At 71.4% G+C, this 113996-nt stretch carries 102 protein-coding genes and 1 pseudogene (1 of these 103 running past the window's edge); 60 read left to right on the forward strand and 43 right to left on the reverse strand.

Annotation, left to right across the window (positions count from 1 at the left end; genetic code table 11):
- Both M8J73_RS20305 and M8J73_RS20310 read right to left on the reverse strand, forming a co-directional pair.
- Positions 1–414: transposase (locus M8J73_RS20305; protein ID WP_249828936.1), on the reverse strand; the 414-nt coding region annotated here is incomplete at its 3' end.
- Positions 415–563: 149 nt separating this feature from the next.
- Positions 564–1889 (reverse strand): ABC transporter substrate-binding protein, encoded by a 1326-nt coding sequence (locus M8J73_RS20310; RefSeq protein ID WP_055543337.1) that lies wholly within the window; start codon positions 1887–1889, stop codon positions 564–566.
- 128 nt (positions 1890–2017) lie between these two features.
- On the opposite strand from M8J73_RS20310, the gene M8J73_RS20315 reads away from it, so the two are divergent.
- Together M8J73_RS20315 and purU are read left to right on the forward strand one after the other, a co-directional pair.
- Entirely contained in the window at positions 2018–2518 is a 501-nt protein-coding gene (locus tag M8J73_RS20315) for an SCO4402 family protein (RefSeq protein ID WP_055543336.1), read from the forward strand.
- A 154-nt stretch (positions 2519–2672) separates the two neighbouring features.
- On the forward strand, positions 2673–3554 hold the full coding sequence (purU, locus tag M8J73_RS20320; protein WP_055543247.1) for a formyltetrahydrofolate deformylase: 882 nt from the start codon (positions 2673–2675) through the stop codon (positions 3552–3554).
- Positions 3555–3607: 53 nt separating this feature from the next.
- Here the strand turns inward: purU and M8J73_RS20325 are convergent, their stop codons facing one another.
- Together M8J73_RS20325 and M8J73_RS20330 are read right to left on the reverse strand one after the other, a co-directional pair.
- On the reverse strand, positions 3608–4966 hold the full coding sequence (locus M8J73_RS20325; RefSeq protein WP_372503985.1) for a zf-HC2 domain-containing protein: 1359 nt from the start codon (positions 4964–4966) through the stop codon (positions 3608–3610).
- A 944-nt stretch (positions 4967–5910) separates the two neighbouring features.
- Entirely contained in the window at positions 5911–6492 is a 582-nt protein-coding gene (locus tag M8J73_RS20330; RefSeq protein ID WP_055542551.1) for a sigma-70 family RNA polymerase sigma factor, read from the reverse strand.
- 549 nt (positions 6493–7041) lie between these two features.
- On the opposite strand from M8J73_RS20330, the gene M8J73_RS20335 reads away from it, so the two are divergent.
- On the forward strand, positions 7042–7446 hold the full coding sequence (locus tag M8J73_RS20335; protein WP_055542552.1) for an STAS domain-containing protein: 405 nt from the start codon (positions 7042–7044) through the stop codon (positions 7444–7446).
- Positions 7447–7645: 199 nt separating this feature from the next.
- Positions 7646–8158, forward strand: coding sequence for an EF-hand domain-containing protein (locus M8J73_RS20340; protein ID WP_055537087.1), 513 nt, complete (start codon positions 7646–7648; stop codon positions 8156–8158).
- A gap of 103 nt (positions 8159–8261) precedes the next feature.
- On the opposite strand, the gene M8J73_RS20345 is transcribed toward M8J73_RS20340, so the two are convergent.
- Positions 8262–9758: a class I adenylate-forming enzyme family protein gene (locus tag M8J73_RS20345; protein WP_055537086.1), complete on the reverse strand. Its 1497-nt coding sequence runs from the start codon at positions 9756–9758 to the stop codon at positions 8262–8264.
- 169 nt (positions 9759–9927) lie between these two features.
- Here M8J73_RS20345 and M8J73_RS20350 point away from each other — a divergent pair, with 169 nt between their 5' ends.
- The 4 genes from M8J73_RS20350 to M8J73_RS20365 all read left to right on the forward strand — a co-directional run bounded on the left by M8J73_RS20350 (position 9928) and on the right by M8J73_RS20365 (position 14369).
- Positions 9928–11121, forward strand: a complete 1194-nt coding sequence (locus M8J73_RS20350; protein WP_055537085.1) for an amidohydrolase family protein — start codon at positions 9928–9930, stop codon at positions 11119–11121.
- Positions 11122–11137: 16 nt separating this feature from the next.
- Entirely contained in the window at positions 11138–12268 is a 1131-nt protein-coding gene (locus tag M8J73_RS20355) for an acyl-CoA dehydrogenase family protein (protein ID WP_249828908.1), read from the forward strand.
- 184 nt (positions 12269–12452) lie between these two features.
- A complete protein-coding gene (locus M8J73_RS20360; protein ID WP_249828909.1) occupies positions 12453–13337 on the forward strand; it encodes an acyl-CoA dehydrogenase family protein in 885 nt (294 codons plus the stop codon).
- A 504-nt stretch (positions 13338–13841) separates the two neighbouring features.
- A complete protein-coding gene (locus tag M8J73_RS20365) occupies positions 13842–14369 on the forward strand; it encodes an ATP-binding protein (protein ID WP_206188033.1) in 528 nt (175 codons plus the stop codon).
- 676 nt (positions 14370–15045) lie between these two features.
- On the opposite strand, the gene M8J73_RS20370 is transcribed toward M8J73_RS20365, so the two are convergent.
- Positions 15046–15978, reverse strand: a complete 933-nt coding sequence (locus M8J73_RS20370; RefSeq protein WP_055538576.1) for a cyclase family protein — start codon at positions 15976–15978, stop codon at positions 15046–15048.
- Positions 15979–16083: 105 nt separating this feature from the next.
- On the opposite strand from M8J73_RS20370, the gene M8J73_RS20375 reads away from it, so the two are divergent.
- The 4 genes from M8J73_RS20375 to M8J73_RS20390 all read left to right on the forward strand — a co-directional run bounded on the left by M8J73_RS20375 (position 16084) and on the right by M8J73_RS20390 (position 20943).
- Complete coding sequence (locus M8J73_RS20375; protein ID WP_249828910.1) at positions 16084–17004, forward strand: SDR family NAD(P)-dependent oxidoreductase; 921 nt, start codon at positions 16084–16086, stop codon at positions 17002–17004.
- Between the two features lie 298 nt (positions 17005–17302).
- A complete protein-coding gene (locus M8J73_RS20380; protein ID WP_249828911.1) occupies positions 17303–18436 on the forward strand; it encodes an acyl-CoA dehydrogenase family protein in 1134 nt (377 codons plus the stop codon).
- A gap of 64 nt (positions 18437–18500) precedes the next feature.
- On the forward strand, positions 18501–19550 hold the full coding sequence (locus M8J73_RS20385) for a Zn-dependent alcohol dehydrogenase (RefSeq protein WP_055542830.1): 1050 nt from the start codon (positions 18501–18503) through the stop codon (positions 19548–19550).
- A gap of 181 nt (positions 19551–19731) precedes the next feature.
- The gene (locus M8J73_RS20390; RefSeq protein ID WP_274757723.1) at positions 19732–20943 is read left to right on the forward strand and encodes a glycosyltransferase; all 1212 of its coding nucleotides are present in this window, start codon (positions 19732–19734) and stop codon (positions 20941–20943) included.
- A gap of 133 nt (positions 20944–21076) precedes the next feature.
- Here the strand turns inward: M8J73_RS20390 and M8J73_RS20395 are convergent, their stop codons facing one another.
- Positions 21077–22126 (reverse strand): GlxA family transcriptional regulator, encoded by a 1050-nt coding sequence (locus M8J73_RS20395; protein WP_055543265.1) that lies wholly within the window; start codon positions 22124–22126, stop codon positions 21077–21079.
- 71 nt (positions 22127–22197) lie between these two features.
- On the opposite strand from M8J73_RS20395, the gene M8J73_RS20400 reads away from it, so the two are divergent.
- Positions 22198–23559 (forward strand): MFS transporter, encoded by a 1362-nt coding sequence (locus M8J73_RS20400; protein ID WP_249828912.1) that lies wholly within the window; start codon positions 22198–22200, stop codon positions 23557–23559.
- Positions 23560–23723: 164 nt separating this feature from the next.
- Positions 23724–24260 (forward strand): hypothetical protein, encoded by a 537-nt coding sequence (locus tag M8J73_RS20405; protein ID WP_249828913.1) that lies wholly within the window; start codon positions 23724–23726, stop codon positions 24258–24260.
- A gap of 125 nt (positions 24261–24385) precedes the next feature.
- On the opposite strand, the gene M8J73_RS20410 is transcribed toward M8J73_RS20405, so the two are convergent.
- From M8J73_RS20410 to M8J73_RS20420, 3 genes are all read right to left on the reverse strand, one after another.
- The gene (locus M8J73_RS20410; RefSeq protein ID WP_372503984.1) at positions 24386–25117 is read right to left on the reverse strand and encodes a flavin reductase family protein; all 732 of its coding nucleotides are present in this window, start codon (positions 25115–25117) and stop codon (positions 24386–24388) included.
- 85 nt (positions 25118–25202) lie between these two features.
- Entirely contained in the window at positions 25203–26030 is an 828-nt protein-coding gene (locus tag M8J73_RS20415; protein WP_249828914.1) for an enoyl-CoA hydratase/isomerase family protein, read from the reverse strand.
- 58 nt (positions 26031–26088) lie between these two features.
- A complete protein-coding gene (locus M8J73_RS20420) occupies positions 26089–28341 on the reverse strand; it encodes an acetate--CoA ligase family protein (protein WP_249828915.1) in 2253 nt (750 codons plus the stop codon).
- Positions 28342–28707: 366 nt separating this feature from the next.
- Here M8J73_RS20420 and M8J73_RS20425 point away from each other — a divergent pair, with 366 nt between their 5' ends.
- The gene (locus tag M8J73_RS20425; RefSeq protein ID WP_055539735.1) at positions 28708–30051 is read left to right on the forward strand and encodes a COG1361 family protein; all 1344 of its coding nucleotides are present in this window, start codon (positions 28708–28710) and stop codon (positions 30049–30051) included.
- Positions 30052–30065: 14 nt separating this feature from the next.
- On the opposite strand, the gene M8J73_RS20430 is transcribed toward M8J73_RS20425, so the two are convergent.
- Positions 30066–31274: a flavin-containing monooxygenase gene (locus M8J73_RS20430; protein ID WP_055539734.1), complete on the reverse strand. Its 1209-nt coding sequence runs from the start codon at positions 31272–31274 to the stop codon at positions 30066–30068.
- Between the two features lie 316 nt (positions 31275–31590).
- On the opposite strand from M8J73_RS20430, the gene M8J73_RS20435 reads away from it, so the two are divergent.
- From M8J73_RS20435 to M8J73_RS20455, 5 genes are all read left to right on the forward strand, one after another.
- A complete protein-coding gene (locus M8J73_RS20435; RefSeq protein ID WP_055539733.1) occupies positions 31591–32037 on the forward strand; it encodes a DoxX family membrane protein in 447 nt (148 codons plus the stop codon).
- On the forward strand, positions 32037–32462 hold the full coding sequence (locus M8J73_RS20440) for a Zn-ribbon domain-containing OB-fold protein (RefSeq protein ID WP_055539732.1): 426 nt from the start codon (positions 32037–32039) through the stop codon (positions 32460–32462). The genes M8J73_RS20435 and M8J73_RS20440 overlap by 1 nt, the downstream gene beginning before the upstream one ends.
- 137 nt (positions 32463–32599) lie before the next feature.
- Positions 32600–33175, forward strand: coding sequence for a GNAT family N-acetyltransferase (locus M8J73_RS20445; protein WP_055539737.1), 576 nt, complete (start codon positions 32600–32602; stop codon positions 33173–33175).
- Between the two features lie 89 nt (positions 33176–33264).
- Positions 33265–34125, forward strand: a complete 861-nt coding sequence (locus M8J73_RS20450) for a class I SAM-dependent DNA methyltransferase (RefSeq protein WP_079054941.1) — start codon at positions 33265–33267, stop codon at positions 34123–34125.
- 38 nt (positions 34126–34163) lie between these two features.
- Positions 34164–34961: a DUF5995 family protein gene (locus M8J73_RS20455; protein WP_055539731.1), complete on the forward strand. Its 798-nt coding sequence runs from the start codon at positions 34164–34166 to the stop codon at positions 34959–34961.
- A gap of 96 nt (positions 34962–35057) precedes the next feature.
- Here the strand turns inward: M8J73_RS20455 and M8J73_RS20460 are convergent, their stop codons facing one another.
- Both M8J73_RS20460 and M8J73_RS20465 read right to left on the reverse strand, forming a co-directional pair.
- Entirely contained in the window at positions 35058–35744 is a 687-nt protein-coding gene (locus M8J73_RS20460) for a pyridoxine/pyridoxamine 5'-phosphate oxidase (protein WP_055539730.1), read from the reverse strand.
- 32 nt (positions 35745–35776) lie between these two features.
- The gene (locus M8J73_RS20465) at positions 35777–36982 is read right to left on the reverse strand and encodes a thiolase C-terminal domain-containing protein (protein WP_206187883.1); all 1206 of its coding nucleotides are present in this window, start codon (positions 36980–36982) and stop codon (positions 35777–35779) included.
- A gap of 136 nt (positions 36983–37118) precedes the next feature.
- Here M8J73_RS20465 and M8J73_RS20470 point away from each other — a divergent pair, with 136 nt between their 5' ends.
- Entirely contained in the window at positions 37119–38333 is a 1215-nt protein-coding gene (locus M8J73_RS20470; protein ID WP_055539728.1) for an acyl-CoA dehydrogenase family protein, read from the forward strand.
- Positions 38333–38833: a nitroreductase family deazaflavin-dependent oxidoreductase gene (locus tag M8J73_RS20475; protein WP_055539727.1), complete on the forward strand. Its 501-nt coding sequence runs from the start codon at positions 38333–38335 to the stop codon at positions 38831–38833. Before M8J73_RS20470 ends, M8J73_RS20475 begins: the two co-directional genes overlap by 1 nt.
- Positions 38834–38986: 153 nt before the next feature.
- Here the strand turns inward: M8J73_RS20475 and M8J73_RS20480 are convergent, their stop codons facing one another.
- A complete protein-coding gene (locus M8J73_RS20480) occupies positions 38987–39634 on the reverse strand; it encodes a TetR family transcriptional regulator (RefSeq protein WP_079049852.1) in 648 nt (215 codons plus the stop codon).
- A 250-nt stretch (positions 39635–39884) separates the two neighbouring features.
- Here M8J73_RS20480 and kbpA point away from each other — a divergent pair, with 250 nt between their 5' ends.
- The 4 genes from kbpA (at position 39885) to M8J73_RS20500 (ending at position 45797) form a co-directional block, all read left to right on the forward strand.
- Positions 39885–40814, forward strand: a complete 930-nt coding sequence (gene kbpA, locus M8J73_RS20485; RefSeq protein WP_055537357.1) for an AfsK-binding protein KbpA — start codon at positions 39885–39887, stop codon at positions 40812–40814.
- A gap of 303 nt (positions 40815–41117) precedes the next feature.
- The gene (locus tag M8J73_RS20490; RefSeq protein WP_249828916.1) at positions 41118–43460 is read left to right on the forward strand and encodes an outer membrane protein assembly factor BamB family protein; all 2343 of its coding nucleotides are present in this window, start codon (positions 41118–41120) and stop codon (positions 43458–43460) included.
- A gap of 281 nt (positions 43461–43741) precedes the next feature.
- On the forward strand, positions 43742–44329 hold the full coding sequence (locus M8J73_RS20495; RefSeq protein WP_055537898.1) for an RICIN domain-containing protein: 588 nt from the start codon (positions 43742–43744) through the stop codon (positions 44327–44329).
- 181 nt (positions 44330–44510) lie between these two features.
- A complete protein-coding gene (locus M8J73_RS20500; RefSeq protein WP_055537899.1) occupies positions 44511–45797 on the forward strand; it encodes an acyltransferase family protein in 1287 nt (428 codons plus the stop codon).
- On the opposite strand, the gene M8J73_RS20505 is transcribed toward M8J73_RS20500, so the two are convergent.
- The 3 genes from M8J73_RS20505 to M8J73_RS20515 form a co-directional block, all read right to left on the reverse strand.
- Positions 45787–46356, reverse strand: coding sequence for an RICIN domain-containing protein (locus tag M8J73_RS20505; RefSeq protein WP_055537900.1), 570 nt, complete (start codon positions 46354–46356; stop codon positions 45787–45789). The two genes, M8J73_RS20500 and M8J73_RS20505, sit on opposite strands and share 11 nt — an antisense overlap.
- 458 nt (positions 46357–46814) lie before the next feature.
- Positions 46815–47003: a hypothetical protein gene (locus tag M8J73_RS20510; protein ID WP_157873087.1), complete on the reverse strand. Its 189-nt coding sequence runs from the start codon at positions 47001–47003 to the stop codon at positions 46815–46817.
- Between the two features lie 229 nt (positions 47004–47232).
- Complete coding sequence (locus tag M8J73_RS20515; RefSeq protein WP_055537902.1) at positions 47233–47673, reverse strand: ATP-binding protein; 441 nt, start codon at positions 47671–47673, stop codon at positions 47233–47235.
- A 194-nt stretch (positions 47674–47867) separates the two neighbouring features.
- On the opposite strand from M8J73_RS20515, the pseudogene M8J73_RS20520 reads away from it, so the two are divergent.
- Both M8J73_RS20520 and M8J73_RS20525 read left to right on the forward strand, forming a co-directional pair.
- Positions 47868–48738 (forward strand): annotated as a pseudogene (locus M8J73_RS20520) (helix-turn-helix domain-containing protein).
- Positions 48735–48929, forward strand: coding sequence for a DUF397 domain-containing protein (locus M8J73_RS20525; protein WP_055542221.1), 195 nt, complete (start codon positions 48735–48737; stop codon positions 48927–48929). The pseudogene M8J73_RS20520 and the gene M8J73_RS20525 overlap by 4 nt, the downstream one beginning before the upstream one ends.
- Before the next feature lie 133 nt (positions 48930–49062).
- On the opposite strand, the gene M8J73_RS20530 is transcribed toward M8J73_RS20525, so the two are convergent.
- Positions 49063–49530, reverse strand: a complete 468-nt coding sequence (locus M8J73_RS20530) for a hypothetical protein (RefSeq protein ID WP_055542222.1) — start codon at positions 49528–49530, stop codon at positions 49063–49065.
- A 162-nt stretch (positions 49531–49692) separates the two neighbouring features.
- A complete protein-coding gene (locus tag M8J73_RS20535) occupies positions 49693–50424 on the reverse strand; it encodes a HEAT repeat domain-containing protein (protein WP_055542223.1) in 732 nt (243 codons plus the stop codon).
- A gap of 730 nt (positions 50425–51154) precedes the next feature.
- Between M8J73_RS20535 and M8J73_RS20540 the strand changes: the two genes are divergently transcribed.
- The 5 genes from M8J73_RS20540 (at position 51155) to M8J73_RS20560 (ending at position 58452) form a co-directional block, all read left to right on the forward strand.
- Entirely contained in the window at positions 51155–52582 is a 1428-nt protein-coding gene (locus tag M8J73_RS20540; RefSeq protein WP_249828917.1) for a glycoside hydrolase family 43 protein, read from the forward strand.
- A 90-nt stretch (positions 52583–52672) separates the two neighbouring features.
- Positions 52673–54049 carry a glycoside hydrolase family 43 protein gene (locus tag M8J73_RS20545; RefSeq protein ID WP_055539869.1) on the forward strand — a complete coding sequence of 459 codons (1377 nt, stop codon included), beginning with the start codon at positions 52673–52675 and terminating at the stop codon, positions 54047–54049.
- 152 nt (positions 54050–54201) lie between these two features.
- Positions 54202–54942, forward strand: coding sequence for a class I SAM-dependent methyltransferase (locus M8J73_RS20550; protein WP_055539868.1), 741 nt, complete (start codon positions 54202–54204; stop codon positions 54940–54942).
- Between the two features lie 247 nt (positions 54943–55189).
- Complete coding sequence (locus tag M8J73_RS20555; protein ID WP_055539867.1) at positions 55190–57715, forward strand: glycoside hydrolase family 32 protein; 2526 nt, start codon at positions 55190–55192, stop codon at positions 57713–57715.
- A gap of 203 nt (positions 57716–57918) precedes the next feature.
- Positions 57919–58452, forward strand: a complete 534-nt coding sequence (locus M8J73_RS20560; protein ID WP_055539866.1) for a hypothetical protein — start codon at positions 57919–57921, stop codon at positions 58450–58452.
- A gap of 79 nt (positions 58453–58531) precedes the next feature.
- Here the strand turns inward: M8J73_RS20560 and M8J73_RS20565 are convergent, their stop codons facing one another.
- The 3 genes from M8J73_RS20565 to M8J73_RS20575 are packed head-to-tail and all read right to left on the reverse strand — an operon-like array spanning position 58532 to position 60912.
- The gene (locus M8J73_RS20565) at positions 58532–59311 is read right to left on the reverse strand and encodes an enoyl-CoA hydratase/isomerase family protein (protein ID WP_055539865.1); all 780 of its coding nucleotides are present in this window, start codon (positions 59309–59311) and stop codon (positions 58532–58534) included.
- Positions 59308–59724: a Zn-ribbon domain-containing OB-fold protein gene (locus M8J73_RS20570; RefSeq protein WP_249828918.1), complete on the reverse strand. Its 417-nt coding sequence runs from the start codon at positions 59722–59724 to the stop codon at positions 59308–59310. The genes M8J73_RS20565 and M8J73_RS20570 overlap by 4 nt, the downstream gene beginning before the upstream one ends.
- Positions 59725–59763: 39 nt before the next feature.
- Positions 59764–60912 carry a lipid-transfer protein gene (locus M8J73_RS20575; protein ID WP_055539631.1) on the reverse strand — a complete coding sequence of 383 codons (1149 nt, stop codon included), beginning with the start codon at positions 60910–60912 and terminating at the stop codon, positions 59764–59766.
- Positions 60913–61027: 115 nt separating this feature from the next.
- Here M8J73_RS20575 and M8J73_RS20580 point away from each other — a divergent pair, with 115 nt between their 5' ends.
- Positions 61028–62704, forward strand: a complete 1677-nt coding sequence (locus M8J73_RS20580; protein WP_274757621.1) for a FadD3 family acyl-CoA ligase — start codon at positions 61028–61030, stop codon at positions 62702–62704.
- A gap of 416 nt (positions 62705–63120) precedes the next feature.
- Here the strand turns inward: M8J73_RS20580 and afsS are convergent, their stop codons facing one another.
- Positions 63121–63354 carry a regulatory protein AfsS gene (afsS, locus tag M8J73_RS20585; RefSeq protein ID WP_249828919.1) on the reverse strand — a complete coding sequence of 78 codons (234 nt, stop codon included), beginning with the start codon at positions 63352–63354 and terminating at the stop codon, positions 63121–63123.
- A 208-nt stretch (positions 63355–63562) separates the two neighbouring features.
- On the reverse strand, positions 63563–66619 hold the full coding sequence (afsR, locus tag M8J73_RS20590) for an SARP-family global regulator AfsR (RefSeq protein WP_055539210.1): 3057 nt from the start codon (positions 66617–66619) through the stop codon (positions 63563–63565).
- 199 nt (positions 66620–66818) lie between these two features.
- Here afsR and M8J73_RS20595 point away from each other — a divergent pair, with 199 nt between their 5' ends.
- Both M8J73_RS20595 and M8J73_RS20600 read left to right on the forward strand, forming a co-directional pair.
- A complete protein-coding gene (locus M8J73_RS20595) occupies positions 66819–68069 on the forward strand; it encodes an amidohydrolase family protein (protein WP_055539211.1) in 1251 nt (416 codons plus the stop codon).
- A 29-nt stretch (positions 68070–68098) separates the two neighbouring features.
- Positions 68099–69001, forward strand: coding sequence for an LLM class F420-dependent oxidoreductase (locus M8J73_RS20600; protein ID WP_055539213.1), 903 nt, complete (start codon positions 68099–68101; stop codon positions 68999–69001).
- Positions 69002–69076: 75 nt separating this feature from the next.
- Here M8J73_RS20600 and M8J73_RS20605 read toward each other — a convergent pair whose 3' ends face one another.
- On the reverse strand, positions 69077–70144 hold the full coding sequence (locus tag M8J73_RS20605; RefSeq protein ID WP_107423985.1) for a S1 family peptidase: 1068 nt from the start codon (positions 70142–70144) through the stop codon (positions 69077–69079).
- 80 nt (positions 70145–70224) lie between these two features.
- Positions 70225–71112: an SGNH/GDSL hydrolase family protein gene (locus M8J73_RS20610; protein WP_079054886.1), complete on the reverse strand. Its 888-nt coding sequence runs from the start codon at positions 71110–71112 to the stop codon at positions 70225–70227.
- Between the two features lie 364 nt (positions 71113–71476).
- On the opposite strand from M8J73_RS20610, the gene M8J73_RS20615 reads away from it, so the two are divergent.
- On the forward strand, positions 71477–72181 hold the full coding sequence (locus tag M8J73_RS20615; RefSeq protein WP_240501321.1) for a helix-turn-helix transcriptional regulator: 705 nt from the start codon (positions 71477–71479) through the stop codon (positions 72179–72181).
- A 155-nt stretch (positions 72182–72336) separates the two neighbouring features.
- Here M8J73_RS20615 and M8J73_RS20620 read toward each other — a convergent pair whose 3' ends face one another.
- Both M8J73_RS20620 and M8J73_RS20625 read right to left on the reverse strand, forming a co-directional pair.
- On the reverse strand, positions 72337–73128 hold the full coding sequence (locus tag M8J73_RS20620; RefSeq protein ID WP_249828920.1) for a hypothetical protein: 792 nt from the start codon (positions 73126–73128) through the stop codon (positions 72337–72339).
- A 140-nt stretch (positions 73129–73268) separates the two neighbouring features.
- The gene (locus M8J73_RS20625; RefSeq protein ID WP_249828921.1) at positions 73269–74006 is read right to left on the reverse strand and encodes a hypothetical protein; all 738 of its coding nucleotides are present in this window, start codon (positions 74004–74006) and stop codon (positions 73269–73271) included.
- 194 nt (positions 74007–74200) lie between these two features.
- On the opposite strand from M8J73_RS20625, the gene M8J73_RS20630 reads away from it, so the two are divergent.
- From M8J73_RS20630 to M8J73_RS20655, 6 genes are all read left to right on the forward strand, one after another.
- Positions 74201–74956: an SDR family NAD(P)-dependent oxidoreductase gene (locus tag M8J73_RS20630; protein ID WP_063799172.1), complete on the forward strand. Its 756-nt coding sequence runs from the start codon at positions 74201–74203 to the stop codon at positions 74954–74956.
- A 146-nt stretch (positions 74957–75102) separates the two neighbouring features.
- Positions 75103–76221, forward strand: a complete 1119-nt coding sequence (locus tag M8J73_RS20635) for an LLM class flavin-dependent oxidoreductase (protein ID WP_079054743.1) — start codon at positions 75103–75105, stop codon at positions 76219–76221.
- 61 nt (positions 76222–76282) lie between these two features.
- Positions 76283–78013, forward strand: coding sequence for an amidohydrolase family protein (locus M8J73_RS20640; protein ID WP_055537966.1), 1731 nt, complete (start codon positions 76283–76285; stop codon positions 78011–78013).
- Entirely contained in the window at positions 78010–79479 is a 1470-nt protein-coding gene (locus M8J73_RS20645; protein WP_055537965.1) for an aldehyde dehydrogenase family protein, read from the forward strand. The genes M8J73_RS20640 and M8J73_RS20645 overlap by 4 nt, the downstream gene beginning before the upstream one ends.
- 111 nt (positions 79480–79590) lie before the next feature.
- Complete coding sequence (locus M8J73_RS20650; protein WP_249828922.1) at positions 79591–80373, forward strand: tetratricopeptide repeat protein; 783 nt, start codon at positions 79591–79593, stop codon at positions 80371–80373.
- A gap of 97 nt (positions 80374–80470) precedes the next feature.
- Positions 80471–81022, forward strand: coding sequence for an HAD domain-containing protein (locus M8J73_RS20655; RefSeq protein ID WP_249828923.1), 552 nt, complete (start codon positions 80471–80473; stop codon positions 81020–81022).
- A 36-nt stretch (positions 81023–81058) separates the two neighbouring features.
- Here the strand turns inward: M8J73_RS20655 and M8J73_RS20660 are convergent, their stop codons facing one another.
- Together M8J73_RS20660 and M8J73_RS45270 are read right to left on the reverse strand one after the other, a co-directional pair.
- Complete coding sequence (locus M8J73_RS20660; RefSeq protein ID WP_249828924.1) at positions 81059–81598, reverse strand: hypothetical protein; 540 nt, start codon at positions 81596–81598, stop codon at positions 81059–81061.
- Between the two features lie 213 nt (positions 81599–81811).
- The gene (locus M8J73_RS45270; protein WP_308408356.1) at positions 81812–82003 is read right to left on the reverse strand and encodes a hypothetical protein; all 192 of its coding nucleotides are present in this window, start codon (positions 82001–82003) and stop codon (positions 81812–81814) included.
- A gap of 268 nt (positions 82004–82271) precedes the next feature.
- Here M8J73_RS45270 and M8J73_RS20670 point away from each other — a divergent pair, with 268 nt between their 5' ends.
- Both M8J73_RS20670 and M8J73_RS20675 read left to right on the forward strand, forming a co-directional pair.
- Positions 82272–82997, forward strand: a complete 726-nt coding sequence (locus M8J73_RS20670) for a class I SAM-dependent methyltransferase (RefSeq protein WP_055540914.1) — start codon at positions 82272–82274, stop codon at positions 82995–82997.
- A 175-nt stretch (positions 82998–83172) separates the two neighbouring features.
- Positions 83173–83709 (forward strand): 2'-5' RNA ligase family protein, encoded by a 537-nt coding sequence (locus tag M8J73_RS20675; RefSeq protein WP_055540913.1) that lies wholly within the window; start codon positions 83173–83175, stop codon positions 83707–83709.
- Positions 83710–83752: 43 nt separating this feature from the next.
- On the opposite strand, the gene M8J73_RS20680 is transcribed toward M8J73_RS20675, so the two are convergent.
- Positions 83753–84148 carry a nitroreductase/quinone reductase family protein gene (locus M8J73_RS20680; protein WP_055540912.1) on the reverse strand — a complete coding sequence of 132 codons (396 nt, stop codon included), beginning with the start codon at positions 84146–84148 and terminating at the stop codon, positions 83753–83755.
- Between the two features lie 72 nt (positions 84149–84220).
- Here M8J73_RS20680 and M8J73_RS20685 point away from each other — a divergent pair, with 72 nt between their 5' ends.
- Positions 84221–85048 (forward strand): endonuclease/exonuclease/phosphatase family protein, encoded by an 828-nt coding sequence (locus M8J73_RS20685; RefSeq protein WP_055540911.1) that lies wholly within the window; start codon positions 84221–84223, stop codon positions 85046–85048.
- A 70-nt stretch (positions 85049–85118) separates the two neighbouring features.
- Here the strand turns inward: M8J73_RS20685 and M8J73_RS20690 are convergent, their stop codons facing one another.
- A complete protein-coding gene (locus M8J73_RS20690; protein WP_055540910.1) occupies positions 85119–85934 on the reverse strand; it encodes an SAM-dependent methyltransferase in 816 nt (271 codons plus the stop codon).
- Positions 85935–86057: 123 nt separating this feature from the next.
- On the reverse strand, positions 86058–87605 hold the full coding sequence (locus M8J73_RS20695) for a CehA/McbA family metallohydrolase (RefSeq protein WP_055540909.1): 1548 nt from the start codon (positions 87603–87605) through the stop codon (positions 86058–86060).
- 251 nt (positions 87606–87856) lie between these two features.
- Between M8J73_RS20695 and M8J73_RS20700 the strand changes: the two genes are divergently transcribed.
- Positions 87857–88705 carry an LLM class F420-dependent oxidoreductase gene (locus M8J73_RS20700; protein WP_055540908.1) on the forward strand — a complete coding sequence of 283 codons (849 nt, stop codon included), beginning with the start codon at positions 87857–87859 and terminating at the stop codon, positions 88703–88705.
- Between the two features lie 247 nt (positions 88706–88952).
- On the opposite strand, the gene M8J73_RS20705 is transcribed toward M8J73_RS20700, so the two are convergent.
- Positions 88953–89198 carry a hypothetical protein gene (locus M8J73_RS20705; RefSeq protein ID WP_079055063.1) on the reverse strand — a complete coding sequence of 82 codons (246 nt, stop codon included), beginning with the start codon at positions 89196–89198 and terminating at the stop codon, positions 88953–88955.
- A gap of 182 nt (positions 89199–89380) precedes the next feature.
- Between M8J73_RS20705 and M8J73_RS20710 the strand changes: the two genes are divergently transcribed.
- A complete protein-coding gene (locus M8J73_RS20710; protein ID WP_240501570.1) occupies positions 89381–89551 on the forward strand; it encodes a hypothetical protein in 171 nt (56 codons plus the stop codon).
- A gap of 104 nt (positions 89552–89655) precedes the next feature.
- Here the strand turns inward: M8J73_RS20710 and M8J73_RS20715 are convergent, their stop codons facing one another.
- A complete protein-coding gene (locus M8J73_RS20715) occupies positions 89656–90591 on the reverse strand; it encodes a hypothetical protein (RefSeq protein ID WP_055540906.1) in 936 nt (311 codons plus the stop codon).
- A gap of 86 nt (positions 90592–90677) precedes the next feature.
- On the opposite strand from M8J73_RS20715, the gene M8J73_RS20720 reads away from it, so the two are divergent.
- The 4 genes from M8J73_RS20720 (at position 90678) to M8J73_RS20735 (ending at position 96448) form a co-directional block, all read left to right on the forward strand.
- The gene (locus tag M8J73_RS20720; RefSeq protein WP_055540905.1) at positions 90678–91349 is read left to right on the forward strand and encodes a response regulator transcription factor; all 672 of its coding nucleotides are present in this window, start codon (positions 90678–90680) and stop codon (positions 91347–91349) included.
- Positions 91346–92632, forward strand: a complete 1287-nt coding sequence (locus M8J73_RS20725) for a sensor histidine kinase (RefSeq protein ID WP_055540904.1) — start codon at positions 91346–91348, stop codon at positions 92630–92632. Before M8J73_RS20720 ends, M8J73_RS20725 begins: the two co-directional genes overlap by 4 nt.
- A gap of 144 nt (positions 92633–92776) precedes the next feature.
- Positions 92777–93550 (forward strand): hypothetical protein, encoded by a 774-nt coding sequence (locus tag M8J73_RS20730; protein ID WP_055540903.1) that lies wholly within the window; start codon positions 92777–92779, stop codon positions 93548–93550.
- A gap of 303 nt (positions 93551–93853) precedes the next feature.
- On the forward strand, positions 93854–96448 hold the full coding sequence (locus M8J73_RS20735) for a bifunctional FO biosynthesis protein CofGH (protein ID WP_055540902.1): 2595 nt from the start codon (positions 93854–93856) through the stop codon (positions 96446–96448).
- Positions 96449–96582: 134 nt separating this feature from the next.
- Here the strand turns inward: M8J73_RS20735 and M8J73_RS20740 are convergent, their stop codons facing one another.
- Positions 96583–97104: a DUF2165 domain-containing protein gene (locus M8J73_RS20740; protein ID WP_055540901.1), complete on the reverse strand. Its 522-nt coding sequence runs from the start codon at positions 97102–97104 to the stop codon at positions 96583–96585.
- Between the two features lie 137 nt (positions 97105–97241).
- A complete protein-coding gene (locus M8J73_RS20745) occupies positions 97242–98687 on the reverse strand; it encodes an FG-GAP-like repeat-containing protein (protein ID WP_249828925.1) in 1446 nt (481 codons plus the stop codon).
- Between the two features lie 171 nt (positions 98688–98858).
- Between M8J73_RS20745 and M8J73_RS20750 the strand changes: the two genes are divergently transcribed.
- The 6 genes from M8J73_RS20750 to M8J73_RS20775 all read left to right on the forward strand — a co-directional run bounded on the left by M8J73_RS20750 (position 98859) and on the right by M8J73_RS20775 (position 103556).
- On the forward strand, positions 98859–100103 hold the full coding sequence (locus M8J73_RS20750) for an RNA-guided endonuclease InsQ/TnpB family protein (RefSeq protein ID WP_055539896.1): 1245 nt from the start codon (positions 98859–98861) through the stop codon (positions 100101–100103).
- 96 nt (positions 100104–100199) lie between these two features.
- Positions 100200–101315: an ADP-ribosylglycohydrolase family protein gene (locus M8J73_RS20755; RefSeq protein ID WP_055539895.1), complete on the forward strand. Its 1116-nt coding sequence runs from the start codon at positions 100200–100202 to the stop codon at positions 101313–101315.
- A gap of 40 nt (positions 101316–101355) precedes the next feature.
- Positions 101356–101829, forward strand: a complete 474-nt coding sequence (locus M8J73_RS20760) for a GNAT family N-acetyltransferase (protein WP_055539894.1) — start codon at positions 101356–101358, stop codon at positions 101827–101829.
- Positions 101826–102359 carry a chloramphenicol phosphotransferase CPT gene (gene cpt / locus M8J73_RS20765; protein WP_240501419.1) on the forward strand — a complete coding sequence of 178 codons (534 nt, stop codon included), beginning with the start codon at positions 101826–101828 and terminating at the stop codon, positions 102357–102359. The genes M8J73_RS20760 and cpt overlap by 4 nt, the downstream gene beginning before the upstream one ends.
- Before the next feature lie 119 nt (positions 102360–102478).
- Entirely contained in the window at positions 102479–102862 is a 384-nt protein-coding gene (locus M8J73_RS20770) for a DoxX family protein (protein ID WP_055539892.1), read from the forward strand.
- 52 nt (positions 102863–102914) lie between these two features.
- Positions 102915–103556: a class I SAM-dependent methyltransferase gene (locus M8J73_RS20775; RefSeq protein WP_055539891.1), complete on the forward strand. Its 642-nt coding sequence runs from the start codon at positions 102915–102917 to the stop codon at positions 103554–103556.
- 72 nt (positions 103557–103628) lie between these two features.
- On the opposite strand, the gene M8J73_RS20780 is transcribed toward M8J73_RS20775, so the two are convergent.
- Together M8J73_RS20780 and M8J73_RS20785 are read right to left on the reverse strand one after the other, a co-directional pair.
- Positions 103629–105218: a sodium:solute symporter family protein gene (locus M8J73_RS20780; RefSeq protein ID WP_249828926.1), complete on the reverse strand. Its 1590-nt coding sequence runs from the start codon at positions 105216–105218 to the stop codon at positions 103629–103631.
- Between the two features lie 213 nt (positions 105219–105431).
- The gene (locus M8J73_RS20785) at positions 105432–106220 is read right to left on the reverse strand and encodes an SDR family oxidoreductase (RefSeq protein WP_055537996.1); all 789 of its coding nucleotides are present in this window, start codon (positions 106218–106220) and stop codon (positions 105432–105434) included.
- 86 nt (positions 106221–106306) lie between these two features.
- Between M8J73_RS20785 and M8J73_RS20790 the strand changes: the two genes are divergently transcribed.
- Complete coding sequence (locus tag M8J73_RS20790) at positions 106307–107146, forward strand: hypothetical protein (RefSeq protein ID WP_055537992.1); 840 nt, start codon at positions 106307–106309, stop codon at positions 107144–107146.
- A 109-nt stretch (positions 107147–107255) separates the two neighbouring features.
- Here the strand turns inward: M8J73_RS20790 and M8J73_RS20795 are convergent, their stop codons facing one another.
- The 3 genes from M8J73_RS20795 to M8J73_RS20805 form a co-directional block, all read right to left on the reverse strand.
- Complete coding sequence (locus M8J73_RS20795) at positions 107256–107465, reverse strand: DUF397 domain-containing protein (RefSeq protein WP_055537993.1); 210 nt, start codon at positions 107463–107465, stop codon at positions 107256–107258.
- A gap of 262 nt (positions 107466–107727) precedes the next feature.
- Positions 107728–108588: a helix-turn-helix domain-containing protein gene (locus M8J73_RS20800; protein ID WP_055537994.1), complete on the reverse strand. Its 861-nt coding sequence runs from the start codon at positions 108586–108588 to the stop codon at positions 107728–107730.
- Between the two features lie 459 nt (positions 108589–109047).
- On the reverse strand, positions 109048–109806 hold the full coding sequence (locus tag M8J73_RS20805) for a GOLPH3/VPS74 family protein (RefSeq protein WP_055537995.1): 759 nt from the start codon (positions 109804–109806) through the stop codon (positions 109048–109050).
- A gap of 263 nt (positions 109807–110069) precedes the next feature.
- On the opposite strand from M8J73_RS20805, the gene M8J73_RS20810 reads away from it, so the two are divergent.
- The gene (locus M8J73_RS20810) at positions 110070–113156 is read left to right on the forward strand and encodes a D-alanyl-D-alanine carboxypeptidase (protein ID WP_249828927.1); all 3087 of its coding nucleotides are present in this window, start codon (positions 110070–110072) and stop codon (positions 113154–113156) included.
- 121 nt (positions 113157–113277) lie between these two features.
- On the opposite strand, the gene M8J73_RS20815 is transcribed toward M8J73_RS20810, so the two are convergent.
- A protein-coding gene (locus tag M8J73_RS20815) for a DUF8823 domain-containing protein (RefSeq protein WP_249828928.1) crosses the window boundary here: on the reverse strand, positions 113278–113996 show its final stretch. Its footprint extends 946 nt past the window's final position; only the last 719 of its 1665 coding nucleotides appear in the window; its start codon lies off the right edge, out of view; the stop codon is at positions 113278–113280.

The following is a 113996-nucleotide window of genomic DNA, read 5'->3' on the forward strand; positions in this document are numbered from 1 at the left end:
GCCCTTGAGGACGCCGGTGGCCTTCACGACCTCGCGCACGGCCTCGAAGACGCGGTTCGGGCGGGCGGAACGGGCCAGCCGGCGGCGGAAGTAGGCCAGCAGCGACGGGTCGAAGGCCATGTCGTGAAGGCCCAGCCCGCATCCGGCCTTCCACCGCAGGTCGCACCGCAGTTCCTGGACCGTCTCGAAGTCCGACAGCCCGTGCAGGGCCTGCAAGGTGATCGCGGCGGCCAGGATCTGCGGCGGCATGCTCGGCCGTCCGTTCGCCGACGGATACATGTCCGCGAACATCTCAGCCGGAAACAGCTCGCCACGATGCTCGGCCAGAAACGCGAACACACTCCCGGCCGGGATCAGACCCCGGCACGTCTCCCACACGTCTGGCCCGACCGTCTCGCCGACCCACTCACCCATCGCCACAAGACGAGTCTGGCCCTGCCGCTGACGCGGCAGGGCCAGAACCCAAGATCTTCATGAGCCTTCTAGGCCGTGTCCGGCCTGACCGCTCCTGACGGGGTCCCCGCGTTCGCGTGGCGGCCGTCAGGAGGGCAGGCCCCGGCGGGTCACAGCTCCGCTTCGACGAGGGTCTTCTCGACGTTCACGAAGCCCTGGCGGGCGGCGACCAGGCGGCCCTTGCGGACCACCTGGAAGGTGACCTCCGGGTTGATCAGGCGGGGGAGGCCGGCGGCGGCGATCAGGTCCTCGAAGCGCCAGGTCAGCGGCGGGGTCAGCCCGCCCGTGGTGACCCTCATGCCGTTGTCGAGGGTGTTGCGGATCGCCTGGGCGGTGACCTCGCGGTCGCCGATCTTCTCGATGACGGACGTCAGCACGGTGTACGCGATCCAGGTGGTCTGCACCCCCGGGTCCGCCGGGTCGATCCGGTTGTCGTCGAAGGCGTGCTCGCGGATCACCTTCTTCATCCGGTCCCAGCGCTTGTCGGTCTCCACCGGGTACCAGCCGGTGACATACGTCCCCTCGTACGGCCCCGACCTGCCGCCGGTCGCGTCGACGAGGGACTGGTCGACGCTGCCGAGCACGGAGGCGGTGCGTACGGCGGGGTAGTCCTTGCGGTCCCGGCGGAACGAGTCCATGAACGTGGAGGTCCGGTCGCCGAGCGCGGGCACCACGCACCCCCGCTTCACCGGGTCGCCGGAGGCCCGCCGCAGCGCCTGCCGGGCATGCTCCGCGTACTCGGTCGCGTCCTCGGCGGCCAGCTGGTCCTCGGCCCCCCGGTGCCCCCCGGAGCGCAGCCCCGAGTTCAGCAGCAGCGGAAGCTGGTCCCCCGCTATGGAGTCGGGGCGGACGAGGGCCACGGGGCCGCAGGCGTGTGCGAGCTGCTCGCCGAGCCCGGCCATGAGCGCGGCCTGGCCGCCGTTGACCGGGTAGGACAGGGCGCTGGAGAACTCGTCGTCGGTCACGCCGTAGCCGCCGATGTAGGGGATGCCGGCGGACTCCAGCGGGGCGAGGAAGGAGCGGCCGTGCTGGCTGTAGGAGCCGACGACGGCGACGGCGTCCTCCTTCGCCGCGCGGCGGGCGCACCGCGCGGCGCCCACGGTGTCGTTGTGGTCGTTGCAGGTGAGGATGCGCAGCTCACGGCCGTTGATCCCGCCGCCCGCGTTGATCCAGCGGGCGTACGCCTTGGCCATGGCGGGCATGCCTGGCTTGTTGGTGGCGGCGGTCTTCTCCGGCGCCCAGGTCATGACGGTGATGGGGCCGTCCCCGGAATCCCCCGTGACGCCGGACACGACCCCGCACCCGGCGGCGAGCGACGCACACAGCGCCAGTGCGACGACTCTCGCGGTACCGGCCCGTTTCATCCCGGTACGGCGGGAATCGCCGGGACGGTTGGGCCTGGGACGGTCTACTGGGGTGCGTCGCCTGCCGGTCATGACTCCGCACGATTCCGCCACATCACCAACCCAGGCGTGACGATCGGTCAACGGAAGGTGACCGGGAGGTGAATTGCGGGAAGCTACGATCGTATTTTCGAGAGAGTGCAGAGAGGAACGCGGGAGCGATGACCGTCCAAGGTTCGGAGACCTCTTCCCGTCGTGGGCGTCGCTCATTCACCATGGGCGGCATGCCACTGAACGACATGCCTTGGTGGCGCTGGCGCAGCAATGTGCGCTCCGCGCTGCACATGCTCTCCGATCCGGTGTTCCAGCGGGACGTCTGGCTGGCCGGCGTCGACGGCTACGGTGACGTCACCGACGCCGTGTACCGCCTGGTCGAGGACACCTGGCTGGACAACTGGTCCGCCGAAAAGTACGTGGGCGCGATCTTCCGCGACGCCCAGGAGGCGGCGCTCGTCGACACCGCCGTGCTGCGTGTGCTGCGGATCATGCACCAGGTGGGGCCGGACGCCCCCGTCTCCGCGTACCTCGACCACCCGGCGTGGCCCGAGGCGGTCCGCGCGGCCCGGGAGGCCCATGTGCGCCTGACGGTGAGCGACGGCGAGGACCCGGACACACCGCCGCGCACGCTGGAGGTACTGCGGATCATGACGAGGGCGGCGTAGGGGCGGCAGCACGGGGTCGGCGTCGGGGCGGCCCGGGGTCGGCGTCGGGCGGTGCGGGGGTGGTGCGGGGCGCCGTCCGGACGGGGTCGTTCCGGTCGGTCCGGTCCTCGGGACGATTGCCGACATGGGGACGCCATATGCGACCCTGTCGGGCATGAACGCGCAGCCCACTCCCGCCGCGGCGCCCGCCGACCAGTACGTCCTCACCCTCTCCTGCCCCGACAAGCAGGGCATCGTGCACGCCGTGTCGAGCTACCTCTTCATGACCGGCTGCAACATCGAGGACAGCCAGCAGTTCGGCGACCACGACACGGGTCTGTTCTTCATGCGCGTCCACTTCTCGGCGGAGGCTCCGGTGACCCTGGACAAGCTCCGGGCGAGCTTCGCGGCGATCGGCGACTCCTTCCACATGGACTGGCAGATCAACCGCGCCGAGGACAAGATGCGCGTCGTCCTGATGGTCAGCAAGTTCGGGCACTGCCTGAACGACCTGCTGTTCCGCGCGCGGATCGGGGCACTGCCGGTCGAGATCGCGGCGGTCGTGTCCAACCACACGGACTTCGCCGAGCTGGTGGCCTCCTACGACATCCCCTTCCACCACATCCCGGTCACGAAGGACACCAAGGCCGACGCCGAGGCGCGGCTGCTGGAGCTCGTCCGGCAGGAGAAGGTCGAGCTGGTGGTGCTCGCCCGGTACATGCAGGTGCTGTCGGACGACCTCTGCAAGCAGCTCAGCGGGCGGATCATCAACATCCACCACTCGTTCCTGCCGAGCTTCAAGGGCGCGAAGCCGTACCACCAGGCGCACGCGCGGGGCGTGAAGCTGATCGGGGCGACGGCGCACTATGTCACCGCCGACCTCGACGAGGGGCCGATCATCGAGCAGGAGGTCGAGCGGGTCGGCCACGGGGTGACCCCCGAGGAGCTCGTCGCGGTCGGCCGGGACGTGGAGTGCCAGGCCCTGGCCCGCGCGGTCAAGTGGCACGCCGAGCGCCGCATCCTGATGAACGGCCGCCGGACGGTCGTGTTCGCCTAGCCGGAGGGCACGACGAAGTCGTGGGGCGGCCGCGGGGCATGCGGCCTACCCGGTCACATGCGGCTCATGGACGCCGCCGCGAAGAGGACGTCCCGGATGGCGTCGCGGTCGCCCATCTGCCCGGCCGCGGCCTCCTCGGGAGGGACGTGGCCCGCGGCGAGCCGGCAGAACTCGACGCCGTCCAGGGCGACATGCGCGACCTCGTGCTCGGCGGAGCCCACCGCGGCGGGGGAGTCCAGCGGGATGAGCCACTCGCCGCCACCGGAACCCTCGATCTCCAGACGGAGACTGCGTCCGGGCGCGCCGACCGACACGAGATGACGGCCCGCCGCGGGCGCCCGTGACGCGAGGCCCGTGCGCCGGCGCTCGGCCAGCACCAGGGGCAGCATCCGGGCCGCGAGATCGATCATCCCGTGCAGATGGCGTCCCGAGGGCGCCGCGTACGGGTAGTCCACCGCCTCCGCGATGTCCTCCGCGTGGATCCAGCACTCGAACGCCCGGTCGAGCATCGCGTCCCGCAGCGGCAGCTCGAACCCGCCGTACGAGACGACGAGCCGCCCGGAGCCCTCTGTCTCCTTCTCCTTGTGGCCGTCGGCGTCCTCGGCGCCGCCGCCCCTGAACGACGCCGTCCGCACGATGTCATGGCTCTGCTCCCGCCAGGGCCCGCGGATCGCGCGACCGGGCAGGAGGTGCGCGGCCTTCCAGTACGCCTCGGTGCGCGCGTCGGGAGTACGGCTGCCCGGGGCCGCCGCCAGCTGCTCCAGCGGGTCCTCCAGCCCCAGCGCGGTCGCCACGAGACCGTCGACGGTCAGCAGGTGCGCGATGACCCCGGCGACGGTCGTCCGCCGGGTCACCGGGCCCTCGCCCTCGAACCAGCGGAGCCGTACGGGCGCGTGCCAGTCGGCGTCGTCGATGTCCTGGAGCAGCGCGTCCAGCCGGGCCGCCTCCGCGTCGTACGGCGCCGCCCACGCCGGTACGGGGATACGGGGCGCACGGCGGTCCAGACAGCTCCGCAGGACCCGGGTGCGCAGGGACGGGTCGAGGTCGAGGCTCTCCGGCGGGTGCAGCAGGCCCACGGCCTCCCGCAGCCGCCGCGCCTCGTCCGCGCACCCGCCGCACACCCCGAGATGCTCCTCCACGGCCGCCGCCTCGTCCCCCGAACACACGGCCAACGCCCACGCCCCGAGTAACGCCCTCAACACCCGGTGCTCCAGCACGAGGGGGGAGGGCACGGGGGTGGGGGCCGCCGGTTCGCCGGACGAGGGGAGGGAGGGGCCGTCGGGCATGGTTGTCGGGGGTTGCTCGGGCGCGGTCGACGTCTCATCGGGTGCGCTGGAGGAGGCCGTCGGGTGGGGGGAGGCGTCTGGGGCGGGGGATGAGGTGTGCGGCGCGGTCGGCGGTTCTTCGGGCAGGGCGGAGGAGGCCGGCGACTCGTGGGACGGGGCCTGGGAGTCCGGGGACGCCGACGGGGCGCCGGGCGTGGCCCACGGTGATTCGGCGGCGGACTCGTCCTGGTCGTCGCGCGGCGGCGTCGGGTGCTCCTGGGGGAGCGCCGGCGGGGGCGTCCGCCGCGGGGCGGGGTCGGGCAGCGGCAGCCCCGTGTCCTCCACCGAGGAGCGCGGGAGCGGTATCCGGGGCGGCCACAATGGTGCGTCCTCCGCTCCGCTCCCCGACTCACGGCGCCCAACGGCCCCGATCGTGCCCTCGGCGCCGTTCAGCGGGTCGACGCCACGGCTCCCGGCTCCACGGACATCACTCTCGGTCCCGCCGCTGCCGTCCTGCGCGCCCTCGGCAGAGCCCTCGGGCGCACCGGTACCGCTGTCGGCCCCGCCGGTGCCGCCCCGCGAGCCCTCGGTACCGCTCACCGGCTCACCGTCGCCGCTCTCCAAGTCGCGCGCGTCACCGTCCGGTCCACGGGCGCCGCGCTCCCGCGCACAGGCACAGGTGCCACGCTCCGGCCCTACGTCGGCGGCGCGTCGCTCCTCGTCACCGGCCTTCGAGTAACCGGCCGCCGCGTCACCGGCCCCCGTACCGCTGGTCTCGGAACCCCCGGCCTCCGTACCGTCGGCACCCTCCGCCTCCGTGCCGTCGGCACCCTCCGCCTCCGCGCCGTCGGCACCCTCCGCCTCCGCGCCGTCGGCTGCGACGCCACCAGCGCTCGGTGCGCCCGCTGACCCCGTGGCCGCCGACATCTCCTCCGCGTCCTCCGGCTGTTCCAGGTCCTCCCAGGTTCCGTCGGCCTCGGTGTCTCCGGCTCCCCGGTCCTCTCCGCTCGCCCCCTCCGTCTGTCCCGGCACCGTCGGCTCCGTGTTCTCCGGCTCTTCCTCGTGCGCGCCGGAGGCGTTCGTCGCGTTGTTCACGCCGTGCCTCCGGGTTCGGGTGGGGTGCCGGAGGGGCCGGTGTCGTGGGCGGTGGCGAGGAGTTGGAGGCCGAGGCGGAGGCGGCGGCGGGCCTCGTCCTCGGTGACGCCCAGGTCGGCCGCGGTCCGCCGGTAGTCGCGGCGCTGGAAGTACGCCAGTTCGAGTGCGGTCCGCAACGGTGTGGGCATGGCCTGCACTATGTAGTCCGCGCGGGCGGCGACCGACGCCTGGTGGACCTTGCGCTCCAGTTCCTCGGCGCTGCCCTCGCCGCCCTGCGCGAGCGCGGCGGTCTCGGTGACCCGCAGCCGCTGCACGGCCAGCCGGTGGGTGAGCGCGGCGAGCCAGGAGCGCAGGGGGCCCTGCTTGGGGTCGTACGCCTCGGGGTTCTCCCAGATCCGGACGAAGACCTCGCGGGTGATGCCGTCGGCGGCCCGCTCGTCGTCCAGGACGCGGTGGGCGAGGCCGTGCACGAGCGACGCGAACCGGTCGTACAGCTCACCGAGCGCGGCCGCCTCGCCGCGCGTCAGCCGCTGCCGCATCCTGAGGTCCCACCGGGGCGGTGCGTCCTGCGTCGCCATACGGCCCCCTCACCCTGCTCTGGCCTGCGCCGTTCCTGTCGCGGGCCGTTCCGGCCGGCCCTTGGCCGAGCCGTCGTCCCGCACTGAGTCCCACCCGTGTGCACCGGAGTCCAGCCTGTTCTCCTGCCTGTGCGCACCGGTGTGTCCAGCCTGTGTGCATCGGGTTCTCGAATGTAGTCGGCACCGCTGACCGCGCACGCCCCTTTATGGCAATGTGCGCCCCTCGCGACGCCGAAGGTGGTAGAGGCCTCCTCCGCTGCGCTGTTCAGGCCGCCCACATGGGCGTCCACCGGTCCGCCGGGGTCCCGCGCGCCGTTTCCACGGCGCGAAAACGGCCACTCGGAACCGCACTTGTACCGATCTCAATCGCTTGTTGATCGGTTTTCGATCACTAACGACCGTACTCGATGTAAATCTCACCGAAAAGGCCCCTGAAATGGCTCGGTTGCCACGCGCTTTCGGCGGAGTACGGGTGTTTCATGGAACGACGGCGGGGCAGCCGCGCAGCAGGAAGCGGTGTATTGGCTTCCGGTTCGGCGACTGAGAGGCATCGCGGTGGAGTTCAAAGTGACCGACGGCGAGCAGGGTGAGTGGGCCGTGCTGCGGGTGTCGGGTGAGATGGATCTGGTGACCTCACCGGTGCTCCGTCAGCGGGTGCACGAGGCGGTGGCCGACGGTCGCCGCAGTCTCGTCCTCGACCTCTCGGGCGTCGTCTTCTGCGACTCCAGCGGGGTCGGTGTCCTCATCGCCACCCGCCGCCTCATGCGGTCCTGCCGGGGGCGGCTGAGGCTGATCCTCCCGCCCGACGGCAGGGCGGGCGGTCCGACGGAGGGCGCGCACGTCAACCGTGTCATGGCCGCCCTCGGCGTCCGCCGTCTCTTCGACGTCCACCCGGACGTCATGTCGGCCGTGGCACCGGAGCCCGAGGACGAGGCCGACGCCCTCTCGGCCTGATCACAGGCCCGCCCTCCCCATCCTCCCCCCGCACCCCTGTGTCCCGGGGGCCACACAGTTGTCCCGGAATTCCCGCAGTCTTGGTACAAGCGTCGCTTTCGCGCTCCGTACCGCCCGCGGACGTCGTACGCTCCGTGCGAGGAACACCGACAGGCATGGATCAAGCATTCCACTCGACGTAAGGCGGGCCCGAAAGAACATGGTCAGCAGCGAGTACGAGCGCCGGATCGCCGCCCGGTTCGCCACCTTCGACCAGGACGGCAACGGCTGGATCGACCGCGAGGACTTCATCGCGGCGAGCAAGGCGGTGCTCAACGAGTTCGGCACCCCCGCCCGTTCGGACAAGGGCCAGGCCCTGTACGGCGGCGCGGAGGCCTTCTGGCAGGGCATGGCCGGGATAGCGGACCGGGACGGCGACCAGCGCATCACCCGCGACGAGTTCGTCAACGGCGCGGTCAAGCGGCTGCGCGACAACCCCGAGCGGTTCGCCGAGATCGCCCGCCCCTTCCTGCACGCGGCCCTCGCCGTCGCGGACGCCGACGGGGACGGCTCGGCCACGGTCGACGAGACCGCCCGCATCCTCAAGGCCCTCGGCGTGCCCGAGCACATCGCCACCGCCACGGCCGCCGCCCTCGACACCAACGCCGACGGCAAGGTCGACGAGGTGGAGGTCGTGACCGCGTTCGCCCGCTACTTCACCGTGCCGGAGTGATCACCGAGGGGGCCTTGTCCGATCGGATCCGGTCCCGCGCGATCGGATCCGGTCCGGTCTGATCCGACCCGGTTCGTTCTGTTCGTGACCCCCTCCGGCCGGTTCACGCATAGCGTTCGCGCAGTTTGTACTTGAGGACCTTCCGCAGGGTCTCGTTGCGCGGCAGGGCGTCCACGATCTCCACCTGCTCCGGCAGTTTGTGGACGGAGAGCCCTTCCGCGCGCAGGTGCGACGTCACCGCCGCCAGGGTCAGCGCCTCGGCCTCAGGCGGTTGTTCCACGACCGCGCAGACCCGTTCCCCGCGTTCGGCGTCCGGCAGTCCGATCACCGCCACGTCCCGCACGGCCGGGTGGCGGTGCAGCAGGTCCTCGATCTCCTTGGCGGAGATGTTCTCGCCCTTGCGGATGATCACGTCCTTCAGTCGCCCGGTCAGCACCAGGTGCCCGCTGTCCGTCAGCCGGCCCAGGTCGCCCGTGACGAAGAACCCGTCCGCGTCGAACGCCGCCGCCGACTGCTCCGGATCCAGATAACCCCGGCAGACGGCCTCCCCCCTCAACCGCACCTCGCCGTCGACGATCCGTATCTCCATGCCCTCCGGCGGCCGCCCCTCCGTGGTCGCGAGGTTCTCCGCCGAGTCGTCCGGCGCCCCCATCGTGATCATCGGGACCTCCGTCATGCCGTACCCGTGGGTCAGCTGCACGCCCATCTCCCGTACGACGGCGTGGTACAGCTCGGGCGGCTTCGGCGCGCCACCGCCCGCGAGCAGCCGCAGCGAGGGGACGACCGGGACGCCCGGCTGCTTGCGCTGCTCGGCGAGGAACATCGAGTAGAACGCCGTCGACCCGCCCGCGACCGTCACCCCGTGCTTGCGGTAGCCCTCCAGCGCGGCCGGCAGCGCGAAGTGCTCGAACAGCACGGCCGGGAAGCCGTACAGCAGGAGCATCACCATGTAGTCGGGGCCGCCGATGTGCGCGTACGGGAAGGCGATCGAGCCCACGTCGTCGCTGGTCAGGCGGAGCGCGTGCGCGAGGCAGGAGCCGCCCGCGATGAGGGAGCGGTCCGTGTGGAGGACGCCCTTCGGGTCGGAGGTGGTGCCGGAGGTCCAGTAGATCCAGCGCACGGAGGTGCCGTCGGTCGGCGGGGCGGGCAGAACCGCCGGATCGCCGTCCGGGAGGGCGTCGTACGCCTCGAAGACCCCGCGGGCGCCCAGCCGCCGGGCCATCCCGGTGTGGTCGAACCCGCGCCACTCGCCGGGTACCGCGAAGAACTCCGCCTTCGACTCGCGGAGCGCGAAGCCGACCTCGCGGTCCCGGTAGAAGGGGATGACCGGGGACTGCACGGCGCCGAGGCGGGCCAGGGCGAAGGAGAGCAGGGCCGTCTCGATGCGCGTGGGCAGCTGCCAGGCGACGACCGTGCCGGGGCGTACACCCCTGTCGTACAGCCCGGCTGCCACCTGTTCGGCGCGGGAGCGCAGCTCGCCGAAGGTCAGGGTGCGGTCGTCCTGGAGGAGGACCGGCCGGTCGGGGGTGAGCGTGGCGCGGCGGTCGAGGAGTTCCCAGAGGGTGCGGGACGTGCCGAGCGCGTGGGCGGTTTCGTTCACAGCGGCCCCCTGCCTGGAGGACTCGTCCACAGAGCTGACGAGCTGTCAGATGGTGGGCAGAGCGTAGGCCGGGGCGCCTTGTCGGTCCAGGGGTGTGCCACTAACCTGCTCGACAAGGATCTGACGACCCATCAGATACTGGATGTCAGTGATATCGAGTGGGGGATCCATGACCGAACTGCCCCGCATCATCAGCGTCGACGACCATGTGATCGAGCCCGCGCACCTCTTCGAGACCTGGCTGCCGCAGAAGTACCGGGAGCGCGGCCCCCAGCCGCTGACCGCCGGCATCGGCGAGCTCGCCTATGTCGCCGGGAAGTACCAGATCACGATGGACCCCGAGGGCCAGCCGACCGACTGGTGGATCTACGAGGACCTGAAGTTCCCGTACAAGCGCAACATCGCGGCCGTCGGCTTCGACCGCGACGAGATGACCCTGGAGGGCATCACCCGCGAGGAGATGCGGCGCGGCTGCTGGGACCCCAAGGCGCGGCTGGCCGACATGGACCTCAACCACGTCGAGGCCTCCCTCTGCTTCCCCTCCTTCCCTCGCTTCTGCGGGCAGACCTTCGCCGAGGCGCACGACAAGGAGGTCGCCCTGGCCTGCGTGCGCGCCTACAACGACTGGATGGTCGAGGAGTGGTGCGGCGACAGCGGCGGCCGGCTGATCCCGCTGTGCCTGATCCCGCTGTGGGACATCGACCTGGCCGTCGCCGAGATCCGCCGCAACGCCGCCCGCGGCGTCCGGGCCGTCACCTTCTCCGAGATCCCCACCCACCTGGGACTGCCCTCCATCCACTCCGGCTACTGGGACCCGTTCTTCGCGGTGTGCCAGGACACCGGCACCGTCATCAACATGCACATCGGGTCCAGTTCCCAGATGCCGGCCGCCTCGCCCGACGCCCCGCCCGCCGTCCAGGCCTCGCTGTCCTTCAACAACGCGATGGCCTCGATGATGGACTTCCTCTTCAGCGGCGTCCTGGTGCGGTTCCCTCGGCTGAAACTCGCGTACAGCGAAGGCCAGATGGGCTGGATCCCGTACGCCCTGGAACGCGCCGACGACGTGTGGGAGGAGCACCGCGCCTGGGGCGGCGTCCGCGATCTGATCCCCGAGCCGCCGTCGACGTACTACTACCGGCAGATGTTCTGCTGCTTCTTCCGCGACAAGCACGGCGTCGCCTCGCTGGACGTCGTCGGCCGGGACAACGCGACCTTCGAGACCGACTACCCGCACGTCGACTCGACCTTCCCGCACACCAAGGAGGTCGCCCTCGACCACGTGAAGGGCCTCGACGACGAGACGGTCTACAAACTCATGCGCGGCAACGCGATCCGCATGCTCGACCTCGACCTCGACACGTGACGGGCGGCCCCCGGTCATGGATCTCACGTACAGCCCCGAGGAGGAGGAGTTCCGGGCCGGGCTGCGGGAGTGGCTGGCGAAGGTCCTGCCCACCCTGCCGCCGAAGCCGTCCCCCGACGACTGGCCCGCACGGCGCGCCTACGACCTCGGCTGGCAGCGGACGCTGTACGACGCCGGGTACGCCCACGTCCACTGGGACGCCTCCCCGACCGTACGACTGATCTTCCTGGAGGAGACCGAGAAGGCCGGCGCCCCCTATGTCGGCGCCAACTTCGTCGGACTGCTGCACGCGGGGCCCACCATCGCCGCCGAGGGCACCGCCGAGCAGCGGGCGCGCTGGCTGCCGCCCGTGCTGCGCGGCGAGGAGGTGTGGTGCCAGGGGTTCAGCGAACCGGACGCCGGATCCGACCTCGCGGCGCTGCGCACGCGCGCGTACCGCGACGGCGACGACTATGTGGTCACCGGGTCCAAGATCTGGACCTCCCACGCGGAGGTCGCCGACTGGTGCGAGCTGCTGGTGCGGACCGACCCGTCGGCGCCGAAGCACCGGGGCATCTCGTGGCTGGCCATGCCCATGGACGCGCCCGGTGTGACCGTACGGCCGCTGCGCACGCTCGCCGGGTCCACCGAGTTCGCCGAGGTGTTCCTCGACGAGGTCCGCGTCCCGGTCGTCAACCGGGTCGGCGAGGAGAACGACGGCTGGCGCGTGACCATGGTGACCCTGTCGTTCGAGCGCGGCACGGCCTTCGTGGGTGAAGTCGTCGCCTGTCGGCGGGTGTTGGGGGAGGTCGCGGAGGAGGCGCGGGCCAACGGGCGGTGGGACGACCCCGGGGTCCGGCGGCGGCTCGGACGGCTCAACGCCGAGTTCCGGACGCTGTGGCGGCTCACCCAGTGGAACGTCAGCGCGGCGGAGTCCTCCGGAGGGGTGCCGGGGGTGGGGGGTTCGGTCTTCAAGCTGAGGTACTCGCGGGCCCGGCAGGAGCTGTACGACGCGGCGGCGGAGGTGCTGGGGCCGGAGGGGGTCGATCTCGGGCGGGCGTGGGTGCTCGATCGGCTCAGTTCGTTGTCGTACACGATCGCGGCGGGGACGTCGGAGATTCAGCGGAACATCGTGGGTGAGCGGATTCTTGGGCTGCCGAAGGGGTGACGGTTTCGGCCGGGGCGCCTAGGGGGTGGGGGTGTGCGGTGGGTTGGCGGGTGCGGGTGGGGTGTGGCTGGTCGCGCAATTCCCCGCGCCCCTTGAAAGGCAGGGCTGCGCCCTGCTTTCGATGCGCAGTTCCCCGCGCCCCTGAAAGGCGTGGGTGTGCTCGGCTTTGACTGGGGGTCCCTGGATGCGGTTTCGACTTGATGAGCAGCAGCTTGACTTGAAGCGTGCTGTGCGAGGGTTGCTTGATCGGCGGTTCGGGCGGGACGCCTTGCGGGAGGGTGTCGACGCTCCTCGGGTCGATCGGGGGCTCTGGCGGGAGCTGGGGCGCGCCGGGTTCTTCTCGCTGCGCTTGCCGGAGGCTGAGGGTGGGGTCGGGCTGGGGTTGCCCGAGGCCGTGTTGGTGTTCGAGGAGGCGGGGCGTGCGCTGCTGCCCGGGCCGCTGGCGGCCACGCATCTCGCGGCGGGCGACGTGCCGGGGGCCGCGACCGGGGAGACCGTCGTGACCACCGTCGGGGGCGGGGGCCTGGTGGAGTGGCTGGACGCGGCCGACGTGGTGACGGGGGACGCGACCGGCGCGGTCCCGGTGCGGTCCGTCGACCCGTTGACGCCGCTGCACCGCGTCCCGGCGGGCTCGCGTACCGCCGAACCGGACGGCCTCCTCGTCCTGCTCACCGCCGCCGAGCAGCTCGGCACGGCGGTGCGGACCTGTGAGACGGCCGTGCAACACGCCCGGACGCGCGAGCAGTTCGGGCGGCCCATCGGCGCGTTCCAGGCGGTCAAGCACCTCTGCGCCGAACTGCTGGTCCGCGTGGAGGTCGCCAGGGCGGCCGTCTACGCGGCGGCCGTCACCGCCGACCCCGTGGACATCGCGGCGGCCCGGCTACTGGCCGACGAGGCGGCCGTGCGCGGAGCCCGCGACTGTCTCCAGGTCCATGGCGGTATGGGGTTCACCTGGGAGGCCGACGTACACCTGTGTCTGAAGCGGGCGTGGGTCCGGGCGGAACGTGGCGGATTGGTGACGGACAGTGAGGAAGTGTTGGCGGGTGAACTGTTGGTCGAGTCCCGCTGACCGCGTTGACCAGGGCTGCCGCGAAGTCCGTGGCGGCATCATGAGGGAATGTCGCGGAACGTGGCATACCGGAATTACCGAGCGTTGATACCGGGTTGTGTCCTAGGTGTGACTTGTCACGGCCTGGAGTCGGAGTCTTACTCCGGTACCTTCTGGGGGATGCGAGTGGTTCCGAGGCCCAGCCAGCCCGGTGTTGCCCCTGTGGCGACCCCGGACGCGGCGGTGCCCGCCGTTCGCGAAGTGGGCCGGAGGCGCGTCACTCCGGTCTGTTCGACTCCCCGCGATGAGCGTCGCACAGTATGCCCCAGGCGTACTCCTTCGCGCTGGAATATGCCCGAAGCGCTTGTTGGGGTGACTGTACGTCAACCATGCTGTCTAGTAAGGGGATCACGTTCCGTGATTCCGGTGCCGACGGCAGTGGAGTCGGCCGAGCAGAAGATGACCACGATCGTGGCCCCCGAGGGGCGTGCGGCGATGTGTCCGCCGGTTCGGATGGTGTGAGCGGTGCAGGTGCTTCAAGTGCAGCTGGAGATCCGGCCCGACCCCGCAGAAGTGGGTCGCGCCCGGAGATGGGCCCGTTCACGGCTCGCCGGGTCCGGGATAGGGGACGACGAGCCGCTGGGCGAGACGCTGATCCTGCTCGTCTCCGAGCTGGTCACCAACGCGGTCGTCCACACCGGGCGGCCGGCTGTGCTGCGTCTGCTGTTGTCCGGGCTCTGTGACGGCTCCGCCGGCACGGTCCGCCTGGAGGTCGCCGACACCAGCGCGTGCCCGCCGGCGCCCCGCTGCGCCGACGGCGACGAGACGGGCGGGCGCGGCCTCGCGCTCGTCGAGGGGCTCGCCGACCGGTGGGGCTGGAGCCACGAGGGCATCGGCAAACGCATCTGGTGCGAACTGGACCGCGCCACCCCCGGCCCGCCCGGAACGACCGGCGCGGGCGGCGTCGCGACCCCCACCGTGTACCCCTCGGGCCGCGCCGTCACGGGCGTGGCGGCGGTGTCCCGCGGCGGACTGGCGTACGGGGCGGTCTAGGGCCGGGCGGACTGCCGTAAGGGGCCGTCTGGGGCCGGGCGGACTGCCGTAAGGGGCCGTCTGGGGCCGGGCGGACTGCCGTAAGGGGCCGTCTGGGGCCGGGCGGATCGGCGTAAGGGGCCGTCTGGGGCCGGGCGGATCGGCGTAGGGGGCCCGTCCATGGTCGGGTGGACTGGGGTACCGGGCGGGTGATCCAGGTCAGGCCCGGGCGGGGCGGGGTGGTTCCCGTCCCGCTGTGTGTCTCCCCCTGTGCGCGCATCTGCCAGGTGGCGCGGATCTGCCAGGTGGCGCGCATCCCTGGCCCGGCGGGCGCCCGGCGTGCGCCTCCGTGTCGCATGCGCCTGCGCGCCGAAGCACGGCATCGGCCCCCTTGGCTCGCGGTGACGGCTGTGTGCGCCGGGGGTGCTCCCGTACGCGGCGCCGGGACCCAGGTCCTGAGGGGCAAATCCCCGAACGGGTGTTGACGTGTCGTGTCCGTTTGATCACGCTTGTGGTCATCGATTCGCCGCGAGGGGACGACGAGGGCTTCGGTGACGGGAGTCCTCGGCGAGTGTGGGTCGTGTTTCGGCGTCGGCTCGAAAGGGCCCGGGGAGCGGGGCGGGTACGCCGAGGCCGGATGGCGGCGCGCGGTGCCGAGCTCGGGGCGGGCAGCGGCGCGCCGCCCACCGACCCTCTCTCACAGCACCGCCACCGGGGCCACCGGTGTGCCCGTACCACCGACGAACGGCTCCGGCATCGCCGACAGCAGGAAGTCGTACCGGCCGACTTCTCCACAGGCTGTGGACAACTCCTCAAGATTCCAGTTCTGGCCCTGTGGCATCCCCATCTCGACCAGGTGCAGCGCGTGCACCGGGAGCCAGAGGCCCTCGATCTCCGGTGGGAAGATCTCGAAGGTCATCGTGTCGTTGGCGACGGCGGCGACGTCCCGCGCGTGGAACCACTCCGGGGTACGGATCGACAGCCCCGGTGACGGGAACGCGTACCCGTGCTTGTCGCCCGCGAGGTACGCCTGGACCTGTCCGGTGCGCACGAGGACGATGTCGCCCGCGCGGACCCGCACCCCGGCCGACTCCTCCGCCACGTCCAGGTCCTCCGGGGTGACCGCGTGGCCGCCGGGCAGCCGACCGGTGTCGAGGCCCAGTGCGCGCGGGATGTCGAGGAGCACGCCGCGCGAGACGATGTGGCGGGCCTTGTCGATGCCGGCGAACGCGGCCCCCGTGTGCGGGGTGATCGTGTCGGCCGGGCGACCGTTGTAGACGCGGCCCGAGTGGGAGACATGGGTCAGGGCGTCCCAGTGGGTGCCCGCCTGAAGGCCCATCGTCACGGCGTCGTCGCTGCACGCGACCGTGCCCGGCCCGAAGATCTCCTGGTTGATCTGCACCATGACGTGCAGCGGATTGACCCGGCCCGGGATCATCCCCGTCTGCACACCGTCCTGCCGGAGGGGCAGCGCGAGCGGGACGCGGCGACCGGAACGCACCAAGCCGGCGGCCTCGCGGACCACGTCGTCGGTGATCAGGTTGAGCGTGCCGATCTCGTCGTCCGCCCCCCAGCGGCCCCAGTTGTTCACGCGCTTGGCGATCTCGTGGAACTCCGTGGGCAGTGACATCGGCCCTCCCCGGGGCTTGTGTCGGTGTATCTGACGGGTCGTAGAATCGGCGTGCGAGCAGATCTAACGGTCCGTCAGAAACCGCGATGAGGGGAAGGGGCCGGGGTGGGAAACTTCTTGGCAGGCAAGGTCGTCGCCGTCACGGGCGCGGGACGGGGGATCGGCCGCGCGGTCGCCCTCGCCGCGGCGGCGGAGGGCGCGCGGGTCGTCGTCAACGACTACGGCGTGTCCGTCGACGGCTCCGAACCGACCAGCTCCGTCGCCGAGACCGTCGTCAAGGAGATCGAGGCGGCCGGGGGCGAGGCACTCGCCGTCGCCGACGACATCTCCACGATGGCCGGAGGGCAGCGGGTCGTGGACGCGGCGGTCGCCGCGTACGGGCGGATCGACGGGGTGGTGTGCGTCGCCGGGATCCTGCGGGAACGGATGCTGTTCAACATGTCCGAGGAGGAGTGGGACCCGGTGGTCGCCACGCATCTGAAGGGCACGTTCACGGTGTTCCGGGCGGCGTCGGCGGTGATGCGGAAGCAGCGGGCCGGGACGTTGATCGGGTTCACCAGCGGCAATCACCAGGGGTCCGTGTCGCAGGCCAACTACAGCGCGGCCAAGGGCGGGATCATCTCGCTGGTGCGGAGCGCGGCGCTCGGGCTGCACCGGTACGGGGTGACCGCGAACGCGGTCGCGCCGGTCGCGCGGACGCGGATGTCCGCGGGGGTGCCGGTGGAGTTGACCGACATCGGTGAGCCGGAGGATGTGGCCGCGTTCGTGGTGTACCTGCTGTCCGAGCGGGCCCGGGAGGAGCGGATCACCGGGCAGGTGTACACGGTGGCCGGGCCGAGGATCGCGGTGTGGGCCCAGCCGAGGGAACTGCGTTCGGCCTGGGCGGAGGGGGGGTGGACGCCGGAGCGGATCGCCGAGGTGTTGCCCGGGGTGGTGGGGGTGGATCCGATGCCGATGCTGGCCCGGGTGGAGGAGATGGCGCGGGCCGCGGCGGCGGGGGCGCGGCCGAACGAGGGCGCCTCATAGCTCGGGACCGGGGGTTGTCGGGCGGCTGCGGGTGGAGTGTGGCTGGTCGCGCAGTTCCCCGCGCCGCTGGGGTGGTGGGGGTGTGGGTTGTTCGGTTTGTGCGGGTGGGTCGTGGCTTCTCGCGCAGTTCCCCGCGCCCCTGAGGGGTGGGGGTTTGCGTTGGTTGGTTCGTGCGGGTGGGTTGTGGCTGGTCGCGCAGTTCCTCGCGCCCCTGAGCGGAGTGGGGGTGCGGCTTTGATGTCGGTTGTTCTGCCTGGGTGACAACGGTTCGTGCGGTCGACCGGAGGCGGTGTGGGGCGTGGACTTTGGGGTGGAGGACGGGGCGTTTCGGGCGGAGGTGCGGGCTTGGCTCGCGGAGCATGCCGGGGCGGCCGGGGACCGGCGGGACTGGGAGCGGGCGCTCGGGGCCGACGGGTGGATCGGGCTCGGGTGGGCGGAGGGCGGGTACGGGAACCGGACGGCCACGCTCGTGCAGCAGGTCGTGTGGGCCGAGGAGTACGCGCGTGCCGGCGTGCCCCCCAGGTCGGGGCACATCGGGGAGAAGCTGCTCGCCCCCACCCTGATCGCCTTCGGGACACGTGAGCAGAAGGAGCGGTTCCTGCCGCCGATCGCCCGCGGCGAGGAGCTGTGGTGCCAGGGCTACAGCGAGCCCGGTGCCGGCTCCGACCTCGCGGCCGTCCGCACCAGGGCCGAGCGCCGCCCGGACGGGACGTACACCGTCACCGGGCAGAAGATCTGGACCTCGCTCGCCCATGAGGCGGACTGGTGCTTCGTGCTGGCGCGCACCGAACCCGGGTCGCGGCGGCACCACGGACTGTCGTTCCTGCTCGTCCCCATGGCGCAGCCGGGCCGCGTCGAGGTGCGGCCGATCCGGCAGATGACCGGCACGAGCGAGTTCAACGAGGTGTTCTTCGACGGGGCGCGCGCGACCCATGTCGTCGGCGGCGAGGGCGACGGCTGGCGGGTCGCCATGGGTCTCCTCGGCTTCGAGCGCGGCGTGTCGACGCTCGCCCAGCAGATCGGGTTCGCGGAGGAGCTGCGCGACGTCGTACGGGCCGCCGTGGCGAGCGGCGCCGCCGACGACCCCGTCGTACGGGAGCGGCTCGTGCGGCAGTGGGCCGAACTGCGGGTGATGCGGTGGAACGCCCTGCGGACGCTGGGCGGTTCGGAGGAGCCGGGCGCGCCGAGCGTGGCCAAGCTGCTGTGGGGGCGGTGGCATCAGCGGCTCGGCGAGCTGGCGATGGAGGTACGGGGCGCGGGGGCGGCGGTGGGGCCCGTGGAGTGGTCGCCGCGAACGCCGTACGAACTCGACCCGCTTCAGCACCTGTTCCTGTTCAGCCGGGCCGACACCATCTACGGCGGTTCGGACGAGGTGCAGCGCACGATCATCGCCGAGCGGGTGCTCGGTCTGCCGAGGGAACCGAGGGGTTGAGGGACGTGACGACGGTACGGAGGGCGAGGGTCGGCCTGTCGACGGTGGGTCGGGGGGTGTCGGCGTGAGAGGCGTCGTGTTCGACGGGAAGCGGGTCGAGGTCGTCGACGATCTCGACGTCCGTGAGCCGGGGCCCGGCGAGGTGCGGGTCGCGGTCGCGGCGGCCGGGCTCTGCCACAGCGATCTGTCGGTGGTGGACGGGACGATCCCGTTCCCGGCGCCGGTCGTGCTCGGGCACGAGGGCGCGGGCGTCGTCGACGCGGTGGGCGCGGGCGTCACCCATGTCCGGCCTGGTGACCATGTGGCGCTGTCCACCCTCGCCAACTGCGGGACCTGCACCGACTGCGACCGGGGACGGCCCACCATGTGCCGTCGCGCGATCGGGCGCCCGGAGCGGCCGTTCACCCGTGGTGAGGAGCCGGTGTTCCAGTTCGCCGCCAACTCCGCCTTCGCCGAACGGACGGTCGTCAAGGCCGTGCAGGCCGTGCGGATACCGGACGACATTCCGCTGACGTCCGCCGCGTTGATCGGGTGCGGCGTACTGACCGGCGTCGGCGCCGTCCTCAACCGGGCGCGCGTCGACCGGGGCGAGAGCGTACTCGTCATCGGGGCCGGTGGCATCGGGCTCAACGTCATCCAGGGGGCGCGCCTCGCGGGCGCGACCCGGATCGTCGCGGTCGACGCCAACCCGGAGAAGGAGGCCGTGGCCCGGCAGTTCGGTGCCACGCACTTCCTCACCTCTGCCGAAGACGCGCGGGAGGTCGTTCCGACCGGCGTCGACCACGCCTTCGAGTGCGTCGGCCGCGTCGAACTCATCCGCCAGGCGATCGATCTGCTGGACCGGCGGGGACAGGCGGTGCTGCTGGGCGTACCGGCGGCCACGGCCGAGGCGTCCTTCCGGGTCTCCTCCCTCTACCTGGACAAGGCGATCCTGGGCTGCCGCTACGGATCGTCCCGCCCCCAGCGGGACATCGCGCTCTACGCCGAGCTGTACCGCGAAGGGCGGCTGCTGCTCGACGAGCTGGTGACCGCCACGTACCCGGTGGAGGACTTCACGAAGGCGGCCCAGGACGCGGCGGAGGGGAGGGTCGCCCGGGCGGTGCTCACGTTCTGAGCCGGGGGAGGGAGCCGTGGGCGCGCGGCTGAGCGCCGGGGCGCAAACACAAAGGCAAGGAGTCACCGAACTCCTTGCCGTGCTCAACTTATAGCGCACGGGGGGTCTTGCGGCAAGGGCCCGGTCGTACCGCAGAATCACCGACCTGAGCGGGATTTCGGCGGAGATCGGGAGTGGTGGAGTGCGCGTTGTGCTGTCGACCTACGGGTCGCGGGGGGACATCCAGCCGATGGCGGGACTGGCCGCGAGTCTGCGGGAGTCAGGAGCCGAGGTACGGGTGTGCGGCCCGTCGGACGAGGAGTTCGGGAAGCTGCTCGCCGGGATCGGCGTGGAGATGGTGCCGTACGGGCCGTCGGCGCGGGCGCTGACCAAGGCGGCGCCGCCCGCCTCGACGGTCCCCGAGCGTGCCGCACAGGTGATCGCCAGCCAGTTCGAGGTGATCGCCGCGGCGGCCGAGGGCTGGGACGTCCTCGTGGCGACCGGCATGATCCCGGCCGCGGCCGGTGCGCGCTCGGTGGCCGAGAGACTCGGCATCCCCTCGGTGTCCGTGACCTTCCAGCAGCTCACGCTGCCGTCGCCGCAGCGCCCGCCGCTGGCGTACCCGGGGCATCCGCTGCCGCCGGACGTGACCGACAACCGGGCGCTGTGGGACCTCGACGCCGAGGCCATCGACGCGCTGTTCGGGGAGGCGCTGAACACCCACCGGGCCGCGGCCGGGCTGCCCCCGGTGGACGGTGTCCGTGACCATGTCGTCGGCGACCGGCCGTGGCTGGCGACGGACCCGGTCCTCGACCCGCCGACGGAGATGCCGGACTTCGACGTCGTCCAGACCGGTGCGTGGTTCCTGCCCGACGAACGGCCTTTGCCGGACGAGCTGTCGGCGTTCCTGGACGCCGGCGACCCCCCGGTCTACGTGGGCTTCGGCAGCATGCCCATGCATGCCTCGCGGGACGTCGCCCGGATCGCCGTCGACGCGGTGCGGGCGCAGGGCCGCCGGGTGCTCGTCGGGCGCGGCTGGGCCGATCTCGCCCTGATCGACGAGCGGGACGACTGCCTCGCCGTCGGCGAGGTCAACCACCAGGCGCTGTTCGGTCGGGTGGCCGCCGTCGTCCACCACGGAGGCGCCGGCACCACGACCACGGCCGCCCGGTGCGGCGCGCCCCAGGTCGTCGTACCGCAGCTGGCGGACCAGCCGTACTGGGCGGGCCGGGTGGCGGCCCTCGGTATCGGCGCGGCCCACGACGGCCCCGTCCCGACCTACGCGTCCCTGTCGGCCGCGCTGGAGGTGGCGCTCGCCCCGGAGACGGGGGAGCGGGCGGGGGAGGTTGCCGCCACGGTCCGCACCGACGGGACGGAGGTGGCCGCGAAGCTGCTGCTCGACGGGGTCGGGTGACGGCGGGCGGGTGACGGCGGGCGGGTGACGCGGACGGGTGACGGCGGGCGGGTGACGCGGACGGGCGCCGCCGCAGCCGCGGTCACGGCTGTCGCGAGGAGCCGCGGTCAGGGCCGTCGCCGAGCGGTTGCGGTCAGGGCTGTCGCTGAGGGGCCGCCGGTGTCGCTTCGCCCGAGCGGAACGTGCGCCGGTACGCCGTCGGGGTCACCCCCAGGGCGCCCTGGAGGTGCTGGCGCATCGACTGGGCGGTGCCGAACCCCGCGTCGTGGGCGATCTGGTCGATGGACAGGTCGGTGGACTCCAGGAGGTGGCGGGCCCGTTCGACGCGCTGCCGGGTCAGCCACTGGCCGGGGCTGACCCCGACCTCCTCCCGGAAGCGGCGCGTGAACGTACGCACCGACATGGCCTCCTGCCGGGCCATGTCCCGCAGCTGGATCGGCTCGTGGAGGCGGGCGAGGGCCCAGGCGCGGGCGGCGGTCGTCCCGGCGGTCTGCTGCTCCGGCAGGGGCCGCTGGATGTACTGGGCCTGACCGCCGTCGCGGTGCGGCGGCACCACCGTGCGGCGGGCCACGTCGTTGGCGACGGCGGTGCCGTGGTCGCGCCGGACGAGATGCAGGCAGAGATCGATGCCGGCGGCGACGCCCGCCGAGGTGAGGACGTCGCCGTCGTCGACGAACAGCACGTCGGCGTCCACCCGCACCTTGGGGAACAGCCGCTGGAAGTGCTCGGCGTGGTACCAGTGCGTGGTCGCCGGGCGGCCGTCGAGGAAGCCGGCTGCGGCCAGGACGTAGCCGCCGGTGCAGATGGAGACGAGCCGGGTGCCGGGGCGGATGTGGGCGAGGGCGGCGGCCAGTTCCGGGGTGAGGACGCCGTCCTCGTAGACCGGGCCCAGCTCGTGCGAGGCGGGCACCACCACGGTGTCCGCGGTCGCCAGGGCCTCCGGTCCGTTCGGGACGAGGACGGCGAAGTCGGCGTCCGTCTCCACCGGTCCCGGTGGCCGGATCGAGCAGGTGACGATGTCGTACAGGCGGCGGCCGTCCGCTCCCCGCGCCTTGCCGAAGATGCGCTGCGGGATCCCCAGCTCGAACGGCAGCAGCCCGTCCATGGCGAGGACGACGACACGGTGCCGGGCGCCGGGCGGGGCGGGCGTGCGGGCGGGCTTGCGGGCGGACTCCGGGTTCATGGCCCGATCCTAACGAACGCTGTCCTTCGGGCCACTCGTTCCGGAAGATCGCAGGTCCGAAGCTTGTCCGCATGACGCAGAGAGCCGACGACGCACCCGCGCTCGCCCGCACCACCACCGATCAGCAGCCCCACGATCCCCGCCCCGCGAAATCCCCCCGGGTGCACCGCGCCTGGTTCGTCGCGGCCGTCACCTTCGTGACGATCATCGGCGCGGCGGCCTTCCGCTCCCTGCCGGGTCTGCTGATCGACCCGCTGCACGACGAGTTCCACTGGTCCCGCGGCACCATCGCGTCCGCCGTGTCGATCAACCTGGCGCTGTACGGGCTGACGGCGCCGTTCGCCGCCGCGCTGATGGACCGCTTCGGCATCCGCCGGGTGGTCGCGGTGGCCCTTACGGTGATCGCGGTCGGCGCCGGTTCGACGGTGTGGATGACCTCGGCCTGGCAGCTGATGCTCTGCTGGGGCCTGCTCGTGGGGCTCGGCTCCGGCTCGATGGCGCTGGCGTTCGCGGCGACGGTCACCAACCGCTGGTTCACCGAGCGGCGCGGCCTCGTCTCGGGCATCCTGACCGCCGCCTCGGCCTCCGGGCAGCTGATCTTCCTGCCGCTGCTGTCCTGGATCGTCTCGGAACACGACTGGCGGCCCGCCGCCGTCACCGTGGCCCTCGCCGCCCTGGCCGTCGTCCCCTTCGTCTGGCTGCTGCTGCGCGACCACCCGGCGGACTCGGGGCTGAAGCCGTACGGGGCGAAGGAGTTCGTACCCAAGCCGGCGCCCGTGCCGGGGGCGGCGCGCAGGACGATCCGGGTCCTCCTCTCGGCGGTGCGGACCGGGCCGTTCTGGCTGCTCGCCGGCACCTTCGCGATCTGCGGTGCCTCCACGAACGGCCTCATCCAGACCCACTTCGTGCCCGCCGCCCACGACCACCACATGCCCATCACCGCGGCGGCCTCCCTGCTGGCCGTCATCGGCGTCTTCGACGTCGTCGGCACGATCGCCTCGGGCTGGCTCACGGACCGCTACGAGCCGCGGCGGCTGCTGGCCGTGTACTACGCGTTCCGCGGCCTCTCCCTCCTCTTCCTGCCGCATCTGCTGGGCCCCTCCGTACACCTTCCGATGATCTTCTTCATCGTCTTCTACGGCCTCGACTGGGTCGCCACCGTCCCGCCCACCATGGCCCTGTGCCGTGAGCACTACGGCGACGACAGCGCCATCGTCTTCGGCTGGGTCCTCGCCTCCCACCAGGTCGGCGCCGCCCTCGTCGCCTTCCTCGGCGGCCTCGCCCGCGACACCTTCGGCGAGTACGACGTCGTCTGGTACGCCTCCGGGGCGCTGTGCGCGGTGGCGGCGCTGATGGCGCTGGTCATCCGGCGCCGACGGCCGACCCCGTCGGCGACCACCGGCAGCGGGGGCGTGGCGGTGGCCGGGGCCTGACGTACGGCGGCTCCGGGGCGGAACCCGTCCTGCGGCGATTCCGGGCGGAACCCGTCCTGCGGCGATTCCGGACGGGGCGGGCGCGACCGTTTCGGGGTGGGGCGGGCGCAACCGTTTCGGGGCGGGCACACTCCCTTTAGGCGGGGAGGGTGCTGGTGATGTCCATGGCGAAGGCAGAGACGACGGACGAGGGCGTGGCCCGCGGGAGCGCCGAACCGTCGGCGGTGTCCATGGCCGTGCTCGGGGTCGAGGGCGCGCTGGTGTGCGCCGCGCTGTTCGTGGCCGTGCTCGGCGCCCAGGAGGGCCCCGGCGGCGGGGAGCCCTTCGCGGCCCTCGCGGTCGTCCCGCTGATGCTCGTGCTGACCCTGTTCGCCGGTGGTGTGCTCACCGCCGCGTACGTCGTCCCGGCGGTGCGCCTCGCCCACTGGACCGCGCGGCAGCTGACCGGCCGCACCGCCTGGTGGTGGATCCCACCCGCCTGCACCCTGTGGGTCCTCCCGGCCCTGGCCGTTCCCGCCTGGCACCTCGCGGGCCTCGGCCTCTACGCCGTGACCCTGCCCCCGGCCCTGGCGGTGCACGTCACTGTCGTACGGGCCCGGGCGGGCCGACCGGTACAGCCCTGCGCGGCGATCCTCTCGTGGGGCGCGCTGGCCGTCGGGTGCGTGGTGATCGGCGGCGGGGCGGTCGTGGCGGTGGGGTGAGGCCGGGGTGGGTCAGCCGGGTTGTGAAGCGGTGGAGTGGCCCAGCCGGTTGTGAAGCGGCGGGGTGTCTCAGCCGGTTGTGAAGCGGCGGGGTGTCTCAGCCGGTTGTGAAGCGGCGGGGTGTCTCAGCCGGTTGTGAAGCCGCCGAAGCGGCCCCGGTGGAAGAGCAGGGGCGCGCTCGACGCCTCGTCCGCGTCGGCGGTGCCCAGTGCCTCCACCCGGCCCACCACGATCAGATGGTCCCCTCCGGGGTGCACGGCGTGGATCGCGCAGTCGATCCAGGCGGCGGCGCCGGCGAGGCGGGGCGAGCCGGTGACGGGGGCCGGGTCGTGGGCGACACCGGCGAACTTGTCCGCACCGCTCACCGCGAAGCGCCGGCACAACTCGCCCTGATCCGCGCCGAGTACGTTCACGCAGAAGACGCCGGCGCGAGCGATCCGGGGCCAGGTCGTCGACGTACGGCCGACCATGAAGACGACGAGGGGCGGGTCGAGCGAGAGCGAGGAGAAGGACTGACAGGCGAATCCGGCGGGGCGGTCGTCGGGAGGGGGGCTGCCGGTGGGGCGGCCGTCGGTGGGGTGGCCCTCGGCAGGGCGGCTGCCGACGGGGCGACCGTGGGTCGGGTCGTCCTGGCCGGTGGCGGAGGGCGGCGGGGCGGTGATCACCGTCACGCCCGTCGCGAAGCTGCCCAGGACGCGGCGGAACTCCGCCTGGTCGACGGGCGCCCGCTCGCCCTCACGGACACAGCGCAGCTCGGGGCGCGGCAGCGCTTCGACCGGGCGGACCGGCGCGGCCGTCCGAGTCCGGTCGGACCGTAGATATCGGACGGCTGCCGCCGCCATTCCCGCATGTCCCATCACCACCCCATTGAAACTGACGAACCGTCAGAAATGAAGGGCCGTGCGGGTCGCCGTTGGGTCCGCCGTCTCTGCGGGCGGGTGTTCAGCGGCCCTCGAAGCGGGGCGCGCGGCGTTCGGTGAAGCTTGCCAGGCCCTCCTGGGCGTCCGCCGTCGTCATGTTGATCTCCTGGGCGGCGGCCTCGGCGGCGAAGGCGGTGGCGCGGTCGGTGTCGAGGGAGGCGTTGACCAGGTGCTTGGTCAGGGCCAGGGCGCGGGTGGGGCCGGCGGCGAGGCGTTCGGCCCACTCGCGGGCCGTCTTCTCCAGGTCGGCGGCGGGGACGACCCGGTTGACCAGGCCGAGCCGTTCCGCGTCGGCGGCGGACAGGGCGTCGCCGAAGAACATCAGCTCCTTCGCGCGCTGCGGCCCGATCAGTCGGGGCAGGAGGTAGGCGCCGCCGCCGTCGGGGACGAGTCCGCGGCGGACGAACACCTCGATGAAACGGGCCTCCTCGGCCGCCAGGACCAGATCGCAGGCGAGGGCGAGATGCGCGCCGATACCGGCCGCCGTGCCGTTCACCGCCGCCAGCACCGGCTTCTCGCAGTCGAGGACGGCCGCGACGAGCCGCTGGGCGCCGAGACGGATGGTGCGGGCCACGTCACCGGCGACCCGTTCGGCGGGGCGGGCCGCCCCGCCGCGCAGATCGGCGCCCGCGCAGAACCCGCGGCCCGCCGCGGTGATCACGACGGCCCGCACGGCGGGGTCCGCGGAGGCGTCCGAGAGCAGCTGGACGAGATGGTCGCGCTGGTCGGGGGTGAGGGCGTTCATCGCCTCGGGGCGGTTGAGAGTGATCCACGAGACGGCGTTGTCAGTGGCGTGCAGTATCAATGAGTCACGGGATTTTTCCGGACGTTCAAGGGGGGATGCGGACATGTGGGTGCTCCATCTGTTACGAGGTGTGATGGCCTTGTCCGGTGTGGTGCGGTGGCGTTCAGCGGCACACCGCCAGCGCGTCCAGAGCCACGGCGCCCTGCCCCCTCGGCAGCACCATCAGCGGGTTGATGTCCAGCTCCGCGATCTCGTCCCCCAGTTCCAGCGCCATCCGCTGCACCCGGAGCACGACCTCCACGAGCGCGTCGACATCGGCCGGGGCCGCCCCGCGGACCCCGTCCAGCAGGGCCCGGCCACGCAGTTCGGCGAGCATGGCGCGCGCCTGGTCCTCCCCGAAGGGCGGCACGCGTACGGCCGCGTCGCGGAGCACCTCGACGAGGACACCGCCGAGCCCGACCGTCACCGTCGGCCCGAAGAGGTCGTCGTGCGTGACCCCCACGACCATCTCCACACCCCGCTCGACCATCTGGCAGACGAGCACCCCGTCGAGCGACACGTCCTCGTAGCGGGCTATGTCGGTGAGTTCGCGATAGGCGTCGCGGATCTGGCTCGCGGAGGTCAGCCCGATCTTCACCAGGCCGAGTTCCGTCTTGTGGGCGATCCGCGCCCCGGACGCCTTCATCACCACCGGGTAGCCGACGAGGCTCGCCGCGCGCACGGCCGCCGCCGCGCTCGTCACCAACTGCTCGCGCGGCACCCTTATCCCGTAGGCGCGCAGCAGCTGCTTGGCCGCGTGCTCGCTCAGCTGTTGCCCCGGCCGCATCAGGGCCTTCGCCTTGCGGAAGGAGGGGGAGGGGGAGCGTGGGGCCTCGTCGAAGGGGGAGCGGTAGGCGGTGGTGAAGCGGGCGTGGTCGAGGTGGGCGCGGACGGCGGTGATGCAGTTGGCGAAGGTGCGGAAGGTCGCCACCTTCGACGACCCGAGCAGCGTCTCGCGGTAGGCGTCCTCGGTGCCCACCGGCGACCCCCACACCACGCACACCAGCTTGTCGGTGCGTTCGGCGGCGTCCACCAGGTCCTGGGCGAGCTTGTCGCTCATCGGCGGGAAGGGGCCGGTGATGGGGCAGATCAGCACACCGACCGCCGGGTCGTCGAGGATCGCGTCGAGGATGCGGGGGCCGCGCCAGTCGCCCACCGGGTGGCCGCCGTTGTCGACCGGGTTGGCCACGTTCAGATAGTCGGGGATCCACTGGTGCAGTTCGGCCTGCTTGGCCTCCGACAGCGTCGGCAGGCGCAGCCCGGCCTCCGTCGCCAGGTCCGCGAAGTGCGCGCCCGTGCCGCCCGAGATCGAATAGACGACGACACCGTCGGCCACCGGACGTGACGGGGTCTCGGCGCGCGGACGCCGGGCCCGCGCCAGCAGGGTCGCCGTGTCCTGGAGTTCGTCCAGACCGTCCACGCGGATCACGCCGTACTGCCGCATCGCCGCGTCGACCACCGCGTCCGCGCCGGTCAGCTTGCCGGTGTGGGTGGCGGCGGTGCGGGCGCCGGCCTCGGTGCGGCCGACCTTCACGGCCACGACGGGCACTCCGCGCCGGGCGGCCCGGTCGGCGGCGAGGAGGAAGGAGCGGCCGTCCTTGAGGCCCTCGATGTAGCAGGCGATGGCGCCCACCTCGGGGCGCTCGGCGAAGTAGGAGATGAAGTCGGCGGTCTCCAGATCGGCCTCGTTGCCGGTGGGGGCCCAGTGGGAGAGACGGATGCCGAGTTCCTGGAGGGAGAAGACCGGGCGGCCCTGGTGGCCGGACTGGGTGATCAGCGCGATCGCGGGCCCGTCCAGGTCGTCGCGGAAGCGTTCGAAGGCGTTGAGGTTGGTGTTCGGGCCGAGCAGCCGCATGCCTCCGGAGCGGGCGACGGCCGCGGCCAGCCGCTGCTGCGCGAGGGCGCCCTCCTCGCCGGTCTCCGCGAACCCGGAGGCGAAGGCGACCGCGAACTTCACCTTGGCCTCGGCGAGTTCGTCGATCAGCGGGAGGGGGTCGGAGACGAGCAGCACGGCGAGGTCGACCTGTTCGGGCAGGGCGGCGACGGAAGGGGAGCAGGGGATGCCGAAGACGGAAGGGCGCGTGGGGTGCACCGGGTGCAGCCGTGCGCCGACCCGTTCGGCCCAGGCGAGCAACTGCCGGGTGATTCCGGTGTTGGGCCGGCCCTCCGCGTCCGAGGCGCCCACCACCGCCACGGACTCGGGGCGGAAGAACCGGTCCAGATCGGGGACGGCGGCGTACAGCGGGCGGCCGCTGACGTCCAGGTCACCGGCCTCGGCAGGTCTGCCGTGCACGATCTGCTGGGGGGTCTCGCCGCAGGCGATCGCCCGGGACCGGCGGGAGTCGGTGGTGAGGGTGCCGTGGGTTGATCCAAGCATCGGTCCGCCCGCTCCTGTGTGACAGCCAATTCACTGAGGTGACGCGGTCACTACCACTCATCGAACTGACACAGCGTCAGATTTCAGATTACTGAACTGACGCTGTGTCAGGAATGGGTGTGCGGGCAAAGTTACGTGGCGGTACGGGGAGTTGTACCCGCCGGGGACGGCCGTCAGACGTATACGGCGGCGGGCGGGTTTCGTCCGGCCGGGTTCGACGGTCGGCCGGTTTGGATCGTCGAGCGGTTTCGACCGTCGGCCGGTTTCGACCGCCTACCGGTTTCCACGACCGGGCGGCTACAACCGTCGGCTCGTCCTGGCGGTCCAACTGTCGACCAAGATCACCGAACAATCGGGGGGAACGCAGTGCGACGACTCAAGGGCTGGACCTCGGCGGCCGCGGCGGTCGCGGCGGGGCTGCTCACGGCGGTGCCGGTGACGTCCGCCGTCGCGGCGGACGAGCCGCAGTCCGACCAGCTGTGGATCGACGCTCCGGCGGAGCAGAGCCTGCCGCGCGGAGCGGACGGCGGGGAGGCGCAGAGCCGCACGCTCGACATCGGCCTCTACCACGACAACGACACCTTCACCGTGACCGACGGCAGGGTGACCGTCGACATCTCCGGGCTCGCCGGGATCGCCGAGGTGACCTGGCCGGAGAACTGCGCGCCCAGCGGTACGACCGCCGTGTGCGACGTGCCCGAGGTGCCGGTGATCGGCCCGGACTACGGCCGGCAGATCCCGCTCACGGTGCGGGCCGCCGAGGGCGCGGAGACCGGCGCGCGGGGCCGGATCACCTACGAGGCCACCGCCACCGGCGGCCCCGACGGCACGCTCGCCGCGCCCTCGGGCAGCTTCGACACCACACTGACCGTCAGCGGTGGACCCGACCTCGCGCTCGCCGACGCCGCCCCGATCACGCACGCCCGGCCCGGCAGCACCCGGGCCGTGCCCTTCGCGGTGACCAACAAGGGCGACGCGACCGCGCACGGCTTCAAGGTCACGATGACGGCCTCGCACGGGCTGGCGTACCTGTCGAAGTACGCCGCGTGCACCTACACGGCGGACCCTGTGGACGGCGGCGCCGAGAACGCCCCGTTCTCCTACGCGACCTGTGAGTTCGACGAGGAGCTGACCCCCGGCGACTCCTTCGCGCTGCCCGAGCCGCTGACGCTCTCGGTGACGGGGCACGCGCTGAAGGAGCGGCTGGACATCGGCGTCGAGCCGGGCGGCGGCGCCACCGACATCAACACGGGAGACAACTACACCTCCCTCCAGGTCAGTGCGGACAACACCGCCGACTTCTCCGTCACGGGCGCGGCCGTCACCGGGGCGGCGGGCGAGACGGTCACCGCCTCGCTCACCTTCCGGAACAACGGCCCCGCCTGGGTCGCCCACCTCGGCTCCGGGGACCCGGTCGCCCGGGTCCGCGTGGTCGTCCCGCGGGGTACGACGGTCACCGACGCCCCCGCGGAGTGCGACCCGCGCACCCTCTCCGGCGGCTCCTACCCGAACCGCACGGGCGCGCCGCTCTACGACTGTGAGCTGCCGTACTACGTCCTGGAGGACGCCGGGAAGACGTATGCGTTCAAGGTGCGGATCGACAGCGTGACACCCGGCGCGACGGGGGCGGTGAGCGTCCACCCGGTGTCCGGGCAGTTGGCGTTCGACCCGGACACGTCCAACAACACGGCGGTGCTGGCGGTGAACTGACGTCGGCGGCCCCTTCAGCGCGCGGCGCGCACCTGCACGGTGACCGCGTCGCGTGTGGCGACGCCCCCGGTGTGGGCGACGGCCTTGGCGATCTTCTCGGCGTCGAGGGCGAGTTCGCGGAACATGCCGCTGATGGGGTTGGTGAAGCCGGTGAAGTACAGGCCGGGCGCGTTCCGCGGGGAGCGCGCTCCGTGCACGACCGGCTTGCCGCGCTCGTCCAGGACGTCGAGATGGCCGAGCAGTCCCTCCAGGGCCCGGCGGTAACCGGTGGCGGCGATCACGGCGTCGGTCTCGACGTGCGAGCCGTCGGCGAGGACGACCTTGCCGTCCTCGAACTTCTCCACCGCGGCGACGATCTCCACCTTGCCCTTGCGGACGGCGTCGATGATGCCGACGTCCTGGACGGGGATGGAGCCCTCGTTGACCCGCGAGTAGAGGCCGGAGGTGGGGCGAGGCAGCCCGTGCGCGGACAGGTCGGGCACGCTGAGCCGGGCCATCGGCCTGGCGATCCGGTCCACCAGGGCGACCGGGAGCCGCCGCACGAGGACGGCGCTGTACTGGGCGGCCCAGCCGGCCGTGGAGCGGCGCACGATGTGCGGGGCCGTCCGCACCGCGAGCCGTACCCGCTTCGCCCCGCCCTCGACGAGGTCGACGGCGATCTCGGCGCCGGTGTTGCCGATACCGACGACGAGGACGTCACGGCCGGCGTAGGGCTCGGGGTTGCGGTACGCGGAGGCGTGCGACAGGTCGCCGGTGAAGGTGTCGCGGCCGGGCCAGTCCGGGATGTGCGGTGTGTGGTTGTAGCCGGTGGCGACGACGACCGCGCCGGCGGTCAGCTCCCGGCCGCCGGTGGCGCGCAGCAGCCAGGTGCCGTCGGGGTTCCGCTCCACGCGAGTGACCTCCACGCCGGTCACGATCTCCAGCGCGTGGACCTCGGCGTACTTCTCCAGGTAGCGCACCACGTTGTCCCGCGCCACCCACCGGCCGAAACGGCGCGGCATCGGCAGGCCGGGCAGCGCCGACAGCCGCCGGGTGGTGTGCAGGCGCAGCCGGTCGTAGTGGCGCCGCCAGGACGCGCCCACGGCGTCCGACTTCTCCAGTACGACGGCCCGTATCCCCCGGGCACGCAGCGCGTGGGCGGCGGCCAGCCCGCCGGGACCGCCACCGATCACATAGACCGGGTGGTCGGAGGCGGGGGTCGCGGATGCTCTGGAGTCGGCCATGAGCCGAGCGTATTCACGTCCCTCATTGATGGGTCTCGGTCAAGACCGGAATTGGTTGCGGATTGATCACGGCTGAGGAGGAGTGCGTGAGGTCTGTGGCGTAGGTCTCCCGGAATATGGCGGGCGCGTGGTGTGGGTGGGGGTGGCGCGGAGTCCCGGTGTGCGCCGCGTCCCGGTAGTCCGCGCGTTGTGCGCCGCGTCCCGGTGGTCCCGCGCGTTGGGCGCTTCCCGCTCCACGTCTTGCGCTTACCCCTCCCATCCGCTGAACTGACGTACCGTCAGAAACCCCGCGCGGACGCGTCGAAGGGCGGCAGCGATGGACTCGGTCTGGCTCTCCGGTGGTGAATGGCTGGCTGTGCTGCGGATCGGGCTCGGGCTGTGGTGGCTGGAGAGCTGGCGGCACAAGGACAAGAAGACCTGGTTCCAGGGCGCCGGGATCGCCTGGGCGGCCGGGGTGGCCGGGAAACACCGCTGGGAGACGGTGCGCACCGGCTTCGACGTGGTGGTGAAGCCCCGGCCCCGGACCATGGCGTATGTCGTCGCGTACGCCGAACTCGCCCTCGGGCTCGGCCTGATCCTCGGCTTCCTCACCCCCGTGGCGCTGGTCGGGGGGCTGCTGCTCAACCTCCTCTACTTCGTGCTGATGATCCACGACTGGGCCGAGCAGGGGCAGAACTCGATGATGGCGCTGATCTCGGTCGTGGCGCTGTTCGGGATGTCATGGCAGAGCTGGTCGCTCGACAGCGCGCTGGGGCTCTTCTGATGGGCTCCGGCGGGGCCGGCGGCCGGTTCGATCTGCCGGAGGCCGACGCCTTCAGCCGTACGTACTGGGACGCGGCCGCCGAGGGGCGGCTGCTCGTACGGCGGTGCGGGGCGTGCGGGCGGGCCCACCACTACCCCCGTGAGTTCTGCCCCCACTGCTGGAGCGAGGACGTGCGCTGGGAGCAGGCGAGCGGCCGGGCCACGCTGTACACGTGGTCCGTCGTCCACCGCAACGATCTGCCGCCCTTCGGGGAGCGGGTCCCGTACGTCGCCGCCGTCGTCGATCTCGTCGAGGGGCCGCGCCTGATGACCGAGGTCGTGGAGTGCGAGGCGGCGGACCTGCGGGTGGGGATGGCGGTGGAGGCGGTGTTCCGGGAGGCCGGGGAGTTCCGGGTGCCGGTGTTCCGTGTGTGCGTGGCCCCGTAGGGGAGGGGCGCGCGGGCTTCGGTTTCAATGGGCGGGTGAGCCGTACTCCTGAGTCGTGTGCCGACGAATTGCCCCCCGGGTCCGCCGGGTTCGTAGAGTCCACGGGGTCCGCCGGGGCCGCCGAGTCGTCCGGGGTCGTGTCCCGCGCCGAGGTGCACGGGCACGGGCTCGTGCTGTGCGCCTGGGACGCCGAGTCCGACGCCGATGTGGACGCCTGGTTCCGGGGGCGTTCCGACCCGGAGTTCCGGCGGTGGAACACGCCCCTGATGCTGGACGACGGGCCCGAGGGGGCGCGTGAGTCGTTGCGGCGGCGCGCGGAGACCGACGCGGAGGGGAGCACCGCGACGTTCCGGGTCGTGGACGCGGAGAGCGGGGTCACGCTCGGGCAGGTCGGGTTCAGCGGGATCGACCGGCTGATGCGACGGGCCATGATCGGCTACTGGGTACTGCCGGAGGCCCGCGGCCGGCGGGTCGCCCGCCACTCGGTCGACCTCGCCACGCGCTGGGCCTTCGCCGAACTCGGCCTCCACCGCATCGAACTCGACCACGCCCTCGGCCACGACGCGTCCTGCCGGATCGCCGAGCGGGCAGGGTACCCGTACGAGGGGACCCTGCGCGGGGCGATGTGGGAGGAGGGGCGGCACGACGCCTTCCGCGACGCCCACCTCCACGCCCGCCTGGCCACCGACCCCGAGCCCGGTGGGGATGCATAGGGAGGGCCGCGCGGGAGCGTCCGGCCCCGGATGAAGGGGGCGTGAAATCCGCGTGCGGGCGGCGGGCCTTGCTCTGTACGGTCGTGAGAATGCGTGCAGAGGGACGTGACCACGGAAACGTACAAACACCCGACGACGACGTGAAGACACAGGCCCCCGACCACGACGTGAAGACACAGGCCCCCGACCACGGGTACGCCACCGTCGACGACCCCGACGGCTACTTCGGTGAGGCCGTCGCCGCCCACTACGACGAGACGTCCGCCGAGATGTTCGCCCCGGAGACGGTGGATCCGGCCGTGGCGTTGATCGCGGAACTCGCCGAACTGCCCGGACACAAGCCCCGCGCGCTGGAGTTCGGCGTCGGCACCGGACGTATCGCCCTGCCCCTCGCCCGCGCGGGTGTCCCCGTGCACGGCATCGACATGTCGCGCGCCATGGTGGAGCGGATGCGGGCCAAGCCCGGCGGGGACGCGATCGGCGTGACCATCGGGGACTTCGCCACCGCCCGCGCGGACGGCGAGTTCACCGTCGCCTACCTCGTTTTCAACACGATCAACAACCTGCTCACGCAGGACGCCCAGGTGGACTGCTTCCTCAACGCCGCCGCGCACCTCGTGCCCGGCGGGCACTTCGTCATCGAGGTCGGGGTGCCGGCGCTGCGCAGTCTGCCGCCGGGGCAGGACGCGGTGCCGTTCCATGTGGGCCCGGACCGGCTGGGGTTCGACACGTACGACGTGGCCACGCAGAGGATGCGGTCGCACCATGTGCGTGTCGTCGACGGGCGGGCGACACACCTCTCGATCCCGTTCCGGTACGTGTGGCCGGCCGAGCTGGACCTCATGGCCCGGCTCGCCGGGATGCGGCTGCGCGACCGCTGGGAGGACTGGGACCGGCGGCCGTTCACCAGCGACAGCACCCGGCACGTGTCGGTGTGGGAGAAGGACTGAACCGGTAGGGCCAAGGGCGCACGGGACGGGAGTGGGACATGGCGGCAGGGAACATCGACGAGGTCGTGGACGGGCTCGCCGAGGTCGTAAGGGACGCCCGCCGCGCCGGCGACCGGATCGGCTACTTCGCCGCGCTGTACCGGCAGGTGACCGTCGAGGTCCGTACGGCCATCCATGAGGGGCGGTTCGACGACGGCGCCCGCATGGACCGGTTCGACACGCACTTCGGGAACCGCTACTTCGAGGCGTACGACGCCTGGCGCGCCGACCGCGGGGGGCCGCGCTGCTGGCGTGTGGCTTTCGGGCTGCTGGACGACTCCGACACCGTGATCGTCCAGCACCTGCTGCTCGGCGTGAACGCGCACATCAACCTCGACCTGGCCGTCGCCGCCGCGCGGACCGCCCCCGGTGCGTCCATCCACGCGCTGCGGCGCGACTTCCTGCTGATCAACGACATCCTCGGCCGGGTCGTACTGGAGGTGCAGGACTCGATCGACGCCCTGTCGCCGCTCCTGTCGCTGCTGGACCGGATCGGGGCCCGCACCGACGAGCGGATCCTTGACTTCAGCATCCGCCGGTCCCGTGAGGAGGCCTGGCACAACGCCGTGCTGCTCGCCGGTCAGACCGAGGAGGAGCAGGCGGAGACCATCGAGCGGCTCGACATCCGGGCCGCCGTACTGGCCCGCCTGATCGCCCGCCCCGGCGGCCTCGTCCGACCGGCCCTGGAGCTGATCCGCGCCACCGAGAGCGACGACGTCCCGGCCGTCGTCGCCCACCTGGACAGGGCGATGGAACGGTCCGCCGCCCGGCGAAGCACGGACGCCACGGACGACTGAGCCCGGCTCCTCCCGAGGCAGGGCACGGACGGCTGAGCCCGGCTTCCCCCTCCGGCCAGGTAGCGGCCGGGGTCGCCCACGAGGCGACCGCGTGCCTCAGGGCCACAGAAGTTCCGTGGCCCAACCCCCCTCCGCCCTGCGGTAGACGAGCCGGACGTGGCGTCGGCGGGCGTCGCCCTGGAAGAACTCCACCTCGTCCGGCTCGACCGTGTACGCCGTCCAGGACGGTACGGGCGCGTCCGGCTCCCGTTCGGCCCGAGCCCACGCGTCGTCGGACGCCCGCTCCAGCTCCGCCAGGGAGGGCAGGACGGCGCTCTGCTGCCCCACGAGGGCCGCGGCCAGCGCGCCCGTCGAGCGGGCGTGCAGGTCGGCCTGGGCGAACGCGGCGGGGGCCACCGTGACCCGGCCGCGCACCCGCACCTGCCGCCCCCGCACGGGCCAGTAGAAGCCGAGGGCCGCGTACGGGCGGGCCGCCAGGTGCCGTCCCTTGCGGCTGCCGGAGTGCGTCGCGAAGTGCCAGCCGTGGTCGTCCACGTCGTGCAGCATCACCGTACGGACGTCCGGGTTGCCCTCCTCGTCGGCCGTGGCCAGCGACATCGTGTGCGGCTCGGGCTGCCCGGCCGCGACCGCGTCCGCGAACCAGGTGGTGAACAGGGGGACCGGTGCGGCGGGTGCCGCGGCCGGGTCGAGGCCGGGCAGCTCGGTGACCTCGGGGTCCCAGACCCGCAGGGTCCGCAGCAGCTGGACGAAGCCGGAGGGGGCGTCGGCGCCGGGAATGCTCATGCGGCGATTCTGCCGGGCCGCGCCGGGACCCCTCACCCCCGCCCCAGGACCACCGTCCCCGAGGAGCAGAACCAGCCTCCCGTGCCGGAGGCGACGGCGAGGCGGGGGAGATCGCCGCCGGGGGAGCGCAGCTGCCGCTCGCCCGCCTCGCCGCGCAGCTGGCGGACGGCCTCGACGAGGAGGAAGAGGCCGCGCATCCCGGGGTGCTGGGCGGACAGGCCGCCGCCGTCGGTGTTGACGGGGAGGTCCCCGGTGAGGGTCAGGCGGTTCTTCTCCACGAAGGGGCCGCCCTCGCCCTTCGCGCAGAAACCCAGGTCCTCCAGCGTCACCAGCGTCATGTAGGTGAACGCGTCGTAGATCTCTGCGAAGTCGATCTCGGACGGGCGGACCCCGGCCCGTTCGAAGGCGAGGCGGCCGCTGACCGCCGCCGGGGAGACGGTGAAGTCGGGCCACTCGGACATGGTGGTGTGGGAGACGTGCTCCCCGGTGCCGAGGACCCAGGCGGGGGTGGCCGGATGGCAGTCCCGTACGTACTCCTCGGCCGCCAGGACGACCGCCGCGCCTCCGTCGGAGCGGACGCAGCAGTGGAGCTTGGTGAAGGGGTCCGCGATCGGCGCGGAGGACAGCACGTCGTCGACGGTGATCGGCGTGCGGAACATCGCCTCCGGGTTCGCCGCCGCGTTCGCCCGGGCCTGCACGGCCACGGAGGCGAGCTGCTCCAGGGTCGTTCCGTACTGGTGCATATGGCGGCGGGCGGCCATGGCGTACTTGGCGATCAGGGTGTGCCCGTAGGGGACCTCGTACTGGAGGGGGCCGCGGGCGCCGAAGGAGAGGGTGCCGGTGCGGCGGCCCGCCCTGATGTCGGCGCGGGCCGTGGAGCCGTACACGAGCAGCACGACGTTCGCGTGCCCGGCGGCGATCGCGTCGGCCGCGTGTGCCGCCATGACCTCCCAGGTGGCGCCGCCGACCGATGTGGAGTCCACCCACGTCGGCCGCAGCCCGAGGTACTCGCCGACCTCCACCGGCGCCAGTGTCCCGAGGCCCGCCGACGCCAGTCCGTCCACGACGGTGTGCTCCAGGCCCGCGTCCGCGAGGGCCCGGCGGGCGGCCTGCGCGTGCAGCGCGTACGGCGTCGCGTCGTCCACCCGCCCGCAGTCGGCGAGCGCGACCCCCACGACGGCCACCTCGCGGCGGCCGGCCCTTCCCCTGCGAATCCCCGGTACGGCGGCAGCGGTCATGGATCTGACGGTACATCAGATTACCGCCGTGGGGGACCTGTGCTTCCGTCGCCTCCCGCTCTAACATGACGCACCGTCAGATCGATGCCGGATGGATGTCGGATCGAGCAGAGGGTGAGCAGAGGGGGACCCGCCCATGGACGCCCGCTTCACCGCCGAGCAGGAGGAGATCCGCCGCACGGTACGGGAGTTGCTGCTCAAGCGCAGTGGCCCGGAGGACGTCCGGGCGGCCGTACGGACCGGCGAGGGATACGACGCCGCGCTGTGGACGACGCTCGCCGAACAGCTCGGCCTGCCGGGGCTCGCGCTCCCCGAGGAGTACGGCGGGGTCGGCTGCTCGGTCACCGAACTGGCTCTCGCCTGCGAGGAACTGGGGCGCGGGCTCACCCCCTCGCCGCTGCCGGCCACCGCCCTCCTCACGGCCCCCCTCGTCCTCGCCCTCGGCACCGACCGCCAGCGCGAGCGGCTCCTCCCCCGCCTCGCCACCGGCCGCCTCACCGCCGCGCTCGCCGTCCCCGGCGCCGCCCTCGCCACCGCGCTCGCCCTGACCGGTGACAACCACGGGGCGTGGGCCGGTGGCGGACGCGCCGGGGGAGTGCAGGCACGGCGGTCCGGTGACGGCTGGCGGCTGTACGGGGAGGTCACGCAGGTGCTCGACGGGCACAGCGCGGGACTGCTCCTCGTGGCCGCCCACACCGGCGGGTTCGCCCGGTCACGCACCCTGCTCTTCCTCGTCCGGGCGGAGGCGACGGGACTCGTACGGGTACGGCAGACCGCCCTCGACGAGACCCGGCCGGTGGGCCGTGTCCAACTGCGCGACTCCCCGGCCGAGTTGCTGGGAGAGGACGACGAGGCGGACGTACCGGCCGCGCTCGCCGATGTGGGCGACGCGGCCGCCGCCGTCCTCGCCGCCGAGGCCGTCGGAGCGGCGGACCGGGCCCTGGAACGGACCGTCGCCCACGTACGGCAGCGGGAGCAGTTCGGGCGGCCGATCGGATCCTTCCAGACGGTCAAGCACCGGCTGGCCGACGTGTACGTCGGTGTGCAGGCCGCCCGGTCGGCCGCGTACTACGCGGCGTGGAGCGCGGGCGTGCGTGGTGAGCGGGTCGGCGTGCGCGGTGAGCGGGTCGGCGGGCAGGCCCTCGCCCAGGCGCTGGAGGCGCTGCGGACCGCCGCCGCGGAGGGCGTCCAGTTCCACGGCGGCCTCGGTTTCACCTGGGAACACCAGGTGCATCTGTACGTCAAGCGCGCCATGGCGGACGCACTGCTCCTCGGCCCCGTGCACCGGTTGCGGGGGCGGGCGGCGGAGTTGGCGGGCATGTTCGGCGACGACGAGGAGGTGCGGGGCTGATGGCCTCGAAGAGCGCGAGTGGCCTGAAGGACGCAGGCGTGCGATGGGTGCAGAAGGTGTCGTCCGCTCCGGCGTTCGCGCGGGTGGCGCCCCATGTCATCCCCGCCCTCGACCGGGCCGTGCACCGGATGACACGGGGCAAGGTGCTCCTCAGCGCGCAACTGCTGCCGGGGATCGTCCTGACCGCGACCGGGGCGCGGAGCGGGGTGCCGCGCCGCACACCGCTGGCCTGCATGCCCGAGGAGGGCGGCCGGAGCTGGCTGCTCATCGGCTCCAACTTCGGCCGGACCGACCATCCAGCCTGGACCGCGAACCTCCTGGCCCACCCCGACGCCGTGATCAGCTGGAAGGGCGAGGACATCCCGGTCACCGCGCGGCTGCTCCAGGGCGAGGAACGGGCGGCGGCATGGAAGGAACTGCTGCGCTTCTGGCCGCCGTACGCGACCTACCAGGCCCGGGTGGAGCGGGAGATCCGGGTGTTCCGGATCGCCCGGCGGTGAGGGCGCGGTTGTTCCGGATCGTCCGGCGGCGGCGAGGGCGCGGGTGTTTCCGTTTCGTCCGGCGGCGGTGAGACGCGGCGGGCGGTGCCCCTCGGGTGAGGGCGCCGCCAGCGTGACAGGAATCCGCGTCCTGGGCCGCCCGGGGGCTCCCGGCTACTTCGTGGGCTTCTTGCCGGTGATGCCCAGGTGCACCAACAGCGCCAGGTTCGGCTTCAGTTCGGCCTGCTTCACACCCCAGGACTGGAAGCCCTTCTGGTGCGAGGAGACCGAGGCGAGCATCGCCACGAGGGAACCGGCGAGGGCGCCCGGGCTCACGTCCTTGTCGACCCGGCCCTTGGCCTGAAGCTCCTTCACCGTCTCCGAGAGGGAGTTGGTGACCGAGTTCAGGATCTTCATGCGGATCTTGTAGAAGCGTTTGTCGCCCTCGGCGGCGCCCAGGTCCACGACCCGGAGGATCGCGTCGTTCTTGCGCCAGAACTCCAGGAAGCCGTCGACGAGTTCCTGGGCGGTCTGCCAGCCGGCCTTGCCCACCCAGGAGCGTCCTTCGAGGAGGGACGTCAACGTGGCGCCCTCGGCGGCCATTTGCTCCGCGATCTCCAGAACCGCGCCCTCGACGTCCGGGAAGTACTGGTAGAAGGTCGCGGGCGAAGTCCCCGCCTTCCGGGCGACATCGATGACTTTGACGTCCCGGTAGGGGGAGGAGCTGAGCATCTCGCTGAGGCAGTCGAGCAGCTTCTGCCGGGTCGCCTGCCCACGTCGGCCGGCCACGCGGCCGTCGACGGTACGCACTTGTCCTGTCATGCCGTCAGCTTACCGAGGGGTGATCGGAGCGCGATTCGGCCGACTGCAAATGGGGAGTGCGGGCTTCACCAAGGGCTTCTCGGGACGCGACGGGCAGCGGGGTGGCGGGTTTCTTTCGCCGCGGGGGAGAAGCGGAACGGGCGGGTACGCCGGGGTGGGCGGGTACGCCGGGCCGTGCCCCCGCATCGCCGGCCACCCGCACGCACCCGCTCCGCGCGCGGGCGGCGTGGGGCGCCGTTAGCTTGGCGGTATGTACCCCGAGGGCGTTCCGTGCTGGATCGATGTGCAGCTTCCCGACGTGGAGGCCGGGAAGCGTTTCTACGGCGAGCTCTTCGGGTGGACGTTCAAGGTGGCCCCCGGCGACGGGGCGCACGAGGTCTGGGCGTATCTCCCCGGGATCCCCGTGACGTCCGCCACCCTGTCCGACGCCACCCCGCCCGACGCCTCCTCGGACACGCCCTCGGACGCCCCCCGGGACGCCTCGGCGGCCGTCTCCTCGGACGTCCCCCTCGCCCCCGTCGCCGCGCTCGTGCCCAAGCCCGACGGGCGGATGCCCACCGTGTGGACGCCGCACTTCGCGACGCCGGACGCGGTGGCGCTCACCGCCCGGATCAGGGCGGCCGGAGGGCAGGTGATCACGCCGCCGACCCCGGTCGGGGACCTCGGGGTCGCGGCGCTGGCCACGGACCCGGAGGGGGCCGTGTTCGGGCTGTGGCAGGCGGGCACGCACCCGGGGTTCGGGCGGCGGCACGAGCCGGGGACCTTCGCCTGGGCGGAGTTGTACACGCGGGACACCAAGGCGGCCAACGCCTTCTACGCCCACCTCTTCCACGACGCGCTCTTCGGGCCCGACGCCGACCCCGACTTCGGGCGGGCCGCCGTCACCGAGGTGTTCCCCGCCGAGATGCCGCCGCACTTCCTCGTCCACTTCGGTACCGAGGACTGCCAGGCCGCCCTGGGCGTGGTCACCCGGCTCGGCGGGCGGGTCCAGGTGCCGCCCTTCGACACGTCGTACGGAAATGTGGCGGTCGTCACGGACAATCAAGGCGCGTCGTTCGCGCTGCTCCAGCGGAGCGCCGGGGGCGACTGGCGGGAGGCGCCGCAGGAGGAGGGTCGGGAGGGGCAGGACCCTGACGATCTGCGGCTGGAAGGGGACGAAGGGCGCGAAGACGAAGGCTGAGGGGCTGTCGCGCCAACGTCGTACGGGTAGGCCTCTTGGAGCGTCCTGGGGGCGGACGAGGGGGTTGTGCGCCGGTGGTACGCCACCGTTCGCGGTGTTTCATCATGCGGTCTCCCGCTTCCCACGGGGCGGACGGCGTGGTTTTGTCCTGAGACACCCCGTTCCGCCCCCGGGTTCGCAACCTGCCCCCGGTACAGGAAGAATCGGGGTGCGTGCCGCCAGGGCGGTGCGGTGGTGAGACGCTGCACGGGGCCGCGCACACAACGTGGGTGACGCGGGCCGTACGGGGAGGTGGCAGGGCAAGTGGATCAGCTGACGCAGCACGATCCGCGGCGGATCGGGCCGTTCGAGGTGCTGGGACGGCTGGGTGCCGGCGGCATGGGGCTGGTCTATCTGGCGCGCTCGGCGTCGGGTCGGCGCGTGGCGATCAAGACCGTGCGGACGGAACTCGCGGAGGACCAGCTCTTCCGGGTGCGTTTCACGCGCGAGGTCGAGGCGGCCCGCGCGGTGTCCGGCTTCTACACGGCGGCCGTGGTCGACGCCGACCCGCGGGCCGCCGTGCCGTGGCTGGCGACCGCGTACGTCCCCGCGCCCTCGCTGGAAGAGATAGTGAACGACTGCGGACCGCTGCCGGTCCAGGCCGTGCGCTGGCTCGCCGCGGGTGTCGCCGAGGCCCTCCAGTCGATCCATGGCGCCGGTCTCGTCCACCGTGGCCTCAAGCCGTCGAACGTCCTCGTCGTCGAGGACGGGCCCCGCGTGATCGACTTCGGTATCGCCTCCGGCGTATCGAACACCCGTTTGACGATGACGAACGTCGCCGTGGGTACGCCCGCGTACATGTCCCCCGAGCAGGCGAAGGACTCGCGCAGCGTCACCGGCGCCAGCGACGTCTTCTCGCTCGGGTCGATGCTCGTCTTCGCGGCCACCGGGCACGCGCCCTTCCACGGCGCCAACCCGGTCGAGACCGTCTTCATGCTGCTGCGTGAGGGCCCCGACCTGTCCGGGCTCCCGGACGATCTGCGGCCCCTCATCGAGTCCTGTATGCAGATGGACCCGACGGCCCGGCCCAACCCGGCCGACCTCCAGGCGCAGCTCGCCCCTCATCTCTTCGGCTCCGGGTCCGACGACAGCGGTACGGCGTCGGCGTGGCTGCCCGAGAAGGCCGTCGGCCTCATCGAGTCCCGCCGCGGCGGGCGCCCGTCCCCCAAGCCGGGCCAGACCTCCGGCGGCCGCGGTGGCGGCCGGCCCACGGCCCCGGCCCCCGTGCCGCCCCCGCCCTCGTACGACCCGGCGCCCGTCTCCGTCGGCGCCCCCGACACCGGGCCGGTACGGCTCGCCGGCGCCCAGGTGCCCATCGGGCCCGGCCCGCGGGTCGCCGACGCCCGTGCCGCCGCCGTGAAGGCGCCCCCGCCTCGGGCGGGCCTCGCCGCGTCCTGGTCCCGCCCCCGCGCCGGGGTGAACGGCGCCGACCCGGCGCCCGCCGTGACCGCCCAGCCCGCGCACGAGCCGGCCGCCTCCGGCTGGCGCCCCTGGCGTTTCCGCATGTCGAACGATGTGTGGGGCACCCCGTCCGTCGCCGGTGACCTCGTCTACGTCACCTCCTTCGAGGTGCACGCCCTGGACGTGGCCACGGGGCGGCGCCGCTTCAAGACCCGTGACGTCGCCTGGTCGATGGCGGTCGCGGACGGCCGTATCCACGCCTCCGACGGCCCCACGCTCTTCGCACTCGACGCACGGGAGGGCGCCGACCTGTGGCGGCTGTCCACCGACGCCTGGGTGTACTCGCTGAAGGCCGACCGGGGCACGGTCGTCACCGCCACGCGGGGCGGCGGCGTCCAGGGCTGGGAAGCCTCGAACGGGCACAAGCTCTGGGAGATCACCGGCACCCAGACCGACTTCGAGTCCCCCGAGGCCGGGCCGCTCGTCCACGACGGCACGGTCTACGTCTGGAAGGACGCCCGGCTGCGCGCCCTGGAGGCCCGTACGGGTGAGGAGCGCTGGTCGTACCCCATCGGCGACGCGGCGTCCTGCGGCGGTGTCCCCGTCCGGCTGACCCCGGCGTCGGACGGCTATGTGTATGTCTCCGCGGGCAGCCGGGTTCTCGCCATCGACGTGGCGAGCGGTCATGTCCGCTGGCACTTCGAGGCACCGGCGGTGTTCCTGTCCGCGCCGACGTTCGCGCCGGGCCCGGCGGTGACCGGAGGCGGCATCTACCTGGCCGACTACCTGGGCACGGTCTACGCCCTCGACGCGACCGACGGCCGCGACCGCTGGCGCATCGCGACGGAGTCCCGCTCCTCCTTGGAGCCGGTCCTGGTGGCCGCCGGCCATGTCCACGTCGGCAGCGGCAAGGGGCTCTACACCCTCGACGCGGTCACGGGGACGCCGAAGTGGCGCTTCCAGGCGGGCGGCGAGATCGTCGGCGCCCCGTCGGTGGCGGAGGGCCGCATCCACTTCGGCTCCACCGACCACCTCCTCTACACGCTGAAAGCGGACGACGGCCGCCTGCGGTGGAAGCTCGCGACGGGCGGGGAGATCACCGGCTCCCCGGTGGTCAAGGACGGCGTGGTGTACGCGTGCAGCAAGGACCGCTGCGTGTACGCGCTGGACGCGGAGAAGGGGACGGGGACGGCCCGCACGAACTGAGTGCCGGGTGCGTGGTACTCCGGCGGTACCCCGAAGCATGCCCCGGGGACGGCGTCGGCGGGGAGAGGGCGGGCGTGCAGCATCGCGTCGGTGGCGCGGGCGTGTTCTGTCCGCCCCTCGAAGGAGTGCCCAGAGGACGGTCGTGGTAGCGGCGGATCCGGCGCCGCCCCTGTCAAGCAAGCGCTTTCAGTCAATCTCCCAAATGATCTGGCGGCTCCCTCGGGGCCTTTGGTTGAGTACTCGCAGTCATACCAAGGGCACCAGACGTGAGGAGATGTCCCATGGGTACATCGCGCATCATGAAGGTCGTCGCGGTCGTCGCGATCGGAGCGCTGACGGGGATGGCCAGTCCGGCGCTCGCTTCGGCACAGTCGCCTAGCGGCTCCTGGACCCCGAACCCCCTTTCCTTGTCGACCCTTGAAGGGCAGGCGACAGCAGCCCCGATCGTCGGGCTCAGAAACGCGAAGTCCGGCAAGTTCCTGCAGCCCACAGGCAACAGCACGGCGAACGGCGCCAAAGTCGTCCAGCAGCCCGGAGATGATCAGAATTCCTCGCAGTACTGGGACATGATTCAGGACGGCGACTACTTCAGCTTCGAGAACGGCCGCTCGGGCAGGAACCTGGGGATCGACGGCGCCAGCACGGCCAATGGTGCGTCGGCGATCATCGCGAACGGGTCCGGTGACACGAACCAGGACTGGGTGATCGTCCCGGTGTCGGGCGGCCAGACGGACGATGCCAGGCTGCAGAACCGTAAGAGTGGCAAGTGCCTGGGTATCTCCGGCGCCAGCACCGCCAACGGCGCGCAGGCCGCCCAGTTCACCTGCGACGGGTCGGAGAACCAGCGCTGGATCCTTGACTTGCTGTGATCTTCCAGGGTCAGGCGCGCTTCAGCCGCCGTGCCGTTGGCACGGCGGCTGAAGCGGTAGTTGACTGCTCCCAGGGCACTTCGGACCAGCATCGGACGCCTTGGCGACTGCCCTCAACGACTGCGAGATCCTCGCAGGAGCGGAACTGAACACCCGAGATCGTCAGCACGTGAGTACGGGTATGAACCCCTCGCTCTCGGCGTCGCCCCGATTAACCCTGTCCGGTTCGTCGCGGCTCGGCTGGCTCGACGCGTTGCGCGGCATCGCGGCGCTGGTGGTGGTGTTCGACCACTCGTCGTACTCGTTCATGGCCGAGTTCCGACGAGAGCTGATGCCGGAGTTCAACACAAGCCGTTACGGCATCATGGTGTTCTTCCTGGTCAGCGGCTACATCATCCCTGCCTCGCTGGAACGCAGGGGCTCCGTGAGAACGTTCTGGATCGGCCGTCTCTTCCGCATCTACCCTCTGTGGGCGGCCGTCGTGACGGGCATGGTGGCGGCCGCGGCGCTGGGCGTGGCAGAGGTCCGCGACTTCGACGGACAGAACGTCGCCTCGGTGGCCGCAGCCCATCTCATGCTGTTCCAGGAGCTGTTGGGAACACCCAATCTACTGCTCGTTCTCTGGACACTCTCGTACGAGATGGCCTTCTACCTGCTGGTGGTCGCCCTCTTCACCGTCCGCTCGCACCAGCGGTCCATCGCGGTCGCGGTCACCTTGGCGGGGCTCGCCGCGCTGAGCGTGGCAGCGGGTTTCGCGCTCCCGGTCTCAGCCCTCTCCCACGCCCTGGGCACAGGCCGGCTCATCGCACTCACGTCGGTCGTCATGGTGGTGGCCATCTGCTGCGCGTGCTTCGGGTCGACCGCGCTGCGCGTGTTCGGGGGCGTGCTGGGCGGCGTTCTCGCCCTGGTCCTGGTCGCCTTCAACGGCACGGTCCCGGTGTGGGAGGGCCTCGTGATCCTCGCCGTGATGTTCCTCGGCACGGCGGTCTATCGGGCAGACACCGGTCAGAGCAGGTGGGCGTACGTGGGGTGCGCGGCCGCTGTGGTGGTCGCCTGCGCGATCGGGAGCGCATACGTCGACGGCGACGGGGGTCATTTCACCCGACGCGCGTGGATCCTGTCCTTCCTGCTGGCCGTGGCCACCTTCGGCGTCGGCCTGTTGCTGCGCCGTCGGCGGATCCCGCGTCTCCTGGCCGGACTGGGCACGATCAGCTACTCGGTCTACCTCGTGCACCCGTTGCTGCTGGCGGTGAGTGACAGCACGATCGGCCGCCGGCGACACGACGACCTCGTGCTGGAAGTCGTCTTCTATGTCGTGCTGTTGCCCCTCTGCGTGCTGACCTATCGCTGTGTCGAGGCACCGGCCCAGAGATGGGGACGGAACCTGGCACGCCGTGACGCCCCGGACCGGCCGGTGTCCGGGGCGTCGTCAAAGGCGGAGCAAGCAGGCCGGGTGGCTAGCGGGTGATCAGCGACCAGCCCTGATTGGTCGAGCCGTCGCAGCTGAACTGGGCGGCTACGGCGCCGTTGGCGGTGCTCCCGCCAGAGATGCCGAGGCACAGTCCGCTCTTACGGTTCTTGAGCTCGAAGACGGTGTCGTTGCGCCAGTTGAGGGTCCAGTCCTGGTTGAGGTCGCCGGACGGGTTCGCCTGGATGGCCACCGCGCCGGGTGAGGTGCTGGCGCCATTGATTCCGGCGTTCAGACCGGAGTTGTCGTTCCAGAAGGTGGTGAAGGACCCGTCGGCGACGAGCCACCACGACTGCCAGGCACCCGAGGAAAGGGGCTGCTGAACGAGGCTGGCACCCACGGAGGTGCTGCCACCTGCGGGCTGAAGGTACTTCTGGGACTTGAGGTTGCGCAGGCCCAGGGGCTCCGCGGCAGCCTTGGACTTGATGCTGGAGGATGTCACGGGCGTCGGCTCGCTGCTCTTGGGCGACTGTGTGTCGGCGAGCGCGGGACTGGCCGCAGCCAGCAGGCCGCCGACCATGACCGCGGTGATGACGTTCCTGCTTCGTCTGGTGCTCATGCAGCATCTCCTTACCAGTGGTGCTCCTGAGGTGACCATGAGTACTCAACCAGGCAGCCAGAAGGATTCGCTAGGGCGTTCGAGAAGATCGACTGAGAGCGCTTTCTTGACGGAGGCTTGGTGCGTGTGCGGGCCGGATTCGGCGGTGGTGGTGTTGTACCCGACGCGGGTGGGGTCGAATATCTCTCCAGAGGACGCCAACCAGCGCCAAGACCCTCAGTCCTGGGTGGGCCGAACGGCACCACCGCACGAGTCCGGCCTACTGGAAAACGACCCTCCGCTTTATGGCGAGGCTGAAAACGGATCCCTCCCGCGCGACCTCTGGCGCCTGCCCGGGCATCGCGGCCTGGGTATGCAACCAGCCAGGAGATTGTGTCCCTTCTCTCCGTAGCGGGAGCGGGTCAGCGGCGCGGACGGGAGCCGGCGGTACAGACCCCGACGGGATTCACGTCGTCGGCTTACCGCGGGGAGCGGGCTGCTCTCGCGGCCTCGCGGTGGCGGTCGCCCAGCAGCGCCGAGTGGTAGCAGTGGCGTGCGCGGACGCGGCAGCCGTCGTCGCAGACGAGGACGTGGTCGAGCCACGCATGGAACGTGGCCCTGACCGGGTCCGGTTGCTCGGGCGGCGCCCCCGGCGCTCCCTCGCTCATGCCCATCTCGGCCGCTCCTCCCTCAAGTAGGCCGCGACATACGGCCGTACGAGATCCCGCTCCGCGTGCACCGGCTCCTCGGGGCACGCGTTCCTGTGGGGACGCGCCGACTCCCAGCACGGTTCGCGGGGGAGCAGCGGTAGCCACCGGCCGTGTGCGACGCGATGCCGCTCCGAGCGCGCGGCCCAGCGGCGCCACCGGCCGCGTTCGGGGCTGAGCGGCGGCAGGGCTACCGGTCGCAACCGGACTCCCTGGGCACGAGGAAGTAGGCCCACACGGACTTGGTGAACGGCCGCGCCTCGCACCCCCACCGCTCCGCCAGCGCGGCCACGAGCACGAGTCCGAGCCCGCCGTCGGCCTCGGGGCCGCGTTCCGCACGGGGCGCTGGAAGCCGCCCCCGGTCCGGGTCCGCCACCTCGACGAGCAGGCCGCAGCCCCGGATCGAGAGGGTCACCTCGATCTCGGCGAGGGGCACCTGGCAGTGCCGCACGGCGTTGGCGACGAGCTCGGTGGCCACGGTGGCGATGTCGGCGGCGAGTTCACCACCGACCGCCCAGTCCTTGAGAATCCGCCGCACCTCGGCCCGAGCCTCGGGGACGTGCCGTCTGCGCTTGGGGATACGGAAGGAGTCACGGCGAGGGTGGGAGGGGCGAGGGGCGAGTGCGGGCATGGCGAGAAGACCCCCTGACGTGTCGTCAAGACCGGCCGCTGAGGGGCGGCGCGTGCTTGGAAGCTAGAGGCAAATTCGCGACCCGTGCAATGACAACGACTGAATACATGCATGAGTGCCACTCGATGGAGTGATGTCGCTCTCTGGGAGGGTGCCGGACGTGGCATGGTTTGCCGCAGGAGAGGGGGGTGCTCATGCCCGCAGGTGGACGACCGACCGTGCGCAGTAGGCGCTTGGGTTCGGCACTCAGGACGTTATCGGCAGGCCGCCAAGGTCGATCAGCCGCAGGCCGCCGAAGTGATCGCGTCAAGTCAGGCAAGAATCAGCCGCATTGAGACGGGTCATGCGACGCCCCGAGTCATCGAGGTGCGGCTGCTGTTGGACGCGTACGGCATCGCGGACCAGGAAGTCCGCGACAAGCTTGAGGACTTGGCCAAGCACTCCAAGAACCGTGGCTGGTGGCTCGAACACGCGGAGCACCTACGGCCCGACTACCTCGACCACATCGCGTTGGAGGACGACGCGACGTACATCCGTGAGTGGTCCCCGGTTCTGGTGCCAGGGCTTCTGCAAACCCCGGCCTATGCCGAGGCGGTCATCTCGGCGACTCCTCACTACATCGCTCCTGACCGGATCGACCATCTGGTGAAGGTGCGTGCGGGGAGGCAAGCGAAGATCGAGGAGGGCGGGGCAACGTACGCCGTCATCATCTGGGAAGCGGTGATCGCGCACCCGGCAGTGAGCCCCGACCTCCATCGGGATCAGCTCTCCAGGATTCTTGAGGTAGGAGAGCGGAAGAATGTCACCGTGCAGGTCCTGCCGTTCAGCGCGGGACCGGTGGCGGGCCTGACTGATCCCTTCTCCTCCTTCAGCTTCGAATCCGAGCCGATCGTCGAAGCCGTAACCCTGGAAAACCTGCGGGGCACTTCGGTCTTGGAGGCACCCGAGGACCTCGCGGCTTACGCCCATGCGCACGACCATCTACGATCGGCAGCACTGGCACCTGATGCCAGTGCGCTGCTGATTCGGAGCGCACTGCGAAGTAGCAAGGAAGACGCATCGTGACCGAGGTCATAGGCCCCTTCCGGAAGTCCTCGCACTCCGGAGGGGAGGGCAACTGCGTTGAAGTCGCCTCCACCTCCACCGGCGGCCGAGCCGTCCGCGACAGCAAGAACGCCCGCGGCCCCCTCCTCCACCTCACCCCCGACGGCTGGCGTGCCTTCCTCGACGGGGCCAAGAGCGGCGCGTTCGGGTAGCGGAAGCGGTCCGGGCGGCACTCCTGATGTCCGTGCGCGACTCATTCGGAGCGCCCTGCGAATGAACTCCCCCACGGGCCAGGGCAACCTCCGTCCGAGGTATCGAATGGGCGCGGCTGCGGGCCGCCTGTTTTCAGCCCTGGCCATGGGGTTTGAGGCCCGCCCTGGCGGTGTTGCGGATCCGCTTGGTGCGGCCGGCTACGGCGAGAATCTCCATGGCCTCGGTGTTCGTCCCGGCGGCGGTCTTGAGCTGGAGCCAGTCGGAGGACGCGAGGAGGTCGTCCGGCTGCCAGGGCAGCTTGAGCGTGACGGCGCGGAAGATCGACCACTCGCGCAGGCGCTGAGTCAGAAGGGGGTGGTCGATCGTGGTCCGGGTCATCTCCCGCGCCCACTCCTCATAGGCGCGACCGGGGTGGAGGCCGGCGGCCCGACGGTCCAGGTGTCGCAGTACGGCGGACCGGGCCATCGTCTGGTCCGGATCGGTGAGCACACGGCTGACTAGGTCGGCTTCGTCCGCGTCGGCGACGTTCCCCAGCCTGTCGAGGTAGGCCGCGAAGCGGATGTGCTCGTCCGGGTTCCGCAGGATGTCCTGAAGGTTCACGCGGCCCGCTCCTCGTGCTCTACCAGGACACCCTCTCGAACCGTGCGACGGCCCGGACCAGGATCATTCGGCAAGGTGCGCCCTTCGTCTGTTCGGCCGGTTGAAGCACCGCTCCACGACGTTGCGACGCTTGTAGAGGTGCTCGTGCTGGAACGGCATCCGTCACCCCTCCAGGTGCAGGTCGCTGCGGTCGATCCAGGACGGGGCGACGAAGATGCCGTCGCCGACAGAGGCCATTGAGGCTTCCCGCAGGGACCAGGCGCGGGACTCCTCGACCAGGTGCTCCCACGGTGCGGTCCAGTCGAGTTCCCAGTCCAGGGTGGTGCCGGGGATGCCGTACTCGCGGCCGGCGTCCAGCCGCCAGAACTGGGAGTACAGGATCACCTGGGCGTGGTCGGCCAGGTCGTTGACGATGTCGGTGAAGTGAGCCGAGGGCCAGCGGGGGACGTCGTCCGCCGCGGTGGCTCGGAGGCGTGCGGTGAGCGGCGGGACGACAGGGGTGCGCGCGCCCAGTTCGGTCAGGGCCCAGCGAATGCCGACCGGCTCGGTCCAGTCCGGCGGAGTCGCACGTTCCAGACACGCGCGGTGGGCGCGGCGCAGGGGCTCGACCGCACCCTCGACGTCCAGGCTCGCCAAGGCCGTGGCCGCCCATTCGCGGACGGTCGGGTTGTCGCTGTTCAGCAGCCCGATGAGGGCGGGTCCGCAGCGGGGGTCGCCCACCTCCTCGAAGACCTCGATGGCGGTCAGCTGCCCGAAACCGCCGAGGGAGGGCAGCCCGTCGATGAGGGCGGGGAGGGCGTCGGCGCCCATCTCGATCAGTTCCGCGCGGGCGTCGTACGACGGGCCGGTCGCGTCGTCGAGCTGCTGGACGAGTCTCTCGATGTGCGTGGTCATGGGTGGTCCAGGCGCCAGGGCGTGGGGAGCCACCAGCAGACGGGGCGGATCTCGCACGAGCCGGGCATCGCTTCCAGCACGCGATGCCCGCGGCAGGGGCAGGGGGCGGGGGAGGAGGTGCTCATTCGAGCAGTCTCGTCGCCGGTCCCGCCGGGGTGCCATGGTTTTCTTCGCGCTGTCGCGCTGTCGCGCTGTCGCGCTGTCGCGCTGTCGCGCTGTCGCGCTGTCGCGCTGTCGTTCGCGTCCGGCTCGTGGGGGCTCGGGCGGTGTCGATCGCGGGCCGGGTGGGTGCCGGGTCGCTCATTTGTACGTTCGGTTAATCGAATGTGTCCGATGTATTGACGCGCCCTCTTTTCCGGATTTAACCTCTGCCCGATTTCGCGAACAGTGTTCGATATATCGCTCAACGTGCCCGATTGGACAGTGAGTTGGTTATGACGGCTTCCGGCGGAAGCGCCGCCCACCTGAAACGCCTTCGCGGGCGCTGAGGAGCACAGCCACCCGGCGCGTGCCGCAACCGCCCCACCTGGGCAGACGTACGTGCTAGCGCGCCCTGACCTGCTGTCACCATGGCGCCCTGGGCGAAGCGGTGAAACACCGTCGCTCGGATCTCCCCTTCCGGTCCGCGCGGTGCCCGGGGCCCGTCCCGCCCACTCCGAGACCAAGTTCCCCCCCGTCACCCCGCTCCCCCTTCGCCCGGCGGTGGCACCCGCATCCGACAGGAGATCCGATGTCTGCGCTCCGCGCCCGGCTGACGGTGATATTGCTCGCCGTCTGCCTCCTCTTCACGGGCCAAGCCCTCACCACACCCCAGCGGGCGGCCGCCGCCGAACCCGGCTACCTGATGGTGCACTTCCTCAACGACTCCGCGACCGGTCAGATGCTGTACGTCGCGCACAGCGCGGACGGCCTGCACTGGAACGACCTCAACGGCGGACAGCCGGTCCTCAACTCGAAGATCGGTACGAAGGGCGTGCGCGACCCCGCACTGGTGCGCTCCCAGGACGGCAGCAAGTACTGGATCATCGCGACCGATCTGTGCATCCGCTGCGGCTCGACGTACGCCAACGGCAGCCCCAACTTCGTGGTGTGGGAGTCGACCGACCTGGTGAACTGGTCGGACCCGTGGCTGCTCCCCGCCGCCTCACTGGTCCCCGGCGGAAAGAACGCGTGGGCGCCGGAGGCGATCTGGAACCCCGAGACCAACGACTACGTCCTGTACTGGGCGACGAACGCCACGCTGAACGGCATCAACAAGTACCGCATCTACGCCGCCCGCACCAAGGACTTCCGCACCATCACCACCCCGCAGATCTGGATCGACCCGCCCGGCAGCACCGCGGTCGTCGACACCCAGATGACCGAGGTGCCCGCAGGTACCGGCCCCTACCGCTACCTGAGGGCTTCCGGCGACGGCCAGAACAACATCGAGGGCAGCAACTCGATCCTCGGGACGTGGACCAACCTCGGCAACCTCTCCAGCATCGGCCTCACCGGCAACGTGGTCGAGGGCCCGGTCTGGATGAAGTTCCAGAACAGCAATCAGTGGGCCCTCTACATCGACTACAACAGCCCGCAGGGCGTACGCGAGTACAGGCCGATCCTGACGACCAACCCGTTCGACGTCAGCACCTACCAGCTCCAGCCGGCGGCCAACTACGACATGGGCGGCACCGCCAAGCGCCACGGCGCGATCATGCCCCTCACCTCCGCCGAGGAGAGCCGCGTCCTCGCACGCTGGCCCAGCACCCCGGCGCAGCGGCTCCAGTCGTACAACTTCCAGGACCGCTACGTGCGCCAGACCAACTTCGACGTGCGCATCGACCCCAACGTCAGCCCCGTCGAGGACTCCCAGTTCCGGCTGCGGCCCGGCCTGGTGGGCACCGGCACCGTCTCCTTCGAGTCGGTGAACTACCCCGGCTACTTCCTGCGCCACCAGAACTACGACTTCCAGCTCGTCCGCAACGACGGCTCCGCCCAGTTCGCCGCCGACGCCACCTTCAACAAGGTCGCCGGACTCGCCGACCCCAGCTGGTCGTCCTTCCAGTCGTACAACCACCCCGACCGCTACATCCGCCACTACGCCTACCAGCTCCGCCTCGACCCCATCACCACCACTCTGGGCCGCAGTGACGCCACCTTCCGTGTGACGAACTGACCCGCATCGCCATGGGTGCCGGCGCCGCCGCCAGGGCGGTGCCGGCACGGATGCGTCCCCCCCCACGTCCTTACGCCCCGGAGGCACCAGATGAGTGCAACACCCCTCCCGTCGCGCCGGCTCTTCCTCGGCATGGCCGCGGCCGTGCCGCTGTCCACCACCGGCGTGCTGACCCTCGGCAGCCGGTCCGCGAGCGCCGCGACGACCTCCCCGTTCGTCATGGCCTACTTCACCCAGTCACCGAGAAACCTCGGCACGGACTACGGCCTGCACCTCGCGGTCAGTACCGACGCGCTGCAATGGATGCCGCTGAACCAGAACAACCCCGTCGTGACCCCGACCGCGGGCGACGGGGGTCTGCGCGACCCCTTCATCCTGCCCAAGCAGGACGGCACCTACGTCGTCCTGGCGACCAATCTGAAGGGCACCGACTGGACCAAGAAGACCCCGTACATCCACGTCTGGGACTCCGCCGACCTGCGCTCCTTCGACAACTACCGTCTGCTGAAACTGCACGACATGGACACCCACACCTGGGCGCCCGAAGCCTTCTGGGACCCCTCCCGCGGCCAGTACGCCCTCACCTACTCGGCCGTCAACAGCAGCGGACACAACGTGATCATGGTGAACTACACCACGGACTTCCAGACGGTGACGGCACCGCAGGTCTTCTTCGACCCGGGCTACGACATCATCGACGGCACCCTGGCCAAGAACGTGAACGGCGTCAACTACCTGTACTACAAGGGCCGCAACAGCCTGGTGGGGGCGAGGTCCACCTCCCTCGCCCCCGGCAGCTTCACCCAGTTCACCTCGGGCCTGGCACCACAGGGAGGCATCGAGGGCCCGATCCTCGCCGAGGCCTCCGGCACCTGGTACCTGTGGGGCGACGCCAACGCGCTGTTCTACGCCTACCAGACCAACGACCTCTCCACCGGCACCTGGACCGCCACCGACCGGCGCCTCTACACCCAGCCGCTGAACTCCAAGCACGCCGACATCAAGCCGATCCCCCAGACGGTGTACGACAACATGATCGCCAAGTGGGGAAAGCCTGCCTGGAACCGGCTGAAGTCCTACAACTTCCCGGACAGATACTGGCGGCAGGTCGACTCCCTCGGCCGCATCGATCCGTACCCGTTCGACCCCTACACCGACTCGCAGTGGAAGCTCGTGCCGGGGCTGGCCGACCCCTCCGGCGTCTCCTTCCAGTCCCTCACCCAGCCGACCCGCTATCTGCGGCACTCCTTCTACCAGCTGCGGCTGGACACCAACGACGGCACCACGAGGTTCGCCCAGGACGCCACCTTCCACAAGACCGCCGGGCTCGCCGACCCGTCCTGGTCGTCGTTCCGCTCCCACAGCCACCCGGACCGCTACATCCGGCACTACAACTACGCGCTGCGCATCGACCCGATCTCCACCGCCACCGCCAGAGCCGACGCCACCTTCTCCGTCTGGTACTGAGACGACCCGCACGCTCCGAGTGCGACCGGCTCATGCTGGTGCGCTGGGGCACAAGCGCAGCAACACGCTGATGACGGCGGCCGGGGCGGGGCTGAAGCCAGCGGTGACCTAATCCGGTTGACCGCCCCGGCAGCCGGTGCTGGAGTCGGTGCGTGGACAGCATTCCCGCCAACCGGCGGCTCTGGAACCGGATCAGCGGCGCCTACCAGCACAGGCACGACCCGCGGATCGGTGCCGCACCCCGGCTCTGGGGCATGTACTCCATCCCCGACGCACACCTCGGCGCCCTGGGCGATGTCACCGGCAAGCGCGTCCTCGAACTCGGCTGCGGCGCCGGCCAATGGTCCCGGGCGCTCGCCGCCGAGGGCGCCGCCGTGGTCGGGCTCGACCTGTCCGAGGCCCAACTCGCCGCGGCGGCCGATGCGATGGGGGCGGCCCGCTACCCGCTGGTGCAGGGCGCCGCCGAACGACTCCCCTTCGCCGACGAGACCTTCGACCTGGTGTTCTGCGACTTCGGCGGGCTCAGTTGGGCGCCTCCGCATCTGGCCGTCCCGCAGGCCGCGCGCGTCCTGGTCCGGGGCGGGCGCCTGGTGTTCAACGTCGCCAGCCCCTGGTTCGAAGCCTGCTACGACGAAGCCGCCAGCCGTGTCACCACGACGCTGCGGAAGGACTACTTCGGGCTGAACGGCATCGACGAAGGCGACGGCGCGACCAGCTATCAGCTCACCTACGGCGACTGGGTCAGGGTGCTGCGCGGCGCGGGTCTCGTCATCGACGACCTCATCGAGCCGCGGCCCGAACAGGGAACACCCAACGGCTACAACGAGACCGACCCACCCGACTGGGCACACCGCTGGCCGGCGGAGCTGCTCTGGGTGACCCACAAGCCGTGAGTTCCTGCGCGCGGAGACCCGCAGACATGCCCTCGCCGGACGGGCCGTGCCGGGCAATCCCGTTCGAACCATTGACGTGTTGGGCGGGTGGCGCTCATCATCGGGCCACTCGATGTCAGCGTTGACATATGTCATCGATGACACTCTCTGGCCGGCGGTGTGGACGACAGCGCGGGCCAGGGCGCCACATCGTCGGGTCGCTCGCCGCAGGCTGTGCTGCGAGGGCGGCCGCAGCCCAGGAGTCGCCATGAGCTCTGGACGTGTACACCGGCCTGCCCGCGTGCGGACGATCGCGGCGGTGGCCGCCGTCTGCGCCCTGTCCGCCGGCCTGCTCGCCCCTCAGGCCGCCGCGGCCGACGCCCCGCCGTACTCCGAGACCTATCGTCCCCAGTTCCACTTCACTCCGGAGAAGAACTGGATGAACGACCCCAACGGCCTGGTGTACTACAAGGGCGAGTACCACCTCTTCTACCAGTACAACCCGAGCGGCGACTCCTGGGGCGACATGTCCTGGGGCCACGCCGTGAGCACGGATCTCGTGCACTGGACGCAGCTGCCGCTCGCCCTGTCGCACGACGACAAGGAGATGGTGTTCTCCGGCGGTGCCGTCGTCGACACGAACAACACCACAGGGTTCGGCACCAGGAAGAACCCGCCCATGGTGGCGATCTACACCAGGCACGACAGAACCACCGGCATACAGTCCCAGGCGCTCGCCTACAGCACCGACCGCGGCCGCACCTGGACCAAGTACCAGGGCAACCCCGTCATCGACATCGGCTCCCGGGACTTCCGCGACCCCAAGGTCCAGTGGTACGCGCCGACCAAGAGCTGGCTGATGACGGTGTCGCTGTCCGCCGAGCACAAGGTGCGGTTCTACTCCTCCAAGAACCTCAAGGACTGGACCCGGCTCAGTGACTTCGGCCCGGCCGGCGCGACGGGCGGTGTGTGGGAGTGCCCCGACCTGTTCCCCCTCGCCGTCGACGGGGACCCGGACAACGTCAAGTGGGTCCTCGTCGTCAACCTCAACCCCGGTGGTATCGCGGGCGGTTCCGCGGCCCAGTACTTCGTCGGCGACTTCGACGGCACGAAGTTCACCCCCGACGACGACGGCACCTACACCCCGCCCGCCGGGGCCGTCGTGCAGGACTTCGAGGGCCCGGACTTCGGTTCGTGGACGGCCACGGGCACCGCGTTCGGGCCGGGACCCGCGGCCGGGACGCTCGACGGGCAGCAGACCGTCACCGGCTTCGACGGCAAGGGCCTCGCCAACAGCTTCCACGGAGGTGACGCCGCCACCGGCACCCTCACCTCCCCCTCCTTCACCGTCGACAGCCCCTACCTGAACTTCAAGGTCGGCGGCGGCCGGCACCCGCACCGGCCCGGGAAGGTCCTCGCCGACTTCGAGGGCGGCACCTACGGCGACTGGACGGCGACCGGCGACGCCTTCGGCCCGGCACCGGCCACCGGCACGCTTCCCGGCCAGCAGCAGGTCTCCGGCTTCCAGGGCGGCGGCCTCGTCAACACCTTCCTGAACGGCGACGCCGGCACCGGCACCCTCACCTCACCCGAGTTCACCCTCGACAAGCGGTACGTCAACTTCCTCATCGGCGGCGGCAACCACCCCGCCGACTCCGCCAACCCCACCGCCCTGGAACTCCTCGTCGACGGCCAGGTCGTCCGCAGTGCCACCGGGAAGGACGCCGAGGCACTCGAAGCCGCTTCCTGGGACGTCCGGGACCTCGCCGGCAGGAAGGCGCGGATCAGGGTGGTCGACGACAACACGGGCGGCTGGGGCCACATCAACGCCGACCAGATCGTGCTGTCCGACACCCGGGCCCGGCCCGGCTCCCAGGAGACCTCCGTCGATCTGATCGTCGACGGCCAGGTCGTCCGCAGCGCGACCGGCACCGACAGCGAGCAGCTCGACTGGGCCTCCTTCGACATGCGCCCCTACCTCGGCAAGAAGGCGCGGATCCAACTCGTCGACATGAACACCGGCGGCTGGGGCCACCTCCTCGCCGACCGGTTCACCGCAGCCGACGCACCCGCCCTCTCCGTCCTGCGGCGCGCCCACTGGGCCGACCACGGCCAGGACTACTACGCGGCCGTTTCCTGGGAGGACGCCCCGGGCGGCAAGCGGTACATGATCGGCTGGATGAGCAACTGGGACTACGCCGGCGCCGTCCCCACCTCCCCCTGGCGCGGAGCACAGAGCATCCCCCGCCGGATGGCGCTGCGCACCGTCGACGGCCGTGTCCGGCTGACCAGTGAGCCGGTGAGCAGCGTGAAGTCCCTGCGGCAGGCCCCGGCGACCGCGACCCCCGGCATCGTGACGAACACGTCGAAGGCGTTGATCGGTCCCGCCGCGGACGGCAAGGCGCTCGACATCGAGGCCACGTTCTCCGTCAAGGACGCCGCACGCTTCGGTCTCAAGGTGCGCACCGGCGCCGCGGGCGAGGAGACCGTCATCGGCTACGACACCACGACCCAGGAGCTGTACGTCGACCGCACCCGCTCCGGCGCCGTGGACTTCGGCGGCACCTTCCCCGGCATCCAGACCGCGCCCCTGAAAGCGGTGAACGGCAAGATCAGACTGCGGGTCCTCGTCGACTGGTCGTCCGTCGAGGTCTTCGGCGGCAACGGCGAAGCGGTGATCACCGACCAGATCTTCCCCGACCCCGCCAGCCAGGGCGTCCAGGTCTTCGCCGAGAACGGCTCGGTGAAGCTGGACAAGGCCACGGTCTGGCACCTCGCCTCCACCCACGGCTGACGTGACGGCCCTCGTCCACGAACCGGCCGGCTGAGCCGGCCGAAGGGGCGGGGGTGGCATGTCGCCCCCGCCCCCGGAGGGCAACCGCTTGCCCCGAAAAGGGGTGGCCGAATCGCTGCTATCGTGGCGTGCACCTGCCAGCAATTGCTGGCGTTTCGCCATTTCGGCACTCATTTCGCAACGTTTCAACGGGGGGTGAACACGTGAAGTCCCGTCACATCCGTGCCCGTCACATCCGTGCCGTCGCCGTCTTCGGTATCGCCGTCATCGCCCTCACCGGAGCCCGCGGCTCCCACGGCGGCGGCTGCTCGGGCGGCTCGTCCTCGTCCAGCTCGTCCAGCTCCAGCGGCGGCTCCAGCAGCTCCGGCGGCTCCGACAGCAGCTCCTCGTCCACCTCGGGCGGCAGCAGCACCGTGGGAACCGGCGGCTCGTCCAGCTCCCGGCGCGGCGCCGCGAGGGATCTGAAGATCGAGACCTGCACCTACGACAACGGCCTCGTCTCCCGCGTCCGCGCCACCAACAGCAGCTCCACCGCCACGTACTCCTACACGTTCGACCTGGAGTTCACGGACGCGAGCGGCTCCGTGCTGCACACCGCCGAGGATAACCTCATCCCCTCGGTGCCGCCGGGCGAGTCCGCCACCATCGACGTGAAGGCGCCCGCCGGCGCGGTCGAGGACGGCGGCGCGAGCGGCGGCAGCTGCAAGCTGACCGACCTGGAGCGCTCCTCCTTCTGAGCCCCTCCTGAGCTCCTCCTGAGGTACTCCTCCTGAGGTACTCCTCCTGAGGTACTCCTGCTGAGCCCCGCGCCGGGGCTCACCGCACCCGGAATCCGCCCGGCCGGCGTCCGGCGAACAGCTCGGACTGCCGGTCGGCGGGCAGGTTGCCCAGCGAGATCAGGTGCGGCGCGTGCGCCAGGGCGTGCGTCCGCGCCGCCTCCTGGGCCGCCCAGCAGGCCCGTACCGTGCCCTGCACAGCCTCCGTCGGGTACCCGGCGACGACCTCCGCGCACCGCAGGGCCGCCGCCACCGCCTCTCCCGGTTCCGTCACCTCCGACACCAGCCCCACCTCGTACGCCCGGCGCGCCGACATCCGCTCGGCGGTGCCCATCAGCGCCATGCGGGTCGCCTCCCCGAAGGGCATCCGCTGGGCCATGAGGATCGACTCGAAGGCGCTGACCATGCCGTACGTGGTGTGGGGGTCGAAGAACGTGGCCGTCGAGCCCGCGATCACGAACTCCGCCTCACCCAGCAGATAGAACGCGCCCCCACAGGCCATGCCGTCTACGGCCGCGATCACCGGCTTCCAGAGGTCGTTGGCCTTCGGGCCGATCGCGAGCAGCGGATCGTCGATCGAGTAGGGGGAGCCGGGCTGCGGCACCTGGGCCGCCGTGTCGCGGTCGAGGCCCGTGCAGAACGCCCGCCCGCCCGCACCGGTGACGACGACGGCCCGCACGGTGTCGTCGAACCGCACCTCCCGCCAGGCACGGCCCAGTCGCTCGGCCATGTCCGCGTCGATCGCGTTGAGCTTCTCCGGGCGGTCCAGGGTCAGCAGCGCGACGCCGGTGTCCTTGTCGGTGGTCAGGCGCACGGTCATGGGCGCTCCAGAACCCACTGGGGCAGGCCCTCCGGGGTGAACACGGCCTGGACGCGCGCCCCGATGCGGATGCGGTCGGCGGGCACCGAGTCCAGGCGGGCTCCCGCCTCGCTCACCAGGTTGCCGACGAGCCGGATGCGCGGGGCGTCGGCCAGCTCGACGAGGATCACGTTGTACGGGGCCTGCTCGGCGTAGTCCGGGAGCAACGGCGGGTGCGGCAGCACGTACGACCAGATGCGGCCTCGGCCGCTCAGGGGCCGCCACTCGTGGTCGAAGGACCGGCAGTGCGGGCAGCAGGGCCGGGGCGGGAAGCGCGGCTCGTCGCAGTCGGCGCAGGTCTGGACCCGTAGTTCGCCCCGGGCGGCGTACTCCCAGAACGGGGCGCCGTCGACGTCCACGACCGGTGTCAGCATGCCCTCAACTCCTTCAGCTCCGTCAACTCCCCGGTCTTCTCAGTTGCGCAGCAGCAGGGCCGAGGTCGGTACGCCCTCGCCCGCCGTCACCAGGCAGGTCGCGGCGCCGGGCACCTGGGCGGTGCTCGTGCCGCGCAACTGCCGTACGCCCTCGGTGATCAGGTTGAAGCCGTGCACATACGCCTCGCTGAGGCCGCCCCCGGAGGTGTTGAGGGGGAGCCGGCCGCCGATCTCCAGGGCGCCGCCCTCCGTGAAGGCGCCGCCCTCGCCGCGGGCGCAGAAGCCGTAGCCCTCCAGGGAGAGGGGGATGAGGGCGGTGAAGGCGTCGTAGATCTGGGCGACGTCGATGTCGTCCGGGGTGAGGTCCGCGTGCTTCCACAGATGCCGGGCGGCGGTCCAGGCGGGGCCGGTCAGCGGGTCGTCGTTCCAGTAGTTGACCATGCCGTGGTGCTGGGCGGGCAGGCCCTGGGCGGCGGAGTGGACGTAGACGGGGGTCCGGCGGCAGTCGCGGGCGCGTTCGGCCGAGACGAGGACGCACGCCAGCGCGCCGTCCGTCTCCAGGCAGTTGTCGAACAGGCACAGGGGCTCGCTGATCCACCGGGAGGTCATGTACATCTCGCGGGTCAGCGGGCGGTCGTACATGATCGCCGCCGGGTTCTGGTTGGCCCGGTTGCGGCAGGCCAGGGCGACGTTGAAGAGGTGGTCGCGGGTGGTGCCGTACTCGTGCATGTGGCGGCGGGCCAGCATGGCTATCTCGTCGGCGGGCCGCAGCAGGCCGAAGGGTCTCGTCCACTGGGCGGGGGTGGGCAGTTGGACCGTGGTGTTCTTCCACGGGCGGGGGCCCGAGCCGCGTTTGCGGGACCGCCAGGCGACACCGACCGTGGCCTGTCCGGAGGCGATCGCGGCGGCCAGATGCGCGACCGTGGCGCACGAACCGCCGCCGCCGTAGCCGACCTTGCTGAAGAAGGTGAGGTCCCCGAGGCCGAGGGCCTTGGCCACCTCCACCTCGTCCGTCTCCTCCATCGTGTACGAGGCCAGCGCGTCGACCTCGTCCGGCGCGATCCCGGCGTCGTCGAGCGCCGCGAGGATCGCCCGGCACGCCAACGCCCGCTCCGTCTCCGGGAGTTGTTTGGCGAAGGGGGTCTGGCCGATGCCGACGATCGCAGTCGCGTCCTTGAGCACGGCCATGGGAGCCATGGGGGCACACCTCCGCACCGGAGCGTCGCTCGCTGCTGACAGTCCGTCAGGGTACAGCTAATCTGACGGACAGTCAGCTACTGGGATTCGGGTACGGAGGCCGGCTGTGCGCGGTGACTCGGAAGGACGCGGCGACGCGGAGGTACGCGGTGACCTGGAGTGGGGGACCATCCCGGGACTGGTCCGCGCCGCCGCCGAGCGGTACGGCGATACCGAGGCGGTCGTCGAGGGGCGGACACGCGTGTCCTACGCCGAACTCGGCGCACGCGTCGAACGGGCGGCGGCCGCGTGCGTCGCGGCCGGGGTGCGATCCGGCGACCGCGTCGGCATCTGGGCGCCCAACTCCCTGGACTGGATCACCGCCGCGCTCGGCGCCGTCTCCGCCGGGGCGGTGCTCGTCCCGCTCAACACCCGCTTCAAGGGCGCCGAGGCCGCGGACGTCCTGGCCCGCAGCCGGGCCAAACTCCTCTTTGTCACCGGCACCTTCCTCGGCACCTCCTACGTGGCGTCGCTGCGGCGGGCGGCCGGGCAGGGGGTGCTGCGGCGGACGGCGGGCCCGGCGGTGGTGGGCGGCGGACCGCTGCCCGGCCTCCCGCACCTGGAACAGGTCGTCGTCCTCGCCGACGACGCCCCCGCCGACTTCCGCACCTGGAAGGACTTCCTCACGGGCGGCGACGGCATCCCGGCGGCGACGGTACGGGCGCGGGCGGCGGCACTGGACGGCGACTCACCGTCCGACATCATCTTCACCTCCGGCACGACCGGCCGCCCCAAGGGCGCCGTCATCACCCACGCCCAGACCCTGCGCGCGTACGAGGTGTGGTGCCGGCTGGCCGGGCTCCGTCGGGGCGACCGCTATCTGATCGTCAACCCCTTCTTCCACACCTTCGGCTACAAGGCCGGGGTGATCGCCTGCCTCATGCGGGGCGCGACGATGATCCCGCAGCCCGTGTTCAACGTGAAGACGGCCATGGCCAACGTGGCCGCCGAGCGCGTCTCGGTCCTCCCCGGCCCGCCGACCCTGCACCAGTCGCTCCTGGACCACCCGGACCGCGACGACTACGACCTCTCCGCCCTGCGCCTGGTCGTCACCGGCGCCGCGGTGGTCCCGCTGCGGCTCGTCGAACGGCTGCGCACGGAGCTGCGCGTCGAGACCGTCCTCACCGCGTACGGGCTGTCCGAGGCCAGCGGCATCGTCACGATGTGCCGGCGCGGCGACGAGCCGTCGGTGATCGCCTCGACCTCCGGACGGGCGGTCCCCGGCACCGAGGTACGGGTCGTGGACCCCTCGGGCGCCCCGCTGCCGCCCGGCTCCCCCGGCGAGGTCCGGGTCCGCGGCTTCAACGTCATGCGCGGCTACTTCGAGGACCCCGCCGAGACCGCCCGCGCCGTCACGGACGACGGCTGGCTGCGCACCGGTGACGTCGGTGTCCTCGACGACGCGGGCAACCTCCGCATCACCGACCGGATCAAGGACATGTTCATCGTGGGCGGCTTCAACGCCTATCCCGCCGAGATAGAGCAGCTCCTCGGCCTCCACCCGGACGTCGCCGACGTCGCCGTCATCGGAGTCCCCGACGCCCGCCTCGGCGAGGTCGGCAAGGCCTTCGTCGTCCGCCGCCCCGGCTCCCTCGTCACCGCCGACGACCTCATCGCCTGGGCCCGCCGCGAGATGGCCAACTACAAGGTCCCGAGGACGGTCGACTTCGTCGGCGAACTCCCGCGCAACGCGGGCGGCAAGGTCGTCAAGGGCGAACTCCGGTCACGGCGCCGGGTGATGTGATCCCCCACCGGGCCCTGAACCCCGGTCCGGCCCCCGGTCCGGCCCCCGGACCCAGACCCCGGCCCCGGACCCTCGGATCCCGGTCCCCGGTCCGTCGGTCCCCGGTCCGTCGGCCCCCGGTCCCCGGACCCTCGGACCCTCGGACCCCGGTCCCCGGAACCGGACCCCGGACCCTCGGATCCCTGGATCCCGGACCCCGGTCCCCCGGTGCCTCGGACCCCGGTCCCCCGGTGCCTCGGACCCCGGTCCCCGGATCCCGGCCCCCGGATCCCGGCCCCCCGGCCCCACACTCCGGCCCCCGGCGGGCAGCGGTCCCCCCGACCGCCGCCCGCCCCGGATGTCCGCCCCCGCACACGACTCGGCCGCGGTGGCTCCCCCTCCGTGCCACCGCGGCCGATCCCCGTCGGGATGGAGGTCTACTTGCCGCCGCCCAGGTTCAGGGCGGGCGGGGCCGGCGCGTGGTTGTCGAGCGTGGTGATCGTGTCGTCGACCGGCGGCGCGGGCGCGTGGTTGTCGAGCGGGGCGACCGGGTCGCCCTTCGGCGGGGCCGGCGCGTGGTTGTCGAGCGTGGTGATCGTGTCGTCGGCGGGCGGGACCGGCGCGTGGTTGTCCAGCGCGGCGTTCTCCGGCTTCTTCTTCTTGTCGCTCATGCTGACGAACTCTCCCCTGGTTCGAGTGAAGGCTGTACGGGCCCCGGTCCGGCGGCTCCCCCGAGGGGTCGCCGGACCGAGGCCGGGTCGGCCCTCACACAGGATCGTGAGGGCCGAGGACCCGCCTGCCCCCCGACGCGACGGATCACTGCGCTGAGCATGTCAGGCCTGCATAAACAATCGATGAACGCCCCCGCCCACGAGGGCCTCAGGCCGCGGGGGCCGGTGAGAGCAGTGCCCTCACCTCGGCGGCCTCGGGGGCGCCCGCCTGCTCGTACAGGGCCAGGGCCTCCCGCCAGCAGGCGCGGGCCCGGTCCGCCTGGCTGAGGGCGTCCAGCGACCGCCCCAGAGCCGTCAGGACGTTGGCCCGCATCCGGTCGCCGCCGATGCAGCCGATCGCCAGGGCCTGTTCGGCGTGCTGGGCCGCCCTCGCCGGGCGGTGGCCCGCCAGATGGGCCTGGGCGATACGGAAGTGCGTCGTCCCCTCCCACAGGCGCTGACGGTTCGTCCGGAACATCTGCAGGGCCTCGCCCAGTTCGTCCAGCGCCTCGGAGGTGCGCTCCGCCTCCGTGAGGGCGAGCCCCAGGGCGTAGCGCGCGTTGGCCAGCCGCAGGGTCAGCCCCAGGCGGTCGTACAGGTCGATGCCCTGCTGGGCGAGGGTGATCGCGCGGCCGGTGCGGCCCATGGCCAGGTGGACCCGGGAGAGGTTGCACAGCGCGCTCGCCTCCAGCGGCTGGTTGCCCGCCGCCCGCGACCCCTCGATGGCCGCGAGGAGGCAGGCCTCGGCGTCGGCGTTGCGGCCCTGGATGAGCGCGATGATCCCCCGGTCGTTGCTCGCCCAGTACAGGGCGGTGGGGTCCCCGACCTGCTCGGCCAGGTGCACGGCCCGGCGCGCCTCGTCCTCCGCGTCGTCGTAGCGTCCCGCCACCAGGTGGACGTTGATCAACGTCGTCCGGGCCCGGCCCTCCGTACGGGGGTCGCCTGCGGCGCGGGAGGCGTCCCTGGCCGCCAGCGCGGCGGACTCGTACTGCTTCGAGTTCGCCCCCGACTCACCGAGGTCCTTGGCGGCCCACAGCAGGTCCACGCCCCGGCGCAGCCGGTCGGTGGCGAAGGCCTGGCGGGCGCAGGCGAGCAGGCAGTTGGCCTCCGAGTACAGCCAGTCGAGGGCCTCCTGCCGGCCGGTGAAGCGCAGCCCCGGGTACTCGGTCGGCTCCAGGTCGTCCGCCAGCCGGTCCCCGGGCCGCTCGATCGCGTACACCTCCGCCGCCGTCGCCAGATAGAAGTCCAGCAGACGGGACATGGCCGCGTCCCGCTCACCGGGCGGCTGCTCGTCCCGCTCCGCGCAGGCACGCGCGTAGAGCCGGACCAGATCGTGGAAGCGGTAGCGGCCGGGAGCGGCGGACTCCAGGAGGGAGGTGTCGACGAGGATCTCCAGCAGGTCCTCGGTGTCCTCCGGGGAGAGGTCCAGGACGGCGGCCGCGGCGGCGAGCGAGATGTCCGGGCCGTCGGCCAGGCCCAGCAGACGGAAGGCACGGGCCTGGGCCGTCTCCAACTGGCCGTAGCCCAGTTCGAAGGTGGCCTTCACCGCCAGGTCGCCCGCCTGGAGCTCGTCCAGCCGCCGGCGTTCGTCGGCGAGCTTCGCCGCGAGGACGGACACCGTCCAGGTTCTGCGGGCGGCGAGGCGGGACGCGGCGATACGGATGGCGAGCGGCAGGAAACCGCAGGCGGCGACCACGTCGAGGGCGGCCTTCCGCTCGGCGGCGACCCGCTCCTCGCCGACGATCCGGGTGAACAGCTGGAGCGCCTCGTCCGGGGACATGACGTCGAGGTCGACGAGGTGCGCCCCGGCCAGGTCGACCATGCGCACCCGGGCGGTCACCAGGGCCGCGCAGCCCGCGGTACCGGGCAGCAGGGGCCGGACCTGGGCGGCGTCACGGGCGTTGTCGAGGAGGACCAGGACCCGGCGGCCGTCCAGGACGGACCGGTAGAGCGCGGAGCGCTCCTCCAGCGAGTCGGGGATGGCCGAGTCGGCGGTGCCGAGGGCCCGCAGGAAGGAGCCGAGGACGGTCTCCGGGTCGGCGGGCCGGGCGCCGGCGCCCTGGAGGTCGACGTACAGCTGTCCGTCGGGGAAGGCCGGCCTGGCCTGGTGGGCGACGTGCACGGCGAGGGTGGTCTTGCCGACACCGCCGATGCCCGCGAGCGCGGAGACGGCCATGACCTGGCCCTCGGCGGCGGACGCCGCCGACAGCACCTCGCTCAGCTCCGACACGAAGGAGGACCGGCCCGTGAAGTCCGGCACGGTCGCCGGGAGCTGGGCCGGGCGCACGGCGGTCGCGGAGGGCTCGGCGGCGAGCGGGGCGGAGGGCTCGGCGAGGGTCGGGTCGGCCCGCAGGATCCGCTGCTGGAGTTCGCGCAGGCCGGGGCGCGGGTCCACGCCGAGTTCGTCGGCGAGCAGGCGGCGGGTGTCGGCGTACACGGCGAGGGCCTCGGCCTGCCGGCCGCTGCGGTAGAGGGCCAGCATGAGCAGTTCCCGCAGCCGCTCCCGCAGGGGGTGCGCGGCGGTCAGGGCGGTCAGCTCGGACACGGCCTCGGCATGGCAGCCCTGCTCCAGGTCCATGTCGAGCCGGGACTCGACGAGTTGGAGCCGCCATTCGTCGAGGCGGGCCCGCTGGGTCTCCGCGTACGGGCCGGGGACGCTCGCCAGGACCTCGCCGTCCCACAGGCCGAGCGCCTTGTTCAGCAGCAGACGGGCCTGGTACAGGTCCCCGGAGCTCTTGGCCTTCTCCGCGTCGGCGGCGAGGTCCTGGGCGACGGCGAGGTCGAGCGCGCCACCGGACAGGGAGCGGATCGCGTAGCCGCCGGACTCGCTGACCAGGACGTCGGGGGAGAGTGCCTTGCGCAGCCGGGACGCGTAGGTGCGTACGGCGGCCAGCGCCTGGGACGGCGGGTCGTCGCCCCACAGCGCGTCGATCAGTTCGCTCGCCGTGGCGGTACGGCCCTCACGGAGCAACAGTGCCGCCAGCAGGGCGCGTTGCTGCGGTGAGCCGGTGGCGAGGGGCTCGGGGCCGCGCCAGGCCCGTACGGGTCCGAGCACGCTGAACCGGAGCCCCGCGGCGGTCCCGGCCTCCGGCTCCGGCGCGGCGGCGCCCTCCGGATCCGGATCCGTCGGTCCGGGCGCCGACGGCGGAATCCGCTCTTCCCCGGAACCCCGCTGTTCCGGCACCCGCGGCTCACCAGCCTCCGGCACTCGCGACTCACCGCCCATCGATGCCCCCCAAGGCCCTCTGATATCCAGGCCAGTTTGCCTTGTTCATGGCAGATACGTCAGCCGTGCGAGACCCCGATCACAGGGAGCCGTCCGGGATGTCACCAGGTCCACACAACCTCTCCTCGACTCTCCGGGAACGGGGCAATGACCGCCACGGGAGCTGACGATCCGTCAGATCGGCGCTACCGTGGCGCACATGGAGACCATGGAGAGCGAGACGGTATTCCCGAAGATCATCTCCGTCGACGACCACACGGTGGAGCCCCCGCACGTCTGGCAGGACCGGCTCCCCAGGAAGTACCGGGACATCGGCCCCCGGATCGTGCGCGCGCCGCTGAAGGAGATGACGTTCCTCGGCGGCCGTTTCCGGCCCGTCATGGGCGCCCCCGGAGACGACGGCCCCATCGGCGACTGGTGGGTGTACGAGGACCTGCACCGCCCCCTGACCCGCCTCGACACCGCCGTCGGCTACTCCAGGGACGAGATCAAACTGGAGATCATCACCTTCGAGCAGATGCGCCCCGGCTCCTACGACGTGGAGCAGCGCCTCGCCGACATGGACGTCAACCACGTCCAGTCCGCCGTCTGCTTCCCGACCTTCCCGCGTTTCTGCGGCCAGACCTTCACCGAGGCCGCCGATCACGAGCTGGGTCTGCTGGGCGTGCAGGCGTACAACGACTGGATGGTGGAGGAGTGGTGCGGGCCGAAGGCGCGCGGCCGGCTCATCCCGCTCACCCTCATCCCCCTGTGGGACGCCGAACTCGCCGCCGCCGAGGTCCGCCGCAACGCCGCGCGCGGGGTGCGTGCCGTCGCGTTCTCCGAGATACCGCCGTATCTGGGTCTGCCCTCCGTCCACACCGACGACTGGGACCCCTTCTTCGCCGCCTGCGACGAGACGGGCACGGTCATCGCGATGCACATCGGCTCCAGCAGCCGGATGCCGTCCACGTCCGCCGACGCGCCGCCCGCCGTCGGCTCCACCATCACCTTCGCCAACTGCTGCTTCTCGATGGTCGACTGGCTGATGAGCGGCAAGTTCGAGCAGTTCCCGAACCTCAAGGTCATGTACGCCGAGGGCCAGATCGGATGGATCCCCTACATCCTGGAGCGGGCGGACGTCGTCTGGGAGGAGAACCGGGGCTGGGGCGGCGTCGCGGACAAGGTGCACCGACCTCCGTCCGAGCTGTTCACCGAGCATGTCTTCGGCTGCTTCTTCGACGACGCGTTCGGCCTGCGCAACCTCGACGCCATCGGCGTCGGCAACGTCCTCTACGAGACGGACTACCCGCACTCCGACTCCACCTGGCCCAAGTCGCGGGAGGTCGGCGAGGCCCAGATGGGACACCTCGCCCCCGACGTCGTCGACCGGATCGTCCGCCGCAACGCCATCGACCTGCTGGGCCTGACCGACGAAGGGCTCTGGCCGGGTCCGGGGAGCACGGCGTGAACGGGACCGGCGCGTCCCTCGCCTACGGGATGCAGCTGCCCGTCCAGTCGCAGAGCACCCTCTACGCCGAGCCGTGGGAGGCGGACGCCGGGCCCGAGGACCTGGTGGAGATCGCGCGGGCCGCCGACCGGGCCGGGTTCGCCTACATCGCGAGCTGCGACCACGTGGCGATCCCCCGGCGGCTCGCGGACGCGATGGGCACGGTCTGGTACGACCCGGTGGCCACGCTCGCCTACCTGGCCGGCGTCACCGAACGGGTCCGCCTGCTCAGCCATGTCGCGGTCGTCGGGCTGCGGCATCCGCTGCTGACGGCGAAGCAGTACGCGACCCTCGACCACCTCGCGGGCGGACGCCTGATCCTCGGGGTGGGCGCCGGGCACGTGCGGGAGGAGTTCGAGGCGCTCGGCGTGGACTTCGAGCGTCGGGGGGCCGTCCTGGACGAGTGCGTCGACGCGCTGCGGGCGGCGCTCGGCCCGGACGAGTTCCCCGCCCACCACGGGAAGGCGTACGACTTCGAGGACCTGGGCCAGCGGCCCCGCCCCGCGCAGGCCCGTGTCCCGCTGTGGGTCGGCGGCTCCTCCCCGGCGGCCGTCCGCCGGGCCGCCGTCCGCGGCGACGGCTGGCTGCCGCAGGGCGACCCGCGCGACCGGCTGCCGGGGCAGATCGCCCGGCTGCGGCGGCTGCGGGAGGAGGCGGGGGTCACCGACCCGTTCACGGTCGGCGCGATCACCGAGCCGCTGTACATCGGGGAGCCGGACTGGGACGTCGGCCGCCGCACGCTCAGCGGCCCTCCGGAGGCACTCGCGGAGTCGCTCCGGGGGTACGCGGCGATGGGCGTGGACCAGATCCAGATACGGTTCCGCAGCCGTGGACGGGCCGAACTCACGGACCAGATCAGGGAGTTCGGGGAGCGGGTGGCTCCGCTGCTGTAGGAGCCGCCTGCCCCTGCCCCTGCCCCTGCCGACGTCGTGCGGAGCAGGGTGACTTCACCGGCCTCGCCTCACGGGTCAGGAGGAGACCTTGAGGAAGACGTCGTCGAACGGGTTGGTGCTCTTGGCGGGGGTGTCGGACAGGGGTATGTGGTAGGCGATATTGGTGGATCCCACCTTCTCACCGCATACGTTCTTGCCGTTCTGCTTTGTGGTGAGTCCTCCACTGTGCACGGCTACGGCGTTGACAGGGGTGTTGCTGCCCGCGGCCGGTTGGGTGAAGACAGGGGAGCCACTGTCACCGGGTTCCGTGCACAGATCGCTCTGGATCACATTGGTGATCTGTGTGCTCGGGCGTATCAGTCTTCCCGTCGCGTCATTCACCTGCGCATAGGTGACCCGGGTGTTCACCAGAGTCACCTTCCCGCAGGTCGTGCCGGTGGTGATGCCGTGTTTGCACACGGCCATACCGACCGTGGGTTGGGTGATCCCCTTGACCGGGTGGGCCCCGTCATCGGCGATGACCTGAGGCAGCACATTGTCGGTGTCGGTGCTGTTGTCGAGTGAATAGACACCGTGATCGGACGGGCCGTAGTTGAATTCGAACCCGGTTGCCGCCACGGAACCGATCCGGACGGTCTGCTGGGTGGCGGGAGTCGCGGCGTCGAAGCAATGTCCGGCGGTTACGAAGCCCGACTTCCCGTTGACGAGCCCGACAGGAAAACCCGCGGTGCAGCCCACGGTCCCGACGTTGCCGATACCTGCCCCGCCGCTCACGTCGATGTTCGGCAGCGGCGCCGTACTCTTCTCGACCGTGACCGTCACATCGTCACCGAGTTTCAGTGTTCCGGTCACGACATCCGGCAGACCCTTGGGGGCGAAAAGGGACACCCCGATCCGGTCGGCGACCGGATCGATACCGACCGAGAAGCCGTCCAGCCCCGGTATCTTGGCGGCCGCGATGAGCTCGAACACCTCGTCGCGGCGATTGGAATCAGCCGCCAGGGTTCTGGCGGTACTGGTGGTACCGCCTTCCTCGGTGGCGACACTCACGCCGGCGATGCCGATGACCGTGAGGAGCCCCATACCCAAGGCGGCTGCCTTGACGGGCCGAGAGCGTCTGGCGTGCGTCCGTTTCAGGGGCATGAGTGGCTGAACTCCTTACAGAATGGGATGCGGACCGGAATGATCGGTCCTCAGGGTCGACGGCTGGTTTCTTCGGCTGCTTATGACGGCCCGGTGGTGAAGCCCGTGGCGGCGTCGAAGACGGCATCGGCCATGGCCGCCTGGCCGTTGGCGTTGGGGTGGTAGGCCGCCCCGGTGTCCAACTGCGCGATGCCGTCGCTCACCTGATTGATCCACCGGTCACCGGTGTCACACACCCGGTGGGTGTTGAACAGGCCGTCCGGGTCGGCGTACTGGACCCGGTCGCTGGCCGCCGCCACCTCACGTATCAGGGTGTTCATCGACTCCTGAAGGCTCCGCATCTGGTCACGGTTGTCCTCCGAGATGGCCAGGGCGCCGCACGACCCGGTGGCGAAGATCTTCGGATACCCGGAGATGACGATGTTGGCGACCGGAGCCTGCTTGCGTATCGTGCCGAGAAGGTCGGTGAGCGGCTGCCGCAGCGCTGAGATCCTCGGGCCGACCTCGTTCAGCGCCTGGGTGCAGGTGACCGAACCATTCAGGACACAGGTGGTCGCGACGCTGGCGAAGTCCACATCGTTCCCGCCGATGGTGATGGTCACCATCTCGACGGAGCCCGTGATGAACTCGAGTTGGTTGTTGATGACGTCCTGGATCTTGGCCCCCGTGCATGCACGGTTGACGATGCTGGACGATATGGACGGCTGCTGATCGGCCTTGTACTTCGCGAAGAAGAGCGCCGGATACGCGGAGTCGCTTCTCTTGCAGGTCTTGTCCGCATAGGTACTGCTCGCGCCGTGGCCGGAGGAGTACGAATCTCCGAGCGCGACGTAGTCGAGGGTGCCGTCGACGGTGCTGTCGGCGTTCGCCGCGAAAACGACGACGCCCGACAGTCCGACTGCGGTCAACAAGCCGGCGAACAACCGCAGCCTGCTCCGCCGCTTGTTACGCGATCTGGTGCCCGCCATCAGTGAACTCCTCGCTTTCCACGGGACATTCCACCCTCGGCAGCGGTTATCCGGCACATATCCGAGAGGGTCATCGTGAACCTAGAAGGCGAAGACGCCGCGGCGACAGGGTCAAATGCCTCTACCCTCCGGTAACCATTGGGCAAGCTGCGTGAAGGCCAAGACAAGAGCGGGCGCACGGGCGGAGTGGGTTCCCTTTTTTCCGTCGGGCAGGACCGGGAGAAGGCCCCTGACCTCGGCTTTCGGACAGCAGTCGCGCGTTGGGTGCGTCGTGCGGGCGGACACTTCTCCTTGAAAGTTCGAACAATCGACGCCCGAGCCACGTATGTACGTTCGTCATGGCTTCGGCGGAAGGACACGCGAAGTGCGATCCCCCCAGCACGTCCTCACTTCCCAGCGCATCGGCACCACCGTTTCCGCAGTGCAGCCGCGTGGACTGACCATCGCTCTCGCATCCGCGGAGGGTGACTGGCCGCACGCCGACTGGCCCGCGCCCGACGATCCGTACATCGCGCGCGCGGTGCCGATGGCGCCGCCCTACCGCGGCCTTCGCGTGTCCGGCGCGGACGTCGTGGTCCTGCACTGCGCGGACCCGTGCGACTCCCTTCCGGAGCTGCTGAAGGCGATGGGGGACATGAGCGTGCCGGTGATCCTGATGACGCCGTGCCGAGACTCCGAGACGATCGTCCAGGCGTTCCGCGGCGGGGTCGGCTATCTGGTGGAGGGCGACTTCTGCTCCCGCATGCTTTCCTCGGCCGTCATGGCCGCGACGGTCGGGCACACCTATCTGTCCCCTGACGCCTGTGCCGCCCTCCGTGACGAGGCCCGGCCGACGCCGGACGGCGGGGAGGCGGTGGAGCGGCTGCGGTCGCTGGTCTCGCCCCGGGAACGGCAGATCATGGAGCTCCTCTCCACCGGCCTCGGCGCCCAGGAGATCGCTCTGCGCTTAGGGCTGAGCGAGAAGACCGTCCGCAACAACCTCAGCAACATCTACGCCAAGCTCGACGTCCGAGGAGGCACGGAAGCGGTCCTCAAGTGGCTGGGCGCGGCCCCCTCGGTCCGCGTGTGAACGCACCCCTTCGCAAATGAGAACGAGCCTCCACGTCCACGCGGAGGCTCGCCCGAATCAGCCGACCGGTGGCCGAAGTTCACACCGGCCGGCTTTCCGTCATTTTCTTTTCAGGGTTTTCCGGGGCTTCGGATTCGACTTCGAAGCCGCATCGGCTATTGCACGGAGACATCCGAGAGCGACACCTCGACATCGGTCACGTTCTCGCCGCCCTGACCGAATCCGGGTTCCGCGCGGGCGCTGTTCTCGCTGTTGATGATGCCGTTGGCCTGAGGCGTGCCACACTTCACATTGCGCAGCCACAGCCGGCCGTCCGGGGTGCCGCTCTGCAGCAATTGCGGGTAGAAGACGTGCACGGTGGTCGCGCCCTCGCTGGGGGAGAAGAAGACCTTCTGGCCGTTCTGCTCCTCCTTGTACGTGGCCTTCAGGAACCCGCTCACGTCGGTGCGCTTGTGGGACCACATGAAGAAGGCGATGTGGTCCGGCTGCACGGTGTCGCTCCGGGTGAAGGAGAACGAGGACGTGGTGTCGTCACGCTTGATGTTGATCTCCTGCGTGGCGAACTTGACGCCGATCTCGAAGAACGAGTTCCCGAGCTTGGTGCTCCCGTCGACGCTGAAGCCGTCCTCGAGTTGGATGGTGCGGGTCACGGAGGCCGTTCCGCTGAAGGACTTGGTCGCCGCGGTGGTGCTTCCGCAGTTGTCGCTCACGCTGGTGACCCGCTCGTTGGGGCCGAGGCTGTCCCGCTTGACCTGGACGTCGACGAACTCGCAGTTCTCCAGTTTGTCCGAGTCCGTACGGCAGTCCGTGGCCACCTCGTTCGGCGTGGCGGCACCCGCGCTGTACATCAGCGGGACGGCCATGCCGAGGGCGGCGATCGGGGCCAGCGCGAGAGTGATGCGCTTCTTCTTGCTGCGGTGGTTGCCGCGGCGCCCGGTGTTCGTCATGCGTGTCTCCTGCAGGGGTGATCGAGCGGAAAAGGGCTGGTGGGGAGGTGTTCCCGGGGAGGGGGGAGCACCGTGGGGAGGGGGGAGGCGGTGCGGATCCCGTGGGGGTGTCTTCGGGTTCGGGGGCCGGCCGGTGCCGGTCAGCAGTCCTCCAGCACGACCTTGGAGGTGCCGTCCGCGAGTCCGGGCGTGCCCGCGGCGCTCGCCAGGATCACCGGGCCCTCGACGACCTCCGGGGCGACGAAGTTCTGCTCCGGGGTGGCGTTGGTGGTGGTCGTCGCCTCGCGGGCGTCGACGTGCACGCGCCACTCGCCGGTCATGCGCTGGATCTTCGGCGTGAACGTCACATGCATGACCTTGCCGACGGGCACTTCCCGCTGCTCGGACTCGCTGGCCGTGGCCGTCTTGACGGTCATGTCCAGGGTGCCCTTGTGCTTGACCCAGGAGCCGCTGAGAGCGCCGAAGAGGCCACCGAGCGCGCCCTGCTGGGTGGAGGTGTACTTGCCCTGGCCCTGGCCGATCGCCTTCGAGAACTCGGTCGTCACCTTCGCCGGCGCGGTGGCGTTCGGCTCGCAGTTCGGGAAGTCGACGGTCACCTTCTCGGTGGGTCCGTCGAATGTCTCGAATTTGGTCTCGACGAAATCACAGGTGTCGGACTCGAAGCCGTCTCCGAGGCCGCCACCGAAATCGGCGGTGGTCTGCTTCTTCCCGTTCAGTACCGCCGCCCTCTCGCACTTCCGCATGATCTGGTCGGCTGTCAGTTCCTCGGCGGCGTTGGCCGAAGGAAGCAGTACGGCGGCAGCGGCCGCGCCCGTCACGAGTGAGGCGCCGATCGCGACGTACCGGACCTTCTTGTTCTTGAACCGCCTCTTCGCCATCTTGCGTTCACTCCTTGGGGGTGGCTTTACCTTCCGGTGGAGAATTATTGGTCTCTACAAAGACTCTCGACAGAGTCAAATATCCCTACTGGCCGGTCACTTGGGTCGCATATGCAAGCGTCTCGTGCTCACCTGACGGATCGTCAGTTCAGCGGTACGCTGACCTCGGCCAACGCCGCGCGAAGGGAGTCCACATGGGCAAGCTCGACGGACGTGTCGTCCTCGTCACAGGCGCCGCACGGGGGCAGGGGGAACAGGAGGCCCGGCTGTTCCGGGCGGAAGGGGCCCGGGTCGTCGTCGCCGACGTCCTCGACGACCAGGGCGAGGCCCTCGCCAAGGAGATCGGCGCCCTCTACGTCCACCTCGACGTGGGCCGCGAGGAGGACTGGACGGCCGCCGCGGCCGCCGCCAAGGACGCGTACGGCCGGGTCGACGGGCTCGTCAACAACGCCGGAGTCCTGCGCTTCAACGCCCTCGTCGACACCTCCCTCGATGAGTTCACGCAGGTCGTACGGGTCAACCAGGTCGGCGTCTTCCTCGGGATCAGGACCCTGGCCCCCGAGATCGAGGCGGCCGGCGGCGGCACCATCGTCAACACCGCGTCCTACACGGGCCTGACCGGCATGGCCTACGTCGGCGCCTACGCCGCGACCAAGCACGCCATCGTCGGCCTCACCCGGGTCGCCGCGCTGGAACTCGCCCGCAAGGGCATCCGGGTCAACGCCGTCTGCCCCGGCGCCGTCGACACCGCGATGACCGACCCGGGCGAGGGGGTGTCCGCCGAGACCATCGACAAGCTCTACCGCAAGCGGATCCCGCTCGGCCGGATCGGCCGCCCCGACGAGATCGCCCGCCTCGCCCTCTTCCTCTCCTGCGAGGACTCCTCCTACATCACCGGGCAGCCCTTCGTGATCGACGGTGGATGGCTCGCCGGGGTCAGCCTCCTCTGAACTCCCGCCGACGGTCGAGCTGACGGTTCATCAGCTATTGACGCTCCACGGGGCCGGTGGAACAGTCGGCCGTATCAGAATCTGACGCATCGTCAGAAAGGCTGTGCCGCCGGCGCGGCCACGGGCTGTGGGGACGGTGAACCTCCGTGGAATTCGGGCTCTTTGTACAGGGGTACGTGGGCAAGCGGGCCGAGACCGACCCGCTCGCGGAGCACAAGGCGCTGATGGAGGAGACCGAGTACGTCATCCAGGCGGACAGGTCCGGCTTCAAGTACGCCTGGGCCTCCGAACACCACTTCCTGGAGGAGTACTCGCACCTCTCCGCCAACGACGTCTTCCTCGGCTACCTCGCGCACGCCACCGAGCGGATCCACCTCGGCTCCGGCATCTTCAACCCGCTCGCCCAGGTCAACCACCCGGTGAAGGTCGCCGAGAAGGTCGCCATGCTCGACCACCTCTCCGAGGGCCGCTTCGAGTTCGGCAGCGGCCGCGGCGCCGGCTCCCACGAGATCCTCGGCTTCATCCCCGGCGTCACCGACATGAACTTCACCAAGGAGATCTGGGAAGAAACCATCGCCGAGTTCCCCAAGATGTGGCTCCAGGACGAGTACGTCGGCTTCCAGGGCAAGCACTGGTCGCTGCCGCCGCGCAAGGTCCTGCCCAAGCCGTACGGGAAGTCCCACCCCGCGATGTGGTACGCCGCCGGGTCGCCGCCGTCGTACGCCATGGCCGCGCGCAAGGGGCTCGGTGTGCTCGGCTTCAGCGTGCAGAAGGTCTCCGACATGGAGTGGGTGCTGGAGCAGTACAAGACCGCGGTCGTCGACGCCGAACCCATCGGCGACTTCGTCAACGACAACGTCATGGTGACCACCACGGCGATCTGCGCGCCGACGCACGAGGAGGCCGTACGGATCGCCGTGGACGGCGGTCTGCACTACCTGCCGTCGCTGGTGTTCCGCTACCACGACACGTTCCCCCGCCCCGAGGGGTTCCCGGTGTGGCCCGAGACGCTGCCGCCCTACGACGAGGAGTTCATCGAGCTGCTCATCGCCGAGGAACTGCTGATCTGCGGGGACCCGGACGAGGTCCTCACCCAGTGCAAGCGGTGGGAGCAGGCCGGCGCGGACCAGCTGAGCTTCGGACTGCCGGTGGGGGTGCCCAAGGAGGAGACGCTCCAGACGATCCGGCTTGTCGGGGAGCACGTCATCCCGAAGATCGACACGGACCCCGTGCACCGGACGTCGCGGTTCCGGGCGGCCGGGTGAGGCTGCCCCCGACGGCTCGCCGGCACCCCCATCGTCCCCAGGCACCCGGAAGGAGCGAGGCATGCTCGACCATGTCATCAAGGGCGTGACCGTCGTCGACGGGACCGGCGCGCCCGCCTACACCGCCGACGTGGGCCTGCGCGACGGCCGTATCGCCGTCATCGGCACCGTCACCGAACAGGCCCGTACCTCCGAGGACGCGGCCGGGCTCGTCCTCGCCCCCGGCTTCGTCGACCCGCACACCCACTACGACGCGCAGCTGTTCTGGGACCCGTACGCGACGCCCTCCCTCAACCACGGGGTGACCACGGTCGCCGGCGGCAACTGCGGATTCACCCTGGCACCGCTCCACCCCGACCGGCCCGAGGACGCCGACTACACCCGCCGGATGATGTCCAAGGTCGAGGGGATGGCGCTGGTCGCGCTGGAGGAGGGTGCCCCCTGGAACTGGCACGGCTTCGGCGAGTACCTCGACGCCCTCGACGGGCGGATCGCGGTCAACGCCGGGTTCATGGTGGGGCACTGCGCGCTGCGGCGGTACGTGATGGGACCGGACGCGATCGGCGGGCAGCCCACCGAGGCGCAGCTGGCCGACATGGTCCGGCTGCTGCACGAGGCGATGGAGGCGGGCGCCTGGGGCCTGTCGACCACCCAGTCGTCCTCGCACAGCGACGGCGACGGCAAGCCGGTGGCGTCCCGGCACGCCCGGCCCGCCGAGCTGATCGCCCTGTCGAAGGCCGTGGGCGAGCACGAGGGCACCCAGATCGAGGCGATCGTCGCGGGCTGCCTCAACCAGTTCAGCGACGAGGAGATCGACCTCTTCGTCGAAATGAGCTCGGTCGCGGGACGCCCCCTGAACTGGAACGTCCTCACCATCGACGCGGCCGTCCCCGAACGGGTGCCCAGGCAGCTGGAGGCCAGCGAGCGGGCCCGCAAGGCGGGCGGCAGGGTCGTCGCCCTGACCATGCCGATCCTCACCCCCATGAACATGTCCCTCGGCACCTTCTGCGCGCTCAACCTGATCCCCGGCTGGGGCCCGGTCCTCGGTCTGCCCGTGCCCGAGCGCATCGAGCGGCTCCGCGACCCGGAGGTCCGCGCCGAACTGCTGCGGCGCGCCGACAGCAAGGAGGCGGGCGTCTTCCGGCGGCTCGCCAACTTCGGCCGGTACGTCATCGGCGACACCTACAGCGCCGCGAACGAGGGCCTCACCGGACGGGTCGTGAGGGACATCGCCGCCGAGCGCGGCCAGGACCCCTTCCACTGCCTGGTGGAGATCTGCGCCGCCGACGACCTCCGTACGGTGCTGTGGCCCATGCCCACCGACAACGACCCCGCTTCCTGGGCGCTGCGCGCCGAGACCTGGCGGCACGAGGACGTCCTCCTCGGAGGCTCCGACGCCGGCGCCCATCTGGACCGCATGTGCGGCGCCCCCTACACCACCCGGTTCCTCGGGGACTGTCTGCGCGGCCGGAGGCTCGTCGGCCTCGAACAGGCCGTGAAGATGCTCACCGACGACCCCGCGCGGCTGTTCGGGCTCCGGGAACGCGGGCGGATCGCGGAGGGCTGGCATGCCGACCTCGTCCTCTTCGACCCGCAGCGGATCGACGCCGGCAAGGCCACCCTGGTGCACGACCTGCCGGGTGACAGCCCGCGCCTGGACTCCAAGGCCCTCGGCGTACGGGCGGTCTGGGTCAACGGCGTCGAGACCATCCGCGACGACGTGGTGACCGGGGCCGTGCCCGGCACGGTGCTCCGCTCGGGCCGCGACACCCGCACGGTGAGCACGAGGTGAGCACCGGGGCAGGCTCCCCGGAGCGGCAGCGGCTGTTCATCGGCGGCTCCTGGCTGGAGCCCGTCGACGGGCACTACGAGGTGATCGACCCGGCGACCGAGGAGGTCGTCGGGCTGGCGCCGGAGGCCTCCCGGGACCAGGTGCACGCGGCCGCCGCCGCGGCCCGCGAGGCCCTCGGGGCATGGTCGCGGACCTCCCCCGACGAGCGGGCCTCCGTCCTGGCCCGCACGGCGGAGCTGATCCGCGCCCGGCTCGTCCCGTACGCCGACCTCGCCGGGGCCGAGTCCGGCGCGACCACCGGCACCGCGCGGGGCATGCAGGTCGGGGTGGCCGCCGCCCGTTTCCAGCGCTACGCCCGGCCGGAACCGGCGGAGGAACCGATCGCCCCCCAGGTCAACGAGGCGGGCCCGTTCGGCCGGGCGGCCGTGATGGGCGCCGTCGCCGTACGGCAGCCGGTGGGTGTCGTCACCTGCATCACCTCGTACAACAACCCGTGGGCCAACCCGGCGGGCAAGATCGCGCCCGCCCTCGCCATGGGCAACACCGTCGTCGTGAAACCCGCGCCCCAGGATCCCCTGTCCGTGTACCGCATGGCGGAGGCCCTGGAGGAGGCCGGGATCCCGCCCGGCGTGGTGAACGTGGTGAGCGGCACCGGCCCGCGGGCCGGCGAGGCGGCCGTGGACTCGCCCGACGTCGACATGGTCAGCTTCACCGGCTCCACGGCGGTCGGCCGGCGCATCGCGGAGGTCTGCGGGCGCGACATGAAACGCCAGCTGATGGAACTGGGCGGCAAGGGCGCGGCGATCGTCTTCGACGACGCGGACGTGCCGTCGGCGGTGGCCGGCATCGGCACGACCTTCTCCTTCTACAGCGGACAGATCTGCACCGCGCCGACCAGGGTCCTCGCCCAGCGGGGCGTCTACGACCAGGTGGTGACGCGGCTCGCCGCGTACGCGTCGCGGTTGCCGGTCGGCGACCCCCGCGACCGGGGCACCGTCGTCGGCCCCGTGATCTCTGCGGCCCACCGCGACCGCGTCGAGTCCTACGTCGAACTGGGCCGCAAGGAGGGCGCCCGCGTGGTCACCGGCGGCGAACGCCCGCCGGCCGACCGGGGCTTCTACGTCGCCCCCACCCTCCTCGCCGACTGCACGGCCGACATGAGGGTCGTCCGCGAGGAGATCTTCGGCCCGGTCGTGGTCGTCCTCCCCTTCGACGACGAGGAGGACGCCGTGAGACTCGCCGACGCCACCGACTACGGCCTCATCGACTACGTCTGGTCCGGCGATGTGGCCCGTGCCTTCCACGTGGCCCGGCGCCTGCGCGCGGGCGGCGTCGGCGTCAACACCGTCGGCCGCAACATGGAGGCGCCGTTCGGCGGCTTCAAGAAAAGCGGAGTGGGACGCGACGTGGGCTCGTATGCCCTGCACGCCTACAGCGAACTCCAGGCGATCGTCTGGGCGGGGTGAGGGAGAGGGGAGGGCTGGGGCGGACAGCAATCACCAGCGGGCATCTCAGCGGTCGCCGGTCGTCAACTGCGCGCTCTTCCGCCGGACTTGCCGGGCCGCAATGATGTTCGAATGCAGCGAGTGTCGAAGTCATGGCGTTGGCCGGTGGGCGGGCTCGTGGTGGCCGGCGCGGGCGCCCTGTTCGTACCGATCGGCGGACTGATCTGGGTCCATCTGCTGATCTCCCTGGGCGCGGTCGTCGTCCTCGTCCGGATGGCGAACCGGGAGGTGCCGTTCCCGGTGGCCCTGGCGCAGCTGCGTCTCGGCGGCGACGATCCGGCCGTACTGCGCGCCCGCGCCCTGTCGGCCGCCATGTCCCTGCAGAGGGGACGGCCCGACATCGCCCTGTACCGGCTGAACTCCGTCCTACCGGATCTGACCCGCGTCCTGGGCGCCGCCCACCCCGACACCCTCTCGACCCGTCTGCTGAGCCTCCAGATCCGGGGCGAGACGGGCAACCTGCCCGACCGTCTCACCGCGATACGCGAACTGATCGGCGAGATCACCCCCGTCCTCGGCCCCGGCCACCCCGACACCCTGGCCGCCCGGCAGTGCCTCGCGGAGTGGCTCGGCCAGGACAGCCGCACCGAGGAGGCCGAGGCGGCGTACGAGGACGTCATCGCCGCCGGCACCGAGCACCTCGGCGCCGACCACAACCTCGTGCTGATCGCCCGCAGCTCCCTCACGATCCTGCGCTACGACCGCACCGGCCCCGACAACGGGGCGGCCGTCGACGACATGGCCGCGATCGTCGCCGCGATGGAGCGCACACTGGGCGCCGCCCACCCGACCGCCGCCGGCACCCGCCGGCTCCTCACCCAGTGGCAGAACGCACAGGCGGGCAGCGGCGCGTGACGCATAGCATCCGTGTGCGGACCGTGGAGGGGGGCGAGGGCATGACGACGACCGGGGCGCGACCCTCCTCGTACGGACCGTGGAGGGGCGCGAGGTCATGACGACGACCCGGCCGCTCCTCTACCTCGACGTGGACGGGCCGCTGAATCCCTACGCGGCGAAGCCGGAGCGGCGGCCCGCCGGTTACACCACCCACCGGATGAAGCCGGACGGCTGGATCGCCCGGCATCCGGGCCAGCCCCCGGCGGCGGTGAAGCCGCTGCGGGTCTGGCTCAACGAGGCCCACGGTCCCGAACTCCGCGCTCTGGCCGACCGCTTCGACCTGATCTGGGCGACCACCTGGGTCGGCGAGGCCAACACGTTCATCGCCCCCGTCCTCGGCCTGCCGGAACTCCCCGTCGTGGAGTGGCCGGACGGGGAAGCGTCGCCCGGGACCGACGGTTCGGGCCTCTTCTGGAAGACCCGCCACCTCGTCGCCCACGCCGACGGCCGCCCCTTCGCCTGGGTCGACGACGAACTCGGCAGCCGGGACCGCGCCCACGTGAGCGTCCACCACAAGGCCCCCGCCCTGCTGCTGCGCATCGACCCCCGACTGGGACTGCGCGCCTCCGACTTCACCGCGCTCGCGGAGTTCGCCGACGGGATGTGAGGGGGCCGGGCGGGGCGTACGGGGCGAGCGGCGGGGTCACGGCATCGGGTCGACGGACGTGAGGGTGCCCCGGCCCACCGTCAGGGACCAGCGCACGGAGCTGGAGGCGGCGGCGGAGGAGGAGGCGGGTGTGGCGGTGACCGCGATGGTGCCCGCGTCCCGCGCGTGGGAGAGGGCGGCCTCGTGACGGACGGTGCCGACGTCACCGGCCCGGCACTTCACGGGGAAGTCGACGCCGAGGGGCCGCAGTCGGATGTCGAGCCGCCCCTCGCCGAGACAGCGCACGGCGACGATCAGGGCGTCACCGTCGCCCTTCCCCGCCCTCGGGAACTCCAGGACCCGGCTGCCGTGCGTCCCGTCCTGACGGACGAGGACCTCGCCACCGTCCAGATCCGGCGCCGTGAGGTCCACCGGCTGCGTCACCTTCGCCTGGCGCTGCCCCGACGACCGTACGGGCGGCTGGGACGCCGTGGCCTCTGACGTGGTGGTGACGGCCGACGAGCAGGCGGTGGCGGTGACGGCGAGCAGGACGGCAGCCGCCGACAGGGTGAGGGCGGAGCGGGTGCGGTGCGACATGGAAACCCCCGTGAGTCCGGTCGGTCCGCGGACGGCGCAGGGCGCGGTGCGCAGCGCGCGCGGTGCGCAGTGCGTGGCCCGTGGCGCGTACGGCGGACGAGATCGTGATCGTGACACCGGAGGGAGGGAGGGGACCAGGCTCGGGCGCGGGTTCAGAGGTTGATCTGAGGTTGGCGGGGCGGGGCCGGGGAGCCGGGCCGCGGCCCGGCCTTGTCAGAAGTGGACCTGCGCGCAGGCCCGCCCCCGTGACTCGATACGGCCGTCGAGGTGCTCCCAGCCCTCGGCGCGGCGTCTCTCGCCCTCCGGGCCCGGCGTGATCAGGGAGGGGCCGCCCGAGGCGGGATCGAGCGGGTACGAGGTGCTCTCCCCGCCGGGCGTCAGCCGACCGATCCGCCCCGCGTGCACCAGGGTGAACCACAGCGCGCCGTCCGCCCGGCGGTGGTCCCATAGGGCCCGTCTCGGGCCCGGAGACGACGAACTCTGTGACGGAGACGGACGTGACGCGCTGAGACATGGCGAGGTCTTCCTTGGTCGGCGGTCGGCGGTCGGCGGTCGGCGGTCGGCGAATCGGAGCCCCGGTGGCTCTGCGGGCAGCGGCCCGGCCGCCCAGGGTTTCAAAGGCGGGACGTGGTGTCGCGTGAATTCGACTCGCGCCGTGGGCAGTTGTGAGCGCATGGCTGACGAGATCTTCAACGACCCGCGGCTGGCCAGGATCTACGACCCGCTCGACCCGGACCGCGGTGACCTGGACGCCTATCTGCGGCTCGTGGAGGAACTGGGCGCACGGCGGGTGCTGGACATCGGCTGCGGGACGGGCGTGTTCGCGTTGCTGCTTGCGGAGCGGGGCGTGGAGGTCGTGGCTGTCGACCCGGCGCTCGCCTCGCTGGAGGTGGCGCGGGCGAAGCCCGGCGGTGACCGGGTCCGCTGGATCCACGGTGACGCGACCGCGCTGCCGCCGCTCCGGGTCGACCTCGTCACGATGACGGCCAACGCGGCCCAGGAGATCGTCGACGCCGACGCCTGGCGGGGGACGCTCCGGGGCGCGTTCCAGGCGCTGCGGCCGGGCGGGACGTTCGTCTTCGAGACCCGCGACCCGGCCGGGCGGGCGTGGGAGAAATGGAACCGGGCGGACTCGTACGGGGTGACGAACGTGCCGGGGGTCGGCGAGGTCGAGAGCTGGGTGGATCTCATCGCCGTCGACGGTCCGCTGGTGACGTTCCGCTGGCACTACGTCTTCCGGGCGGACGGCCAGGAGCTGACCTCCGACTCCACGCTGAGGTTCCGCGAACGGGAGGAGGTGGAGGCTGACCTGACAGCGGAGGGCTACGCACTGACGGAGGTACGGGACGCCCCGGACCGCCCGGGGAGGGAGTTCGTGTTCGTCGCCTTTCGGCCGTAGCGGGGCTGGACCACGCCTGCCTCGGCATCACCCCCTTGCCCCGACCGACACCCACCGAGCACCCTGCGCCCACCGCACGGCCGGGGCCTCTCCGCAGTCCGGGCCGCCCTCGACTCCTCCACCGCGCCGGCGATATTCGATCGCCGCTCGCCGGATCCGCTGATACCCACGTGACATGGCAGACGACGATTCCGGCGAGTTCCGGGCGGGGCAGACGGGGCTCATCGTGCGGGTCCCCGAGGCGGAGGCGGCTGTTCGGGTGTGGCGGGACCGGCTGGACCCCTCGGCTCGTGCGGGCGTCCCGGCGCATGTCACCGTGCTCTTCCCGTTCCTCGACGAGGCGCGTATCGACAGCGGTACGTGTGCGGCCGTCGCCGAGGTGATCGGGCGTCACCCGTCCTTCGAGACGCGGTTCGACCACTGCGGGCGGTTCCCCGGAATCCTGTATCTGGCCCCGCGATCGGACGAGCCCTTCCGGCGGCTCACGGAAGCGATCGCCGAACGGTGGCCCGAGGCACCGCCGTTCGGCGGGCGGTTCGCGGAGGTGGTGCCACATCTGACCGTCGCCCAGGGGCAGGACGACGCCGTGCTGGACGGGGTCGAGGCCGATCTCCATCGGCAGTTGCCTGTCAGTGGCCGTGTGACCTCGGTCGATCTCATGGTGCACGACGGGGTGCGGTGGCAGCGGCGGGTGTGCTTCGGGCTTCGTTGACGACCGGGGGCGAGGCCGGAGTGGCTCGGGACGGGGCTCCGGATCAGTCGTGGAGGTCGATGCGGATCGTCAGGAGGTTCGTGCCCAGGGCTCGTACCGCTGTGCTGTTCAGTTTGGGGAGGGTGCTCAGGCGGGTCCGCGGGTCGTCGGTCGGGACGAGGTGGGCCGTGCCGTGGTGCCAGCGGCCGTGGTGGCGGAGCCGTACGGACGGGTCGGCCTTGATGTTGCGGACGTACTGGGACTTCTCGCCGTACTCCGAGACCAGCCAGAACGTGTCGCCCGTGCGGCGGCCGCCGATGGGCGTGCGGCGGGGGAGGCCGGAGACTCGGCCGGTGGTCTCCAGGACCGTCTGGAACGGGACGCGGCGCAGGACCGGGTTGGCGACGTGGCGCTGGAAGGCCGTGACGACGCGTTGTTTCAGGCCGGGATCGCGGGACATGGGCGTGGTTCTCCCTGTGCGGTGGAAGGAGCCGGTACGGGACAGCGGAGTGCGCGAGGCGGTGGGTGGTCGGTGCGGGTCGTGACGTGGAACCTGTGGTGGCGGTTCGGGCCCTGGCAGGAACGGCAGAAGGCGATCCTCGCCGTCCTGCGGGAACTGCGCCCGGATGTCGTCGGGTTGCAGGAGGTGTGGCAGCAGGGCGGCGAGAACCTGGCCGAGTGGCTCGCCGGTGAGCTGGGCCTGCACTGGGCGTGGGGCTCGTACGGCGATCCCGAGGCGTGGCAGCGGCGGATCGGGGACCCGGGCGTCGGGATCGGCAACGCCGTGCTGAGCAGGTGGCCCGTACGGGAGCAGGCGGCCATCGGGCTGCCCACCGGGGCGAACGGCAGCGGCAGGGGCGCGCTGTACACGCTGCTGGACGCGCCGGCGGCGCCCGTACCGTTCTTCACCGCCCACCTCAGCTCCGCCACCGACGCCTCGGCGCTGCGCTGCCGACAGGTCACCTCGCTCGTCGAGTTCGTCGCCCGGCACCGGGGCGAGGGCCCGTTCCCGCCCGTCGTCACCGGGGACTTCAACGCCTGGCCCGACTCCGACGAGGTCCGCCTGTTCGGTGGCTACCGGACCGCGCCCGCCGTACCGGGCCAGGTCTTCTTCGACGTGTGGGAGTACGCCGACCCCGGCGCCCCCTCGGCCACCTGGGACACGGCCAACCCGTACGTCGCCCCCACCTTCGGACCCAGCGTCCGCGTCGACTACATCCACGTCGCCCCGCCGGGCCGGGACGGCCTCGGCCACGTACGGGCCGTGCGGCGGGCGGGCGACGCCCCGGTCGACGGCGTGTGGCCCTCCGACCACGCGGCCGTCGTGGCCGACCTGGGAGCGGAGACACCCGCCACCTGAGCCGACCCGGGGCCCGCCGGCACCTCCCGGCCCGCCTGCCCGTTCACCCGCCGACCGCACGGCCCTCGGCCTACGGCTTGCGGCCCAACCCCCCGTGCTGGCCGATCGGCTTCGGGGTGTCCGCGTCCTCGTCCGGGTGCCACAGCGGTACCGAGACGACGCCGGGGTCGACCAGGTCCAGGCCCTCGAAGTAGCCCTCGATCTGGTCGACGGGGCGCAGGAAGTACGGGACGGCGCCCGTCTCGTTGTAGGCGTCCTGCGCGCGCTCGTAGTCGGGGTCGGTGCCACGGGAGCCGTCGTTGATGTTGAGGAAGCTGCCGGAGGGGAGCCCGGCGAGGAGACGGCGGACGATGTCGCGGGCCTGGTCGTAGTCGCCGACGTGGCCCAGGATGCCGCTGAGGATCAGGGCGGTGGGCTTCGACAGGTCCAGCGTCCGCGCGGCCGCCTCCAGGATCCGCTCCGGGTCGTAGAGGCTGGCGTCGACGTACGCCGTGGCCCCCTCGGGCGCGGAGTACAGCAGCGCACGGGCGTGGGCGAGGACCATCGGGTCGTTGTCGACGTAGACGATCCGCGCCTCCGGGGCGCTGCGCTGGGCGACCTGGTGGGTGTTGTCGGCGGTGGGCAGCCCCGTGCCGACGTCCAGGAACTGCCGGACGCCCTCCACCTCCACCAGGTACCGGATGCTGCGCCGCAGATACGCCCGGCTGCTGCGGGCGATCGTCACGATGCCGGGGAACGCGCCCGCGTACGCGTCGCCCGCCGCCTCGTCCACCGGGTAGTTGTCCTTGCCGCCCAGCCAGTAGTTCCAGATCCGGGCGGAGGCGGGCACCGAAGTGTCGACCTTCTCCTTCGCCGCGGGTTCGGGCGTGGTCGCGTGATCGCTCATGGGCGCCGTTCTCCTCCACCGAGCAGGTGCGTCACACCTGCGGACGCACGGGTTGTGTCGAGCCAAACCTACGGCCCAACACGACTGTTTCGTACGAGGGTTCCCCCTACCTCCCTGCTGCCGCTACCGCCGCCCGAGGAAGATCGGGTTCGTGAACGCCGCCATCGGGCCCGGGAAGCCGGGGACCACCGGGGGGTGACGGACCTCCGCGCGGACGTACGCCGCGTACGAGGCGGTCGTCCGCCACTCCGCCGAGCCGGTGCCGGAGTCCGGGAGCGTAGGGGAGGTGAACAGGACGCCCTGGTCGGTGACGAAGCGGATGAGGCAACCGGGCGAGCCCGTCGCCTCCAGACGGACGGTCACCGGTGTGTCGGGGTCCACCTTCAGCCGCTCGCCGATCCCGGCGTGCTCGCCGCGCGTGCCCGACGCCGTGAACGCCACCGCCACGTCCTTCGACTCGGCGACGTACGACCGTCCGGCCCGCAGCCCGTCCTGGATGGCGTCCCTGGTCAGGTCGTCGGCGAGGACGACCGTCTGGGGGCGGCCCACCGGGTCGGGGTCGCGGTGGGCGTCGCTGTTGCCCATCGCCGGGATCCAGCCACGGCCCTCCCGCACGGACGCCACGAGCATGCCGTCCCAGTCGGCGAGGGCGACCTCGTCCTCCGGCGAGTAGCCGCCGTTCCACACCTCCACGACGTCCGCGTCGCCGAAGCCGAACTTCCAGTTGCAGCCGACGCAGGTGGCGTGCGGATGGGCCGGGACGACCAGGCCCCCGGCGCGGCGGATCTGCCGCGCGAACGCGCCGAAGCGGTTGTCGCGGGCCCGGTAGCGCCAGTCGACGAACGTGCCCGGGTCCATGCCGAGTGCGACCACGTGACCGTTGCGCGTGGTGACCTCCTCGCCCAGCAGGATCAGCAGGTCGTCACCCGCGTGTTCGGCCCAATGGGCGTGCGCGGACTGCGTGTTGTGCTCGGAGCTGTTGATGAAGTCGAGCCCGGCGGCCCGCGCCAGCGCCGCGATCTCGGCGGGCGTGCGGCGGCCGTCGGAGTACCAGGAGTGCAGATGGCAGTCGCCCCGGTACCAGGCCCGGCCCCGGCCCCTGGCCCGCTCCGGCGGGTAGACCGGCTTCACGCGCTCGCCGGGGGGCCCGTACGTCAAGGTGATCGTGATCTCGTACGGCAGCCCCTGCGGCGCCACCGTGTACGGGCCCAGCGCGATGTGCCAGGTGCCGGGGCGGACCGGGCCCGGGATGTAGCCGGGGGTCGCCTCGTCCGCGCGGATGAAGAACTCGGTGCGCGCACCGCCCGACCAGCCGCGGAAGCCCTTGCCGCCGAGGTCGGTGCCGCGTTCGTCGAAGACGCCGATGTCGAGCGCGTTGCCGGCCGTGCCCGCCGGGACGGTCGGCCGGTCGTAGCTGTACACGACCTTCAACTCCCGGACCCCGGGCGGTACTTCGACCGGCAGATACACGAAGTCGGGGGAGCCGGTGGGGAGGGTGCCCCGGATGGTCCGGGTCTCCTGGTCGCTGTCCGCGGCCGCGCCGCTGCTGCCGAAGGTCACGCTTCCCAACGTAAGCGCGGCCGCCGCCGACGTCACGAACAGCGCGCGCCTTCCGAGCCCCTTTCCGCCGCCGTCCCTGTCGCTCGCGTCGCCCTGGTGGTCGTCGCACATCTGCTGCTCCCCGGGTGGTCGTGTGTGAGGTGGCGTGGATGGTGCGGTGGTGGTGCGGGACACCTTCGTATGCGGTGGTGAACCCCGGGACAAGGGAGGGGGATCGGCGGCTTTCGAGTTGGCCGAGTCACGACGGTCGCGCCGCGCGTCGGGCGTCCTCCTACGGCCCTGTGCGAGCGCGTCCGACGACCTGATCTTTATGCCGACCAGTCGGTATGGACAAGCGGGGCGCGCACCGGTAGAGATGACCCATGCGCATCGCCGTGACGATCTTCCTCACCGACGAGACGATCACTCCGACCAGGCTCGCCCGTGAGCTGGAGCAACGCGGTTTCGCGGGGCTCTACCTCCCCGAGCACACCCACATCCCCGTCGAGCGGACCACGCCGTACCCGGCGGGCGGTGACCTGCCGCGCGAGTACGGCCGCACGCTGGACCCGTTCGTCACGCTCGGCCAGGCCGCCGCCGTCACCGAGCGGCTCGGGCTCGGCACCGGCATCACGCTCGTCGCCCAGCACGACCCGATCGACCTCGCGAAGCAGATCGCGACCGTCGACCACCTCTCCGGCGGCCGCCTCACCCTCGGGCTCGGCTACGGCTGGAACGTGGAGGAGGCCGCCGACCACGGCGTCGAGTGGCGCACCCGGCGCGACCTCGTCCGCGACCGCATGGCGCTGATGCGGGCGCTGTGGTCGGAGGAACCAACGGCGTACGAGGGGCAGTTCGGGAGCGTCCGGGCGAGCCTCGCGCATCCGAAGCCGGTGCAGAAGCCGCGGGGCCCGGTGGTGGGGCCGCGCACGCTCATCGGCGGCGCCGCCGGGCCGAAGCTGTTCGCGCACATCGCCGAGTACGCGGACGGATGGCTGCCGATCGGCGGGCGGGGGCTGAGCGAGGCGCTGCCGGTCCTGCGGGAGGCGTGGGCCGACGCGGGACGGGACCCGGCGGCGCTGCAGGTCGTGCCGTACGCGGTCCAGCCGAGCGCGGGGAAGCTGGCGTACTACGCGGAGCTGGGCATCGAGGAGGCGGTGGTGCAGTTGCCTCCGGCGGGGGAGGCGGAGGTACTGGCTCTGCTGGATCAGTACGGGGAGTTCGTGGGGTAGGCGGGGCGGGCTCGTCTGCCGGGTTCGGGTGGGGCGGCGGGTGCGGGTCCGTCGTGGTTGGTCGCGCAGTTCCCGCGCCCCCGAGAAGCGGCCGGGGCTGCGCCCCGTGCTTCTCGGCGGCGCGGGAGAACCGCGCGATCAGGCGCCGCCCTCGGTCACTTGCCCGCCGGTTCACCCGGACCGTGACCGTCGAGCCGTCCTCTTGAGCTGGACGACCTTGGAGCCGTCACGGTTCTCGACCGTGGCGTCACCGGATATGAGCTGCTTGAGGGCCTCCTCGCTGGGCGGCCTGCGTCCTGCTCAGCGGGCTTTCGAAGTCGTGCTCGTGCCCGGCGTACGCGGCGTGCGCGTCGGCCGGGTGGCTGTGGTCCGTTGCCGCGGGGGGTGTGTGGGCCGCGGCGGTCTGCGGGGTGACGACGGTGAACGTCGCCGCGGTGGTGGCGAGGACCACGCCGGTCGCCGCCGCCCTGAACATCCAGGGTTTGCTGCTCACTTGTGGGGGGTTTCTCCGTACGGCTGCCAGCTGCCGGGTCCCGACGTGCTTCAAGATCATCCCATGGCCCCTTTTGGGCTTACCTCGGCGATCCCCCCATCCGCGACCGCACCCTCGAAGGCCACGAGTCCGCCCGCAAACGCGGCAAAACCATCGGCGGCGCCACCGTCGCCGACCCAGACATGCTCGCCATGGCCCTCCACCTGCGCGAGCAGGGCCTCAGCCTGCGGGACATGGCCGCGAAGCTCGTCATCACCACCGGCAAGAAGAGGGGCCAGCACCCCTCGCCGGCCACCGTCATGCGGATGCTGCGCGATCACAACGAGCAGACCACCGCGACCGCGGGCGCGTGATCCGCCGCTACTTTGCGGCTGGGGTCTGAGCTAGGAGTCCCGGGCCAGGACGCCGAGCCGATCGGAGGAGTGGCCCCTCGTGGCGCCGGAGAGCGGAGCGGCTTTCAGCAGGTTCCGCCGCCGCCGCTGACGAGGCGGAGGTCGACGGACGGGCCGCGTGTCGGGACTCCGTGGAGAGTCGTCTGCCAGGTCCGGCCGAGGGGATCCCCGCCGAGCAGGGTCGCGATGCTCGGGTAGTACGCGTAGCCCATGTTGCTGCCGCTTGCCCAATGGAGGACGAGTTCGTCGCTGAACGCCCAATGCATGGAGGGGTGCCGGTAGATGGCGATGTCGGCGGTGAAATGTCCGACGAGAGGATTTGCCTGGGTGCGGTTGAGCGGGGCGAAGCAGGGGCCCTTGGCGCTCCGGACGGCCCTGGTGGCGTTGGTGATCTTTCCGGGCAGTTCCCCGCGGACCGGTGACTTGGCGAATTCGATGCGGACGGGGAGGGTGGCGGCGGAGGCGTAGTCACCCTTTCGGGTGCGGACACTGATGGTGCCCTCCATGGCCCGGCCGGCGAAGGCGGCACGGAGGACGGCGTTCTCCTTGATGTCCGCGACCGGTTTGATCCTGGTGACGGTGCCTTTGGAGATCGTCGCGAGGTAGATCGTGTTCGCGTAGGCGGCGCGGTTCTTGTCGCCAATACCGTGATGCGCTTCCGCTTCCGCCTCCAGCTGCTTGGTGACGGCGGCGGAGAGCGGCAGATCGCCGCTGCGGGTGTGGAACTTCGATCCGTCGCGCTTGATGGCTCCGTAGCGCTGTGTGCGGGACGGGTCGCTGGGCAGCCGGATCGGCTTCTTGCCCGCGAACAGTTCCGTACAGTGCACGATGCCGTTTCGCTGCGTGGAGGCCGCGCAGATACCGGAGAGGGTCTTCGGCGAGGCCTTGTTCCCGTCCGGGTCCGTGGCGGCCATGCTGGTCCCGCATCCGGCGAGCACGAGGGCAGCGAGAGCACCGGCCGCCGCCTGACGCCTGACACGGAAGCTTTGGGTCGTGTTCATGGCGGCAAGCCTTCCGTGCCGCACCTGAAACCCTCCTGAGAAGCGTCCTCAGGATTTCTTCAGGTCGCATGGCGGAAACTGGGTGGATGCGCCTGCTTCTGGTCGAGGACGAACAACGACTCGCCGACGTCATCAAGTCCGGACTGGTGGACAAGGGTTTCGCCGTGGACGTGGTCGGTGACGGCAGCGAGGCCGTCTGGATGGCCGGTGAACACCGGTACGACGCGATCGTGCTGGACGTGATGCTGCCGGGCCTCAACGGCTTCGCCGTGTGCCGAAAGCTGCGCGAAGCCGGCAACTGGACACCGATCATGATGCTGACCGCGATGGACGGTGAACTCGACGAGGTCCAGTCACTGGACAGCGGTGCGGACGACTACCTGGCCAAACCGTTCTCCTTCGCGGTGCTTCTGGCGCGGCTGCGGGCGCTCGTCCGCCGCGGGGCGCAGGAACGGCCCGCCGTCATCGAGGTGGGGGATCTGCACGTGGACCCGGCGGCGGCATGCGCCCGGCGCGGCGGCGTACACATCGCGCTGACTCCCAAGGAGTTCGCGGTGCTGCATGTGCTGTGCCGCCGGGCCGGCCAGGTGGTGACCAAGGCGGAACTGCTCCAGCACGCCTGGGATTTCGCCTTCGAGGGCGACCCCAACATCGTCGAGGTCTACATCAGTGCCCTGCGCCGCAAGATCGACGCGCCGTTCGGGGTCCGCACCCTCACCACTGTGCGAGGCAGCGGTTATCTTCTGGAACTTCCGTGAACCGGCTGTCGGTGCGGACGCGGGTGACCCTGGCCGCGTCCGTCATGGTCGCCACGGTGCTGACGGCGGCCTCCCTGGTGCTGATCCTCACGTTGCGCGACAGTCTGCGAGACGGTGTCGCCGATGAGGCCGCCCGAAAGGTCAGGGCCAGTGCCGCGGCGCTCAAGGAGGACCCGCCCGTCGTCGCGGCTCCACCACCCGGTGAGGACGGCAGCGCCGAGCCGACGCCAGGAAAGAGCGGGAACGGCGCCGGCCCGGGCAAGGAGAAGGTGGTCCTGGCCGACGGCTACGCGACCGCCAGCACGGTGGTGGTCACCGCCGACGGCCCGGTGACGGTGAAGGCTCGGGTCTCGCTGGCCCCCGTGCGGAACGCCCTCGGCGTGCTCGAGCAGTTGCTCCTGGTGGGTGTCCCGGGGTTGGTGGTGCTGATGGCCGTGATGACATGGCAGTTGATGGGCCGGGTGCTGGCCCCCGTGGAATCGATCAGGGCCACCTTCGCCGACATCACCGCCAGGAACCTCCACCGCAGGGTGCCCGAGCCCGTGACCCGCGACGAGGTGGCACGTCTGGCCCGCACCATGAACGTCACCCTGGGCCAGCTGGAGTCCGCGGTGGACCGGCACAAGCAGTTCGTCGCCGACGCCGCCCACGAACTGCGCAACCCGGTCGCCACGTTGAGCGCCCGACTCGAGTTGGGGATGCCGCAGGCACCCGGCCTCGTCACCGAAGCACTGACCGACGTGGCCCGTATCAAGGAGCTGACCGGTGATCTGTTGCTCCTCGCCCGACTCGACGGCGGCGAGCCACTGATGGGCACCGAAGTCGATCTGGCTCAGGTGGCGGCCGATGCCGCCGCACGCCCGGCGCCCGTGAAGATCGCGCTGGAGCTGGCGTCCGACATCGTCGTGACCGGCTCCCGCTCGCACCTGGAACGCATGGTCGCCAACCTCGTCGCCAACGCGGTCCGTCACGCCGCGTCCCGGGTCACCATCCGGGTCACGGCCGACGGGCTGGACGTCATCGACGACGGCCCCGGGATCCCGGCCGACGCCCGCGAACGGGTGTTCCAGCGCTTCCACCGACTGGACGAGGCCCGGGCACGTGACGCGGGCGGATCGGGACTCGGTCTGGCCATCGCCCGCGACATCGCCACCGCCCACGGAGGCACCCTCACGGTCCAGAACACACCGCGCGGTGCGCACCTGTCATTCCGCATCACCACACCGGACGGACCGAACACCCCGACAGGCCGGCCGGCCCGCGGACAGAAGGATCCGGTCTGACCGGACCGGGGCGACGCCTGCCCACCGAGTCACCCGCCTTGGCCGATCGGCTCGCCCTCCTCGGCCACCTGGGCGTTCGCCCACCGGATCGTCACGCACACCCCGCGTACGCCGCTGCGGTACCCGCAGCGGTCGCTCGCCACGGTGTGGACAGCGCCGCAGTACATCACGGCCGAGACCGCGCGTCTGGAGGAAGAGGAGCAGCAGCGGCGCGTCCCAGAAGCCCGTCTGGCCGCGCTGCAACGGGTGAAGGAGAAGAAGCGCGAGGAGATCCGCGCCAGGAACCAGGTCACCCGGGCCAGAGCCCTCGCCGAGGCCGCCGCCGCCGAACAGGCCGCCCGCACCCAACCACCCGGCAGGCTCTGGCAGGTGGCCCGCGTCTTCCGCCGCGGCGTCGACCAGGCCCTGGCGCTGCTCGCCGACGAGCACGGCGTCACCGCGACCGTGGGCTTCAGCACCGGCGATCCCCGGTATGCCGACGGTGTCCCCCTCGTCGACGAGCACGGCGTCCCGGCCGCCGTCTTCGACCCCGACCCCGGGCGCGTACGCGGGGAGGCGTTCCTGCTGCTGGCCGGACTCCTGCTGATCGTCCCCAGCAAGGCCGACCAACGTCGGTTCGAGAACGCGTCGAACATCAAGAAGAAGCACCGGCCGATCGACGGCAACCGCACCGAATGCGTCGAGACAGCCGTGGCCGGGGCCACCCGGGCCTGGGGCAGCCGCTCCTGCACCTGCGCCACTCCGCGGCTCGTTGCGCAGATCCAGAACGCGGAGTACCCGGCCGAACCGAGCGAGCAGACGGGGCCGGCCGCCACGCTCTTCCGAGCCCAGGGCAGGACATGTGGCGGCAGGTACGAGAAACCGTGGCGCCGGACCGGCAGCACACCCATCGACCAGACAAGCAGTTCAGAAAAGTAAAATCCCCCAGGAAGCTACTGGCGGGTTACTTGGCACCTGGTTCGGCGCTCGTTAACGGCGCCCCGGGAAGCGCACGGATAGAGAGGGCCGGCTGTCGGGATGCCGACCGGTAAGTACCGAGTGGTAATACCGGGTGGTAATTACCGGCAGTAATGAGCTGAAGGGCAGGCCGCAGGCCCGACCCCTCAGGGGCGCGGAGAACCGCGTGACCGGCCCCACCCACCCGCCGTCGCCGGCGATCCCGCACCCCCGAGTCACGAGCCGCCCCGAGGTCACCCCACCCGTCGCTCGTATGCTCGACCAATGACGACTTCCGCCAGCCAGGCCAGCCAGGGAACCGGCCCCACCCAGAACTCCATGCGGCGCGCCCTGAAACGTGCCCGCGACGGCGTGGCGCTGGACGTGGCCGAGGCGGCCGTGCTGCTCCAGGCGCGCGGCGCGGATCTGGAGGACCTCGCCGCGTCGGCCGCCCGCGTGCGGGACGCGGGCCTCGCGGAGGCCGGACGGCCCGGCGTCATCACGTACTCCAAGAGCGTGTTCATCCCGCTCACCCGGCTCTGCCGGGACAAATGCCACTACTGCACCTTCGTCACCGTGCCCGGCAAGCTGCGCCGCGCCGGCCACGGGATGTTCATGTCGCCCGACGAGGTCCTCGACGTGGCCCGCAAGGGCGCCGCCCTCGGCTGCAAGGAAGCCCTCATCACCCTCGGCGACAAGCCCGAGGACCGCTGGCCGGAGGCGCGCGAGTGGCTCGACGCGCACGGCTACGACGACACCATCGCCTACGTCCGCGCGATCTCCATCCGCATCCTGGAGGAGACCGGGCTGCTGCCCCACCTCAACCCCGGCGTCATGAGCTGGACCGACTTCCAGCGCCTCAAGCCGGTCGCGCCCTCGATGGGCATGATGCTGGAGACCACCGCCACCCGGCTGTGGTCCGAGCCGGGCGGCCCCCACCACGGCTCCCCCGACAAGGAGCCCGCCGTACGGCTGCGGGTGCTGGAGGACGCCGGGCGGTCGTCCGTGCCGTTCACCTCCGGCATCCTCCTCGGCATCGGCGAGACCTACGAGGAGCGCGCCGAGTCCCTCTTCGCGCTCCGCAAGGTCTCCCGCGCCTACCACGGCATCCAGGAACTGATCATCCAGAACTTCCGCGCCAAGCCCGACACCGCGATGCGCGGCATGCCGGACGCGGAACTCGACGAGCTGGTCGCCGCCGTCGCCGTGGCCCGGCTCATCATGGGCCCCTCGGGCTGCATCCAGGCCCCGCCGAACCTCGTCGACAGCGAGTACGAGCGCCTCATCGCCGCCGGGATCGACGACTGGGGCGGGGTGTCCCCGCTCACCATCGACCATGTGAACCCCGAGCGCCCCTGGCCGCAGATCGAGGAGCTCACCGAACGCTCCCGCGCCGCCGGGTTCGAGCTGCGGGAACGGCTCTGCGTGTACCCGGAGTTCGTGACCCGCGGCGAGCCCTGGCTCGACCCGCGGCTCCTCCCGCACGTCCGCGCGCTCGCCGACCCGGAGACCGGCCTCGCCCTCCCGGACGCCGTCGTCGAGGGACACCCCTGGCAGGAGCCCGAGGAGGTCTTCGTCGCCGCCGGACGCACCGATCTGCACACCGCCATCGACACCGAGGGCCGTACCGGCGACCGCCGCGACGACTTCGACTCCGTCTACGGCGACTGGGGCGCCCTGCGCGAGGCCGCCGCGCCCGGCATGGCACCCGAGCGCATCGACACCGACGTACGGGACGCGCTGCGTACGGCCGCCGACGACCCGACCCGGCTCAGCGACGACGAGGCCCTCGCCCTGCTGCACGCGGACGGCCCCGCCCTGGACGCGCTGTGCCGCATCGCGGACGACGTCCGCAGGTCGGCCGTCGGCGACGACGTCACGTACATCGTCACGAGGAACATCAACTTCACCAACGTCTGCTACACCGGCTGCCGGTTCTGCGCCTTCGCGCAGCGCCGCACCGACGCCGACGCGTACACCCTGTCGCTGGAGCAGGTCGCCGACCGGGCGCAGCAGGCATGGGACGTGGGCGCCGTCGAGGTCTGCATGCAGGGCGGCATCCACCCCGACCTGCCGGGCACGGCGTACTTCGACATCGCGCGGGCGGTGAAGGAACGCGTGCCCGGGATGCACGTCCACGCGTTCTCGCCCATGGAGGTCGTCAACGGCGCCACCCGCACCGGGATGTCGATCCGGGAGTGGCTGACGGCCGCGAGGGAGGCCGGCCTGGACTCCATCCCGGGCACGGCCGCCGAGATCCTCGACGACGAGGTCCGCTGGGTCCTCACCAAGGGCAAGCTGCCCACGGCCACCTGGATCGAGGTGGTGACCACCGCCCACGAGCTGGGCATCCGCTCCACCTCGACGATGATGTACGGCCACGTCGACCAGCCCCGGCACTGGCTCGGCCACTTGCGCACCCTCGCCGGCATCCAGCAGCGCACCGGCGGCTTCACCGAGTTCGTGACCCTGCCGTTCATCCACACCAACGCGCCGGTCTACCTCGCCGGCATCGCCCGCCCCGGCCCGACCATGCGCGACAACCGTGCGGTCACCGCCATGGCCCGCCTCCTCCTCCACCCGTGGATCCCCAACATCCAGACCAGCTGGGTGAAGCTCGGCACCGAGGGCGCCGCCGAGATGCTCCGCTCCGGCGCCAACGACCTCGGCGGCACCCTCATGGAGGAGACGATCTCCCGCATGGCGGGCTCCTCGTACGGCTCGTACAAGTCCGTGAAGGACCTCGTCGCCGTCGCCGAAACCGCCGGCCGCCCGGCACGGCCGCGCACCACCCTGTACGGCCCCGTACCGGAGGAACGCCGGCGCGCGGCCACCGCCTCCGACGGCCACCTGCCGGAGCTACTGCCCGTGGTGGACTGACAACCTTTACTGCGAGTACTGCGAGTACTGCGAGTAACGCGAGCCCTGCCTCTGCTGAACGGCGCCCTGACAGCCGTGACCCCCGCCGGTCCGTACGGTCCGTACGGCGGCGGGGGTGACGTGCGTCCCGGGGCCTAGCCCTTCGCCGGTTCGTCGTGGGGGAGGCAGGTGACCAGCAGGACCACACCGCTCAGCAGGAACACGCGCAGGGCCGCGTCGAGGCCGTTCCAGCTCTTGGACTGCCACATCACGAACCACTCGCCGCCTATCGCCATGAAGCCTGCGCCGAAGAGAAGCAGGACCATGAGCAGACCGAGGGTGCTGTAGCGGCGGGCGGTGTGGAAGGCGCGGGAACGCAGGGCGGCGGCCCAGAAGTACGTGGCCGCCACGAGGAGCAGCGCCGCGACCGTCTCCCAGACGATGATGGCGACGTACGCCGCGTCCTGAAGGCCCTTCGACGTGATCGCCCGCCACATGAGGTCCTCGTCCTTGAACGTGGTGTCCATGGCGAGAACATGCCGTACGAACTGCTGGTTGGTGCCGAAGTCGGTGATGTTGCTGAAGGCGACGAGCGCCATGTAGAGGGCGACGGTGCCGACGAGGAGCGTCGAGGCGAGGGGAAGAAGGGACGAACGAGGTCTCAGATCAGCGGACATGGATCAACTATGTCCCGCGTGATCCGACCGACCCCAGGTGATTTTCGGCGCGTTGGGCCGGAATCAGTGGCCGCCGACTGGCCGGAAAGTGCGCCCCACCCCCGGCCGTACGGGAGTGGGGCGGGACGGGGCAAGGCCTACTTGGCGAACTCGCTGCCGAGGAGCGCGCCCTTCTCCGGGGCCTTCAGGGTGGAGGGCCCGAACGACGTGATGTTGTTCGTGGTCAGGCCTGCCTTGGAGCCGCGGAACAGCCACACCGCGCCGGAGTCCTTGTAGGTGCCGTCCTCCGTGGGCGCGGCGACGGCGAGGTCGGCGCGGTCGTTGGCGTTGACGTCGAGCAGGGCGACGGCCCCGCCGAACTGGTCACCGGCCTCGGAGACCCCGGGTACCCCGGTGACGGACTGGTCGAAGGCCTGGGCGCCGGTGCCGGTGAGCCCCGAGGGGCCGCCCTTCAGCAGGACCACCGAGCCGGCGTCGCGGACGGACCCGATGTCCTCCCCGGGCACGCCGACCGCGATGTCCGGGTAGCCGTCGCCCGTCACGTCCCCGGCGGCGAGGGCGGCGCCGAACTGGTCGCCGTAGTCGCTGTCGTCACTGTTGCGGTACCCGGCCTCGGAGACGCCGGGCACGCCCGCCGTGTTCTGCGTGATGCTCGTGGTCCGGGTGCTCGGTCCGTCGGGGCCGCCGTACACGACCCGGACGTTGCCCGCCTCGTACATCCGCGTCTCGGAGACGGCGTCGACGCGCCGCCCCACGTAGTCGCCGTAGCCGTCCCCGTTCACGTCGGCGACGAGACCGCCGACGGAGGCGGACCCGGTGGACCGGGAGTGCGCGGTGTCGATGCCGGTCGCGGTGCCCGGCCACCACAGGGTGTCGTACGACCGCTCCTCGAAGCCGTGGGTGGTGACGAGGTCGTCCTTGCCGTCACCGTTCATGTCGCCGGCGATGACGTCCCAGGTCTCCTTCTTCTCGTTCTCGGGGAAGACGTTCGTGCCCGCCGGGGCCCCGTCACGGGTGAACGGTCCCAGACGGACCTGTATCAGGCCGTTGTTGCCGAGGGCGAGGTCGGCCTTGCCGTCGCCGTTGAAGTCACCGCCGGTCAGATGGCTGACGGAGCCGTCGAGAGCGGTGGCGGAGGACAGACCGCTCGCGGAGCCCCACAGGACGGCGGCGCCCCGGTAGGCGCCGACGACGAGGTCGGTGTAGCCGTCCCCGTCGAGGTCGCGGGCGGCCGTGGACTGGCCGAAATGGTGCGGCGAGGGCTCGCCGGGCACCCACGGCAGGGCCTGCGAGACGATCAGCGGGTGCGCGGTGTCGGCGCCGGCCGAGGACCCGTACACGACGGCGACATAGCCCGCGAACCGCACACCGGAGACGGTGGCCTCGGGCGCGGCGCTCGCCAGGTCGGCGAAACCGTCGCCGTTGAAGTCGACGACCGGCGCCTTCGGGACCGCGGCGGCCGGGCCGGCCGTGACGAGCGGAGCGGCCAGCGCGACGGCGACGGCCGCGCAGCCCGCGACCGCACGGCTGCGCGCACGACGTGCGGTGCCGGGACTCGTACGACGGCTGGTGCGAAGAGGCACGGATTCTCCTGGAGTTGGATCAGAGGATGCCGATGGTTCACATCTGACCGTCTGACCACCGAGGGCACGCAAGGGTTGCCTTCCGACCGTTCCCCGACTGCGGGACACCGTGCCGACGAATGCGTCGCGGGACTGCCCGTCCACGAGACCGATCGAAGTAGGGTCCTTCGCGTGCAGCTCCGCTACAACTACCGGGCCTACCCGGACGCCTCTCAGCGCCGTGCGCTGGCGAGCGCTTTCGGATGTGCGCGAGTGGTGTGGAACGACTGCCTGCGCCACCGCAAGGAGGCGCACGCGGCGGGACTGCCGTACGTGACGTCGGCCGAGCTGTCCCGGCTTCGCATCACCCAGGCGAAGCGCACCGAGGAACGCGCCTGGCTCGCCGACGTGTCGGCGGTCGTCCTGCAGCAGTCCCTCCGGGACCTGGACACCGCCTTCAAGAACTTCTTCGACAGCCACAAGGGCGGGCGGCAGGGCCGGAAGACCGGCCCGCCACGCTACAAGTCGAAGAAGGACACCCGACAGTCGATCCGCCTCACCACCAACGCCTTCTCCCTCCAGGAGAACGGCACGGTGTACGTGGCCAAGGTCGGCAACCTCAGGGTGAAGTGGTCCCGTCGGCTTCCGGCCGCACCCACGTCCCTGACCGTCACCAAAGACAGTTCCGGCCGGTACTTCCTCAGCTTTGTCGTGGACACCGAGCCGGACGTCCTCCCCGGCCTGAGGACCGACGTCGGTCTCGACCTCGGTTTGTCCGCCTTCGCCGTCCTGTCTGACGGCAGCAGGATCGACAGCCCCCGCTTCCTGCGCCGGGCGGAGAAGAAACTCAGACGCCTTCAGCGGGAGCTGTCCCGCAAGGTCAAGGGATCGAAGAACCGGGCCAAGGCTCGCATCAAGGTCGCACGCCAGCACGCCAAGGTGGCGGACCGGCGCCGGGACTGGCACCACAAGGCATCCACACAGATCATTCGCGACAACCAAGCGGTGTACGTGGAAGACCTCGCGGTGTCCGCCCTCGGACGAACGCCGCTTGCCAAGTCCGTGCACGACGCGGGATGGTCCGCGTTCGTCGGCATGCTGGAGTACAAGGCGGCTCTGTACGGCCGAACCTTCGCCAAGGTGGACCGGGCCTTCCCGTCCTCCCAGGTCTGCTCGGCCTGTGGGTTCCGGGACGGCCCCAAGCCCCTGCGGGTCCGGGAATGGACGTGCGGCGAGTGTGCCGCCGTGCACGACCGCGACCACAACGCAGCACGCAACGTCCTCGTCGAAGGACGCCGAATCGTCGCCAACGGACGGGTGGAGACGTCAAACGCCTGTGGAGTGCCGATAAGACGGGCACACGTGCCCGCGCAGCACGTCGAAGCAGGAAGCCTCCGGAAGGGTCGGACGATCCAGACCGGAATCTCTGGACTTTAGGCCAGGGAGCACGTCAAAGTGCTGGACTGTCGAAGTCGTACGGGCGTACGGATGTACTTACGTACTGACGTACGGTAGTGCCGTGAGGAGGCCGGGGTGGGTGCGACAGCCGGGGCCGTCTGGGGCCGGGCCGAACAGCAGGACTTCCGCAGCCGGGTGCGCGGAACGCTGCTCGGCGCGGCCGTCGGCGATGCCCTCGGCGCGCCCGTCGAGGCGCTGACCCTGCCCCGGATCCGTGAGGCGTACGGCCCGGAGGGCCTGCCCGACCTGGCGCCCGCCTACGGCAGACGCGGCGCCATCACCGACCTCACCCAGCTGACCCTGTTCACCGTCGACGGGCTGATCCGCGCGCAGGTCCGCCGCGACACCGGCGCCTGGCACCCGCCGACCGACCTGCACCGGGCCTACCTCCGCTGGGCGGCGACCCAGCGGGACTGGGGCCCCGACGAGCGCCGCAAGGACGACGGCTGGCTCGCCCGCGAGGAGTGGCTGTACGCCCGGCGCGACCCGTCCCCCGTCTGCCTGCTCGGCTTCGCCGACGGCACCATGGGCACGCTCGACGCCCCCAAGAACCCCGGCGAGGCCGGCGCGGAGGCCGCCGCCCGCTCGGCCCCCTTCGGGCTCCTCGTCGGCTGGGAGCCCCAGCTCGTCTTCCAGCTCGCCGTCGAGTGCGCGGCCCAGACCCACGGCCACCCCACCGCGTACCTCACGGCCGGCTCGTACGCCGTCGTCGTGCACGCCCTGGCCCGGGGCGAGAGCATGGACGCCGCCGTGCAGAAGGCCCTGGTGCTGCTCGCCGCCCGCCCCGGCCACCAGCCCGTCACCGAGGCCCTCCAGCAGGCCCTCGCCGCCGTCCGCACCGGCCCGCCCTCCCTGGCGCTCGTGGAGGAACTGGCCGACCCCGGCACGGCCGACCGGCTGCTCGCGGTCGCCGTCTACTGCGCGCTCGTGGGGGAGGACGTACGCCAGGGCCTGTGCCTCTCGGTCAACCACAGCGGCCCCTCGAAGGCGGCGGGCGCCCTGACCGGCGGTCTCCTCGGCGCCCTGCACGGCGAGACGGCGCTCCCCCCTGCCTGGCTGGCCGAACTCGAGGGCCGCCCCACCCTCCTGGTCCTCGCCGACGACTTCGCCCTGGAGATGACCCAGGGCCCCGCCCTGCACAGCCCCAACGGCGCGGTACCGGGTTGGCTGGCGCGATACCCGCGCGGCTGAGAGCCACGGCCGGTGAGAGCGGCCGGTGAGAAAGGAATTCATGGCGGACTGGACCCTGCGCCGGGCCTCGGTGGCGGATGTGGAGCCCCTGGCGGAGCTGCGGGCGGTGGTGATGCGGACGGACCTGGAGCGCCTCGGCCGCTACGACGAGGACCGGGTCCGCCGGCGCTTCCGTGACGGCTTCGACGCGGCCCACACCTGGATCATCGAGGTGAGCGGCGAGCCCGCCGGCTGTGTGGCGCTCCGTCCCGCCGTCGACGCCCACTGGCTGGAGCACTTCTACCTGGCCCCGCACCTGCACGGCTCCGGCACCGGCACGGCCGTGCTGCGGGAACTGCTGGACCGCTGCGACCGTGACGCCACCGTGGTCCGCCTGAACGTGCTGCGGGGCAGCCCGGCCCGCCGCCTCTACGAACGGCACGGCTTCACCACGGAGTCCGAGGACCCGGTGGACGTCTTCATGGTGCGCCACCCGGCGGCCGCCCACCCCCGTGCGGTTACGGTGACGCCATGAGCACCAGGATGATCATCCTCAACGGGGGTTCCAGTTCGGGGAAGTCCGCGATCGCGCGAAGTCTGCAGACCGTACTGCCGGACCCCTGGCTGGCGTTCAGTGTCGACACCCTGGTGGACGCGATGCCCGAGCGGATGCGGTCCTCGGACGAGGGCATCGACTTCGCGGAGGACGGCGCGGTGAGCACCGGCGCCGACTTCCAGGTGCTGGACGCGGCCTGGGCGGCGGGCATCGCGGCCATGGTCCGCGCGGGCGCCCGTGTCGTCGTCGACGACGTCTTCCTGGGCGGCGCCGCCTCCCAGCGGCGCTGGCGCGACGCCGTCGGTGACCTCCCCGTCCTATGGGTCGGCGTCCGCTGCGAGAGCGCGGTGGCCACGGCCCGCGAGGCCGCCCGCGGCGACCGCCCGCACGGTATGGCCGCGCTCCAGGCCACCCTGGTCCACGAGGGCGTCACCTACGACCTGGAGATCGACACCACGCGTACCGCCCCCCTTGCCTGCGCCCACACCATCGCGGCCCACCTGGACTGAGGGCCGGGCCACCGGGGCTCAGGGCTCCCCCATGTCACAAACGGCCGCCCCGTCTCGTCTCGTTGTCGGACCCCGCCGCGGTGGCCGGGTCCGACAATTAGCGACGGGAGTGAACTGTCATGGACCTCGCCCTCTGGATCGGTGCGGGACTGCTGGCCGCGGTGGCGCTGACCGGCGGTGTGACGAAGACGTTCGTGCCGAGGGAGAAGCTGGCCGCGGCGCCGGGCGGGGGATGGACCGCGGGGATCGAGCCCGGCCTCATCAAGGCACTCGGCGTGCTGGAACTCCTGGCCGCCCTCGGGCTGGTCCTGCCCGCCGCACTCGGGGTCGCGCCGGTCCTGGTGCCGGTGACGGCCGTGTGCTGGGTGCTGCTGATGATCGGCGCGATGATCACCCACGGCCGGCTCGGCGAGTTCCGGTTCGTGGCGCTGAATGTCGTCTATCTCGCGCTCGCGGCTTTCATCGCCTGGGGCCGCTTCGGTCCCGAGTCGTTCACCGCCTGACCTGGCGGAAAACGGTGGTCCGCGCGGGGGCGGGGCTCTAGGGTCCTCGCTTGTGACTGGACTCCCCACGCATCTCAGTACGACAGCGGCCGCGTACGACGACATCGCCGTCCTCTATGCCCAACTGGTCAGGGACGAGTTCGACTCCCTGCCGCTGGACCGGGCGATGCTCGCCGCGTTCGCCGACTCCGTGCGGGCCGTCGACGGCGGGCCGGTCGCCGAGCTGGGGTGCGGCCCCGGCCGTGTGACGGCGTATCTGCGGGACCTCGGGCTCGACGTCCTCGGGATCGATCTGTCGCCGGTGATGATCCGGCTGGCCCGCGAGTCCTACCCCGACCTGCGGTTCGAGGTCGGCTCCATGCACGCCCTCGACCTGGCCGACGACGAACTGGACGGCATCGTCTCCTGGTACTCGGTCATCCACGCCCCGCCGCGCGACGTGTCCTCGTACGTCGCGGAGTTCCGCCGGGTCCTCGCGCCCGGCGGCCACCTCGTGCTCGGCTTCTTCGAGTCGGAGGGCGGACCGGTCACCGCGTTCGACCACAGGGTGACGACGGCCTACCGCTGGCCCATCGACGAACTCGCCGCTCTGACCGCCGAGTTCGGCTTCACCGAGATCGGCCGCATGCTCCGCGAGCCCCGCGAGGGGGAGCGGTTCCGGCGGGGACACCTGCTGATGCGCCTGGAGAAGTAGCCCGCCGCATGCCGGAGGGCCGCCCCCGGACCCCCCGCCCGGAGCGGCCCCCTGCACACGAAGCGCGTCGTCCTAGACCCCCGTGGGGCTGGCAGCGTCCTTCCCCGAACCCGGTCCCGGGGCCGGTACCGCCGCCGCGGCTCCCGCCCCGCCGAGGCCGTCGCCGTCGCCGTCCGTGTTGATCTTCTCGATGATGGCGAGCCGCTCCGGGGTGTCCTCCGGCTTGATGAAGCCGATGACGATGTACAGCACCAGCGACACAGCCAGCGGGATGGACACCTGGTACTGGAGCGGGACACCGCCCTCGACGTTCCAGTGGATCGGGTAGTTGACCAGCCAGAAGGCGAACAGCCCGCACGCCCAGCTGGTGAGCGCGGCCGTCGGCCCGGAGCGGCGGAACGGCCGCAGCAGACCCAGCATCATCGGGATGGCCATCGGCCCCATCAGACCGGCGACCCACTTGATGACGACGGTGATGATGTCCTTGAACGCGGGCGAGTTGACCTGTGTGGCCGCCGCCATGGACAGGCCGAGGAACACGACGGTCGTGATCCGGGCGACCCGCAGCCCCTGCCCCTCGCTCCAGGCCCGCGCCCGGCGCCAGATCACCGGCGCGCAGTCGCGGGTGAAGACGGCGGCGATGGCGTTGGCGTCGGAGGAGCACATCGCCATGGTGTGGGAGAAGAAGCCGACGATGACGAGGCCCAGCAGTCCGTGCGGCAGCAGCTGTTCGGTCATCAGGGCGTACGTGTCGGAGCCGTCGCCCTTCTCCGAGGTCACCAGCAGCGGCGACATCCACATGGGGAAGAACAGCACCAGCGGCCAGACCAGCCACAGGATCGCCGACAGCCGGGCGGAGCGCTCGGCCTCGTACGGGGTGGCGGTGGCCATGTAGCGCTGGGCCTGGTTGAGCATGCCGCCGTTGTACTCGAACAGCTTGATGAAGAGGAACGCGAGGAGGAAGACGGTGCCGTACGGGCCGACAAGAGGTTCCGCGTGCCCCTCCAGCTCGGGGCGGTCCCAGACGCCGAAGAAGCCGCCGTAGTCGTCCAGTTTCACGAAGACGGCCACGAACATCGCGATGCCGGCCAGCAACTGGATGACGAACTGGCCGAGTTCGGTGAGCGCGTCCGCCCACAGTCCGCCGATGGTGCAGTACACGGCGGTGATGCAGCCGGTGATGAGGATGCCCTGGTTCAGGGAGACCCCGGTGAAGACGGACAGCAGGGTCGCGATCGCGGCCCACTTCGCGCCGACGTCCACGATCTTCAGCAGCATGCCGGACCAGGCCAACGCCTGCTGGGTGGGCAGGTTGTAGCGGTTCTTCAGGTATTCGAGCGGGGACGCCACATGCAGGCGGGACCGCAGCCGGTTGATGCGCGGCGCGAACAGCTTGGAGCCGATGGCGATACCGAGGGCGATGGGGAAGGACCACGTCACGAACGAGGTCACGCCCCAGGTGTAGGCGATTCCGGCGTACCCGGTGAACATCACCGCGCTGTAGCCCGACATGTGGTGCGAGATGCCGGACAACCACCAGGGCATCCTGCCGCCGGCGGTGAAGAAGTCGCTGACGTTGTCCACTCGCTTGTGCGACCAGACACCGATCGCGACCATCACACCGAAGTAGCCGATGAGCACGGCCCAGTCGAGACTGTTCATGGGCCCCCTTCCAGGGTCCGCCGCCAGGATCAGGCATGTGAACGGTCAGGCATGTGAACTCTGGGTGGGGTGGCATTCCCGCGGCAAGGAAGAGGTAAGTCAAGAGGGGGCAAAGAAGTTCTGCGCGATGACTCTGGTTCATGTACATGAACATCTGGTTGGCTGAAAACGATCAGCTCGGCCCATCGGCCTCGCATCGCCCGGGTCGGGGGCTCAGCGCATCAGCTCCCCGGCGTTGACCAGCAGCGACTGGCCGGTGATCGCCCGCGCCCGGTCGGAGGCCAGGAAGACCGCCGCGTCCGCGACATCCCCGTCCGTGGCCAGCTCGGGCAGTGCCATCCGCTCGGTGAGCCGCGCCAGCACCTGCTCCTCGGGGACCCCCTCGCCGTGCGCCGTGAACCGGACGTACGCCTCCACCGGCGGCCCCCACATCCACCCCGGCAGCACCGTGTTGACCCGTATCCGGTGGGGGCCCAACTCCCGGGCCAGCGAGTACATCGCGCTCGTCAGCGCGCCCTTGGACGCCGCGTACGCCGCCTGCCGCACCTGTGAGGGCGCTGCTACCGACGACTGCGTCCCGATGATGACGACGGAGCCGCCGCCCGCCTCCTTCAGGGCCGGCAGGCAGGCTCGGGTCATCCGCAGGGTGCCCAGCAGGTTCACGTCGAGGACCGCCTGCCAGGTGGCGAAGTCGGCGTCCTCCAGGCCCCCGAAGTAGCTGTCCCAGGCGGCCACGTGCACCACCGCGTGCACGCCCCCGAACCGCTCCCGCGCCAGCGCCGCGAGCGCCTCGCACTGCGCCTCGTCGGTGATGTCCGTGGCCCGGTACGCCGTGTGCGCGCCGTCCGGATCCAGCTCCGCCGCGGCCTTGGCGAGGTTCGCCTCCGTACGCGCCCCCAGCACGGCGTTGCCGCCGTCCCGTACGACCGCGGCGGCCACCCGCTGGCCGAGTCCCGCTCCGACGCCCGACACGACGACGGTCTTGCCGTTCAACAGGGGCAGGGTCATCGCTACCTCCAGGGTCTGGCGCTCTATCTGACGGAGCGTCAGAGTATGGGCGACCGGTGGAGGAAGGAAGGGAAGCATCCATGTCGGACGACACCCGAAGCGCCGCCTATGCCGAGCTGGCCGCCGTCGGCCCGTACGGCGTCCGTCCCGGCCACGCCCTGATCACGATGGTCGAGCCGCATCCGGGCCACGAGTACGCGTACAACCGCTGGTACGAGGACGACCACTACTACGCGGGAGCGATGGCGATGCCCTGGATGTTCGCGGGCCGCCGCTGGGTCGCCACCCGCGATCTGCAACTCCTGCGGACCCCCGAGAAGTCGGCGATCGCCCAGCCGGTCACCGCCGGCTGCTACCTCTCCACGTACTGGATCACCGACGGCCGCTACGACGACCACATGCGCTGGACGGTCGCCATCAACAAGCGGCTGAATCGCGACGCGCGCGTCTACCAGGACCGTACGCATGTCTTCACCGCGTTCCAGGACCACGAGGTGACCGTCTACCGGGACGGCGCCGCCGGGCCGCGCGACGTCCATGCCCTCGACCACCCGTACGCGGGTCTGGTGCTGGAGGTGGTGGATGCCGAAGGGCCCGAGCAGCGGGCGGAGTTGCTGGAGTGGCTGCGGGCCCGTCGGCTGCCGAAGCGGCTCGCCGGGTCCCCCGCCGCCCTGGTGACGGTCTTCCGGCCGACGCCGCTGCCGCTGGACCGCATGTCCTACGTCAAGCAGGTCGAGGGCGTCGACACCCGCCTCACCCTCCTGTGGTTCCTGGAGGCCGACCCGCGCGACTGCTGGGAGGCGCACTTCGCGGGACTGGGGGAGGAGCTGGACGGATCGGGGCTGGGGAGGCTGGAGTTGCTGGCCCCGTTCATCCCGACGGTGCCGGGGACGGACCGGTACGTGGACCGACTGCGGTAGCCGGAGCGCGGGCAAGGCCGAGCCCCCTCGGCCAGGACGGCGGGCCGGTCGAGAGGGCTCTGTCAGTTGGTGTGTGTGAAGTTGTGTTTCTGGTGGGGGTGAACCATGGTCACGCGAGGTCGAAAGCTCCCCGGTTGACCCCGGTGACGAACGCGTTCCACGAGTCGGCGGGGAACGCCAGGGTCGGACCGTCGGAAACCTTGGAGTCACGCACGGAGAGTGCCGCGACCACGGGGGACTTGACCTCGACGCACGCGCCGTTGCCCGTGGAGTACGAGGACTTGACCCACGTGTCCGTGGCGCCTTGCTGAATTGCCATTTCTGCTCCGCTAGCCGGTTGGTCGTTGAGTTGCTGTCGCCGAACTGTGGGAACACGCCCGTTCCCGGACCCCACAGTTCGGTTTCCGCCAAGGTCGTTGATTTCCTTGACGTGATCGACGCTACTCGCCAACATCGGCTGACGAAGCGACTATTCACTCGTGCGAGTGGCATATTCCCCTTGAGCCTTCCTCTCAGGGGTGCCAAGGTGTATCTTCCGTCCCTTTCAATCCGGCAGCCCCTTGATTTGGCCCGCGCGGGGACTACAACCGCGCATAGTCCTTCGCGATGTCGGCGATGAACTGGCGGGATTGATCCACATTCAGGGCCTGAGCCCTCAAGTGCTCATACATGACGCTGTACTTCTGGACGTCCGCCGGCTTCTCCAGATAGAGATCGCTCGTGACGCCCTCGATGTAGACGACGCTGGAATCCGAGGCGTCCGGGAACTCCAGGATCGCGTACTGGCCGTTGAGACCGGGATGCGCGCCCAGGTCGAAGGGGATCACCTGCACGGTGACGTGCGGGAGTTGGGACTGCTCGACCAGGTACTCCAACTGCTCGCGCATCAGGGAGCGGTTGCCGACCACCCGGCGCAGCGCGGCCTCGTCGAGGACCGTCCACAGCCGCAGGGGGCTCTCCGGCGCGGAGATACGTTCCTGTCGCCTCATCCGTACCTGGACCCGCTTCTCGATGTCCCCGGGCATCGTCTCGGGCAGCGCTCCCGCGATGAGGGCCTCGGCGTACGGACGGGTCTGGAGGAGCCCGGGGACGACCTGGGGGTCGTACACGCGCAGACTGGCCGCGTCGGTCTCCAGGCCGATGTAGACGCTGTACGGGACGTCGCCGAACGCGTGCCACCAGCCCTGCTGGCGCGAGTCCTTGGCCATCTGCATCAGCGAGTCGACGACCCGCTGGTCCTCGACCTCGTAGACCCCGCAGAGATCACGGACGTCGCGCTGGCTGATGCTGCGGCGGCCGTTCTCCAGCCGGCTGATCTTCGACTGGGAGACCAGCAGCCGCTCGGCCACTTCCTCGGCGGTCATGCCCTTGAGCTCACGGAGCCGACGCAGCTCCTGGCCCAACCGGCGTCGCCTGACGGTGGGATTGACATTGGACGCCACGGGACGTGCACCTCCGGCTGCGGGCCTCTACTTTGCGTATCTGCTGCTGAGCAGATTGCCACCAAGGCGCCGAGTACCGCTGGAAAACAGCGGATATGCGCTGTGCGTGCGCCGTTCGCGCCGTAGTTTTTCCGCCCTGGGGGGTTCTCCGCCGAATGTACGGCCAGCACCGGAACATGCGGCCGCGCGGGGCGGCGAGGCCCTGTCGTACGGACCGGCCCGAACGGTCGACGGATCGACCGGCCGAGCATGTCCGTACGGCCTCGCGCGCCCCGCGCGATCCAGCGGCTCCCGAACCGGGTCCTGGGGTCCCTGAGGCGGTTCGGTCCGGCGCTGATGGTGCGAGTGGTGCGCACGCTGCGCATCGTGATGCGGTGCGGTGCGGGTCGTTCGGAGGTGCGGTGGTGCGTGGTGCGGTGGTGAACCGGTGTTGCGGCGGTGCGGTGGTCCGGCGATGGCTCAGTGCGCCACGACGCGTGCCATGGAGCCACGGCGCGGCTGCATCGGAACACCGCGTGCGGGTTCCGGTGCGGGTGGCCGGGCGCCGGGTGCGACCTGCCGGCCGGCCGGTGCCGGGCTGCGGCGCGGCTGTGCGGCCACACCGTTCTGCACGTCCATGACGGCGTGGGCCACCAGACCACCCATGGGGTCGTGCCGGATGAGGTCCCTGAGCCGGGAGCGGGACGAGCGTCCCTCGTTCCCCGGGTACAGGTGCTTGCCGAGGCCCACGGCGTGGGCCAGTGCGGCGAGCGCGGCCGTCCGCGGGTCCGGCGGTACGCCGGTCCGGATCGCGGAATCCAGCCGGGCCCTGATCTCCCGGCTGATGGCCGTGTCCGTCGCCTGGTAGCGCGTCGTCGGCAGCACCCCGCACATCTGGCCCGCGACGGCGTGCACCATGCCGCAGCGCTCCAGGTGTGACAGATAGGTCTGGCGCAGCCCCAGTCGGGGCCCGCCGATCCAGTGCACCGCACGGACCGGAGCGCCGCGCCTTCGCAGCAGCTCCAACGCGCAGTCCAGTGTTGGATCTCCAGTCGGCCGTGGGGACACCACGGCGATACGATCCCCGTCTGGGGCTATCCGTCCGGCCAGCGCCAGCTCCACTAGCTGCGCTCCGGCCAGACCAAGGTCGAGCGACTGCGGCTGTGCGGTGGTACCCGTGGCCGGGTCCAACGCCAGCAGCAGAAGCTCCTCCGGAATGGTTCTGCGGCTCCTGCCCATCCATGCCTCCCCGCGTGGATGAATGACAGGGTGACCCCTCTCACATTGGTCTGTCGAGGGTGCGTGACCGGAATGTAGTGGAACCGATAGGTATGTCGTTCTCGTCTACCGGAGGGGCTAAGCCCGCACACAGGACACTGGTACATGGTTCGGACAGCGGCGCGGCGCGGTGGTGCGCGGGGTGACTAGTGTCCGGGCGGTGGGTTTCACAGATCGGTAGGGCGCGTGTCCCGAGGACGGGCGGCGCGCGGGAGGAGGCATCGGTGGCGGGCACGTCCCCCGACAGGTCGAAGCGGTACGAGTCGTCGACATCGTCGGCGTCGGGGAGCGAACCTCCGATCCCGGAGACCCCGGGTTCCGGCTCCTCCACCTCCTCCCAGGACCCACGCCTCTCGCTCTCCCGGCCGACATCCCCGGCCCCCAGCCCGAAGCCGGACCAGGCGACGGCGGTCTTCTCCCGCCGCGCGCTGCTGGAGACGGCGGAAGGGTCGGAAGGGGCGGAACAGGAGGGCGACGCCGACGCGGAGGGCGTGAAGTCCGGCGGGGCGGGGGCGAGTGCCGCCGCCGAGGGTGCGGAGTCGTCCGACGTGGAGGGTGCGGAGTCGACTGCCGCGGAGGGTGCGAAGGCCGACGACGCCACGGGGGCGAAGGCCGACGACGTCGCGGGTGCGGCGGCCGACGCCGACGGTGCGAGGGCTGACGCCGAAGGTGCCGGGTCGGGTGCCGAGGGTGCCGGAGGGACTTCGGGCGGCGCTGCGTCGGAGGACGCCGAGCGGGGCGAGGCGGATGCCGTCGATGGAGCCGACGACGGCGAGGCCGGGGCCGCCGAGGCCGAGGCCGAGGTGAGCGCCGAGCCGGAGGATGCCGTGCCCGACGATGTGGGCGAGGCGGAGTCCAGCGACGCGTCCCGGCGCTCGCCGGGTGTCGCCACGCCCACGCTCGCCCTCGCGGCACGCCTGCCGGCGGCGCGGGAGGCGGCGGACGTGAGCGGCGAGGCCGACGCGGGCACGTCGCGCGAGGCGGAGTCGGAGGAGGCCGAGGGCGACCAGGTGACTGCGGGCCGCGCACATGCCGCCTCCGACGCCGATTCCGGGACTCCGCGTGACCGCCGGCCCGACGCCGGGGACGGGGACGCGGGCGACGCCGACGCGGAGGGCGACTCGTCGCGTGACGTCGGGAACGGTGGCGCGGAGGGCGAGGGTTCCGGCTCCGGACCTGTTGAGGACGCGAAGCCCGAGGCCGTTGTGGCCGGCGACGTGACCGGCGCCGCGGGCCGCGGGAGCGCCGAGGCCGACGCCGACCCGTCGCGTGACGGGGAGAGCGGTGCCGCGGAGCGCGACGAAGCCGACCTGCACGCCGATGCCGACGCCGACGCCAACTCAGGCTCCGGCTCCGGGACTCCCCGTGACCGCGAGCCCGAGCCCGAGCCCCACGCCGAGGCCGGGGACGTGGACGACGCCGGCCCCGACGAGGAGCGCGCCAAGGGCTCAGAGGGCGGCGGGAAGGCCGGCTCCGGTGCCCCGTCGCCCGGGGCCGACTCCGACGCGGCGGCCTCCGGCTCCGGTTCCGGCACCCCCGCCCCCAAGGGCGGCTCCGGGGTGTTCTTCGCCAAGTCCCGCTCCAGCGACATCGCGGCAGAGGACGACGTCGAGACCGAGGCCGACGCCGAGCCGCCCGTCGACCAGGCGACCGCCATCTTCCGCGCGCCCAAGCTCCCCGCGGTGGACCAGCCCACCACCATGCTCAAGCTGGGCGCCGCGGCCCCCAAGGCGACCGCCGACGAGACCGACGACAAGGCCGAACGCGACGGCAAGGGCACCGAGGAGGCCAAGGGCACCCCCGACGACGCCACGGGCGCCCCCAGCCGTGACGGTGCCGCCGGGGACGGGGACGACGCCCCCGGCCGTGATGCCGCCCCCAGCGAGCGGACCAGCAAGTTCGTGGCGCTCAAGTCGCTCGACGACGCCGCCCCGCCCAAGCCCGCGCAGCCTTCCGTCGCGCCCGCCGAGGCCACCCGGACGGTTCCTCAGGTGGGCCCCGAGCGGACCACGCAGCAGCCGTTGCCACCGAAGCCCCCGCTGGATCTGCTGGCGGAGCTGACGAACACGCCGCCGCCCCCGCAGACCCCGCTCAGGACGGCCGTCCGCCGGGTCAAGATCTGGACCCCGCTGGTCATCCTGCTGGTGATCGTCTTTGCGGTCGTACAGAATTTCCGTTCGCTCCCAGCCCCGACGCTCGCGCTGACAGCGAAGGAGTCGTACGCCTTCGAGGGCGACAAGGTGACCCTGCCGTGGCCCGAGCAGGGCCAGGGCTGGATGGACGTCAACGGCATCGGCACCCTGGACAGCTTCGGCGAGCAGAAGCCCGTCGCCATCGGCTCCGTCGCCAAGGCGATGACCGCGTACGTCATCCTCAAGGAGCACCCGATGAAGCCGGGTGCGAAGGGCGCGACCATCCCGGTCGACGCGAAGGCGGAGACCGAGGGCGGCTACGACAAGGACGGCGAGTCCACGCTCAACACCGTCAAGGAGGGCGACAAGCTCTCCCAGTACGACGCCATCGCGGCCATCATGATCCCGTCCGCGAACAACATCGCGCGGCTGCTCGCCCGCTGGGACAGCAACGGTTCCGAGGCGGAGTTCGTCAAGAAGATGAACGCCGCCGCCAAGGACCTCGGGATGAAGAACACCACCTACACCGACCCGTCCGGGCTGAAGGAGACGACCGTCTCCACCGCCGAGGACCAGGTGAAGCTCGGCAACGAGCTGGTGCGGATGAAGGCCCTCACCGACATCACCAAGCTGCCCTACTGGTACGACCCGTCGGGCCAGCGCTGGGACAACTACAACCGCCTCGTCCCCTACAACAACGCCATCGGCATCAAGACCGGCTCCACCTCGGCCGCCGGCGGCAACCTGCTCTTCGCCGGCACCAAGGAGGTCGGCGGTGAGACGGCCATCGTCGTCGGCGCGATCCTCGGCCAGCACACCCCGCCGATCATCGACACGGTCAACGCGGTCAGCAAGACGGCCATGATCGCCGCCCAGGACGCCCTCACCTCCGACACGATCCTGAAGAAGGGCGACGTCGTTGGCTATGTCGACGACCAGCTCGGCGGACAGACACCCGTCGTCGTCACCGAGGACGTCTCGGCGGTCGGCTGGGCCGGGAAGACCGTCAAGCTGGGGCTGGAGCCCGCCAAGACCATCCCGCACCAGGCGAAGGCCGGCACGAAGGTCGGCTCACTGAGCGTGGGCGACGGCACCGGCTACGGCGTCGAGGTCCCGGTGGCCCTGCAGAAGGACCTCACCGAGCCCGGCTTCGTCCCCAGGCTCACCCGCGTGAGCTGACCGGCCCGGCCGCCACCCGCACCGCACACGAAGAGGCGCCCCTCCCGACCACCGGCCGGGAGGGGCGCCTCATGCGTTAGGCCCACGCGGGGGGCCGAGTGGGGGCCGAGTAGTGCCCGTCCTACTCCTCGCCCTCCCCCTCCGCCTCCTTCTCGCACTCCAGCGCCGTCTTCCGGGACGGCCCCCCGTACTGCGAGCTGATGCGGACGTCCCCGGCCTCGTGGACGGTGAGGCGGGTGAACTCCGTGAGATCGCCGTCGGACTCGCGGTCAGCGGTGAGGCAGCCGTTGTCCGCCCACAGCCACGGCGAGTAGGCGACACGGACGATGACCTCGCCGGGTCCGGGCATCCGGACGACGAGATTGGCGCCGTCGGCGCTGACCACCGACGCCGGCCTGTCGACCAGCGGCGTCGCGTTCTTCACCCGGTAGATCTTCCAGTTCGCGTCCTCCCAGACGCGCTCCAGATAGCCGGGCTCGCTGGTCACCAAGGCGTGTTCCAGCTCGGCGGGCCCGTCCGGCTCGCCGTTCACGAGGACGACGAAACCGACCGCCCACTGCGACAGCCACGCCTTGTAGGCCGCCGGGGTGAAGGCGCCCTCGGGCACCTCCGTGCCGCCGTGGCCCTCGTAGAAGAGGCGACCCCGTTCGACGTCGGCCTGCCGGTTCCAGCCGCGCGCCATGTTGATGTACGGGGCGAGGATCGCGGCCTCGCGATGGTCGCGGGCCGGGACCACCTCGACGCGGGTCTTCCAGGCACCCAGCCGCTTCAGCTCGTTCACCACCCCGTCGGTCTTCACGGCCCACTCGGGCACCTTGGTGTTGGTGACGATGTCGGCGG

The organism is Streptomyces neyagawaensis (genome assembly GCF_023516595.1).
GTDB lineage: Bacteria > Actinomycetota > Actinomycetes > Streptomycetales > Streptomycetaceae > Streptomyces > Streptomyces neyagawaensis.

Bases quoted from the DNA above. Each gene is read 5' to 3' on its own strand.
- M8J73_RS20310 (WP_055543337.1), bottom strand. From the start codon at position 1,889: ATGACCGGCAGGCGACGCACCCCAGTAGACCGTCCCAGGCCCAACCGT.
- M8J73_RS20315 (WP_055543336.1), top strand. From the start codon at position 2,018: ATGACCGTCCAAGGTTCGGAGACCTCTTCCCGTCGTGGGCGTCGCTCA.
- purU (WP_055543247.1), top strand. From the start codon at position 2,673: ATGAACGCGCAGCCCACTCCCGCCGCGGCGCCCGCCGACCAGTACGTC.
- M8J73_RS20330 (WP_055542551.1), bottom strand. From the start codon at position 6,492: ATGGCGACGCAGGACGCACCGCCCCGGTGGGACCTCAGGATGCGGCAG.
- M8J73_RS20340 (WP_055537087.1), top strand. From the start codon at position 7,646: ATGGTCAGCAGCGAGTACGAGCGCCGGATCGCCGCCCGGTTCGCCACC.
- M8J73_RS20350 (WP_055537085.1), top strand. From the start codon at position 9,928: ATGACCGAACTGCCCCGCATCATCAGCGTCGACGACCATGTGATCGAG.
- M8J73_RS20355 (WP_249828908.1), top strand. From the start codon at position 11,138: ATGGATCTCACGTACAGCCCCGAGGAGGAGGAGTTCCGGGCCGGGCTG.
- M8J73_RS20360 (WP_249828909.1), top strand. From the start codon at position 12,453: ATGCGGTTTCGACTTGATGAGCAGCAGCTTGACTTGAAGCGTGCTGTG.
- M8J73_RS20370 (WP_055538576.1), bottom strand. From the start codon at position 15,978: ATGTCACTGCCCACGGAGTTCCACGAGATCGCCAAGCGCGTGAACAAC.
- M8J73_RS20395 (WP_055543265.1), bottom strand. From the start codon at position 22,126: ATGAACCCGGAGTCCGCCCGCAAGCCCGCCCGCACGCCCGCCCCGCCC.
- M8J73_RS20400 (WP_249828912.1), top strand. From the start codon at position 22,198: ATGACGCAGAGAGCCGACGACGCACCCGCGCTCGCCCGCACCACCACC.
- M8J73_RS20405 (WP_249828913.1), top strand. From the start codon at position 23,724: ATGGCGAAGGCAGAGACGACGGACGAGGGCGTGGCCCGCGGGAGCGCC.
- M8J73_RS20410 (WP_372503984.1), bottom strand. From the start codon at position 25,117: ATGGGACATGCGGGAATGGCGGCGGCAGCCGTCCGATATCTACGGTCC.
- M8J73_RS20415 (WP_249828914.1), bottom strand. From the start codon at position 26,030: ATGTCCGCATCCCCCCTTGAACGTCCGGAAAAATCCCGTGACTCATTG.
- M8J73_RS20420 (WP_249828915.1), bottom strand. From the start codon at position 28,341: ATGCTTGGATCAACCCACGGCACCCTCACCACCGACTCCCGCCGGTCC.
- M8J73_RS20430 (WP_055539734.1), bottom strand. From the start codon at position 31,274: ATGGCCGACTCCAGAGCATCCGCGACCCCCGCCTCCGACCACCCGGTC.
- M8J73_RS20435 (WP_055539733.1), top strand. From the start codon at position 31,591: ATGGACTCGGTCTGGCTCTCCGGTGGTGAATGGCTGGCTGTGCTGCGG.
- M8J73_RS20440 (WP_055539732.1), top strand. From the start codon at position 32,037: ATGGGCTCCGGCGGGGCCGGCGGCCGGTTCGATCTGCCGGAGGCCGAC.
- M8J73_RS20450 (WP_079054941.1), top strand. From the start codon at position 33,265: ATGCGTGCAGAGGGACGTGACCACGGAAACGTACAAACACCCGACGAC.
- M8J73_RS20455 (WP_055539731.1), top strand. From the start codon at position 34,164: ATGGCGGCAGGGAACATCGACGAGGTCGTGGACGGGCTCGCCGAGGTC.
- M8J73_RS20460 (WP_055539730.1), bottom strand. From the start codon at position 35,744: ATGAGCATTCCCGGCGCCGACGCCCCCTCCGGCTTCGTCCAGCTGCTG.
- M8J73_RS20465 (WP_206187883.1), bottom strand. From the start codon at position 36,982: ATGACCGCTGCCGCCGTACCGGGGATTCGCAGGGGAAGGGCCGGCCGC.
- M8J73_RS20470 (WP_055539728.1), top strand. From the start codon at position 37,119: ATGGACGCCCGCTTCACCGCCGAGCAGGAGGAGATCCGCCGCACGGTA.
- M8J73_RS20475 (WP_055539727.1), top strand. From the start codon at position 38,333: ATGGCCTCGAAGAGCGCGAGTGGCCTGAAGGACGCAGGCGTGCGATGG.
- M8J73_RS20480 (WP_079049852.1), bottom strand. From the start codon at position 39,634: ATGACAGGACAAGTGCGTACCGTCGACGGCCGCGTGGCCGGCCGACGT.
- kbpA (WP_055537357.1), top strand. From the start codon at position 39,885: ATGTACCCCGAGGGCGTTCCGTGCTGGATCGATGTGCAGCTTCCCGAC.
- M8J73_RS20495 (WP_055537898.1), top strand. From the start codon at position 43,742: ATGGGTACATCGCGCATCATGAAGGTCGTCGCGGTCGTCGCGATCGGA.
- M8J73_RS20500 (WP_055537899.1), top strand. From the start codon at position 44,511: ATGAACCCCTCGCTCTCGGCGTCGCCCCGATTAACCCTGTCCGGTTCG.
- M8J73_RS20505 (WP_055537900.1), bottom strand. From the start codon at position 46,356: ATGAGCACCAGACGAAGCAGGAACGTCATCACCGCGGTCATGGTCGGC.
- M8J73_RS20510 (WP_157873087.1), bottom strand. From the start codon at position 47,003: ATGAGCGAGGGAGCGCCGGGGGCGCCGCCCGAGCAACCGGACCCGGTC.
- M8J73_RS20515 (WP_055537902.1), bottom strand. From the start codon at position 47,673: ATGCCCGCACTCGCCCCTCGCCCCTCCCACCCTCGCCGTGACTCCTTC.
- M8J73_RS20535 (WP_055542223.1), bottom strand. From the start codon at position 50,424: ATGACCACGCACATCGAGAGACTCGTCCAGCAGCTCGACGACGCGACC.
- M8J73_RS20540 (WP_249828917.1), top strand. From the start codon at position 51,155: ATGTCTGCGCTCCGCGCCCGGCTGACGGTGATATTGCTCGCCGTCTGC.
- M8J73_RS20545 (WP_055539869.1), top strand. From the start codon at position 52,673: ATGAGTGCAACACCCCTCCCGTCGCGCCGGCTCTTCCTCGGCATGGCC.
- M8J73_RS20555 (WP_055539867.1), top strand. From the start codon at position 55,190: ATGAGCTCTGGACGTGTACACCGGCCTGCCCGCGTGCGGACGATCGCG.
- M8J73_RS20565 (WP_055539865.1), bottom strand. From the start codon at position 59,311: ATGACCGTGCGCCTGACCACCGACAAGGACACCGGCGTCGCGCTGCTG.
- M8J73_RS20570 (WP_249828918.1), bottom strand. From the start codon at position 59,724: ATGCTGACACCGGTCGTGGACGTCGACGGCGCCCCGTTCTGGGAGTAC.
- M8J73_RS20575 (WP_055539631.1), bottom strand. From the start codon at position 60,912: ATGGCCGTGCTCAAGGACGCGACTGCGATCGTCGGCATCGGCCAGACC.
- afsS (WP_249828919.1), bottom strand. From the start codon at position 63,354: ATGAGCGACAAGAAGAAGAAGCCGGAGAACGCCGCGCTGGACAACCAC.
- afsR (WP_055539210.1), bottom strand. From the start codon at position 66,619: ATGGGCGGTGAGTCGCGAGTGCCGGAGGCTGGTGAGCCGCGGGTGCCG.
- M8J73_RS20595 (WP_055539211.1), top strand. From the start codon at position 66,819: ATGGAGACCATGGAGAGCGAGACGGTATTCCCGAAGATCATCTCCGTC.
- M8J73_RS20600 (WP_055539213.1), top strand. From the start codon at position 68,099: ATGCAGCTGCCCGTCCAGTCGCAGAGCACCCTCTACGCCGAGCCGTGG.
- M8J73_RS20605 (WP_107423985.1), bottom strand. From the start codon at position 70,144: ATGCCCCTGAAACGGACGCACGCCAGACGCTCTCGGCCCGTCAAGGCA.
- M8J73_RS20610 (WP_079054886.1), bottom strand. From the start codon at position 71,112: ATGGCGGGCACCAGATCGCGTAACAAGCGGCGGAGCAGGCTGCGGTTG.
- M8J73_RS20620 (WP_249828920.1), bottom strand. From the start codon at position 73,128: ATGACGAACACCGGGCGCCGCGGCAACCACCGCAGCAAGAAGAAGCGC.
- M8J73_RS20625 (WP_249828921.1), bottom strand. From the start codon at position 74,006: ATGGCGAAGAGGCGGTTCAAGAACAAGAAGGTCCGGTACGTCGCGATC.
- M8J73_RS20630 (WP_063799172.1), top strand. From the start codon at position 74,201: ATGGGCAAGCTCGACGGACGTGTCGTCCTCGTCACAGGCGCCGCACGG.
- M8J73_RS20640 (WP_055537966.1), top strand. From the start codon at position 76,283: ATGCTCGACCATGTCATCAAGGGCGTGACCGTCGTCGACGGGACCGGC.
- M8J73_RS20650 (WP_249828922.1), top strand. From the start codon at position 79,591: ATGCAGCGAGTGTCGAAGTCATGGCGTTGGCCGGTGGGCGGGCTCGTG.
- M8J73_RS20655 (WP_249828923.1), top strand. From the start codon at position 80,471: ATGACGACGACCCGGCCGCTCCTCTACCTCGACGTGGACGGGCCGCTG.
- M8J73_RS20660 (WP_249828924.1), bottom strand. From the start codon at position 81,598: ATGTCGCACCGCACCCGCTCCGCCCTCACCCTGTCGGCGGCTGCCGTC.
- M8J73_RS20670 (WP_055540914.1), top strand. From the start codon at position 82,272: ATGGCTGACGAGATCTTCAACGACCCGCGGCTGGCCAGGATCTACGAC.
- M8J73_RS20675 (WP_055540913.1), top strand. From the start codon at position 83,173: ATGGCAGACGACGATTCCGGCGAGTTCCGGGCGGGGCAGACGGGGCTC.
- M8J73_RS20680 (WP_055540912.1), bottom strand. From the start codon at position 84,148: ATGTCCCGCGATCCCGGCCTGAAACAACGCGTCGTCACGGCCTTCCAG.
- M8J73_RS20690 (WP_055540910.1), bottom strand. From the start codon at position 85,934: ATGAGCGATCACGCGACCACGCCCGAACCCGCGGCGAAGGAGAAGGTC.
- M8J73_RS20695 (WP_055540909.1), bottom strand. From the start codon at position 87,605: ATGTGCGACGACCACCAGGGCGACGCGAGCGACAGGGACGGCGGCGGA.
- M8J73_RS20700 (WP_055540908.1), top strand. From the start codon at position 87,857: ATGCGCATCGCCGTGACGATCTTCCTCACCGACGAGACGATCACTCCG.
- M8J73_RS20710 (WP_240501570.1), top strand. From the start codon at position 89,381: ATGCTCGCCATGGCCCTCCACCTGCGCGAGCAGGGCCTCAGCCTGCGG.
- M8J73_RS20715 (WP_055540906.1), bottom strand. From the start codon at position 90,591: ATGAACACGACCCAAAGCTTCCGTGTCAGGCGTCAGGCGGCGGCCGGT.
- M8J73_RS20720 (WP_055540905.1), top strand. From the start codon at position 90,678: ATGCGCCTGCTTCTGGTCGAGGACGAACAACGACTCGCCGACGTCATC.
- M8J73_RS20735 (WP_055540902.1), top strand. From the start codon at position 93,854: ATGACGACTTCCGCCAGCCAGGCCAGCCAGGGAACCGGCCCCACCCAG.
- M8J73_RS20740 (WP_055540901.1), bottom strand. From the start codon at position 97,104: ATGTCCGCTGATCTGAGACCTCGTTCGTCCCTTCTTCCCCTCGCCTCG.
- M8J73_RS20760 (WP_055539894.1), top strand. From the start codon at position 101,356: ATGGCGGACTGGACCCTGCGCCGGGCCTCGGTGGCGGATGTGGAGCCC.
- cpt (WP_240501419.1), top strand. From the start codon at position 101,826: ATGAGCACCAGGATGATCATCCTCAACGGGGGTTCCAGTTCGGGGAAG.
- M8J73_RS20770 (WP_055539892.1), top strand. From the start codon at position 102,479: ATGGACCTCGCCCTCTGGATCGGTGCGGGACTGCTGGCCGCGGTGGCG.
- M8J73_RS20780 (WP_249828926.1), bottom strand. From the start codon at position 105,218: ATGAACAGTCTCGACTGGGCCGTGCTCATCGGCTACTTCGGTGTGATG.
- M8J73_RS20790 (WP_055537992.1), top strand. From the start codon at position 106,307: ATGTCGGACGACACCCGAAGCGCCGCCTATGCCGAGCTGGCCGCCGTC.
- M8J73_RS20795 (WP_055537993.1), bottom strand. From the start codon at position 107,465: ATGGCAATTCAGCAAGGCGCCACGGACACGTGGGTCAAGTCCTCGTAC.
- M8J73_RS20805 (WP_055537995.1), bottom strand. From the start codon at position 109,806: ATGGGCAGGAGCCGCAGAACCATTCCGGAGGAGCTTCTGCTGCTGGCG.